The sequence below is a fragment of the Chryseobacterium gregarium DSM 19109 genome, assembly GCF_000430845.1.
GTDB lineage: Bacteria > Bacteroidota > Bacteroidia > Flavobacteriales > Weeksellaceae > Chryseobacterium > Chryseobacterium gregarium.
In genome coordinates this window covers 173,014-288,356 of sequence record NZ_AUMU01000002.1, presented here as the reverse complement: position 1 = coordinate 288,356, position 115,343 = coordinate 173,014, and the positions used below count along the sequence as shown (strand labels likewise).

General features: G+C 38.2%; 112 protein-coding genes, 2 tRNA genes and 1 riboswitch (2 of these 115 only partly in view). Of the genes, 58 read left to right on the top strand and 56 right to left on the bottom strand.

Features of this window, described 5'->3' with window-relative positions; genetic code table 11:
• Together H561_RS0104120 and H561_RS0104115 are read left to right on the top strand one after the other, a co-directional pair.
• Positions 1–448 carry the final stretch of a hypothetical protein gene (locus H561_RS0104120; protein WP_027385868.1) on the top strand. Its footprint begins 455 nt before the window's first position, so 448 of the gene's 903 nt are visible here — the last part of the coding sequence; its start codon lies off the left edge, out of view; its stop codon occupies positions 446–448.
• 20 nt (positions 449–468) lie between these two features.
• The gene (locus tag H561_RS0104115; protein ID WP_027385867.1) at positions 469–1,437 is read left to right on the top strand and encodes a chorismate-binding protein; all 969 of its coding nucleotides are present in this window, start codon (positions 469–471) and stop codon (positions 1,435–1,437) included.
• A gap of 110 nt (positions 1,438–1,547) precedes the next feature.
• Here H561_RS0104115 and H561_RS0104110 read toward each other — a convergent pair whose 3' ends face one another.
• The 9 genes from H561_RS0104110 to H561_RS0104070 all read right to left on the bottom strand — a co-directional run bounded on the left by H561_RS0104110 (position 1,548) and on the right by H561_RS0104070 (position 9,914).
• Positions 1,548–1,742, bottom strand: a complete 195-nt coding sequence (locus tag H561_RS0104110) for a hypothetical protein (protein WP_027385866.1) — start codon at positions 1,740–1,742, stop codon at positions 1,548–1,550.
• 5 nt (positions 1,743–1,747) lie between these two features.
• A complete protein-coding gene (locus H561_RS0104105) occupies positions 1,748–2,350 on the bottom strand; it encodes a MarC family protein (protein WP_027385865.1) in 603 nt (200 codons plus the stop codon).
• A 44-nt stretch (positions 2,351–2,394) separates the two neighbouring features.
• Positions 2,395–4,131, bottom strand: coding sequence for a BatD family protein (locus H561_RS0104100; RefSeq protein ID WP_027385864.1), 1,737 nt, complete (start codon positions 4,129–4,131; stop codon positions 2,395–2,397).
• Positions 4,131–4,871 carry a tetratricopeptide repeat protein gene (locus H561_RS0104095; protein ID WP_027385863.1) on the bottom strand — a complete coding sequence of 247 codons (741 nt, stop codon included), beginning with the start codon at positions 4,869–4,871 and terminating at the stop codon, positions 4,131–4,133. The genes H561_RS0104100 and H561_RS0104095 overlap by 1 nt, the downstream gene beginning before the upstream one ends.
• Positions 4,872–4,971: 100 nt before the next feature.
• Entirely contained in the window at positions 4,972–5,979 is a 1,008-nt protein-coding gene (locus H561_RS0104090) for a vWA domain-containing protein (RefSeq protein WP_027385862.1), read from the bottom strand.
• The gene (locus H561_RS0104085) at positions 5,979–6,971 is read right to left on the bottom strand and encodes a VWA domain-containing protein (protein WP_027385861.1); all 993 of its coding nucleotides are present in this window, start codon (positions 6,969–6,971) and stop codon (positions 5,979–5,981) included. Before H561_RS0104085 ends, H561_RS0104090 begins: the two co-directional genes overlap by 1 nt.
• A complete protein-coding gene (locus H561_RS0104080; RefSeq protein ID WP_394330838.1) occupies positions 6,964–7,860 on the bottom strand; it encodes a BatD family protein in 897 nt (298 codons plus the stop codon). The genes H561_RS0104085 and H561_RS0104080 overlap by 8 nt, the downstream gene beginning before the upstream one ends.
• A 91-nt stretch (positions 7,861–7,951) precedes the next feature.
• Positions 7,952–8,815 (bottom strand): DUF58 domain-containing protein, encoded by an 864-nt coding sequence (locus H561_RS0104075; RefSeq protein ID WP_027385859.1) that lies wholly within the window; start codon positions 8,813–8,815, stop codon positions 7,952–7,954.
• A 94-nt stretch (positions 8,816–8,909) separates the two neighbouring features.
• Positions 8,910–9,914, bottom strand: coding sequence for an AAA family ATPase (locus tag H561_RS0104070; protein ID WP_027385858.1), 1,005 nt, complete (start codon positions 9,912–9,914; stop codon positions 8,910–8,912).
• Positions 9,915–10,164: 250 nt separating this feature from the next.
• On the opposite strand from H561_RS0104070, the gene H561_RS0104065 reads away from it, so the two are divergent.
• The 6 genes from H561_RS0104065 to H561_RS0104040 all read left to right on the top strand — a co-directional run bounded on the left by H561_RS0104065 (position 10,165) and on the right by H561_RS0104040 (position 16,848).
• Positions 10,165–10,635: a DinB family protein gene (locus H561_RS0104065; protein WP_027385857.1), complete on the top strand. Its 471-nt coding sequence runs from the start codon at positions 10,165–10,167 to the stop codon at positions 10,633–10,635.
• A gap of 73 nt (positions 10,636–10,708) precedes the next feature.
• Positions 10,709–11,473, top strand: a complete 765-nt coding sequence (gene rlmB, locus H561_RS0104060) for a 23S rRNA (guanosine(2251)-2'-O)-methyltransferase RlmB (protein ID WP_034761303.1) — start codon at positions 10,709–10,711, stop codon at positions 11,471–11,473.
• Between the two features lie 53 nt (positions 11,474–11,526).
• Entirely contained in the window at positions 11,527–12,579 is a 1,053-nt protein-coding gene (locus tag H561_RS0104055) for a DUF6263 family protein (RefSeq protein ID WP_027385855.1), read from the top strand.
• A gap of 79 nt (positions 12,580–12,658) precedes the next feature.
• Complete coding sequence (locus tag H561_RS0104050; RefSeq protein ID WP_394330840.1) at positions 12,659–12,886, top strand: hypothetical protein; 228 nt, start codon at positions 12,659–12,661, stop codon at positions 12,884–12,886.
• Between the two features lie 52 nt (positions 12,887–12,938).
• Positions 12,939–15,485: a YfhO family protein gene (locus H561_RS0104045; protein WP_027385853.1), complete on the top strand. Its 2,547-nt coding sequence runs from the start codon at positions 12,939–12,941 to the stop codon at positions 15,483–15,485.
• A gap of 67 nt (positions 15,486–15,552) precedes the next feature.
• A complete protein-coding gene (locus tag H561_RS0104040; protein WP_027385852.1) occupies positions 15,553–16,848 on the top strand; it encodes a glycosyltransferase family protein in 1,296 nt (431 codons plus the stop codon).
• Between the two features lie 9 nt (positions 16,849–16,857).
• Here the strand turns inward: H561_RS0104040 and H561_RS0104035 are convergent, their stop codons facing one another.
• Positions 16,858–17,496 carry a hypothetical protein gene (locus H561_RS0104035; RefSeq protein WP_027385851.1) on the bottom strand — a complete coding sequence of 213 codons (639 nt, stop codon included), beginning with the start codon at positions 17,494–17,496 and terminating at the stop codon, positions 16,858–16,860.
• A 159-nt stretch (positions 17,497–17,655) separates the two neighbouring features.
• Between H561_RS0104035 and H561_RS0104030 the strand changes: the two genes are divergently transcribed.
• The gene (locus tag H561_RS0104030) at positions 17,656–18,621 is read left to right on the top strand and encodes a YpdA family putative bacillithiol disulfide reductase (protein ID WP_027385850.1); all 966 of its coding nucleotides are present in this window, start codon (positions 17,656–17,658) and stop codon (positions 18,619–18,621) included.
• A gap of 78 nt (positions 18,622–18,699) precedes the next feature.
• Positions 18,700–19,698 (top strand): S41 family peptidase, encoded by a 999-nt coding sequence (locus H561_RS0104025; RefSeq protein ID WP_027385849.1) that lies wholly within the window; start codon positions 18,700–18,702, stop codon positions 19,696–19,698.
• Positions 19,699–19,792: 94 nt separating this feature from the next.
• On the opposite strand, the gene H561_RS0104020 is transcribed toward H561_RS0104025, so the two are convergent.
• The 3 genes from H561_RS0104020 to H561_RS0104010 all read right to left on the bottom strand — a co-directional run bounded on the left by H561_RS0104020 (position 19,793) and on the right by H561_RS0104010 (position 25,232).
• Positions 19,793–21,823, bottom strand: coding sequence for a TonB-dependent receptor (locus H561_RS0104020; protein WP_027385848.1), 2,031 nt, complete (start codon positions 21,821–21,823; stop codon positions 19,793–19,795).
• Positions 21,824–22,128: 305 nt separating this feature from the next.
• The gene (locus H561_RS0104015) at positions 22,129–23,370 is read right to left on the bottom strand and encodes an MFS transporter (RefSeq protein ID WP_027385847.1); all 1,242 of its coding nucleotides are present in this window, start codon (positions 23,368–23,370) and stop codon (positions 22,129–22,131) included.
• 188 nt (positions 23,371–23,558) lie between these two features.
• Entirely contained in the window at positions 23,559–25,232 is a 1,674-nt protein-coding gene (locus tag H561_RS0104010) for a glutamine--tRNA ligase/YqeY domain fusion protein (protein ID WP_027385846.1), read from the bottom strand.
• An 877-nt stretch (positions 25,233–26,109) separates the two neighbouring features.
• Here H561_RS0104010 and H561_RS23850 point away from each other — a divergent pair.
• Positions 26,110–26,262: a bacteriocin-like protein gene (locus tag H561_RS23850; protein WP_155845728.1), complete on the top strand. Its 153-nt coding sequence runs from the start codon at positions 26,110–26,112 to the stop codon at positions 26,260–26,262.
• 3 nt (positions 26,263–26,265) lie between these two features.
• Here H561_RS23850 and H561_RS0104000 read toward each other — a convergent pair whose 3' ends face one another.
• Together H561_RS0104000 and fbp are read right to left on the bottom strand one after the other, a co-directional pair.
• Positions 26,266–27,270, bottom strand: a complete 1,005-nt coding sequence (locus tag H561_RS0104000) for an o-succinylbenzoate synthase (RefSeq protein ID WP_027385844.1) — start codon at positions 27,268–27,270, stop codon at positions 26,266–26,268.
• The gene (gene fbp / locus H561_RS0103995) at positions 27,271–28,287 is read right to left on the bottom strand and encodes a class 1 fructose-bisphosphatase (RefSeq protein ID WP_027385843.1); all 1,017 of its coding nucleotides are present in this window, start codon (positions 28,285–28,287) and stop codon (positions 27,271–27,273) included.
• 314 nt (positions 28,288–28,601) lie between these two features.
• Here fbp and H561_RS0103990 point away from each other — a divergent pair, with 314 nt between their 5' ends.
• The 5 genes from H561_RS0103990 to H561_RS0103970 all read left to right on the top strand — a co-directional run bounded on the left by H561_RS0103990 (position 28,602) and on the right by H561_RS0103970 (position 32,937).
• Entirely contained in the window at positions 28,602–29,840 is a 1,239-nt protein-coding gene (locus tag H561_RS0103990; protein WP_027385842.1) for an aspartate kinase, read from the top strand.
• A gap of 23 nt (positions 29,841–29,863) precedes the next feature.
• Complete coding sequence (locus H561_RS0103985) at positions 29,864–31,705, top strand: lysophospholipid acyltransferase family protein (RefSeq protein ID WP_027385841.1); 1,842 nt, start codon at positions 29,864–29,866, stop codon at positions 31,703–31,705.
• A 95-nt stretch (positions 31,706–31,800) separates the two neighbouring features.
• Positions 31,801–31,873 (top strand) — tRNA-Phe (locus H561_RS0103980).
• Positions 31,874–31,989: 116 nt separating this feature from the next.
• A tRNA-Phe gene (locus H561_RS0103975) sits at positions 31,990–32,062 on the top strand.
• 131 nt (positions 32,063–32,193) lie between these two features.
• Positions 32,194–32,937 (top strand): ThiF family adenylyltransferase, encoded by a 744-nt coding sequence (locus H561_RS0103970; RefSeq protein WP_027385840.1) that lies wholly within the window; start codon positions 32,194–32,196, stop codon positions 32,935–32,937.
• Here H561_RS0103970 and H561_RS0103965 read toward each other — a convergent pair.
• Positions 32,932–33,690 (bottom strand): response regulator transcription factor, encoded by a 759-nt coding sequence (locus tag H561_RS0103965; RefSeq protein WP_027385839.1) that lies wholly within the window; start codon positions 33,688–33,690, stop codon positions 32,932–32,934. The genes H561_RS0103970 and H561_RS0103965 overlap by 6 nt on opposite strands.
• Before the next feature lie 115 nt (positions 33,691–33,805).
• On the opposite strand from H561_RS0103965, the gene H561_RS0103960 reads away from it, so the two are divergent.
• The 7 genes from H561_RS0103960 (at position 33,806) to H561_RS0103930 (ending at position 40,727) form a co-directional block, all read left to right on the top strand.
• Positions 33,806–34,462 (top strand): hypothetical protein, encoded by a 657-nt coding sequence (locus H561_RS0103960; protein WP_027385838.1) that lies wholly within the window; start codon positions 33,806–33,808, stop codon positions 34,460–34,462.
• Positions 34,463–34,743: 281 nt separating this feature from the next.
• Positions 34,744–34,917, top strand: a complete 174-nt coding sequence (locus H561_RS23845; RefSeq protein ID WP_155845727.1) for a hypothetical protein — start codon at positions 34,744–34,746, stop codon at positions 34,915–34,917.
• 65 nt (positions 34,918–34,982) lie between these two features.
• Positions 34,983–36,320 (top strand): hypothetical protein, encoded by a 1,338-nt coding sequence (locus H561_RS0103950; protein ID WP_027385837.1) that lies wholly within the window; start codon positions 34,983–34,985, stop codon positions 36,318–36,320.
• Positions 36,320–38,521, top strand: coding sequence for a peptidase domain-containing ABC transporter (locus tag H561_RS0103945; RefSeq protein WP_027385836.1), 2,202 nt, complete (start codon positions 36,320–36,322; stop codon positions 38,519–38,521). Before H561_RS0103950 ends, H561_RS0103945 begins: the two co-directional genes overlap by 1 nt.
• 177 nt (positions 38,522–38,698) lie before the next feature.
• Complete coding sequence (locus H561_RS0103940; RefSeq protein ID WP_027385835.1) at positions 38,699–39,874, top strand: thioredoxin family protein; 1,176 nt, start codon at positions 38,699–38,701, stop codon at positions 39,872–39,874.
• A 12-nt stretch (positions 39,875–39,886) separates the two neighbouring features.
• A complete protein-coding gene (locus H561_RS0103935; RefSeq protein ID WP_027385834.1) occupies positions 39,887–40,516 on the top strand; it encodes a DUF3575 domain-containing protein in 630 nt (209 codons plus the stop codon).
• Positions 40,517–40,520: 4 nt separating this feature from the next.
• Positions 40,521–40,727, top strand: coding sequence for a hypothetical protein (locus H561_RS0103930; protein WP_027385833.1), 207 nt, complete (start codon positions 40,521–40,523; stop codon positions 40,725–40,727).
• Between the two features lie 91 nt (positions 40,728–40,818).
• Here the strand turns inward: H561_RS0103930 and H561_RS0103925 are convergent, their stop codons facing one another.
• Entirely contained in the window at positions 40,819–42,015 is a 1,197-nt protein-coding gene (locus H561_RS0103925; RefSeq protein WP_027385832.1) for an exo-beta-N-acetylmuramidase NamZ family protein, read from the bottom strand.
• A gap of 4 nt (positions 42,016–42,019) precedes the next feature.
• Here H561_RS0103925 and H561_RS0103920 point away from each other — a divergent pair, with 4 nt between their 5' ends.
• Both H561_RS0103920 and H561_RS0103915 read left to right on the top strand, forming a co-directional pair.
• Positions 42,020–43,249 carry an ABC transporter permease gene (locus H561_RS0103920; protein WP_027385831.1) on the top strand — a complete coding sequence of 410 codons (1,230 nt, stop codon included), beginning with the start codon at positions 42,020–42,022 and terminating at the stop codon, positions 43,247–43,249.
• 167 nt (positions 43,250–43,416) lie between these two features.
• Positions 43,417–44,400: a PLP-dependent cysteine synthase family protein gene (locus H561_RS0103915; protein ID WP_027385830.1), complete on the top strand. Its 984-nt coding sequence runs from the start codon at positions 43,417–43,419 to the stop codon at positions 44,398–44,400.
• 51 nt (positions 44,401–44,451) lie between these two features.
• Here H561_RS0103915 and H561_RS0103910 read toward each other — a convergent pair whose 3' ends face one another.
• The 3 genes from H561_RS0103910 to H561_RS0103900 are packed head-to-tail and all read right to left on the bottom strand — an operon-like array spanning position 44,452 to position 46,248.
• Complete coding sequence (locus H561_RS0103910; protein WP_027385829.1) at positions 44,452–44,976, bottom strand: hypothetical protein; 525 nt, start codon at positions 44,974–44,976, stop codon at positions 44,452–44,454.
• A gap of 45 nt (positions 44,977–45,021) precedes the next feature.
• Positions 45,022–45,324: a chaperone modulator CbpM gene (locus H561_RS0103905; protein ID WP_027385828.1), complete on the bottom strand. Its 303-nt coding sequence runs from the start codon at positions 45,322–45,324 to the stop codon at positions 45,022–45,024.
• Positions 45,325–45,327: 3 nt separating this feature from the next.
• The gene (locus H561_RS0103900) at positions 45,328–46,248 is read right to left on the bottom strand and encodes a DnaJ C-terminal domain-containing protein (RefSeq protein ID WP_027385827.1); all 921 of its coding nucleotides are present in this window, start codon (positions 46,246–46,248) and stop codon (positions 45,328–45,330) included.
• Positions 46,249–46,340: 92 nt separating this feature from the next.
• Between H561_RS0103900 and H561_RS0103895 the strand changes: the two genes are divergently transcribed.
• Together H561_RS0103895 and H561_RS0103890 are read left to right on the top strand one after the other, a co-directional pair.
• Positions 46,341–47,540, top strand: a complete 1,200-nt coding sequence (locus H561_RS0103895; protein WP_027385826.1) for a dicarboxylate/amino acid:cation symporter — start codon at positions 46,341–46,343, stop codon at positions 47,538–47,540.
• Between the two features lie 96 nt (positions 47,541–47,636).
• Positions 47,637–48,110 carry a hypothetical protein gene (locus tag H561_RS0103890; RefSeq protein WP_162143020.1) on the top strand — a complete coding sequence of 158 codons (474 nt, stop codon included), beginning with the start codon at positions 47,637–47,639 and terminating at the stop codon, positions 48,108–48,110.
• A gap of 5 nt (positions 48,111–48,115) precedes the next feature.
• Here the strand turns inward: H561_RS0103890 and H561_RS0103885 are convergent, their stop codons facing one another.
• On the bottom strand, positions 48,116–48,499 hold the full coding sequence (locus H561_RS0103885) for a DUF779 domain-containing protein (protein WP_027385824.1): 384 nt from the start codon (positions 48,497–48,499) through the stop codon (positions 48,116–48,118).
• A gap of 382 nt (positions 48,500–48,881) precedes the next feature.
• Entirely contained in the window at positions 48,882–50,411 is a 1,530-nt protein-coding gene (locus tag H561_RS0103875) for an aldehyde dehydrogenase family protein (protein ID WP_027385823.1), read from the bottom strand.
• A 177-nt stretch (positions 50,412–50,588) separates the two neighbouring features.
• Here H561_RS0103875 and H561_RS0103870 point away from each other — a divergent pair, with 177 nt between their 5' ends.
• Entirely contained in the window at positions 50,589–51,518 is a 930-nt protein-coding gene (locus H561_RS0103870) for an AraC family transcriptional regulator (protein WP_027385822.1), read from the top strand.
• Positions 51,519–51,683: 165 nt separating this feature from the next.
• Here H561_RS0103870 and H561_RS0103865 read toward each other — a convergent pair whose 3' ends face one another.
• From H561_RS0103865 to H561_RS0103805, 11 genes are all read right to left on the bottom strand, one after another.
• A complete protein-coding gene (locus H561_RS0103865; protein ID WP_027385821.1) occupies positions 51,684–53,012 on the bottom strand; it encodes a hydroxymethylglutaryl-CoA synthase family protein in 1,329 nt (442 codons plus the stop codon).
• A gap of 153 nt (positions 53,013–53,165) precedes the next feature.
• Positions 53,166–55,679, bottom strand: coding sequence for a M1 family metallopeptidase (locus tag H561_RS0103855; RefSeq protein ID WP_027385820.1), 2,514 nt, complete (start codon positions 55,677–55,679; stop codon positions 53,166–53,168).
• 9 nt (positions 55,680–55,688) lie between these two features.
• Positions 55,689–55,922 carry a hypothetical protein gene (locus tag H561_RS0103850; RefSeq protein WP_027385819.1) on the bottom strand — a complete coding sequence of 78 codons (234 nt, stop codon included), beginning with the start codon at positions 55,920–55,922 and terminating at the stop codon, positions 55,689–55,691.
• Between the two features lie 4 nt (positions 55,923–55,926).
• A complete protein-coding gene (locus H561_RS0103845; RefSeq protein WP_027385818.1) occupies positions 55,927–57,246 on the bottom strand; it encodes a serine hydrolase domain-containing protein in 1,320 nt (439 codons plus the stop codon).
• A 393-nt stretch (positions 57,247–57,639) separates the two neighbouring features.
• Positions 57,640–57,879 (bottom strand): heavy-metal-associated domain-containing protein, encoded by a 240-nt coding sequence (locus H561_RS0103835; protein WP_027385817.1) that lies wholly within the window; start codon positions 57,877–57,879, stop codon positions 57,640–57,642.
• 45 nt (positions 57,880–57,924) lie between these two features.
• The gene (locus H561_RS0103830; protein ID WP_027385816.1) at positions 57,925–58,719 is read right to left on the bottom strand and encodes a thymidylate synthase; all 795 of its coding nucleotides are present in this window, start codon (positions 58,717–58,719) and stop codon (positions 57,925–57,927) included.
• 189 nt (positions 58,720–58,908) lie between these two features.
• Complete coding sequence (locus H561_RS0103825) at positions 58,909–59,349, bottom strand: hypothetical protein (protein ID WP_027385815.1); 441 nt, start codon at positions 59,347–59,349, stop codon at positions 58,909–58,911.
• A gap of 123 nt (positions 59,350–59,472) precedes the next feature.
• Positions 59,473–60,822: an alpha-amylase family glycosyl hydrolase gene (locus H561_RS0103820; protein ID WP_027385814.1), complete on the bottom strand. Its 1,350-nt coding sequence runs from the start codon at positions 60,820–60,822 to the stop codon at positions 59,473–59,475.
• 246 nt (positions 60,823–61,068) lie between these two features.
• The gene (locus tag H561_RS0103815) at positions 61,069–61,662 is read right to left on the bottom strand and encodes an IS1096 element passenger TnpR family protein (protein ID WP_027385813.1); all 594 of its coding nucleotides are present in this window, start codon (positions 61,660–61,662) and stop codon (positions 61,069–61,071) included.
• Between the two features lie 131 nt (positions 61,663–61,793).
• The gene (locus tag H561_RS0103810) at positions 61,794–62,825 is read right to left on the bottom strand and encodes a sensor histidine kinase (RefSeq protein WP_027385812.1); all 1,032 of its coding nucleotides are present in this window, start codon (positions 62,823–62,825) and stop codon (positions 61,794–61,796) included.
• Between the two features lie 50 nt (positions 62,826–62,875).
• Positions 62,876–63,553, bottom strand: coding sequence for a response regulator (locus H561_RS0103805; RefSeq protein ID WP_027385811.1), 678 nt, complete (start codon positions 63,551–63,553; stop codon positions 62,876–62,878).
• A 191-nt stretch (positions 63,554–63,744) separates the two neighbouring features.
• On the opposite strand from H561_RS0103805, the gene H561_RS0103800 reads away from it, so the two are divergent.
• The 3 genes from H561_RS0103800 (at position 63,745) to H561_RS0103790 (ending at position 69,346) form a co-directional block, all read left to right on the top strand.
• Positions 63,745–66,537: a TonB-dependent receptor domain-containing protein gene (locus H561_RS0103800; RefSeq protein WP_027385810.1), complete on the top strand. Its 2,793-nt coding sequence runs from the start codon at positions 63,745–63,747 to the stop codon at positions 66,535–66,537.
• Positions 66,538–66,577: 40 nt separating this feature from the next.
• Positions 66,578–68,002 (top strand): hypothetical protein, encoded by a 1,425-nt coding sequence (locus H561_RS0103795; protein WP_027385809.1) that lies wholly within the window; start codon positions 66,578–66,580, stop codon positions 68,000–68,002.
• A gap of 177 nt (positions 68,003–68,179) precedes the next feature.
• Positions 68,180–69,346 carry a hypothetical protein gene (locus H561_RS0103790; protein ID WP_027385808.1) on the top strand — a complete coding sequence of 389 codons (1,167 nt, stop codon included), beginning with the start codon at positions 68,180–68,182 and terminating at the stop codon, positions 69,344–69,346.
• 133 nt (positions 69,347–69,479) lie between these two features.
• Here the strand turns inward: H561_RS0103790 and hemL are convergent, their stop codons facing one another.
• The 4 genes from hemL to H561_RS0103770 all read right to left on the bottom strand — a co-directional run bounded on the left by hemL (position 69,480) and on the right by H561_RS0103770 (position 73,209).
• The gene (gene hemL / locus H561_RS0103785) at positions 69,480–70,763 is read right to left on the bottom strand and encodes a glutamate-1-semialdehyde 2,1-aminomutase (RefSeq protein ID WP_027385807.1); all 1,284 of its coding nucleotides are present in this window, start codon (positions 70,761–70,763) and stop codon (positions 69,480–69,482) included.
• A gap of 52 nt (positions 70,764–70,815) precedes the next feature.
• Positions 70,816–71,874: a glucosaminidase domain-containing protein gene (locus tag H561_RS0103780; protein WP_027385806.1), complete on the bottom strand. Its 1,059-nt coding sequence runs from the start codon at positions 71,872–71,874 to the stop codon at positions 70,816–70,818.
• Between the two features lie 16 nt (positions 71,875–71,890).
• Positions 71,891–72,799: a 1-aminocyclopropane-1-carboxylate deaminase/D-cysteine desulfhydrase gene (locus tag H561_RS0103775; RefSeq protein ID WP_034761298.1), complete on the bottom strand. Its 909-nt coding sequence runs from the start codon at positions 72,797–72,799 to the stop codon at positions 71,891–71,893.
• An 83-nt stretch (positions 72,800–72,882) separates the two neighbouring features.
• Entirely contained in the window at positions 72,883–73,209 is a 327-nt protein-coding gene (locus tag H561_RS0103770) for a hypothetical protein (protein ID WP_027385804.1), read from the bottom strand.
• Positions 73,210–73,250: 41 nt separating this feature from the next.
• Here H561_RS0103770 and H561_RS0103765 point away from each other — a divergent pair, with 41 nt between their 5' ends.
• Both H561_RS0103765 and H561_RS0103760 read left to right on the top strand, forming a co-directional pair.
• The gene (locus H561_RS0103765; RefSeq protein WP_027385803.1) at positions 73,251–73,433 is read left to right on the top strand and encodes a DUF5522 domain-containing protein; all 183 of its coding nucleotides are present in this window, start codon (positions 73,251–73,253) and stop codon (positions 73,431–73,433) included.
• A gap of 1 nt (position 73,434) precedes the next feature.
• Positions 73,435–73,962 carry a DUF4136 domain-containing protein gene (locus H561_RS0103760; RefSeq protein ID WP_027385802.1) on the top strand — a complete coding sequence of 176 codons (528 nt, stop codon included), beginning with the start codon at positions 73,435–73,437 and terminating at the stop codon, positions 73,960–73,962.
• A gap of 109 nt (positions 73,963–74,071) precedes the next feature.
• Here the strand turns inward: H561_RS0103760 and H561_RS0103755 are convergent, their stop codons facing one another.
• The gene (locus tag H561_RS0103755) at positions 74,072–74,878 is read right to left on the bottom strand and encodes a T9SS type A sorting domain-containing protein (protein ID WP_027385801.1); all 807 of its coding nucleotides are present in this window, start codon (positions 74,876–74,878) and stop codon (positions 74,072–74,074) included.
• Between the two features lie 276 nt (positions 74,879–75,154).
• Here H561_RS0103755 and H561_RS0103750 point away from each other — a divergent pair, with 276 nt between their 5' ends.
• Positions 75,155–76,693 (top strand): endonuclease, encoded by a 1,539-nt coding sequence (locus H561_RS0103750; protein ID WP_027385800.1) that lies wholly within the window; start codon positions 75,155–75,157, stop codon positions 76,691–76,693.
• 88 nt (positions 76,694–76,781) lie between these two features.
• Here H561_RS0103750 and H561_RS0103745 read toward each other — a convergent pair whose 3' ends face one another.
• Genes H561_RS0103745 through H561_RS0103735 form a run of 3 tightly spaced genes read right to left on the bottom strand, consistent with a single transcriptional unit; the run spans position 76,782 to position 78,504 of the window.
• Positions 76,782–77,105, bottom strand: a complete 324-nt coding sequence (locus H561_RS0103745) for a CCC motif membrane protein (RefSeq protein WP_027385799.1) — start codon at positions 77,103–77,105, stop codon at positions 76,782–76,784.
• 30 nt (positions 77,106–77,135) lie between these two features.
• Positions 77,136–77,420: a DUF2752 domain-containing protein gene (locus H561_RS0103740; protein ID WP_027385798.1), complete on the bottom strand. Its 285-nt coding sequence runs from the start codon at positions 77,418–77,420 to the stop codon at positions 77,136–77,138.
• Positions 77,421–77,451: 31 nt separating this feature from the next.
• Entirely contained in the window at positions 77,452–78,504 is a 1,053-nt protein-coding gene (locus tag H561_RS0103735) for an NADH:flavin oxidoreductase/NADH oxidase (protein WP_027385797.1), read from the bottom strand.
• Positions 78,505–78,604: 100 nt separating this feature from the next.
• Here H561_RS0103735 and cdd point away from each other — a divergent pair, with 100 nt between their 5' ends.
• From cdd to H561_RS0103720, 3 genes are all read left to right on the top strand, one after another.
• Positions 78,605–79,087, top strand: a complete 483-nt coding sequence (cdd, locus tag H561_RS0103730) for a cytidine deaminase (RefSeq protein WP_027385796.1) — start codon at positions 78,605–78,607, stop codon at positions 79,085–79,087.
• 92 nt (positions 79,088–79,179) lie between these two features.
• Positions 79,180–79,357: riboswitch (cobalamin riboswitch) on the top strand.
• Positions 79,358–79,388: 31 nt separating this feature from the next.
• Positions 79,389–81,215, top strand: coding sequence for a TonB-dependent receptor plug domain-containing protein (locus tag H561_RS0103725; protein WP_051349294.1), 1,827 nt, complete (start codon positions 79,389–79,391; stop codon positions 81,213–81,215).
• Positions 81,216–81,227: 12 nt separating this feature from the next.
• A complete protein-coding gene (locus tag H561_RS0103720) occupies positions 81,228–82,265 on the top strand; it encodes a DUF5074 domain-containing protein (protein ID WP_034761295.1) in 1,038 nt (345 codons plus the stop codon).
• Positions 82,266–82,411: 146 nt separating this feature from the next.
• Here the strand turns inward: H561_RS0103720 and H561_RS0103715 are convergent, their stop codons facing one another.
• The 8 genes from H561_RS0103715 to gldB form a co-directional block, all read right to left on the bottom strand.
• A complete protein-coding gene (locus H561_RS0103715) occupies positions 82,412–83,833 on the bottom strand; it encodes a CCA tRNA nucleotidyltransferase (protein WP_027385793.1) in 1,422 nt (473 codons plus the stop codon).
• A gap of 173 nt (positions 83,834–84,006) precedes the next feature.
• Positions 84,007–84,555, bottom strand: coding sequence for an L-threonylcarbamoyladenylate synthase (locus tag H561_RS0103710; RefSeq protein ID WP_027385792.1), 549 nt, complete (start codon positions 84,553–84,555; stop codon positions 84,007–84,009).
• A 57-nt stretch (positions 84,556–84,612) separates the two neighbouring features.
• Complete coding sequence (locus H561_RS0103705; RefSeq protein WP_155845726.1) at positions 84,613–84,930, bottom strand: hypothetical protein; 318 nt, start codon at positions 84,928–84,930, stop codon at positions 84,613–84,615.
• Positions 84,931–85,128: 198 nt separating this feature from the next.
• Positions 85,129–85,485 (bottom strand): hypothetical protein, encoded by a 357-nt coding sequence (locus tag H561_RS0103695; RefSeq protein ID WP_155845725.1) that lies wholly within the window; start codon positions 85,483–85,485, stop codon positions 85,129–85,131.
• Between the two features lie 83 nt (positions 85,486–85,568).
• A complete protein-coding gene (locus H561_RS0103690; RefSeq protein ID WP_027385788.1) occupies positions 85,569–86,075 on the bottom strand; it encodes a DinB family protein in 507 nt (168 codons plus the stop codon).
• A 123-nt stretch (positions 86,076–86,198) separates the two neighbouring features.
• Positions 86,199–87,338, bottom strand: a complete 1,140-nt coding sequence (locus tag H561_RS0103685; protein ID WP_027385787.1) for a cystathionine gamma-synthase — start codon at positions 87,336–87,338, stop codon at positions 86,199–86,201.
• Positions 87,339–87,460: 122 nt separating this feature from the next.
• Entirely contained in the window at positions 87,461–87,787 is a 327-nt protein-coding gene (gene gldC / locus H561_RS0103675) for a gliding motility protein GldC (protein ID WP_027385786.1), read from the bottom strand.
• A gap of 90 nt (positions 87,788–87,877) precedes the next feature.
• Positions 87,878–88,861 carry a gliding motility lipoprotein GldB gene (gene gldB / locus H561_RS0103670; RefSeq protein WP_027385785.1) on the bottom strand — a complete coding sequence of 328 codons (984 nt, stop codon included), beginning with the start codon at positions 88,859–88,861 and terminating at the stop codon, positions 87,878–87,880.
• Between the two features lie 203 nt (positions 88,862–89,064).
• Between gldB and nadE the strand changes: the two genes are divergently transcribed.
• The 4 genes from nadE to H561_RS0103650 all read left to right on the top strand — a co-directional run bounded on the left by nadE (position 89,065) and on the right by H561_RS0103650 (position 91,668).
• Positions 89,065–89,859, top strand: a complete 795-nt coding sequence (gene nadE, locus H561_RS0103665; RefSeq protein WP_027385784.1) for an NAD(+) synthase — start codon at positions 89,065–89,067, stop codon at positions 89,857–89,859.
• Between the two features lie 78 nt (positions 89,860–89,937).
• On the top strand, positions 89,938–90,435 hold the full coding sequence (locus H561_RS0103660; RefSeq protein WP_027385783.1) for a ribonuclease domain-containing protein: 498 nt from the start codon (positions 89,938–89,940) through the stop codon (positions 90,433–90,435).
• Between the two features lie 87 nt (positions 90,436–90,522).
• Positions 90,523–90,843 (top strand): barstar family protein, encoded by a 321-nt coding sequence (locus tag H561_RS0103655; protein WP_027385782.1) that lies wholly within the window; start codon positions 90,523–90,525, stop codon positions 90,841–90,843.
• 228 nt (positions 90,844–91,071) lie between these two features.
• Positions 91,072–91,668 (top strand): Crp/Fnr family transcriptional regulator, encoded by a 597-nt coding sequence (locus H561_RS0103650; protein WP_027385781.1) that lies wholly within the window; start codon positions 91,072–91,074, stop codon positions 91,666–91,668.
• A gap of 57 nt (positions 91,669–91,725) precedes the next feature.
• Here the strand turns inward: H561_RS0103650 and pafA are convergent, their stop codons facing one another.
• Positions 91,726–93,372: an alkaline phosphatase PafA gene (gene pafA, locus H561_RS0103645; protein WP_027385780.1), complete on the bottom strand. Its 1,647-nt coding sequence runs from the start codon at positions 93,370–93,372 to the stop codon at positions 91,726–91,728.
• A gap of 295 nt (positions 93,373–93,667) precedes the next feature.
• Here pafA and H561_RS0103635 point away from each other — a divergent pair, with 295 nt between their 5' ends.
• From H561_RS0103635 to H561_RS0103620, 3 genes are all read left to right on the top strand, one after another.
• Positions 93,668–93,868 (top strand): hypothetical protein, encoded by a 201-nt coding sequence (locus tag H561_RS0103635; protein ID WP_027385779.1) that lies wholly within the window; start codon positions 93,668–93,670, stop codon positions 93,866–93,868.
• A 126-nt stretch (positions 93,869–93,994) separates the two neighbouring features.
• Entirely contained in the window at positions 93,995–94,789 is a 795-nt protein-coding gene (locus tag H561_RS0103625; RefSeq protein ID WP_027385778.1) for a hypothetical protein, read from the top strand.
• Between the two features lie 13 nt (positions 94,790–94,802).
• Entirely contained in the window at positions 94,803–95,342 is a 540-nt protein-coding gene (locus H561_RS0103620) for a GNAT family N-acetyltransferase (RefSeq protein ID WP_027385777.1), read from the top strand.
• A gap of 119 nt (positions 95,343–95,461) precedes the next feature.
• Here H561_RS0103620 and H561_RS0103615 read toward each other — a convergent pair whose 3' ends face one another.
• The gene (locus tag H561_RS0103615) at positions 95,462–95,830 is read right to left on the bottom strand and encodes a winged helix-turn-helix transcriptional regulator (protein WP_027385776.1); all 369 of its coding nucleotides are present in this window, start codon (positions 95,828–95,830) and stop codon (positions 95,462–95,464) included.
• A gap of 89 nt (positions 95,831–95,919) precedes the next feature.
• Here H561_RS0103615 and H561_RS0103610 point away from each other — a divergent pair, with 89 nt between their 5' ends.
• From H561_RS0103610 to H561_RS0103585, 5 genes are all read left to right on the top strand, one after another.
• The gene (locus H561_RS0103610) at positions 95,920–96,468 is read left to right on the top strand and encodes an NAD(P)H-dependent oxidoreductase (protein WP_027385775.1); all 549 of its coding nucleotides are present in this window, start codon (positions 95,920–95,922) and stop codon (positions 96,466–96,468) included.
• Positions 96,469–96,535: 67 nt separating this feature from the next.
• Entirely contained in the window at positions 96,536–96,781 is a 246-nt protein-coding gene (locus H561_RS0103605) for a bacteriocin-like protein (RefSeq protein ID WP_027385774.1), read from the top strand.
• A 182-nt stretch (positions 96,782–96,963) separates the two neighbouring features.
• Complete coding sequence (locus H561_RS0103600) at positions 96,964–97,941, top strand: SDR family oxidoreductase (RefSeq protein WP_027385773.1); 978 nt, start codon at positions 96,964–96,966, stop codon at positions 97,939–97,941.
• A 398-nt stretch (positions 97,942–98,339) separates the two neighbouring features.
• The gene (locus H561_RS0103590; protein WP_027385772.1) at positions 98,340–99,125 is read left to right on the top strand and encodes a helix-turn-helix transcriptional regulator; all 786 of its coding nucleotides are present in this window, start codon (positions 98,340–98,342) and stop codon (positions 99,123–99,125) included.
• 98 nt (positions 99,126–99,223) lie between these two features.
• Positions 99,224–100,057, top strand: a complete 834-nt coding sequence (locus H561_RS0103585; RefSeq protein WP_027385771.1) for a hypothetical protein — start codon at positions 99,224–99,226, stop codon at positions 100,055–100,057.
• Positions 100,058–100,148: 91 nt separating this feature from the next.
• Here H561_RS0103585 and H561_RS0103580 read toward each other — a convergent pair whose 3' ends face one another.
• The 4 genes from H561_RS0103580 to H561_RS0103565 all read right to left on the bottom strand — a co-directional run bounded on the left by H561_RS0103580 (position 100,149) and on the right by H561_RS0103565 (position 105,347).
• Positions 100,149–101,075 (bottom strand): malate dehydrogenase, encoded by a 927-nt coding sequence (locus H561_RS0103580; RefSeq protein ID WP_027385770.1) that lies wholly within the window; start codon positions 101,073–101,075, stop codon positions 100,149–100,151.
• Positions 101,076–101,386: 311 nt separating this feature from the next.
• A complete protein-coding gene (locus tag H561_RS0103575; RefSeq protein WP_027385769.1) occupies positions 101,387–101,938 on the bottom strand; it encodes a biliverdin-producing heme oxygenase in 552 nt (183 codons plus the stop codon).
• An 18-nt stretch (positions 101,939–101,956) separates the two neighbouring features.
• A complete protein-coding gene (locus tag H561_RS0103570) occupies positions 101,957–104,155 on the bottom strand; it encodes an ATP-binding protein (protein ID WP_027385768.1) in 2,199 nt (732 codons plus the stop codon).
• Positions 104,156–104,333: 178 nt separating this feature from the next.
• On the bottom strand, positions 104,334–105,347 hold the full coding sequence (locus H561_RS0103565; protein WP_027385767.1) for a nucleoid-associated protein: 1,014 nt from the start codon (positions 105,345–105,347) through the stop codon (positions 104,334–104,336).
• Between the two features lie 365 nt (positions 105,348–105,712).
• Between H561_RS0103565 and H561_RS0103560 the strand changes: the two genes are divergently transcribed.
• Genes H561_RS0103560 through H561_RS0103550 form a run of 3 tightly spaced genes read left to right on the top strand, consistent with a single transcriptional unit; the run spans position 105,713 to position 106,686 of the window.
• Positions 105,713–106,069, top strand: a complete 357-nt coding sequence (locus H561_RS0103560; RefSeq protein ID WP_027385766.1) for a DUF7674 family protein — start codon at positions 105,713–105,715, stop codon at positions 106,067–106,069.
• Positions 106,070–106,112: 43 nt separating this feature from the next.
• On the top strand, positions 106,113–106,244 hold the full coding sequence (locus H561_RS24365) for a hypothetical protein (protein WP_262486232.1): 132 nt from the start codon (positions 106,113–106,115) through the stop codon (positions 106,242–106,244).
• Positions 106,245–106,293: 49 nt separating this feature from the next.
• Positions 106,294–106,686 (top strand): DUF7674 family protein, encoded by a 393-nt coding sequence (locus H561_RS0103550; RefSeq protein WP_228372215.1) that lies wholly within the window; start codon positions 106,294–106,296, stop codon positions 106,684–106,686.
• A gap of 112 nt (positions 106,687–106,798) precedes the next feature.
• On the opposite strand, the gene H561_RS0103545 is transcribed toward H561_RS0103550, so the two are convergent.
• Positions 106,799–107,437 (bottom strand): hypothetical protein, encoded by a 639-nt coding sequence (locus H561_RS0103545; RefSeq protein ID WP_027385764.1) that lies wholly within the window; start codon positions 107,435–107,437, stop codon positions 106,799–106,801.
• 451 nt (positions 107,438–107,888) lie between these two features.
• Between H561_RS0103545 and H561_RS0103540 the strand changes: the two genes are divergently transcribed.
• From H561_RS0103540 to H561_RS0103520, 6 genes are all read left to right on the top strand, one after another.
• Positions 107,889–108,383, top strand: coding sequence for an RNA polymerase sigma factor (locus tag H561_RS0103540; RefSeq protein WP_027385763.1), 495 nt, complete (start codon positions 107,889–107,891; stop codon positions 108,381–108,383).
• Positions 108,384–108,846: 463 nt separating this feature from the next.
• A complete protein-coding gene (locus H561_RS0103535) occupies positions 108,847–109,656 on the top strand; it encodes a FecR family protein (protein WP_027385762.1) in 810 nt (269 codons plus the stop codon).
• 71 nt (positions 109,657–109,727) lie between these two features.
• Complete coding sequence (locus H561_RS23195) at positions 109,728–110,327, top strand: DUF4974 domain-containing protein (protein ID WP_051349293.1); 600 nt, start codon at positions 109,728–109,730, stop codon at positions 110,325–110,327.
• On the top strand, positions 110,324–112,951 hold the full coding sequence (locus H561_RS21975) for a SusC/RagA family TonB-linked outer membrane protein (RefSeq protein ID WP_051349292.1): 2,628 nt from the start codon (positions 110,324–110,326) through the stop codon (positions 112,949–112,951). The genes H561_RS23195 and H561_RS21975 overlap by 4 nt, the downstream gene beginning before the upstream one ends.
• Before the next feature lie 3 nt (positions 112,952–112,954).
• Positions 112,955–114,358 (top strand): RagB/SusD family nutrient uptake outer membrane protein, encoded by a 1,404-nt coding sequence (locus H561_RS0103525; RefSeq protein WP_027385761.1) that lies wholly within the window; start codon positions 112,955–112,957, stop codon positions 114,356–114,358.
• Positions 114,359–114,467: 109 nt separating this feature from the next.
• Positions 114,468–115,343 carry the 5' portion of a glycerophosphodiester phosphodiesterase family protein gene (locus H561_RS0103520; protein ID WP_027385760.1) on the top strand. Its footprint extends 3 nt past the window's final position, so the window shows 876 of its 879 coding nt (coding positions 1–876); its start codon is at positions 114,468–114,470; its stop codon lies beyond the right edge, outside the window.

The following is a 115,343-nucleotide window of genomic DNA, read 5'->3' as shown; positions in this document are numbered from 1 at the left end:
TGATCTCAATGCAAATAAAGAAGATACGTCTCTAAACGGATTTTATTTCACTGAAGATCACCAGCCACTACTCTTCCAAAGATTTAATAACAGGCATTTTGAATATGCTTTACAGCTAAAAGTAATTTACGACTGGAAAAATATCAGGCCGTTTGCAGGGTTTTTAATGAATAAGAATATCTATAAAATGCAGTTTTTGGTGCCTGAAAATAATGTTTTGGACAAATTGGATCATTTTAAAAGCAATCAGTTCAATTTTGGGTTTACACTGGGCTTACAGTGCAGAATGTTCAGCAAGATTCTTTTGTCTCTGGATTATCAGCAATATCAGATAAAGAATATTTCACTAAAAAACAGCTCTTTTGATTTTGACCTTTTTAAGACTAACAATACCTTTGCAGAAAGAAAAATCAATTTTGGAATTTCTTACATCATTTCCAAACCCTGATTTTATAAACCGTCCTACTCATGATTTATTTCAAATTTCCATTCGATGAGAAACTGTACTCAACAGACGAAAATTATCAGGAAAGCCACATAAGCTTTCATTCTTTTGACGGCTTGCATCAGATTGAATGCCATGGAAGAATTACAGAAATAAGTTCTGAAAATTTTGACTATACCGCCATAGGCAATGGAAGCCTGGCAAAAGACGGTAATGGCTATACGGCGGAAACTAAAGAAGAATATATACAGAATCTGCATAAAGCCATGGACATCATCAAAAACAACGAACTTCCCAAGCTGGTGTATTCAAGAAGGAAAATTTTTACAGGCTTTAATGAGATCCATGTAAATGAAAGTTTCAAAAACCTCTGCCGATCCTATCCGAATGCTTGCAGATACCTGCTGATTAACGGCGAAAATTCCTGGATGGGTGCCTTCTCAGAAGTATTGGGGAAATTTAATAAAACCACCCATGATTTCGGGACGATGAGCCTTGCCGGAACACTTCCGGTTTCAGAAAACTGGTCGGAAAAGGAAATTGAAGAACAAAAACCGGTAACACGCTATATCAGGGATATTTTAAGCCGTTATGGTGAAAAAATCGAAGAATCCGATACTTACGACCATATTTCAGGGAATATTAAGCATCTGAGAACTGATTTCAAAGCAAAAATAAAACAGGAGGATTTAGATACCATCATTCAGGAATTGCATCCTACGCCTGCCGTCTGCGGCATTCCTAAAGAATTCTGTAAAGAAAACATTCAGAACCTTGAAAAATTCCCTCGTGAGTTGTATGCTGGATACATTAAAATTGAGACTGAAGAAACCGTACAGTATTTTGTCAACCTGCGCTGTTCAAAGCTGTACCGGGATTCCGTTCATGTATTTGTCGGCGGCGGTATTACAGCACAAAGTGATCCCGAAAAAGAATGGACCGAAACTGAACTTAAATCCGAGGCGGTTCTGAAAAACTTAGTGGTTTCTTAATAAAAACCGGTAAATGGTTTTACTATAGAGCCTTCGTCAATAATTATAATATCAATAGAAAAACCTCCTTCGTGTAGAAAGAGGTTTATTGTCAACAAGTTATATTTTAATTATTTCTTCACTCCGATTTTACTCCAAGTGTTCATAACAAAAAGTAATATCAGGCCGATAACCGCACAGGCGATTGAAAATACAAACTTCAGATTATCCTCAGATAAAATATCAGTCTGCCAGTCTAAAGCGTAAAGATTGATGGCGATAAAAATGATAAACAGTACTAAAAATACTTTATAAAACTTCTGCATAATGCTTAAAAATTAATGTAAGTCTGCACCAGCTGGGCAAAATTTGCGGTAAATAGCTTAATGGAAATCGCCAACAAAATAATTCCGAAAACTTTCTGAAGAATGGCCAGTGTGGCCTCCCCCATTTTCTTTTCCAACCATTTTGCCGATTTCAGCACCAAATATACGAAAATTGTATTGAGAACGATCCCAAAAATGATATTAATATCATGAAATTCAGCCCTGAGTGACAGCGTTGTGGTTAAAGTACCGGCTCCTGCTACCAGCGGAAATGCGATAGGTACAATAGAGGCGGCCTTGACTTCTGTGGTTTTATGGATTTCAATCCCCAGGATCATTTCAAGAGCGATCACAAAAATGACAAATGCTCCTGCTATGGCAAAAGAATTGACATCCACCCCGATCAGCTTCAGGATTTTGTTTCCGACAAAAAGAAAAACCATCATGATCAGGCCTGCAGTAATCGAAGCCCTTCCGGCCTCAATCTGTCCGAATTTTTGCTGTAAGGTTACTACAATGGGAACGGATCCGATGATATCAATCACCGCAAAAAGCACCATAAAACAGGTAACAATTTCCTTTATAGAAAAATCATTAAATATTTCCATGTATTAATAATTAATAATTTCGCAAAAATATGAAAATAAACTGATTATTTGCTAATCTGTGAGTATAAATTAATAATGGCTCTTAAGAGTTCTTCTAATCCTTCATGAGATTTTACCGGTGTATATTTCTCAATTTGGATTTTTTGGGAAAGTGCTGTATATTCTGCAGCGGTTGCAGCCCCTTCATGAATTTCCAGGAAATCCCTGAAATTCCCTGCAGAACTCAGGGAAAACTGTTTCCTAATTTCAGTTTCCATTTCATCATACGTCTCGAAGAATTTCTGATACTCTTCGTTATCTTTAAGATTCTCTAGATAACTGAAATAATCATGAAGATCGGTTTTCTGATGTTTTCTTATCTCCATTTCTGTTTCAGATACTGACCCTAAGGATTTCGGAAGTGTGTTATCTTTAATTAACACACGTTTTTTTTGCCAATTTTTAAATATCAGATAAGCCAAAAACAATCCAAGCAAAATGAGAAAATTAGCCAGAAGAATATTCCAGTGGAATTTACTTTTTTCTTTTACTTTAAAAGATGTAGTCTTGAGCACCGGTGTATTGACTGTTTCCAGTAAAGTATTGGTATATTCATTGACTTTTTCCACCGTTGTTCTGGCATCCATGATCTCCTCATGAGAAAAGGCATTTACAGACAAAGTTTTCTCTCCAAGATCTACATATTCTTCGCTTGACGGATTAAAAAATGCAAAATGTTCCGTTTTAATATAAATTTCTCCGGCTTTTTTAGGAATAATAATATAGTTTGCCGCTATTTCGCCTTTCATTCCTTTTAATCCGGCTGTAACTTTAGTCGTAATCTTCGGCGCAAAAACTTCATAATCGGGTGAAGCTGCAATTTTCGGAAGCACAAGGTTTTTTAAGTTTCCCTCGCCGCTTACTTTCACCAATACATTCATCGGTTTTTTAATCTCGGCTTTTTCTTTTGAAATATTAACGAAACTTACCTTGAAATTCCCGACAGCATTTTTAAAACAGTCCGGAGCATCTTCCGGAAGTTTTTTGACATTTATCTTCACTTTATTGGAAACAACTTTGCTCCTGCCTGAAAAAGAGCTGACCGACGCTGAAACTCCGGGAACATCTACATACCCGGCTTCATTTGGGAAAACCATAAATACGGCTAAAACCTGTGAAGCCATATTTCCGTATTCGGATGACGGATCAATTTCAGATTTTGCAAAGCTCACCGGATATACATTCAGGTCATCCTGTTCAGGAAGACGAATGTTTTTCACCTTTCTGAAATTATCCATGTTTTTGGAATATACTTTCAGAACGGCAATAGCAGGCTGGTCCTGGTAGATCTCCCGGTCTTCTATTTCCATGTTTAAATAGACATCTTTTGAGGCAGCTGCCACCGCTTTCTTTTCAACATCCTTTATAAGGACTTCAAACGGTTCGGTTTTATAGATTTTATTATTAACCGTCACCAGGAACGAGCCGATTTTTATTTTTCCTTTCTGCTTCGGTTCAAGAGCCAGCCTGGTGATGGATTGTGAAATAACGGTATTGGTTTCGGGATCTGCATAACCGTTGTTCACAGATCCGCTTCCGATGATGTTGAACCTGGACAAATCCGGTGAACGCAAAGGGGTCTGCTGGTTATATTCCCCACCGTTCATTTCAAGAACAATGGTAAGATTAATAATTTCTTTAGCGCTGTAGCTTGTTTTATCAGGATTTACAGAAATATTTACCTGTCCGTAAGAAATTACGGATATTAAAAAAAATAGTATGTAAATAGATCTGTTCTGCATCACCAATCTTTCTCGTTGCTTTCGGGCATCGAATAAGAATTTTTATTTAAAATTCTTTTGGCGGTTTCTTTCTCTTTGTCGCTTACTTTATTGAGTATTTGATTTTCAAGTCCTTTCGGGATTCTGCCTTCATTATTCGATTTCTGGTTAGGGTCATTTCCCTGGCCTTTACCCTGATTCTGCTGGCCCTGTCCCTGATCTTTTTGATCTTTAGGTCCTCCTTTTTGATCATCATTCTGTTGCTGATCCTTACCACCGCCTCCTTTTCCGGAGTTATTCTGCTTCTGCTGTTTCTGTTGGTTTTCTTTTTCCTTCAGCTTGGCAATCTCATAATTTTTTCTGGTTGCTTCGCTGTAAGGGTTTTGTTTCAGGGACTGCTTATAAAATTGTGCTGCCTTTTCGGGCTGTTTCATCTGCATATACGCATTTCCAAGATTATGCAATGCCGCAGACTTATCGGAAAGGGTCTGTGAAAACCGCTGTGCCTTTTCAAACTCTGCTTTGGCCTCTTCATATTTCTTGCTTTTATATAATGCATTCCCCAAGTTGTAATGTGCCGTAAAATCTTTATCATTTGATTTAATGGCCTGCATATACTTGGCCGATGCCCCGTCATAATCTTTCCCGTTGAATTTTTCATTGCCTTCATACACAAGAGTTCTGTAGTTTTTCTGTCCAAACAGAAATCCTGAACTCAGGAAAGCAATAATAAACGGTAAAAAAAAGATTTTAGTATTCATCCAATGCAAAATTATCCCTTTATATGTTAAGAAACAGCGTCTTATTTGTTAAAGTTGGGTTAAAGTAATCACCGTTTTACAGCCTGCATACCACATGAGATTACACATTTAAATCCCTTTTAGGATTAAAAATGTAAATCAGCATGAAGAAAAATATCGAAACCATCAGAAAATACTGATAGTAGTGATTGGCATTCTGTGATTTCACCAATGTTTCAGAAGAACCTGATTTCTTTTGCAGGGCATCGATAATTTTATCCGGAGTTTCATTGATATTGTTTCCGTCAATATAGGAACCACCGGTTGATTCCGCCATTTTTTTCAATGCTGCAGTCTGTCTTTTTGAAATCACGGTCTGCCCCGATACATCCGTTTTATACCCCATCAGCTGACCGAACTGATATTCCGGGATCGGTGCTCCTTCATCAGATCCTATGCCCACGGAAGTAATCATTATTCCTTCTTTATCAGCTAGTTTTATAGCCGCTTCATCATTTCCTTCATTGTCTTCCCCATCACTTAGCAGCACAACTTTCCGTGTATTTTTACTTACGTTTTTAAATTTCCCGACGGCGCTTTTCATGCCGTTCAGGAAATCGGTTCCCTGAATCTGCATGGAATTGGTCTCAATTCCGCCGATGTATGTTTCTGCAGAATTATAATCTGTGGTTAAAGGCATGATCGAACTTGCCTCTCCTGCAAAAATCACGATTCCGACTTTGTCATTTTTCATCTTCTGCATGGTCTGGATCATCAGGTTCTTGGCTTCCGTCAGACGGCTTGGATTAATATCTTCCGCATTCATGGAATTGGAAACATCCAGCATGAAAATAACATTATTTAATTTCTGATTGGTTTTGATTTCTTCTGAGCCGCTCAGCAGATCAATGATGGAAAAAATCAAGAATAAAGTCCCCAGTATATACAGCGCAGGGAAAAACTTAGTAAAGCCTAATCTTTTTTCAAACAGATGCTCATGAAACTGAATATCAGCAAAAACCTGCTTTCTTTTATTTTTCCATTTCAGGTATCGGACTAAAAAAACAGCCAGCAGCGGTAAAAGCAACAGCAGTAACAAATACCAATAATTTCCCAAATACCACTCCATCAGCTTAAAATTTTATAAAACACCCATCTTAATAATGCATCTATACACAGAATCCCCAAAGCAATCCAGAGGAAAATTTTGAAATATTCCTGATAATTGAACAGCCTGGAAACTTTGACATCCGATTTTTCCAGCTGATTGATTTCATCATACACTTCTTCCAAGCTGCTGTTAGAGGTTGCCCTGAAATATTTCCCGCCGGTCATCTGGGCTACTTCCTTTAGAACCGGCTCATCGATTTTCACTTCCGTTTCCGTAAAAACGAGGTCCCCGAAAATATCGGTCTGAGTAGGCATTAAAGCATATCCGTTCGTTCCGATACCGATAGCATAAACTTTAATATTATTATTTTTTGCCAGTTCCGCCGCAATGGCCGGTGGCATAGCATTCTCGATGGTATTGACACCATCGGTCATCAGGATGATGATTTTACTTTTTGCCTTACTGTTTTTCAAATGGTTAACGGCCACTGATAACCCTTCTCCGATAGCTGTCCCGGGCTGTAATTCCAAAGGGTTTAGGTTTTGTAATTCATCGACGACTACCTGGTGATCAGAAGTTACCGGAACTTTTGTAAATGCTTCTCCGGAATAGGTTACCAGACCGATTCTGTCATTAGGCCGTTTTTCAACAAATTTTATCGCAATATCCTTCAGGGCTGTTAAACGGTCCGGGGTAAGATCTTTTGCCAGCATACTCAAAGAAACGTCTACGGAAAGCATGATATCAATCCCTTTTGTGTCATCCCTGTCCTGGGAAATGGTAAAAGTTCTTGGCCTAGCCATCGCAATGATAAGAGCAGAAAGTATGATATACTTGGAAATTCTAAGGAGAAACATCACCACACGGATGCCGCTGCTGTCAGACATATTCTTAACCGTCGGCACCTTGATGCCATTTCTTTTCTGTTTGCTTACATCCCTGAACATCAATGGGATAAACAACAGGAAAAGCAGTAAAAACCACGGACTGTAAAACTCAAAATCAAACATCTTTCCTCAGGTTTTCAAATTCGAGATCCTTTGATGATCTTTTTACAAAATTTCTGATGTCTGCAAAATCTTTTTCCATGATCTGCTGGTCAGGGAAGGTCTTTGCAAATTTCACCAGGTCACCTCTTACAAAAACATCCTCTATTACTTTTTCATTCTCTTGGGAGATCGTATTGTTTTTTTTCATCAGGTCAATAAGATCATCCGTAAGCAGGACATCGGCAGGTAACCGGTACTGTTTGGCAATGAATTTCCTAGAAATATCGATCAGTTCTACATAAAACAAACGGTAGTCTCCGCTTTCCACATATTTTTTCTTTTTAAGGGAATCCAGTTCCTTCAGGGTCTGGTTGGTGGCAACAACAGGTGAATCTTTGGATTTTCTGCCATACTTCACAAACATAATAATCGCAATAATCAGGGCTATTGCCGCAATTGCGGCCAGAATATAAAACTTATACAGCTGCCAGTAATCCGTGACCTCAAGCTTTACTTCTTTATTGTTCATGATATCGTTGATCTGATCTGCCTTTTGAGCAGTATTGATCACTTCGATTTCATAAGGGATGGTTTTTAATATTTTACCGCCTACCTTAAACTCAAGTTCCGGTATGGTAAATTTACCTTCATCGAATACAGCAAAATCAATTCTTCTGTAATATACATCCTGCGTCTGTGCAATACTGTCTTTGACCTCTTCAAAATGGAAAGGCAGCAGTTCATTTTCAGGAGCCGCCGAAACTTTCTCGTTATGAAGATTATTGATGGTTACAACGATGTGGTTCACTTCACCCAAAGCAACGGTTTTCTTCTCAACGCTGGAAGAAAGAATCTGTGAGAAGGCATTCGCACAGACTAAAAAACAAAATATAAATAATAGTTTTCTCAATCGTATTGTTAAATTTTAACATCGCATTGCCATTCTAACGAAGAATAATTTTAAGAATTAATCTTTGTTTAAATGTCAGGCCGGTATGTATTTATTTTTTCTGAAAGTAATTATATAACAGTCTCGAATAATCCGATCCCGTATTAATATTTATAAAGCTGGCTGAACTGTTCGCGAAATCTTCTTCCAGCGTTTTTAATTTCTGTTTCTGAGCCTCGGCAAACGTATACCTCCAGCGTGTGCTTGAAGTATTGGCCCAAACCTGTCTCCCTGTTTCCGCATCATACAATAAAGTATATCCCACATCAGGAATTTCATTATCTTTTTCATCGAATACCCTCAAGCCCAGCAGCTGGTGTTTTTTAGAGGCTACCCTCAGCATTTTGGAATCATAGTTATCCTCAAAATCAGAAAACAGGAAAACCAGTGACTTTTTTTTGAAAATCCCCATCATGTACTCCAGTGCCTTTTCTATTTTTGATTCGGCAGGTACATAATTAGCGGTCAGAATATTGCTGATAATGGAGAGGATGTGCTTTCTTCCTTTTTGAGGCGGAACCACTTTATACACCTTATCGGCAAATAAAATCAGGCCTACTTTATCGTTGTTGCCAGCTGCTGAAAAACCCAAACTTGCCGCAATTTCTGCTACATATTCCCTTTTAAGCTGATTTTTCGTCCCGTAATCCATTGACGCAGAAATATCCACAATCAGCATCATGGTAAGCTCCCGCTCTTCTTCCATCACTTTAACGAACGGCTCCCGGAAACGGGCGGTCTTATTCCAGTCGATCCTCCGGATCTCATCACCGAACTGGTATGGGCGGACTTCTGAAAAAGTCATGCCCTGACCTTTGAAAGCACTGTGATATTGTCCCATCAAAGAAGCCTCCGTCTTCTTTCGGGTACGGATTTCTATCTGTTTGACTTTTTTTACAATATCTTTTATCTGCATAACTTAAATGTAAAATATAACAGTGTAATAATATAACAATCTTATTTCAAACCTTAAACTGGTAAACTGTTACATTATTAAATTGCTACATTAATTATGGAGCCTGAATTTTCGCTAAAATCCTGCTGATGATTTCTTCTGTAGATATGTTTTCCGCTTCTGCCTCAAAGGTTAAACCGATCCTGTGTCTTAACACATCATTAGCCAGCGATTTTACATCTTCAGGGATAACAAAAGCCCTTCCTCTCAGAAATGCGTATGCTCTGGATGCAATGGCAAGATTGATGGAGGCTCTTGGTGAAGCACCAAAGGCAATATAATTCTTAAGTTCGGCAAGACCGTAGTTTTCAGGATAGCGGGTCGCAAATACCATATCCAGAATATATTTTTCTATCTTTTCATCAAGATAAATCTGATTGATCAACTCTTTTGCCTCTACAATATGCTGTAGGGAAATAACCGGCTTTACAACAGGCTGATGTGAAGTGGAAACCATTCTCATTACGGTTCTTTCATCTTCAAATTTCGGATAATCAATCGTACATTTCAGCATGAAACGGTCGCTTTGGGCTTCCGGTAAAAGATATGTACCTTCCTGGTCGATCGGGTTTTGTGTAGCCAATACCAGAAAAGGCTTCGGAAGCTTCATGGTTTCATCACCAATGGTTACCTGTTTTTCCTGCATCACTTCCAAAAGAGCCGACTGTACTTTCGCCGGAGCACGGTTAATTTCATCCGCAAGCACGAAGTTTGCAAAAACCGGTCCTCTTTTGATTGAAAAATCATTATCTTTAATGCTATAGATCATCGTTCCCACCACATCCGCAGGCAACAGATCCGGGGTAAACTGAATTCTTGAAAATTCACCGTCTACCGCTTCTGCCAGAGTTTTGATCGCTAATGTCTTAGCCAGTCCCGGGACCCCTTCCAAAAGGACATGCCCATTTCCGAGAAGTCCTACCAAAAGGCGGTCTATCATATATTCCTGCCCGATAATAACTTTGTTGATTTCCTGTCGAAGACGGGAAAAATAATAGTTCGCTTCCTTTATCTGTTCCGTAAGTTGACGGATATCTTCAGCCTGATTAATCTCTGACATAGCTTAATTTAAAATAATGGGTAAATTTCCAATAAATCCCTGCATTAATCAACACAATTAATGCCATATTTAAGTTAAAGTTTGTTAAATATTCCAGTATCGATGCAGGATTCTAAATTGGCTTATCAATTATAAATTAGATGAATTATCTGGCTTTTTCATAAAAATATATAAATTTAATTTCATTAACTGATTAAAAATTGTCATTTCCAGTTTATTAAACTATTTTTGGTGATTAAAATTCTGCAAAATGAATTATCATTTTCAAGCGCACAGGCAGGTAAGAAAAAACCTTCTGGATATTTTACAGAATACTTCGCATGAAGATCTGCTTCTGATTCCGGACGGCTTTAACAATAATATGTACTGGAACATTGCCCATACCGTTGCCACTCAGCAGCTGCTGCATTATTACCTCAGTGGAAATCCTTTCAGAATTGACAAATACTGGATTGAAACTTACAAAAAAGGTACATTACCGAATCTGAATGTTCAGAAATCAGAAGTAGAGGATCTTGAGTTTTTACTCATTGAAACATCAAAAACTCTGATGAGAGATTATGACAGTGATTTCTTTTCAGATTACACGCCTTATACCACCAGTTTTGGAATGGACCTGAAAAGCATTCAGGATGCTATCATTTTTAACAATATGCATGAATGCCAGCATTACGGATACCTTATGTCCCAGAAAAGGGCCATTTTAGGAGAAAAGTATTAGTGACAAAGAGTGTAGAAGAAGAAAATATTATTTACGGATATTATTCCGGAAAACAATTTATAAAAGAATATTAATGGATAACAACGATAAAAAGGACGATTTTATTTTCGGGCTGCGTCCCGTCATTGAAGCTATTGAAGCAGGGAAAACAATTGATAAAGTATTCGTGCAGAATGCTTTGCAGGGAGATATTTACGCTGAGCTTAAAACCATCTTAGCCAAAAATAAAATCCGTCCCAACTACGTTCCTGTTGAAAAACTGAACCGTTTTACAAGAAAAAACCACCAGGGCGTGGTTGCTTTTATTTCAGACGTTCCTTTTCACAAAATAGAAGACATTGTCCCTCAGCTTTTTGAAGAAGGGAAAACTCCTTTCTTATTAATCCTGGACCGGCTGACCGATGTCAGAAATTTCGGAGCCATCTGCAGGACGGCAGAATGTGTAGGAGTTGATGCGGTGATCATTCCTGAAAAAGGGGCCGCCCCGATTAATTCGGATGCCATAAAAACATCTGCAGGAGGTATTTACAATATTAAAATCTGTAAAGAGCCTAATCTCGCTCATGTAGTGGATTTCCTTCAGCAAAGCGGAATTTCCGTATTTGCCGCCAGCGAAAAGGCCCAGAAACTGATTTATGATGTCAGTTTTACAGAGCCCTGTGCGATTGTGATGGGCAATGAGGAAACAGGAATTTCAAAAGAAGTTCTCCACCATGCAGATGAGAAAATAAAGTTACCGATTGAAGGAAAAACCCAGTCCCTGAATGTTTCCGTAGCCTGCGGAGCCATTTTGTATGAAGCGGTAAGACAGAAAATGACGGTCAACTCAGGTCTTTAGTATTGATCGGCAGTTTGGATAAAATCAGAAGTAATACAAATTAAAAAAATCAAATGAAAAATATAGCAGCATTAGCGCTTATTTCAGCCATAGCATTGGTTTCATGTAATAAGAAAGAAACGACGAAAATTACAAAAGTAGATCCTAAAACAGGAAAAACCGTTACAGTAGAAGTTCCGGCTGATTCCGTGGCAAAAGTGGAAGAAAATCCGGCTATTAAAGATTCTGCAGGAATTTACACCCAGACTTTTAAACTGGAAAAGGGGAAAACCTATCCTCTGACAACATATCAGAGAGATACCAAAACAATGACCGATCCTAAAGGTAAAACCCTAAACGGAACCAGCGAATCTACGGATGAAATGTCGTTTACAGTTAATGATATCAAAGGGAATGTGTATGATATGACTTTAAACCTGATCGCTAAAAGAAATTCGCAGGCGGCCGACGGAAAAACGATTGTGGTGGACACCAAATTACCGATTCCGAAAGAGGATGACCTGAAAATGATCTGGAACATCAACAAAGCACTGACCGGAAACAAACTGAATATGAAGATGGATACCAAAGGGAACGTAATCTCCATTACAGGTTTTGATGCTGTTTACACAAAAGTTTCCAATGCGGTCGGCACATTGATAAAAGATGCCAATCAGAAAGCCAGTGTGGTGGCAAGCCTGAAAGAAACGTTCAATGAAAAAGTACTGAAGGATCAGCTTAATAAAAACTTAACGATTATCCCTAAAAAAGGAGTAAAAGTTGGAGAAAAATGGACCAGCAGTGAAAATGCCGATGCCCAGGGTAAAGTTAAAGTCAACTCAAATTATCAATTAAAAAGCGTAGGAAACGGGATCGCTGAAATCTCAGTAACCGGGGGAATTCCTAAAAAAGTAGACAAACAGAACCAGGGAGAGGTTACCCACAGCTTAAGCAGTGAACTGGCGCAAAACGGAACGATTAAGTTTGACCAGAATACAGGATGGATTAACAATCAGAATATTTCTGTAAAAACAACCCAGATCGAAACCATTTCGAACGGAAAAGAATCCCAGTCCATGAAAAGTGTTTCCAACTCTTCCGTAATGGTAAATCCGTCTTCCAAATAAAAGGTAGAGCGTTATTAGAGTTTGAGAAAAGGAACTGAGACCATGAACTTTAATCTTCAAACCTGTAAACAATTTATTTATCATGAAGTACATTTTTGAGTTTATACTCATTACTATCATTATTTATTTTGTGTGGAATATTTTAAAGAGAATTTTCTTTAAAACTTTTCACAGTTATGTGTTCGGCAATAAAAACAACAGTGCCAAACAGCAAGACCTACAAAACTCAGATCAGATCAATAAAAAACTCAATTGGGACGCTGAAACAGTGGACTATGAAGAGATCAAGGAAGATAAAAATAAATAGCCCGGCCCTTTCAGTATTTTAATACTGAAAGGGTTCTCAAATTAAATGCATTATGCTTAAGAAAAATAAAAACCTGGTTTTCATTCTGGCAAGTTTCGTGATTTTCATCATTCTTGCTTTTGTTTATGCCAATCCTGTTATCAGCGGAAAGCAGCTTTTCCAGCATGACATCGTACAGTATCGCGGCGGGGCCAAAGAGCTGCTTGATTACCGGGCTGATACTGATAATGAAACTTACTGGAGTGATTCTATGTTCGGGGGCATGCCGACCTACCAGATGGGAAGCCAGTTTAAAGGGGACATTATTAAAAATGTAGATTCCAAGCTGAATTTTCTTCCCAGGCCGGTTAATTACATTGTTCTCCTTTTCGGCGGTTTTTTCCTGTTAGGAATGGTCGTCGTCAGAAACTGGAAATATGCACTTTTAGGAGCCACTTTCTTTGGGCTTTCCACCTATTTTTATATTGCCATTGCAGCAGGACATAACGGTAAAATCAATACCATTGAATATTTTGCACCGCTGTTAGCCGGTATTTTACTGGTGTACATCAGGAAACAATATATTTGGGGCTTTATTGTCACTGCCCTGTTTATGGGGCTTCAGGTAGCAGCAAACCATCCGCAGATGACCTATTATCTTTTCTTGGCGTTAGGATTTTTATTCCTGTCCGAACTCATCCGGACGATCCAGAAAAAAGTTACGGTAAAGCATTTTTTAATTTCATCCGGGATCATTGCCGCTTCCTGTTTAATCGGAGTAGGAATGAATTCGCAAAGGATCATGGCGAATTCCGAATACATCAAAGAAACCGTCCGTGGAAAGCAGATCTTAACGAACGACAACCATACCGGAGGAACTTCAGGAATGGATAAGGAAAGTATGCTGATGTGGAGCTACGGTAAGCTGGAGACCCTGAACCTTTTCATCCCGAGATTAATGGGCGGCGGAAGCCAGGAGCCGGAAGGAAAAGAAATGATGGAGAAAGTGCAGGCCATGGTTCAGGAAAATGTAGGCTCACAGGCTGAAATGGACCGGGTTTCAAAAGGATTCGGAAATTTAACCTACTGGGGAGACCAGCCGGGAACGTCAGGCCCAGCCTATCAGGGAGCCATTGTATGTTTTCTGGCCGTTTTAGGATTCTTTTTTGCCTGGAAAAAATACCGATACTGGATCCTCGGGGCTTCGATACTCACAATTTTCTTAGCCTGGGGAAGCAACTTTATGCCTTTATCAGATTTCTTTATTGATTTTGTTCCGTTTTACAATAAATTCAGGGCACCATCTTCCATACTGGTTGTGGTAGAATTACTATTCCCTTTAATTGCCATCATCGGATTATACCGGTTCTTTACTGATTCTACCTTAACGGAAGAATATAAAAAGAAGATCCTACTGTATGTAAGCGGTGGAACTTTAGGCCTGGTCCTGATTCTTGTTGTTTTTGGAAAGTCCCTATTAGGTTTTCATACCGATAATGAAAAAACCTACCTGCCTCCTTTCCTGCTGGATTATCTGGTGGATGAACGATTCAAGCTGTTTAGAGCTGATGCGCTTAAGGCATTTATCTATGTGTCCATTGCAGCTGCAGTTCTGTTCTTAAGCCTGAAGAAAAAACTCAGGCAGAACATCGCATTGATCATCATCGGTGCAGTAAGCCTTTTTGATCTCTGGACGGTAAACAAACGTTACCTGAATGACGAAAATTATGTAGATAAGGTTTTTGCAGAAAATCCTTTCCAGACCGAAAGTTCAGATCTTTTAGCGGAAAAAGTGCAGGGAAACCCTAATCTGGAATCTATCCTGGCCAATGTAAATGTTAACAAAACCCTTGAAACGGTTGCTGAAAAAGACAAGACCCATTACAGGATCTTTAACAATATTTTGGGAACATTCAGTGAAACCAATACATCCTATTTTAAATCTTCCATCGGCGGGTATCACGCGGTGAAATTAAGAAGGTATGACGATGTGATCAATGAATACTTCCAGGTGATGGATTCCGTAAAAGTTCCGAATATCCTGAATCTTCTGAATGCAAAATATTGGGTAGTCGGCGGACCTGAACAGCCCCAGGCCATTCCGAATCCGAAAGCCAATGGAAACGCATGGTTTGTAAGTGACCTGAAATTCGCAGAGTCGCCTAATCAGGAAATTAAAGCAATCGGTATCATCGACAGTAAAAAGACAGCCATTATCGCCTCTTCCGATAAAAAGTATTTCGATGGAAAAATAGTTCAGCCGGATGCTGCAGCATTTATTAATTTAACGCGATACCAGCCGAATGAACTGGAGTTCAAATCTCAGTCAAAAACTCCACAGCTTGCTGTATTCTCCGAGATTTATTATCCTCATGGCTGGAAAATGTTTATTGACGACAAAGAAGTTCTTTATATCAAAGCAGATTATTTACTGCGTGCCGTACACGTTCCGGCCGGAAGCCATACAATCAGGATGATTTTCGAGCCTCAGGTTATTGAAACCGGGAAATGGATTTCTCTCCTGTGCTTCGGGTTATTTATCCTGCTGAGCGGTTTCGGACTTTATTTTATGTACCGAAGAACAAATAAAAGAAAAGAAATCATTACTGAAAAGCAGTGATATTGCACAATCTCATTCTCTATTATCCATTGACGGATCAGAATGAGTGAAACAGAATGCTTAATTAATGGAACTAAAAAAGATCCTTATCATCACCTATTACTGGCCTCCTGCGGGAGGTCCCGGTGTCCAGCGATGGCTGAAGTTTGCTAAATATTTACCTGAATACGGATGGAAACCGGTTATTTATACGCCGGAAAATCCAAGCTATCCTTTAACGGATGAAAGCCTGATGAAGGAAGTTCCCAAAAATATTGAAATTGTTAAAACGAAAATATGGGAGCCTTATCAGTGGGCTGAAAAGCTGAACAAGAGCAATAAAAAGTTCAAAGCCGGGCAGTTTGATGTCGGGAAAAACCAGAGCTGGAAATCCAGGCTTTCTATCTGGGTAAGGGGAAACTTTTTCATTCCCGATGCCCGGGTATTTTGGGTAAAGCCATCCGTTACATTTTTAGAAAAGTACCTTAAAGAAAATAAAATCGATGTTGTGGTCACCTCCGGGCCTCCCCATTCGCTGCACCTCATCGGTCTAAACCTTAAAAAACAATTGCCGGACATCAAGTGGATTGCCGATTTCCGTGATCCGTGGACGGAAATTTCTTATTATAAACACCTGAAACTTACCCGAGGTTCTGATAAAAAACATAGGAAGCTGGAAAGTGAGGTTTTTAAAAATGCAGATATTATACTCGCCACAAGCTATACTGATGCCGAAAATTTCCGTAAAAACGGGGCTAATGCCGTATGCATTACGAACGGTTTCGATGAAATGCATGCTCAGGAAAAATCATCAAATACTGCATTGAAGGAAGAAAAGTTTACCCTAAGCTACATTGGAGTACTGGAACAGCTGAGAAATCCTGAAAATCTATGGCATGCTTTGAATGATCTGATCCGGACCAATCCTGATTTTGCTGAAAGTTTTATGCTTAAATTTGCAGGAAGAATTGACGATAAAATTTTAAGTGCCCTTGAAAATTCAGTTTTAAAAGCCCATATTTTAAATTTAGGATATCTTTCTCATGACAAAGCGGTGGAAGAAATGGAAAAATCTTCGCTTTTACTGATCACTAATTTCCCTAATGAATCTTCAAAAGGGATTATTCCCGGAAAAATCTTCGAATACCTGGCTACGGGAAAACAGATTATTTCGTTTGGACCCCGTGAGGCAGATGTATCAACTATATTAAATGAGACTAAAGCAGGAAAACATTTCGGCTATCATGATGCTGAAACCGTTAAAGCTTTTATTTTAGAGAAATTCGAATTGTGGAAAAACGGCAGCCTTACCGGAACTGACCAGAATATTGACCAGTTTTCAAGAAGAAACCTGACGAAACAGCTGGCTGAAATTTTAAAGTAAAAACCAAATTTAAATCGTCCACTGGTCATTAATGATACCTACCAGATAATAGGTATCGTGAAATTCCTCGAATACAAGACGCAGGCATTTCCAATCCATTTCGGCATCGGACCCTGACCCTTTGATGTAGTTTTCTGTAAAATCTGCATTGGGGTATATTTTCTTTAAATTATTCAGTGAATTTCTACCACCCTGAAATTCATTGAATGAAACTTTTGCTGTTGCAAAGTGTTTTGAATACACCCATTTTGTGAGATACTCATTAATTGTGGCCTGGTATAAATCTCCTGATCCGTCCATTGTTCCCCAGGTAAAAATGGTTTTTGTAGGTTGGTATTTCAGAAAATCCGGCTTTGAAAAAACTTTATCTTCCTCAGGGTTTATAAAAGCATACATGGAAAAACGCACTCCTTTTACCGGATGTATAAGATCAGCCAGTTTACTATATTGTTTATCTTTTAACAGCCGAACGATATTTTCATTATTATTTTTTAAAACGGTCTCCTTGTCTGCTGTATTATCTTTGCTTAAATAGCCAGGCTGATCTTTCAGGATAGAATCTGTTGTTCCATTATTCACGAAAGTATCAGATTGTTTTTTGCAGCCTGTTATACTCAGAATGAGTACTGAAATAAAGACTTTTTTCATGTTAGTATTTAGATAGATTTAAATTAACCAAAACCGATGCCAATCCAAACTAAGCCTGAAGTGGTTTAACCGATCAAACAATATCCATGATGAATAAAATATCTCACCACCTAATTGGCATTTATCTTACTTAACCGTCTTTTTAACTAAATTTGTTTTATGGAAATTTTGGACATCCTTATTGTCGGGGGCGGGCCTATAGGTCTGAACTGCGCACTGGAAGCAAAGCATAACAATCTTAGCTATATTATTATCGAAAAAGGGACAATTGTTAATTCACTGTACCATTATCCCTTGTATATGAGATTTTTTTCCACCGCGGATAAACTCGAAATTGACGGAATTCCGTTTATTTCAGCAGCTCCGAAGCCTGGGAGACAGGAGGCTCTTGAATATTATCAGGGCATTGCAAGACAGAAAGATATTAATATCAATTTATATGAAAAGGTTTTACATATCACCAGAAAAGACGGGATTTTTGAAATTGAAACCTCAAAATCAAAATACAGGGCAAAGAATGTTATTATCTCAACAGGATTCTACGACATTCCGAACCTAATGGATATTCCCGGAGAGCACTTATCTAAAGTGAAACATTATTATACAGAACCTTATCCTTATGCCAGGCAGAAAGTTGTAGTCGTGGGCTCCAGCAATTCTTCGGTGGATGCCGCTTTGGAAACTTACCGCAAAGGAGCTGAAGTCACGATGATCATTCGCCATTCTGAAATTTCCGAAAATGTAAAATATTGGGTGAAGCCTGATATTGAAAACAGGATTACTGAAGGAAGCATCACGGCTCATTTCAATTCTCAGTTAATTGAAATCAAAGAAAATTCTGTTATATTCAGAAATGAAAAGGGGAAAATCAGTGAAATTGAAAATGATTTTGTACTGGCCATGACCGGTTACCTTCCTGATTTTAATTTCTTAAAAAACTCAGGCATCGAACTGCAGGGCGACTGCTTAAACCCTTTGTATGATTCTGAAACTATGGAGACCAACGTAAAAAACCTTTATCTTGCTGGTGTGGTCTGCGGCGGAAAAGATACCCATCTCTGGTTTATAGAAAACTCAAGGATTCATGCGAAAATGATTGTTCAGCATATTGTTTCAGCATACTGATGGTATACATCATCATTTCAATAGAGACAAGCTGCAGATAATTACAAAAAACTATCTTTATAAAATAAAATTTTCAAGATGAATAAGTTTTTAATTACTTTCATTTTCATTGCTGCATTTCTCCCGTCTCAGGTTTCGGCACAGGAAGACAGTATTCAAAGGTATCTTACCAAAGCACTGAATATTATGCAGAAGAAATCAGTCAATAAATCAAAGGTAAAGTGGAAAGAACTGTACAGTACGGCATTAAACGATGCGTCAAAAGCAAAGACCATTAAAGAAACTTATCCTGTTTTAGAAAAAGCATTAGGTTCGTTAGATGATGCGCATTCTAAATTTTATCCTGAAGAGATGGTAAGAGCCTACACCTTAGGCTACAAAGCCACCGGCCAGGAGTTTCCGGTCATTGAAAGTAAAATGCTGGAGAACAGGTATGCTTACATCAGCTTACCCAATATCGGGTCGTTCAATAAGGATGACTGGAACTTATACATCAATACTTTTTATCTGAAATTGAATGAACTGCAAAAGCAGAATCCCAAAGGCTGGATCGTTGACCTGAGAGACAATTACGGAGGAATGCTATATCCCATGTACGCTGCCGTGGCGCCGTTCTTCGACCATAAGAATATCGTAGGGACCAAAGATGCGGAAGGAACCGTTGAATATTTCAACTACAAAGACGGGAAATTTTACGAAGGCCGGACCGCAACCCAGCTTTTCCAGCTGAAAGAAAAAAAACCCAAACAGATAAAGATGCCTATTGCCGTACTGATCAATAAAGTAACCGGCAGCTCGGCAGAATTTATCACAGCTGCATTTGTCGGACAGAAAAATGTAAAGCTGATCGGTGTCAATACACAGGGTCTCACCTCCGGAAATCAGGAATATAAATTATCCGACGGATCTTTTCTTGTATTGACCATCGGAAACATCGTGGACCGCACAGGTAAAGAATATGCTGAAATCGGAAAAGGGATTTCACCTGATATCACTATAGGAAAATCAGATGATAAAACAAAAACCGACGAATCATATCTGAATAAGGCATTTAATTATATTGACAGCAATCGGTAGATGATTCATATGCCGTTTAATTGTATTTCAAAAATAATTTCACAAAGATTATGATGATTACGCAGATTTTCATGAGTATCTGAATATGCTCAATTTAAAAATCAGCCCTTACGCCAAAAACAAAATTCCTTTTTGCTGCAGGATTATAATACCGGTTCCCGAAAGCATTGATATCAAATCCTAAGACATAGTTTTCATTATACAGGTTCTGGATCTGTAATGATACCGTCAGTTTTGTTTTGTCAAAAGCTACCGGATACCTGAACTGGATATTTCCGACCAGGCTGGATTCCGACCAAACGGAATTTGCATCATTCAGAGGAATCCTCGACGTATAAAAATGTGAGTAATCAACCATCAACTTTCTGAAAAAAGTAAGATTCAATAAGCTATTGACAGTTGTTTGAGGAACGCCGGTCAAGTCATTACCTGAAAAATCACTGGTATTCTGCCGGTAATTTTCAAAAGCAAAATCATAAAAGCTTCCTGAAAACCGGAATTTAAAATGGCTGAAAATATTGTTTTTCAGATCAAAATTTTTAGATTCCAGAAGGACTTCCACCCCTTTTTGAACCGTCTCCCCAGCATTGACGAAATATTCCTGCCCTGCTTCATTCTGCCGTCTCACAATAGCATCCTTCATCCTGAAATCAAAATAACTCCCTTCTACAAAAATTGAATTCCCGAACTGCTTTCTGATTCCAGCTTCCTTATTCCAGCCATATTCCGGCTGGAGGCCGGCATTAAACTGCTGATCGGAAGACCGGATTTCCTCATTGGTCGGCGCCGAATTTCCTTTTCCGATCTTGGCTCTTACAGAAAATCCTTTTTCCAGCAGATAGGTAACCCCAATATTCGGAAGCCACTGATTTTTAAAGCTTACATTCCCGTTTTCAGCCTCTGGGTACATCCTTTCCCATTCATAAGAATTAGAATTCAGGCTTAACGAAATATCGGTAAAAAGCTTTTCACTAATATTGAGTTTCTGCGAAAGGAAATAAAATCCGGAAATATTTTTAAGCTGATCAAAATTCTGCGGATTCCCTTCCGTTCCCCTGTTGTTGTCATAATTTCTGATCAGGATATCATTGATTCCGCCTTCAAAACCCGCCCGGTAGGCCAATGAAATGCGGTCCCACTTCTTCTCGTAATTAAAATGGGTCCTGAGGGCAAAGTTTTTCTCAAAACGGTTTTCAAAATTGGTAATAAAAGGATTTTCAAAGTCCACGTAAGAACCCTGAACCAGAATAAAATGTGAAAAATGCGGATTGAAATTAAATTCGTAGGAAAGCCCGGCCAGAATCATTTTGTTCCTTATTCCCGCATCCTGTTCTTTAGCTCCCAGAACGGTTTTGGTCCCCGGCCTTGCCTGCTGCCTGTCGGCCTGCATTTGTTCGAGGGTCAGCCCGCCCGGTGTCTGGTAATCCAGATCGGTATATAAAAGCATGGCTTTCAAAAGACCTTTTTCTGAATATTGAAAGTTGTCTTTAAGAAATACCTGTTTCCGCTGAACTTTTGCCTGCTCACGGTAAGAATCAGTCTGATAATAATTCTGAAAAATTTCAAAAAAATGTTTTCCCAACTGCTTTGAAAGTCCGAAATTCTGGTTAAACATGCCATAACTACCAATGGCTGCGCCAGCAGAAATATGCTCTGCATTTTGGGTCTGAAGCAGAATGGTTCCGCCTGTTACGGCTCCATAATCCCCGCTTTCCGGGCCTTTATAAATTTCCATCCTAGTGATCAGTTCCGGGGAAATAACATTAAAATACGTATTGCCAGAAGCATCAGACAAAATAAAATCATCCAGGTACACTTTCACATTCCGTACCCCAAAAGGTGATCTCAGGGTGCTTCCGCGCAATGAAACCCTGTAACTTCCTGGAGAACGCTCCTCCATTCTGGCTCCCGGAACTTGGTTTAAAGATTCCACCATCCTTTCAGGAATATTCTGGTTTAAAAGATTCTCGGAAATTACGGCCGCTGATTTTGTAGAAGCCATAAAAGGGGCCGGTTTCTTATAGGCATCAATCCTCACTTCTGAAATCAGTGCGGCAGAATCTCTTTGTTGAGAAAATATAAGTGAGCCGGAAAAAACAGAAAGTAAAAAATATAGTTTTGTCATCGGTAAAGCCTAGCAAAAACCGTACTCTTATGCCGCTGTCAGGATTAAAAATGTGATAAATAAAATTAATGTCCCTTTTAAAATTATTTAAGCACATCAGTTCTTTAAAAACAATATAAAAGCAGATCACAAGTCAACCTTAGTTGAATATTAAAGATTTTTCAAAACTTATGAGTATACCTGAAGTTGCTTTAGAGTTGTTTACATGAATTTAGCAGGCTCTGGTTATTTGTGAACGAATTAATTTTGAACACCTAAATTCTAATAAAAAACTGCAGACAGGACCTGCAGTTTCTCTAAAAAATTTAGTGTGTTATTTCTACGTTGTTTTCTTTTTCCCTGATCATCCAAGGGACAATAAAGTAAAATGCAATGGCAATGCCAGCCGCTAAAACTCCGGTTCCGATCCATAATACGGTAAAACCGAATCTTTCAGCAATTAAAGTCCCTACATACGGAGTAAAGATAAAGGCAATAGAAAATGATATTCCGTTAAGCCCCATATATGCACCTTTATTATTTTTTCCGGCCCGTAGAGCAGTAATGGTCGCCATAAATGGCAGTGCCCAGATTTCACCTATACACAGCAGGCTCATAGATATGACCAGGGTTAAAATATGATGATCGAATCCCAGCATTGCGTAAGAAAGCCCGCAGATCAGCGTTCCTAAAAACAGGGTACGGGCGAGACTAAAATACTTTTCAGCAATCTGAACCAGTCCCATTTCAAGCAGCACCACTAAAAAACCGCTGTATCCTAAAATATATCCGATATTCTGCTGGCTTAAATGTGCAGTATCTTTGTAAAATATAGTCAGCGTACTGAACAGCTGGAAAAAACAGATAGAAAAAAGCATACAGAATAAACAATAAACCAGGAATTTGTGATCACGGTACGGCGAATTCTCTTTTTTGATTTCGATAACTTCCCTGACCTTCTTCGCTTTTATTTTTGCCAGCCTGTTGCGTTTACTGAAAAAGATAATATAGACAATTCCAGCCAACAATGCGGCCATTGCATTGCTTAAAAACAGGAACTCATAAGAAATGGCCGATAAGATCCCACCCAAGGCAGGACCTATGGAAAACCCTAAGTTTACCGCCATCCGGTTCAGTGAAAAAGCCCTGGTGATATTTTCAGGCTTGGCATATTTTGTTATGGCTACCGAATTGGCAGGCCGAAAGGCATCGCTCACGATACTCTGAAGCAGAATAATGGCGGCAACGCCGGCTTCAGTTTTAAAAACAGGAATTAAACAAAACAAAGGGACACTCAGCAATAAGCTGAAATACTGAACTTTATATTCCCCAACTTTATCTGTAATATATCCGCCTAACCAGGAACCGATTACTGAACCGATTCCGAAAAAACTAAGAACAATTCCTGTATTTTCAATACTGAATTTTAAATGATTGGTCATATAAACTCCCAAAAATGGGAGGACCATTGAGCCCGACCGGTTGATGAGCATCACCAGTGCGAGCATCCAGCTTTCGTTCGAAAGTCCTTTGAACGAATTTGTATATAGATGTATAAGTTTCACAATTTTAATTTTGATGATTATAATAATCTTCTCATTTATTTTAATAGGATTTTATCCTATTCTCTGTCAGGTTGCCCCTTTGGGACTTTTGAGATTGTTTCATCTCTTCACTTCATTTCTCTCAATGCCAATAAAAAAACAGGGCTTAAAAAATTAAGCCCTGTTTCATTTATAATGATATAAATAAATTTTTACTCCGGCTTATAAGAGTCTTTTAATGTTACCGTTCTGTTGAATACCAATTGGGTATCCGTAGAATCCTGGTCTTTCGTAAAATAACCAATTCTCTGAAACTGAAGAGGTTCCCCTACAGCCATAGCTTTCAGTCCTGGCTCAGCAAATCCCTGAATAGTTGTCACGGAATCAGGATTGATAAAATTAAGGAAATCCACATCTTTCTCAGCGTCAGGCTGTTCCACCGTGAATAATCTATCATAATTTCTGATGTCGACAGGAATTGCGTGCTTTTCGGAAACCCAGTGAATGGTTCCTTTTACCTTTCTTAAACTTTCTTCCGTACCGCTTCCCGACTTGCTTTTCTCATCATAGGTCGCATAAATGGTCGTAATTTCACCGTTTTCATCTTTTTCCACTCGTTCACCTTTGATGATATATGCAGATTTCAAACGGACTTCACCGCCTAATTTTAATCTGAAGAACTTATTATTTGCTTCTTCCTTAAAGTCTTCACGCTCAATATACAGTTCTCTTGAAAAAGGAATTTCCCGGGTTCCTGCATTTTCCTGTTCAGGATTATTTTCGGTTTCCAGCCATTCTTCCTGATTTTCAGGGTAATTTTCAATAACTAATTTAATCGGGTCAACTACCGCCATCACGCGTTTTGCAACTTTATTCAGATCTTCGCGGACACAGAATTCCAACAATTGGATTTCAATAAGGTTTTCCCTTTTTGCCACTCCAACCCTTTCAATAAAGTTCCTGATAGCCGCCGCTGTATATCCTTTTCTTCTCATTCCGGAAATGGTAGGCATCCTTGGATCATCCCAACCATCCACTACATTTTCAGCAATCAGCCTCTGCAGTTTTCTTTTAGAGGTAATCATATAAGAAACGTTCATCCTGGCAAATTCCCTTTGCTTCGGCGCTACTTTGGGTTTTTCATAAACCTGTTCCAGATACCAGTTGTATAACGGCCTGTGATTTTCAAATTCCAGAGAGCATAAGGAGTGCGAAACCTGCTCCAGATAATCAGATTCGCCATGGGCCCAATCGTACATCGGATAAATTTTCCAGTCGGTACCCGTTCTGTGGTGAGGCCTTTTCAGAATTCTGTACATCACAGGGTCACGCATATTCATATTGGGTGAAGCCATATCGATCTTTGCACGAAGTGACATCGCCCCTTCTTCAAATTCGCCGTTCTTCATCTTTTCAAACAAATCCAATGACTCCTGAACAGGACGGTTTCTGTAAGGAGATTCCACTCCCGGTTCCGTAGGGTTCTTTCTTTGTTCGGTAATCACTTCAGAGGGCTGCTCATCCACATACGCTTTTCCTTCTTTGATTAACTGGACGGCCCAATCATAAAGCTGCTGGAAGTAATCGGAAGCATACAATACCTTATCCCATTTGAAACCCAGCCATTCAACGTCTTTCATAATAGAATCCACGAATTCCTGCTCTTCTTTTTCAGGATTCGTATCGTCGAAACGAAGGTTTACGGGAGCATTGTATTTTTCGCCCAAACCGAAGTTGATGCAGATCGCTTTGGTATGACCTACATGCAGATAACCGTTGGGTTCAGGTGGAAAACGGAAACGGATCTGATCATTGGTAAGTCCGTTTGCCAAATCATCTTCGATAATTTGCTCAATAAAATTGAGTGATTTTTTTTCTTCTTCCATTAAGTTCGCTTTAAAATGCCGCATGACACAGCAATTTGCAAATTTAGGAAAATTTAACGTTTTACGGTAATTATAAATTTTTTCTATAATTGATGATTATTCAATAGTTTTGTTTATCTTAGTCATCAACTAAAAACTATAGCTCAACTTAATCTTATTACGGCTTATATATCTTCAACAGCCGGAAACTGCCCTTAATACAGATCACAAAGAATTTACTTTTTTAATCAGACCGCTCCATTTATCATTTCAAGCCTGTAAAATGTGGATTGATATGTATAAAAATAATCATTCTTGAATATACATCATTTTGTCGGTGCCTTGAGAATATTATGAACCTTATGTTAAACTTCAGTGAAGGACAGAAATAATCCTGAATTTTATCGATAGGATTGTATGATTACTGATAATTATATATCATTTTACTGATCACGTTATAATATCTGAGCATAAATAGATAGTGCTTTTTTTAAACAGATGTTTGAACTGTATATGAAAAATATCATATGGCAAATCAAATATGATACCATACTATGGCATAGAGATTGTAAAGGGATTAGTCAAAGAACACTAAATTTTATATCATGGAAAAGGTTAGAAACAGGTTTTCTTCTTTGTTGGAATACATTAAGAAAGCAATTTTCGTACAGGACGTTATTTAAAAACGCAGCATCACTAATAATTAAGTACAAGATAGTATCCGGACAACCATTACTGTTTCATTTTAATTTATCGTAATGATCCCGGAGTTTATGTATTAAACTCTCATTGTCTGTATTGAATTATTCATCATTCATTTAATTTATGTTAATATAGTTAAAAATGTTGTATATCACAAAAAAGTGACTCATATTTACCCAACTAAATTAAATTTATTATGAAAAATCTGAAAAAACTACAGAGAGGCGAATTGAAAACCATCCGTGGAGGCGCAGTTCCATTAGGCTGTAACAACTGGGACCCGAGAGCACGTTGCTGCAGAGCATGGGATGATGGATATCAAAATAATCCAACATGCCCTACTCCTTAACATTTAATTTTTAAAATACAGTAATTCTCCTTTCAGATCCAGATCTGATGTGAAGTTATTGGTGAATAAAGATCCGGTACCCAGACCTTGAGGCATCGGATTTTTTTTGGTAAAAGTATATTGTGCAATGGCATTCAGCCCGATGTTGCTTTCCAGCGCAGAGGTAATCCACCAGCCGATTTTATGCTCTTCAGCAAGAGAGATCCACTCATCAGAACCGGAAAAACCTCCTACTAATGAAGGCTTTAAAATAATATACTGAGGTTTTATGGTTTCTAACAGTATTTTCTTATCCTCAAAATTCACAATCCCGATCAGTTCTTCATCAAGGGCAATCGGTGTTGGTGTTTCAGCACACAACGCTGCCATTTCATATGGGTTTCCGGCTTTAACCGGCTGTTCAATAGAATGGATATACAGATCGGCCAGCTGTCGCAATACTATTTTTGCCTCATCTGCATTAAAACCGCCATTGGCATCAACACGAAGCTCCAATACCTCTTTTGAAAAATTTCGCCTTAACTGCTGAAGCACTTCACGTTCAGAATTCCAGTTGACTCCGATCTTCAGTTTAATGCAGTGGAAACCCTGATCTAGTTTATCCTGAATCTGTTCCTGCATATAATCAATATCACCCATCCAGATTAATCCATTGATCATCATAGCCGATTTTCCCTCTGTAAATTCACTTGGGAAATAAATCTTACCACTGTATTGCAGATTCAGGGAAGCCTGCTCATATCCAAACCAGATCGATGGAAATTCTTTTAATTCTTCTTTCAGGAATTTGGGATCCTGCTGAATATTTTCACAAAGCCATTTCAGTTTTTCTTCATAATCCGGCCGGTCATCAAAACTTAGCCCACGGAAAACCGCGCACTCGCCTATTCCTTTTTTCCCGCCATCAGAAATTTCAAGAATAAAGGTTTCTTTATCAAGCAAAACGCCGCGAGATGTTCCACTCGGGCGTTTGAATTGTAATATATATTTAAAATAATCAGCTTTCATTTATTTTACGCTATCAATCCGCATAAATTCTTCTGCTTTTTCCACCATATCCACACTTCCGCAGAAAAACGGAATTCTTTGATGCAGCTCTGTTGGTTCGATTTCAAGGATTCTCCTGAAACCGTCCGTTGCTTTTCCGCCTGCCTGTTCTGCCAGGAAAGCCATAGGATTACATTCGTACAATAATCTCAGCTTTCCGTTGGGAGCCTGTGAATAGGACGGATAAATATAAATACCGCCTTTCAGCATATTCCTGTGAAAATCAGCAACTAACGAACCGATATACCTGGAAGTATAAGGCCTGTCACCTTCTTCCATCTGGCAGTATTTAAGGTAATTTTTAACGCCCTGAGGGAATTTAATGTAGTTTCCTTCATTAATAGAGTAAATTTTACCTGTTTTCGGAAACTGCATATTCGGATGAGAAAGATAGTAGGTCCCTAAGGACGGATCCAGTGTAAAGCCGTTAACACCGTTACCTGTAGTATATACAATCATGGTTGATGAACCGTAGATCACATATCCTGCGGCAATCTGGTTAACGCCTTTCTGTAAAAAATCTTCCAGCTTAACCGGAGTACCTGGTTCCGTTACTCTTCTGTAGATGGAAAAAATAGTTCCTACAGACACATTAACATCAATATTTGAGGAGCCGTCGAGAGGATCGATCAGCACAACATATTTGCTTAAGTGACCGTTCTCACTACATTTAATGTCAATAAAATCATCATTTTCTTCTGAAGCAATACCACAGACCACTTCTCTCTGAGACAGTGCCGTAATAAAAATGTCATTGGCAATTACATCAAGTTTCTGCTGTGTTTCGCCCTGAATATTTTCACTTCCGGACTGCCCGATAATATCTGCAATGCCGGCTTTGTTTACTTCTCTGTTTACCACTTTTGAAGCTAATCTTATAGCGCTTAAAAGACGGGAAAATTCTCCTGTGGAATACTGGAAATCATCCTGCTTATCAATAAGAAATTCTCCTAAAGTCTGTAATGGCTGATCTGACATATTTTTATTTTTACGATTTCTCCAAATTTCGTAAAATTTATTGCATTTAAAAAGAATAATTAATAAAAGAGATTAAGAACTGTCTATCAGTATCATACAGCACAATTCAGGCCAAAACATGCGACCTTATCATAAAAATGAACACCCAAATTGTTTATTAAATCAGAATATTTATACGCTACATTTTAATTTTAATGAAATCTTAAGGCGCTCCGCGAATTGCACTATTTCATATCTCGTTGTAAATTTATAATTTTGTAACCCGTAAAATATTCCCACAAATTTTATCTAACAATTTTATTACTAACAATTTAATGAAAATTTTCAAGTTTGGTGGAGCATCAGTAAAGGATGCTGACAGTGTAAAAAATGTGTCCATGGTATTACAAAGCCAGGGATTTGAAAAATGCTTGCTGGTGATCTCAGCGATGGGCAAAACGACTAATGAACTGGAAGAAGTAGTGGCGCTTTATTTCAGGAAAGACAACTATCAAGCTGAAATTGAAAAGATAAAACGGAAACATATAGGGATTGCAGAAGGACTTTTCTCCGAGAATCACCCAGTTTTTGCTGAAATCAATTTATTTTTCGATGATATCGATTCTTTTTTAAGAAGGAACAAGTCGCCGAATTACAGCTTCGTTTATGATCAGGTAGTCAGCTGCGGGGAAATGATCTCAACTAAAATTGTAAGTGAATATTTAAACGAGATTCAGTTTACGAATCAATGGCTGGATGCCAGAGATTATGTAAAAACCGATAACTCTTACCGAGAAGGTACGGTAGACTGGACCAGGACAGAAGAATTCATTTCCCACTTAAATAAAGAAATCTGTTACGTTACCCAAGGATTCATCGGTTCCGATGATAATAATTTCACGGTTACTTTGGGAAGAGAAGGCTCGGATTATTCTGCTGCCATTTTTGCTTATTGTTTAAACGCAGATGCAATGACGATCTGGAAAGATGTTCCGGGCGTCATGACCGGTGATCCGAGAAAATTCAAAGATGTCAGCCTTCTTTCCCATATTTCCTATGAAGAAGCGATAGAAATGGCCTATTACGGAGCGAGCGTTATTCACCCGAAGACCCTGCAGCCACTTCAGCAGAAAAACATCCCTTTTTATGTAAAATCCTTTGTGGATCCTTCGAGACCGGGAACGAAAGTAGGAGCTTCTGAAAAAAATCAGAATGAAGAGGTGTATATTTTAAAAGAAAATCAGACTTTGTTGAAAATTTCGACAAGAGATTTTTCATTCATTGCGGAAGATCACATGAGTTTAATTTTCGGATACCTTTCCAAAAATAAAATTAGGGTATCACTGATGCAGAATTCTGCTATTTCACTGGCTTTATGCCTAGAAGACAAATTCAGTATGATCGACGATCTTAATGATGAGCTGCAGAAAATATTTAAAACCGAAGTGGTAAAAAATGTATCTTTATTTACCGTAAGAAATGCCAAGATCGGAAACATTGATCAATTTTACCAGGAAAAAAGTGTATTATTGGAGCAGATTTCGAAGAATACGCTTCAAATGGTAACACAATAAAAACTAATTGCGACTAGACACACATGAGTTTAATTTCGAAAAACGACTTAATTAAGGCCTCCGGTTTGAGCAAAATAGGATTTTTAAAAAATCCCGTTGCATCAGCTATCATGAGTATTGCCAAGATCAATGAAGTAAATAAATTATACGACAAATTAAGAAATAAGGAAGGCAAAGACTTTTTCGACTCATTTGTGAGAGAACGGAACCTGAGCTACATCGCTTTTGAAGAAGATCTGGCTAAAATTCCTAAAACGGGGCCTTTTATCCTCGTATCAAACCATCCCCTTGGTGCCATCGACGGAATTTTGATGTGTAAAATAATGTCGGAAGTCCGCCCGGATTTTAAGGTGATGGGAAACTTTCTGCTGGAAAAAATTGAACCCATGGAACCGTATGTCATTTCGGTCAATCCTTTTGAAAACAGAAAAGAAGTGCACAGCAGCTCATCCGGAATGCGAGAAACGCTGAAGCATCTTCAGAACGGAGGCTGTGTAGGGATTTTTCCGGCAGGAGAAGTGTCAAATAAAAACAATCCTTATAACGAAATCCTGGATAAAGAGTGGGAAAAACCTGCCCTGAAGCTTATAAAGATGGCAAAAGTTCCGGTGGTTCCGATGTATTTCCATGCTAAAAACAGCCGGATTTTTTATCAGGTAGCCAAGCTCCATCCCAACTTACAGACGCTGATGCTTCCTGCGGAAATGATGAATGAAAGGGAAAAACCGATCAGGATCAGAATCGGAAGGTCGATTGCCGTAAAAGCAATGGATGATATGGAAACTACTGATGAACTGGGTGAATTTCTGAAGCGTAAGGTATATATGATGAAATCGTACTATGAGAAAAGAAAATCTCTTGCCCAAAGCATCAATCTTAAAAACCTTTCTTTAAAATTCCCTTTGTTAAAGGAAGAAAATATAGTTCAGAACATTATTGATGAAACTCCGAAAGAAGATATCCTCAATGACATCAGGAAACTGAAAGGCACCGATAAAATGTTTTTCAGCAACGGAAATTATGAAGTTTATTTTACCTCTTACGAAGAGATCCCTTCAGTCATGAGGGAAATCGGGCGGCAGAGGGAACTTACTTTCCGGGCGGTGGGTGAAGGAAGCAACCTTCCGTTTGATCTGGATGAATATGATAAACATTACCATCATCTTTTTTTATGGGACAATGCAGAAGAAAAACTTGTGGGAGCCTACAGAATGGCCCTGGGCAAGGAAGTAATGAAAAAATCCGGGATTAAAGGGTTTTATACGAGTTCGCTATTTGAATTTGAACAGGACATTCATCCTTTTTTTAAGAAAGTGATTGAAATGGGACGTGCCTACATTTGTCAGGAATACCAGCAGAAGCCGCTTCCTCTTTTCCTTTTATGGAGAGGGATCGTACATGTCTGCCTGAGAAATCCGGATCATAAATTTTTAATGGGAGGCGTGAGCATTTCCAATAAATTCTCAGAATTCTCGAAATCCCTGATGATTGAATTTATGCGCTCCAACTATTATGATTCTGCCGTAGCTCAATATATTACCCCGAGAAACGAATACAAAATAAAACTCCGGGAGAGGGATAAGAATCTTTTCTTTGATGAAATGGAATCTGATTTAAATAAGCTGGATAAGATCATCGATGATCTTGAGCCGGAATTAAGATTGCCCGTTCTGATTAAAAAATACATTAAGCAAAATGCGAAAGTCATTGCCTTTAATGTGGACCCTAATTTTAATGATGCGATTGACGGACTGATGTATATCCGGATCAGTGACCTTCCTGAAAGCACGATAAAGCCTGTATTAGAGGAAATGAGTGAACAGATTAGAAGAGAACAGGAAAATAATTCAGCTGAAAATCAATAGGTTTTAAGTTTTGTTAAAAAAAGTATTATTAATACTTGCTTCATATACCAAAACTTACTACTTTTGCATCACTTTAAAACAACAAAGTAAAGAATGGTTTCTTAGCTCAGTTGGTAGAGCAATGGATTGAAAATCCATGTGTCCCTGGTTCGATTCCTGGAGAAACCACAAAAACCACCTGTAAAAAGGTGGTTTTCTTTTCAAATTGTTCTATAGTAAAGATTGCAAATTTTAATAATTATCATTAGTTTTGCATCACCGCTTCTGAAAAGAAGTATTTAAGCGGTTTCTTAGCTCAGTTGGTAGAGCAATGGATTGAAAATCCATGTGTCCCTGGTTCGATTCCTGGAGAAACCACACAAATCCCTTTTACAATATTGTAGAAGGGATTTTTTTGTCAGGATCTTAAGATTATTTTATAAAATGTTTTTCATATTAATCTGAATTAATTATATATTTATTTAAGAACGATAAAGCTTAAATAAACCATGGAAGAATTGTATCAGAGAAACAGAATTTACTTAACAGATCAAGAACAAAATTTTATTAAGACCTACCCTTTTCTGATTGCAGGCTGCGGGATCGGAAGCAATATTGCCGAATGCGCACTGAGATTCGGTTTTGAGAACTTGACGATTATTGACGGTGATACTGTAGAATACTCAAATCTTAACAGACAAAACTATACTTTAGATGATATTTCATGGTATAAATCTGAAAGACTATTTAAAAGACTAAAGGAAATCAATCCGGATGCCGATATAAAATTTCACACAGAATATATCAATCATGAAAATATTAATACTTTAATAAAAGATCATAAGACTGCTATTAATGCCTTAGATTTCACTTCTGATATTCCTTTATATTTTGATCAGCTTTGTCAGGAAAAAAATATCAATGTTCTGCATCCGTACAATCTCGGCTGGGCCGGATTGGTAACTGTTATTACCCCCGATTCCGATAATTTACTTTCAGTCAGCAGCAATTTTAATGAACTGGAAATGGTACAATTTATTATTAAGGATTTAAAATCTAAAGAAAAAAATTACAATTGGCTGGAAAATACCCTTAATACCTATATTAATGAAGAAGAAAAACATTCACCCCCTCAGCTTTCTGTGGCATCTTGGCTGTTAGGAGGGATTTGTACACATCTACTGTATCTGCTTGCCACAAAGAAAGAAATCAAAAAGTTTCCTGACTATTATATCAAGTCAGCTCTTTTATAAAAGCTTATTATTGGTCACATACGATAAAGCTTCGGAAATATTATTTACATGCATTTTATCAAACAGTTTCCTCCTGTGGAATTTAATGGTATCAGGAGAAACAAAAATCTTTTCTGCAATTTCATTGATGGTATAGCCTTGTGCATAATATCTCAAAACATCAAGCTCCCGTTCAGTAAGCTTTACTTTCTGTTCGTTTTTCCAGATATCTTCTTTGATATGGTAACTCCAAAATTCATTCGTACCCTGCTTAAAAACGGTAATATTACCGGATTCAGTATGGGTGGAAAGCGATACGATGCACATTGCTTTCCAGATTTTCCCGGTGCCGGTGAGAAAAATCGGAGTCAGCTTATGATTAATTAAAATGGCTTTGTCTTTATTTAAAAGATGGAAATCATAAGAAATAGTATACAGCTTTCTTTCTGAAACAGGTATTCTTTCATAAAAATCAAAGCCTGCCTGATTAATTTTAAGTAAAAGGTCAAGATCATTTTTTTGAACATACTTAAAATAAAAGTTATATCCCATCATTTTGACCTCCTCTGCAGAATGCCCGCACAGAAACAGAGGATTATCCGAAACATATTCAAAATTCCTGTTTTGGTAATCAATAATATAAACACTCATATAACTCACTCTGGAAAAAGCTTCCGTTACCTGTAAATAATTGTTCAGCTGAACTTCTTCCTCAATAGAAATACTTTCAACAGTATTTTTTTCGAAGAAGAAGTCATTTACATTTTCATTCATAAATTCAAGTTTAGGTATCGTTTTTTTATCAATATTTGATTTTTTATAAAAATTCTACACTTAAGTGTAATGTTAGACCCAATCAATCACTATAAATTTATGAAAAATAATTCCCATGAGCAAGATAAATATCCTGACATCCGATTTTGATTACAGGAAATTAGCAGAATTTATTATTAAAGAAAATTACACGCACCATAATCAGACCTATATATTTTCAGAACAAAAGACAAAAGCTATTTATGAAGAGGAGATACAGTATAGAAAAAACTCGATGGTTTTTGCCTTACAGGATTCACAGGATAATTTTATCGGAACCATCCGGGCACTCAAATGGAATTATTTTGATCTCCTGCCTTTAGAAAAAATATTTTCCATACACCCTTTTCAAATACTTGAAAAAAATTTCGAGGGTGAAATATGGCATATCGGAAGATTTGCCATCAGAAAAAATGAGGGACCGCTTCCTCTAAAAAAATTAATGACTCTTGCGATAGGAAGCGTTTGCGAAAAAGAAAAAAACGTAGCGTTTGCAGAATGTGACACCAAACTATTAAAAATATTATACTTGATGGGGATAGAGCCTAAAATAATCGGTAGATCCAAATACTATTTAGGCTCTGAAACCATCCCTGTTTTATTGGCTTATGAAAATCTCATGCAATTTTACCTTAAACATGAGTATTTGATCAATTATAAACTAGACATCTATAGCCAATCTGTTATCCATCCTGCTTTTGAGAAAAGCACAGTAAATTATTCTTTTATTTAAACTCATTCTGAATAAAGAGACTAATAAAACTTCCAGAGAAGACGTATTGAACAGCAACATATAAATACAAAGTAGTTCAGATACTTAAAAGTTATTACAACAATTAATTTATCCGTTTAGTAATCACTTACTGTTACAGTGAAAAATCAGAAAGTACATCCCTGAAAAATAATAAGAATCAATCAGGACTATAAAATAATTCTTGCAAGAAGAGACCAGCGAAGGAGAGAATGTCGATAAACTTTGATCCGCAAACAAATCATTTTTAAATTTTTATTATCATGAAAAAAGCAAAATTTAACGCAAAAGAGTTCTTAAAAGTAAAAACTCTTTCCCCACTTGAACAAAATCAATTAAGAGGTGGTTTCGGTGAAACAGAAGCAGCCGATGGTGTTGTAGTACAACAAGTACGTCAGCAAGTAGTTCAGCAAGTTCAGCGTGTGATCGGCTTGTAAAAAAACAGGTAATAGAGAAACAAATTTTCTCTATTACTTTTCTTTTCACCATCAAATATTACAATATGAGCAATAAAGAGTTTAACAAAGATTTTTGGCAACAATTTATCGATACAAATAAAAATTTTACACAGACATGTGTTATTAAAAATGTAATTCCGGAAGATCTTATCCTGAAGCTGAAAAATGCGGTAGTTGACGGGCTTACCAACAGATTCAAGACAAAAGATCTTGATGGTTTCAGATTGTATTTTCCGTCTCAGGGAAAAGGTAAGGAAAATTCTGAATTTATTGATGAATTATATAAAAACCCTCCTTTAGAAAATGAAGAAATAACTGATTACTGTAATAGAGCTTTTAAGGAAAAATTCGGTCTTATTGTCAACTTTTTAGAGAGACATTCAGGCTTTATTTCAAAGGAACTGAGGATGATTACGGAACCACTCCTTGATATTATCGGCATACCGGCGACAGGAGTAGACGTTACCGTCTTCATCGGAAATTACGGATGGACCCCACTAGGAATCCATCAGGACCATAAAGGTGAAAATGTACTTCATTTCCATCTGGGACCCGGAGACAAAACCATGTACATCTGGGATCAGGAAAAATATAAAGAATTAACAGGCACAAAACATAATAATTTTGAAATTGAACCTTTATTGGAACATGCCGAAAAATATGATTTCTCAACAGGAGACTTATTTTTTATGCCATGGGATAAATTTCATATCGGAAAAAGTGATGAATTATCTGTCGGGGTTACCTTTTGGTTTAATAATCCTTCAAAAGTTAAATTTTTTGACAGGATCCTGAATACATTCTACAGGGATTATATCCACGAAAATAAAGATATAATCGCCCCGCAACATAATTTTTTGGAAAACAACGATACATTCGAGGAGTTTCTTTCTATTTTAAAACTTGATGAAGAGATTTTAAACGGTTCTACAAGGGATTTCTTCAAATATTTTTATAATGAATTTAAACATGGCTTACTGAGTAATGCCGGCTGGCAGGCCCCGCCTCAATCAAGAGAGAAAGAAGACAAATACAATGTGGATGACTATGACTTCCTGCTTGAAAAGGAAATCTATACGAACGAACCTTTTAAAATGATCTACAAGGTCGACGAAGAAAAAGAGCAGTTTTATCTCTATGTAAGAGGCACAAAGATAGATATGCGATATCATCCGGAATTACTAAATATTGTTGACAACTTAAATACCCACAAAACCTGGAAAGTATCAGAATTGTTAAAAAATCTTGAGATTGAATGGCCTATTGAAGCCGGACTTTATTTTCTCTCAATGATCTACGATAAAAAGGGAATCGAGATTTTAGGAGAATCCCGTACCATAATACAAGAAGCTGAAAATCTTCTATTAGAAGAGGAAAACTAATGAAATTTATTCCTCAACATGACAAAATGGACTGCGGGCCCTCATGCTTGGCTATGATAACTTCATATTATGGCAAAGCATACGGCCTGCAATATCTGCGTGATCATTGTTTTACTTCGCGGGAAGGTGTTTCAGTACTTGCCATCAATAATGCTGCAGAAAAAATCGGATTTAAAACATTAGCCACCCAGATTTCCGTTGAGGATTTAAATAACGAATTCTTACCCTGCATCTTACACTGGAATCAGAATCATTTCGTTGTACTTACCAAGATTTCAAACCCATTGTTTAGCCGAAGAAAAATTTATACTATTGCCGATCCTGCCCACGGAATGCTAAAACTAACAGAAGAAACATTTGAAAAGTCCTGGCAGAAAAACACAGACAGAGGAGTAGCGCTTTTACTAGAACCTACCGATTTATTCTTTCAGAATAAAAATATTCCGGACCAGAAAGTATCACTCAGCTATATCTATAATTATCTGGGACCGCACAAAAAGCAGTTTTTATGGTTGTCATTAATATTATTATTAGGAACAGTAACCACTCTCGCTTTCCCTATTCTTACACAAAAACTGATCGATGATGGAGTCAGTAAAAAAAATATGGGGATCATCACCTATATTCTTATGGCCCAGCTTGCATTTTTTGTAGGCAATATTATTCTGGGTATTTTCAGAAACTGGATTATGTTATATGTAGGAAGCCGGTTGAATATCAGTATCATTTCAGATTTCTTAAAAAAGCTGATGAGTCTGCCAATTAAATTTTTCGAAACAAAATTTATGGGAGATTTCAATCAAAGAATACAGGACCATGAGAAAATAGAACTATTCCTTACTTCAAACAGTCTGGTCACTGTTTTTTCCGTATTTACATTTTCTGTTTTTTTTGTTGTTCTTTGGAGCTACGATTTTAGAATCCTGGCCACTTATTTTACACTTACTGCGCTTTCTGTTATCTGGTCGTTATATTGGCTTAAAAAATTAAAAATTTTAGATTATTACCGTTTCCAAGAGAAAAGTGAAAACCAGGAATCTATTTATGAAATTATCAACGGTATTTCTGAAATGAAACTTAATAAATTTGAAGACTATAAACGTAAAGAATGGGAAAATATACAGCAGAAATTATTTAAAATCAACTTAAGAATTTTAAAAGTTGACCAGATTCAACTTTCCGGCTTTGATTTTCTTAACCAACTGAAAAATATTGTGGTTATATTTCTTTCCGCTTCATTTGTTATTCAAGGCAGTATGACATTGGGGGCATTGCTAAGTGTTTCTTACATTATCGGCCAAATGAATAACCCGGTTAGCCAACTGATTACATTTTTCCGGTCTATGCAGGAAGCAAAATTAAGCCTGTCACGTTTATATGAAGTTCAAACCCATCCGGAAGAAGAACAGAAAAATCTGCTTCCGCTAATGAATGAAAACTATACACGCCAAAATGGTATTGAGAAAGGAATCTATTTCAAAAATGTATCGTTTCAGTATGAAGGCCCACAATCTCCTTATGTGTTGAAGGATATCAGCCTTTTTGTCCCTGAAAGCAAAATAACGGCTATCGTAGGTGCAAGCGGAAGCGGAAAAACAACAATGATTAAGTTACTTTTGAAATTCTATGAACCTACACAAGGTGAAATTTATTTTAACCATTCCAACCTTAAAGAAATATCTCCAAAAGATCTGAGGGGAAATTGTGGTGTTGTGATGCAGGACGGACATATTTTCTCTGATACTATTGAAAGAAATATAGCAACAGGCGATGAAATAATTGATTATAAAAAATTACAACATTCTTTGCATATTGCTAATATACAATCATTTGTAAATGAACTCCCTTTGGGATTAAACACTAAAATCGGAGCTTCCGGAAACGGTATTTCCGGTGGGCAGAAACAGAGGATATTGATTGCAAGAGCGGTTTATAAAGATCCTCATTTCATTTTATTTGATGAAGCAACTTCTGCCCTGGATGCAGAAAACGAAAAAGTGATTCACGATAATTTACAGGAATTTTTCAAAGGTAAAACGGTTATCATCATTGCCCATCGTCTTTCGACTGTGAAAAATGCTGATCAGATTATTGTTTTAAAACACGGGAAAATTGTGGAGCAGGGAAACCATCAGTCATTAGTTGAAAAAAAATCCGACTATTTCAATCTGGTTAAAAATCAATTGGAACTCGGAGCATAATTCTCTATTCTAAAACCTTTTCATTCATTTTTTATAATGTCGGATAATTTTTATCCGGCTTTTATATTATAGAGGTAAAGTAATAAAATTTCGTTAATATCATCATGTTACCTTATAAAAAGCATCATCGGTCAACCTGAAATAAGTATCTTCGCTTTTTAAATTTTATCTGAAAAAATGAAGAAGCTGATCTACGGATTATTTTTATTTTCTACACTGTCCTTATTTGCCCAGGAAGCGATTCAGTTTCAGGACCTGCCATTTAAAGACCTTGTGGCTAAGGCCAAAAAAGAAAATAAAATTGTATTTATTGATGCTTATGCATCATGGTGCGGGCCTTGTAAAATGATGGAGCGAAATGTCTTTACGCAAAAATCAGTCGGAGACTATTACAATTCTAATTTTGTCAATGCCCGGTTTGACATGGAAAAAGGTGAAGGAAGGGAAATTGCTTCTAAATACGAAGTACGTTCCTATCCGACCTATTTATTTTTGAACGGAGACGGAGAACTTGTTTCACAAAATTTCGGTTATATGGAAGAAAGTATGTTCCTTTCTATGGCCCAGGATATTAATTCTCCTAATAATAAAAAGGGATCTTTGAAAGAACGTTTTGCAAAAGGTGAAAAAGATCCTGAATTTCTGATCAACATTATGAAATTGAATTCTTCCTCAGATTTTGATTTTGCCAAAAAAGCTTCAGAAAGATATTTTGAGAACAGGAAGAAAACAGAGGAATTTACCAAAGATGATGTCGGGCTTTTATTATTTTTTCTGAAATCTACTGAAGATAAAAATTATAATGTTTTTATAGAAAGAAAAGCTGAAATCATTAAGTTTCTGCCTGAGGAAACCTATAAGGAATTTGACAATCAGATGAAGCTGGCTAAGGTGGTAGAACAGTCTATTGACACACAAAGTAAAATGATCAACAGTGAGTATTTCATGAAAACAGCAGAACCTCTGGTTGGAAAGCATGATGCTGAGGTGAAACTTAATCAGACCAAATTAAGTTATTACGAACAGAATGCTAATTTTCCGGAATATGAAATAGCAGCACTTGCCTATTATAAAAATACGGAAGCTTTCGAACCTAATGAGCTGCTAAAAGCAGCATGGATATTTTCCGAGCATGTGAAAACCACTTCTTCGTTAAAGAAAGCAGCAGAATGGGCAGAAAAATCCGTTATGCGTGGTGAGACCTCTGAAAATACTTATATTTTAGCTAAAATTTATGCCTTGACGGGTAGAAAAGACATGGCAAAAACGTACGCCGAAATGTCCAGAAACCTAGCAGCACAAGCTCAGAAAGATTCTACTTTAGCTGAGAAACTATTACAAGAAATACAATAACAAATGTCGAAAATGAAGTTTATTACAGGATTCCTGACCTTATTTCTACTGGGAAACCTGAATGCTCAGGAACAATCACAGGAACAGAATGATGAGAAACGGGTTTATATTAAAGGAAATGCCTTATTAATTCCCATCGGAGTGGTCAATGTAGCATTAGAGCATCAGTTAAACAAGAAATTTACAGTGCAGGGAGATGTCCTGGTCTCTCCGTGGAAATCTTTTGGAGGACATGAGCTGCAGTATTATTCAGTTTCGCTGGAAGGCAGATATTATTTTGACGAAGCTTTTAAACACTGGTATATCGGAGCCAATATTGCAGGTTCCCGCTTTATTGCTCAAAAATGGAATTACTGGAATGATAATGCTTTTAAAGATAAACAAACCAGTACTAATTATATTAACTCAAATCTTTATCAGAAAGGATATTCTGTTATATTGGGTATTACAGCAGGGTATCAATTCAGGCTTTCCGATAAATGGAATATGGATATCTACGCCGGCGTAGGAAGTTCCCAGGATTTTTATAAGGGATATGACCGTACTACAGGAAAACGTTACGATTCTCCTAAAGATTATAATAAAAGTGGAGAGATCCTGCCTTACAGAGGCGGTATCATGATTTCTTATCAATTAAAATAAATTCATGAAATTATTCGGAAAAAACCATATCATTATCTGCATGATCACTTTTGCCATTTTATTTCTGATGAATTATCTGGGAAATGATCAGCCGGATAAAATAGAAAGAGCATTAATGATCGCTGGTGCAGGCGTTATCGGATTATCTATAGGGTTGGTCATTATGAACAGAGGGAAGAATGACAAAAATCCGCCACCGGATTTTGACTGATCAATCATCTTTTATAAATACAAACTAATTCACCTGTACATTATTAAATTATAATAATGTACAGGTGAATTAGTTTGACTATACCGGACCATCAGTCTTCATACATAATATATTTTTTTCTGATGTTTTTAAAATTTCTCAGATCCGGTTCCCAGGATGCTTTGATTTCGGAAACCGATTTTCCGGAAATAATCTGCTTTCTCAGTTCATCGGTTCCTGCCAAAGTATCAAACCATAAATTTTTCAAAAAGAACCCTGTTTGTGGGTTTTTATAGTTTTTGTAGGCTTTAATTACCCACTCTAAATTGAGTTCTCTTAAATCTGTTTTATGGGCTGAGAGATTTTCACCATAGCACAATTTTCCATTTAAGAAAGGATCCTTCGCTCCGGAATTTGGTTTTGGGGTAAACTGATAAGGCATACCGGTTGTCCAGGGCGAGCCGTAAATCTGAAACGGTAGGTCTGTTCCCCTCCCCACTGAAACCTGAGTGCCTTCGAAGAAGCATAAACTCGGATATAAGTTAATCGCAATATCATTCGGCAGATTGGGTGAAGGCTTATCTGAAATCGGATAACGTCGTTTCTTATGATAATTCTTCATAGGAATGACCGCATATTTTGCCTGAATCCCGTTCTTTAACCATTTCTCCCCATTTACCATTTTCCCATATTCTCCGATGGTCAGACCATATACAACAGGAACCTGGTGCAGTCCGACAAAGCTCGACCATTTTTTTTTCAAAATCGGGCCGTCGGTATAGCCGTCATGCGGATTGGGGCGGTCCAACACCATAATCTCTACATTATTTTCCGCTCCGGCTTCCATCAGATAACTTAATGTTGAAATATAGGTATAGAACCTGACCCCGACATCCTGAATATCAAAAACAACCACATCAATTCCTTTCAATTGCTCAGGGTTTGGTTTTTTATTGTTTCCGTACAGGGAAATGATTGGAATTCCCGTTTTTACATCTACTCCGCTCTTTACTTTTTCACCGGCATCTGCATCCCCCCGGAAACCATGCTCAGGTGCAAAAATAGACTGGATTTTTATACCGTTCTTCACTAAAAAATCAACGACATGGCTTCTGTCCTTCATCAATCCGGTCTGATTGGTAACTACACCGACAGTTTTCCCTTTTAATAAGGGTAAATACAGTTCAGGCTGGTCTGCCCCGGTTTTAAATTCCGGCTGATCTTTAGCCTGAGAATAATATTGATTGAATACACCCAAAAAAATTAGGCAAATAAGAAGTAAATTTTTAATTTTGAAATCTAAATTCATAAGCTTGAAATTTCCTTTATATTTCTCTAGAAAAATAGCGTTTTCCAAAGATAACAAAAATAACCTGTCACGGGTGATCATCTTCATCGGAAGACTTTCTGTTGCATTAGGGATTATTGTCTCTTTAATTACCGTCTCCACCGGTTTCGGTTCTAAAAAAGCGATTAAAGAAAGACTGGCAGATTTCAGCGGACACATTACGGTAAAGTCCACACGGTCTAATTCCTCTTACAACACTTCCGTTCTTGACAATCAGGGGCTCGATATAAAAAAGATCAATGAAATGCCGGATGTGGAATCTGTTCAGACGTATGCAACAGTGACCGGAATTATGCGAAACGAACACAATTTCGCTGGAATTATTTTTAAGGGGATCGGAAAAGATTTTGACAGCCTGAGATTTAAAAAATTCCTGATTGCCGGAACTACCCCTAAAATAACCGGAACCGGATATAACAACGGGGTGACTATTTCCCAAAAGACAGCCGGTGACCTTCATCTGAAATTAAAAGACAGTATTGTCACCGTGTTTTCAAGAACTGACCAGCAGCCTGTTTACAGGAAGTTTGAAGTAGTCGGTATCTATAAAACCGATATTAAGATGATCGATGACCAGTTTGTCATCGGGGACATCAGCCATGTCAGAAAAATCCAGGATATGAAGCCGGACGAAGTAGGCGGCATTGATATTTTTTTCAAAGACATCAATGATATCGACAGTGATTTTCCTGAAATCGAGAAACTGATCGGTTATAAAAACTATGCGGAAAAAGCAACCGAAAAATTTCCTCAAATTACCGACTGGATCAGTATTTTTGATACCAATATTGCCCTGATTATCATTATCATGTTGATTGTTGTGGTGATCAACATCATTATGGTACTCCTGATTCTCATTATTGAAAGGACAAACTCTATTGGCCTGCTGAAAACTTTAGGGGCCAGCAATGGCCAGATCAGGGCAACCTTCATCAACTATACTCTGATCATTATGATTCCTGGGCTTTTGTGCGGAAACCTGATCGGGCTCAGTCTGATCCTGATTCAGAAAGTTTTCGGAATTATCAAATTAAATCCTGAAAACTACTATGTAAGCACGGTTCCGGTAGATTTTAATCCTATTGCCATCATCTCTATTTCAGCAGGAATACTTATTATATCCGGGCTTGCTCTGATCATTCCGAGTTATCTGATCAGTAAAATTTCTCCGGTTAAAGCGATTAAATACAATTAAATCAATAGCTAATAGTATATCGATTGATGTTGAATTTTAATATTGTGATTTAAGAAACCTTTAATTTTAAATTCGATTAAAGCCTTAAGGTCATTAATATACTATGATCATAACCTTAAACTCAATAAAATTTAAAGCCGTATCTTTGCAGGGCTTATAAAACATTTATGAAATACGCAGAAAATATTCTTGAAACGATCGGAAATACACCGCTGGTAAAGCTTAATAAAGTTTTAGGTGAAGATTTTCCGGCTTTGGTCCTGGCCAAGGTAGAAACGTTCAATCCGGGCAATTCCGTAAAAGACAGGATGGCTGTGAAAATGATTGAGGATGCTGAAAAAGACGGGAGATTGAAACCGGGAGGAACCATCATTGAAGGAACTTCCGGAAATACAGGGATGGGTCTTGCACTTGCCGCGATCATCAAAGGATACAAATGTATTTTTGTAACCAATTCCAAACAGTCAAAAGAAAAATGTGATATCCTTCGTGCCGTAGGTGCAGAAGTCATTGTATGTCCTACCGATGTAAAACCTACAGACCCGCGTTCTTACTATTCGGTTTCCAAAAGGCTGGCAAAAGAAACGGAAAACGGATGGTATGTTAATCAATATGATAATTTATCCAACAGAGCTGCTCATTATGAATCAACAGCTCCGGAAATCTGGGAACAGACCGATGGAAAGCTGACCCATTTCGTAGTGGGAGCCGGAACAGGAGGTACGATTACCGGCTGCGGAACATTCTTCAAGGAGAAAAATCCGGACATTAAGGTAATCGGTGTGGATACCTACGGTTCTATTTTAAAGGAATACCACGAAACCGGTGAGCTTCATTACGATCACGCCTATACGTATATAACGGAAGGAATCGGGGAAGATATTATTCCTGAAAATTACGATATGGCTGTGATTGACCACTTTGAGAAAGTGACGGATAAAGACGGTGCCATTTATGCAAGAAAGTTAGCTAAAGAGGAAGGAATCTTCTGCGGTTATTCTGCAGGAAGTGCGATTGCTTCTTTACTCCAGATGAAAGATCAGTTCACGGAAAATGATGTAATCGTGGTTCTTCTTCACGATCATGGTTCCAGGTATGTAGGAAAAATCTACAATGATGAGTGGATGAAAGAAATGGGCTGGCTGGATTAACCAGACTGTATTATATAATAAAAACTCAGAGAAAATGCTCTGAGTTTTTTGTTATCTGATATTTTTCTTTACTGCCTGTTTCAGCACTTCGTAGTCTCCCGGGCTCATTGATTTTTGCGGAAACATATAATTGTACTTCCCTTCCAGAGCAATAAATTTCTCACCGGCCTCTGCAGAAGTAAACTCGGTCCAAAGACAGGTTTCTTTCTCATTATTGATATTTACCGTAAAAATTTTCTTATTGAATTTAATCTGGTAAATTTCCGCGTTTTCCAAAGTCTTCAGGTAGGCAGTGACTTCCTTTTTCCATCGTGACACTTTATTAACCGCTACGGAAAGAAAAATGACACAAAGAAGAAATAAAAAGCTGACAAAATATAAAATCCCGAATTTTTCTTTGCTGAAATCATCTTTAAAGATGAACAGAATGGCCAGAATCAAACCTACAATTAGGGTCGTAACGGTTTTTCCTTTTGTGGCTGATGAAAATAAAAGGCTTCCTGAAGTACCGCTGAAGTAGACGTCTTCAAAATCTTTCCTGTTGATCTGTAAATTGATGATTTTATCGTCGTTCATCTTAAGATGGTTTAATTGGCCTTAACCGTTCTTTTGCAAAACTAATTAAATATCCTCATATCTTTCACGAATTACAGAAAGTTTGTTCATCAGTTCGCGGTTTTTCTGTTTCAGGTCATCCATTTTCTGAAGCATTTCATGGATCACTTCCAGTCCCGGAAGATTAATGTCCAGGTCGTAATGCCAGTTGGTAAATTTTTCAAAATAATGTAAATCATCATACATCAGATACCGTGTTTCATTTTCTGTATGGATATTCAGTAAACCGGAATCCACCAGCTCATCAAAAAAAGTGATTTCTATATTGTATATTTTTACGAGCTCTTCCCTCGATATTCTTTCGTTCATAGCCTAGGAATTTTTAAGTTGTTCAAAGAGTTCTTTCTGCTTTTCGGTAAGATAGGTAGGCAGTTTTACTTCATAGGTCACAAATAAATCCCCATACTGCCCGTCCTTTTTGTAAACCGGAAATCCCTTTCCTTTCAGCCTTACGGTCATGCCGTTCTGTGTGCCGGATTTTACTTTGAGGCTGACACTTCCGCTGAGGATATTTACATTTACTTCTCCGCCCAACACGGCAGTATACAGATCGACGGTTACTTTTGTTTTCAGGTCATTACCGGATCTTTCAAAATCCGGATCTGCAGGAATGTTGAAGGTGATGTATAAATCCCCGGCCGGACCGCCGTTGTGCCCAGGATTTCCGTGGCCTTTCAGCTTGATCTGCTGGCCGTCATGCACGCCGGCCGGAATGGTAATTCTTACTTTTTTTCCGTTGATTTCAAAAGTTTGGGTATGGGTAGCTGCAGCATCCTTTAAACTTAACGTAAGTTCCGCCTGTACATCCTGCCCCTTGAATTTCCCTGAAGCACTTCCTCTCGAACTTCTGCCAAAGCCTCCTCCCGCACCGCCGAACATGCTCTGGAAAAAATCTGAAAAGTCTTCGTCTTCCCCGAAATCATTTCCTGAAAATCCGCCTCCGAAGTTCCCGCTCTCATTCTGATATTGCCTTTGCTGCTGTTGCTGTGCCTTTTCATATTCTTCGCCATGCTTCCAATGTTCTCCGTATTTATCATACTTCGCACGGTTTTGCGGATTGCTGAGCACCTCATTTGCTTCGTTCAGCTCTTTAAACTGCCTTTCCGCTTCTTTGTCATCGGGATTAAGATCAGGATGCAGTTTTCTTGCCTGTTTCCGGTACGCTTTTTTAATATCGTCCTGGGTTGCGTTTTTGTCTACGCCTAAAATTTTATAGTAATCAATATAAGCCATAGAAACCTTTTTACCCAAATTTAAGCATTTTAAGACTTAAAAATATATAACGGAATGTTAAAAATAAACCTACCTTTGAGTAAAAGCGCTGTATGAAAGAGATCATCAGAAACTACTCCGGTATTTTACTTTTACTGTCGGGCATCATTGCGGGAAGCATTCTCGGAATCGTTGCCCCCGCTGTCGTTGATTATGTAAAACCTTTGGGAGATATTTTCCTTAATCTTCTCTTTGTCAGTGTCGTGCCTTTGGTATTTTTTGCCGTTTCCAATTCTATTGCTTCACTGGAGCAGCAATCAAAATTCGGGAAGATTATGGTGACCATGGCTTTCACCTTTCTTTTTTTCATTCTTACCGCTGCCATCTTTACGATTGGTACTGTTTATTTATTTCCGGTTTCAGGAATTTCGGGAAGTAAGGCAATGGTTGAAGAAGCTATAAATAATGACAGCTGGGGAAACAGGATTGTCAGCTTTTTTACTGTCGGGGAGTTTACACAGCTTTTTTCCAGGCAGAATATGCTGGCTCTGTTGATTTTTGCTTTCATGACCGGTTTTGCCGCCAGAAAAGCGGATGAAAAAGGCCAGGCTTTCAGGATGTTCATTGCTTCAGGCTATGAAGTGATGAAAGAACTCCTTATGCTGATCATGAATATCGCTCCTATTGGCCTGGGTGCATATTTTGCGTATCAGGTGGCTACTCTGGGGCCTCAGTTATTCGGGTTTTATGCAAAACCTTTAGGATTATATTATGCAGCCGGAATTGTGTATTTCCTGGTTTTCTTTTCCCTGTATGCTTTCATTGCCAAAGGCCGCAACGGCGTAAAAAGTTTCTGGACAAATGCTGTTTATCCTACCCTAACCGCTCTGAGTACCTGCAGCAGTTTTGCCACGATGCCTGCGAATCTGGCGGCAGCATCTAAAATCGGAGTTCCAAATCAAATCGCCAATATCGTAATCCCTATCGGGACGACCCTGCATAAAAACGGTTCTTCGATGTCTTCAATCATCAAAATTTATGTGGCTTTCCTGATTATCGGAAGGGATTTCTTCGATCCAGTCAATCTTCTGCTGGCTTTGGGAATTACGGTTTTCGTAAGCATTGTGGCAGGCGGAATCCCGAACGGCGGGTATATTGGTGAAATGCTGATGATCTCAGTATACAAATTACCTCAGGAAGCGATTCCGGCCGTGATGATTATCGGGACGCTGGTAGACCCATTGGCTACGGTTCTTAATGCAGTCGGCCAGTTGGTGGCTTCAATGTTTGTGAACCGGTTTGTGAAGGTTTAATTGAGCAGATAGAATATATTAAATTGTATTGAGATTAACATGAATCCCTTTTATAAATTTATAGGCTTATATGACCATCTGAGTTTTAACATTGAGATGGAAAAATCTCATTTCTTTGCAAGTCTGAAAAAGATCACTTATAGCACTAATACAACATTCATCACATTAATTCCTGATTACGGTATCCCTACAAGATTTGAATACAGGGGAACTGTTAATAAAAATGATTTTATAATTAAAAGAAGAAGACATTTTTTTGATTATAATGTTTTTCATTGCATTATAAAAGGAAATATTTCAGAAAAAGATAATACAACCTATATTCAGATGGAATTTACTCCTTTCACTTTCCATTTTCTGACTGCCATCTTAGCACTGCTCCTTTTCCTAACTATTTCTGCAGCAGAGATTGTAAATTATAATAATTATTTTATTATTGCTTTTCCATGCATCATCGGAATCAGCGAGTATTTTATTTTAAAAAGAAATATAAAAAGAGATAAATATGATTTTGAAAGAGAAATAAATTTCATGCTTCAAAAAAATAGTCAATTCAAAAATTATAAATAATCTATTTATTCACTGCGTTTTACCGGCTCTAAATTTTCATATTCCTCTTTGTTAAAAAGCTTATAATGCACTTTAAACGTTTTTCCCAATGGGGTTTCCAGGGAAAAACCACCCGGTCCGAAACCGTCGGTAACATCCAGTGTGAAATGTGAATACTGCCAGTATTCAAAAAGATCCCGGTCAATCCAGAATTCATGGCCGTTGATGGTTCCAATCATGGCATCATTCATTCTCGGGTAAAAGCCTCCTTTTTCAAAGCATTGCGGCTGGGTACCTTCGCAGCAGCCCCCGGCCTGGTAGAACATAAGTTCGCCGTATTTTTTTTCGAGTTCCCAAATAACCTCAAGGGCTTTTTCCGTAACGGATACTCTGGATATTGTGATCTGCATATTATTTGATTTTTATGGATTTGATTCCGGCTCGTTGTAAAGACGTAATTTTTTAATAAATATTTTTAAAGTGAAGTGGCTGTTTACCTTCTTCCATAATGGTGTTTATTAACATTAAAAAGTCCGGCCAATTAATTTCAGCCGGACCTTTAGCGTTTATCATACTTGTTTACCTCAGCATTATCTGTAAATCTGCTGCAATTCCTGTTCCTTACCCTATAAGTTAAACCGTATTTTGCGTGAGGGATAGAAAGGGTCTTGCTGAAAGCAAGAGTGCGAAGCGAAGCGTAGCACCGAAACGAAGTGGAGCCCTGCATAGCCCGACCGTTTTTGCCCCGGCCCTGTTTAGCTGAGGCAATAAACGGGCACGCCCTAACTTTATTTAAAAAAATCCTAATTTGTTCTTGTTGTATGAAATCAGCATATTTTTGGTCTGGCGGTAATGGTCCAGCATCATTTTATGGTTTTCCCTGCCGATTCCCGACTGCTTGTATCCACCGAACGGCGCTCCTGCAGGATAAGAATGGTACTGGTTTACCCAGACTCTTCCCGCCTGGATCTTACGCGGAACATTATACAGCTGGTGTGCATCCCTTGTCCACACGCCTGCTCCCAATCCGTAAATCGTATCGTTGGCAATTTTAATACCTTCCTCTTCATCCTTGAATGTAGTGAATGCCAGTACCGGCCCGAAAATTTCCTCCTGGAAAATCCTCATCCTGTTGTTTCCTTTGAAGATAGTCGGCTGGATATAATATCCGTTCTCAAGGTCTTCACCCATATGGCTGACATCACCTCCGACCAGCACTTCCGCACCTTCTTCTTTTCCTAACTGGATGTAGGAAAGGATTTTATCTTTCTGGATCTTGGAAGCCTGCGCGCCCATCATCACCGTTTTATCCAGCGGGTTTCCTACTTTAATCGCTTTTACCCTTTCGATTACTTTTGCTATGAAGGCATCCGCAATATCTTCCTGAACCAGCAATCTGGACGGACAGGTACAGATTTCCCCCTGATTCAGGGCAAAAAGGACAGCTCCTTCAATTGCTTTATCCAAAAATTCATCATCTGCATCCATTACCGAACTGAAGAAAACATTCGGGGACTTACCACCCAGCTCCAGGGTTACCGGAATGATGTTTTCTGTAGCATACTGCATCACCAGACGGCCTGTAGCCGTAGATCCCGTGAATGCCGCTTTGTTCACTTTAGGATTGGTCACCAGTGCCCTTCCGAGTTCTGCGCCGAAGCCATTGACGATATTAACAACTCCCGGAGGAAGCAGGTCTCCGACAAGCTCCATTAAGACCAGGATGGAAATCGGTGTACTTTCTGCCGGCTTTAAAACCACGCAGTTCCCTGCTGCCAGCGCCGGTGCCAGTTTCCATACGGCCATCAGTATCGGGAAGTTCCATGGAATAATCTGGGCAATGACACCCAGCGGCTCATGAACAATCAGAGAAACGGTATCTTTATCTAGTTCATTGTGGGACCCTTCGTCTGCCCTGATCACAGAAGCAAAATACCTGAAATGGTCAACAGCCAGCGGTATATCCGCGGCCAGCGTTTCTCTTACCGCTTTACCGTTATCAATGGTTTCGACGGTCGCCAGATCTTCAAGGTTCTGCTCGATCCTGTCGGCTATTTTGTTTAAAATAATACTTCTTTCCGTAGATGAAGTATCTTTCCAGGTCTGGAATGCTTTCTCCGCAGCATTGACAGCCAGTTCCAGATCTTCTTTGGACGAATGTGCTGCCTGGGTGAAATTTTTCCCGTTTACCGGAGAAACCACATCGAAATATTGCCCGTTTACCGGTGCGGTGTATTTCCCGTCAATATAATTATCATATCTGCTTTTAAATTTAGGCCACTGTAAAATGGTTCCTGATTCCTGTTCTGTAACTGTACTCATTTTAATAATTTTAATTTTTGATGATCCTAAGTTACCGTTCCCTACATTAATCGTATAGCACAATCGTACAAAAAAACTTCATAATCGTACGTACCACGAATTTTATCATTTCATTAACAGTTGCTTAGCCTGATAATTTTTATATTTGGGTAAAACAGGCACCAAACCTATTCAGCAATGAACAATTCTAAATTTTTACTCCATACCCCTGAATTAAAGCGGCAAAACCAGCTCTTGCATCTCGTTGAAAACCAGACCGTATTCAATATGAGCAATTGTGAATTCAGCATCTATGAAACGCACCAGGCATCTTTTGACGTAAAACTGCATTTTGACACCATTGCTTTTACAGCCATGCTCCGCGGGAAAAAGCACATGAAGCTAGAGAACAAAACCGGCTATTTTGATTACCTTCCGGGAGAAAGCATGCTGATAGCACCGGGCGAAACGATGGTGATTGATTTTCCTGAAGCTGATGAGACGCCGTCACAGTGCATTTCCCTGAGGCTGAACCCAGAATTTATTGAAGATTCCCTGAATCATTTAAACTATTACAGCCCGAAAGCAGATGAAACGTCGCAGTGGAACATTGAGCTGGATGAATATTTCCTTTTCAATAACCCTTCACTGGCTTCTGCCACCAACAATATCATGCGGATTGCCATGGACGACAATTCTCAAAAAGATATTATGGCGGATTTTGCCGTGAAAGAACTTCTGATCCGCCTGATGCAGACCCAGGCGAGGAGCATGGTAGAAAAAAACCGCGCTAAACATAAATCAAGGATCAGCTTTGTGGTGGATTACATCAGGAAAAACCTTCATCAGAAACTGTCGGTGGACAGCATTGCAAAGCTGGCATACGTTAGCAAATCCAATTTCTTTAAAATGTTTAAGGATGAACTGGGCACTTCCCCCAATGAATTTATTCTGCACGAAAGAATAACCAAAGCCAAAGAGCTATTGGCAAGCCGGAACAGCATCAAGGAAACCGCTTACCAGACCGGTTTTTCGGATACGAATTATTTTACGAGGGTATTTAAGCAACTGGTGGGAACTACCCCAAAGAGTTACCAGGATAACATTTTATTTCTGAATAATAACTGATCATGATATCCCCTAAAGATATTATCGAATATCTATTTGGTGTTAAAATCAGCAGGAAAGCAGACTGGATTATTAATTCATTGATCTTAGCCTTTATTATATCAATGGCATTCATCATAATGAAAAGTAAGCACTCCGGATGAAATGCTTACTTTTTTTATTGGATTACTTTTGATAATCATAGTACCTTGCTCCCTTCAGAACCGGGTTCTGCGATTCAATATTTTTTAATCCGAAACCTTTATAGTCTTCATTAACGGATGCTTCCAACTGTTTCCGGTGCAGTTTTTCATACGTTTCAAAATCAATGGCGGTCCTGTTTTTTAAGTTTTCAAACAGGTTCCATTTCTCAGCTACTTTTTTCCAGTTTTCCGAAATTTTTCCGGCAAAGACTTTTGATTTGGAACCGCTTCCGTAAGCCAGAAACCCGATTTCCTGTCCGGCCAGTTCTTCATGTTCATCAAAAGAAACCTGCAGGGCAGAAAGCAGGGCCATAAAAATGGAAGCCGTATACATATTGCCGATTTCTGATGAGGCCCTTTGGGACTTTTCTATTTTATCACTGATGAACCGAATATAGTCCGGTGATTTTGCCACCGCTTTTTGTTCTTCAGGATTTGAGTACGGGAGCCCTTTTTCCAGGCTGTAAATTTCCGTGAAGACCCTTTTGCCATGAAAAGCATAGGGAAGGTGGAAAATCAGGTATTTCCAGTTTTCATAAGGCTTCGCTGTTCCGGTAATCTTTTTGTAATGGTCGTAGGCTTCCCGGATTCTATCCTGGTAGCACTGATTGGAATACTGACCGTCAAAAACCGGCTCATCGGTAAAAATTTCTATTTTATCCGGGAAATTTTCCGGTGCATTGATAAGATCCTGTTTATTGAAACTCCGCCTCGGCTTGAAAAAATCGAAAACGCTTTCTGTAGCAACCCCCCATTTGTTTTCAATTTCCAGCAAATCCGGCTTTGCAGAAACCAAAAGGGCTACGGCACCTCCGCCCTGTGTATATTCCCCGGAAGAGTCCAGCTCGTATTTGGCATAATCACTGGCCATCACCACTGCTTTTTTATCCGGATTGGCTCTTACAAAATCCAGTGAATTATGAAGAGCGTCTACCGCTCCGATGCAGGCAAAGGTCATATCCACCACATCACAGTTTTTAAAGCATCTTTCCCCGAATTCCTGTTCCAGTACTTTTTCAGTCATCTGCATGGCATAAGAAGCCGTCGGTTTCGCCGCATCCAATGCACTTTCGGTACCTAAGTAAATTCTTGCTATGTCTTTCGGTTCGAGCCCGTAGTCTTTTATTAATTTTAATAAAGCTTCTGCTGCAAAAGTTGCAGCGTCTTCATGCACATCGGGAAATCCCATTTTATGCAGGCCCAGCCCTTTTTCAAGCTTTGCAGGTTCTATCCCCCTTTTTTCTGCCAGTTCTTTAATTTCCAAATATAATGAAGGTACATAATAGCTGGCTGCTTCAATTCCGAAAGTCATAGTATTAAATTTTAATACGAATTTAAAAAATGTAAACGTTTAACCGGTGATGATATTTGACAGATTTTACAAAATGGATGTTAAAATATGATATGAAACTAAAAAAAGCACCTCTTTTCAGAAGTGCTTTTGAGTTTTTAAATAATTATATGATTATTTAAAATTTTCTATGGCTTTATTAATGGCATCAATCTGCTTATTGATGCTTGCCGCATTTTGAGGATTCTGTTTCAGAAGCTCTGTTTTTTTACTCAGACCGTCTTTCAGCATTTGGGAAATCATCATTTTCACCTGAGGATTGTCCCCCATCTGTCCTTTTGCCTGGGTTACTATTTTTGTAATGCTTTCCGTTGCTTTAAGGTTATCAGAACTCATAATCCAGTTATACCCTTCTTCTGCAGATTTCCCCAATTCTGGATTCTGGAATTTAATAAAAGGATAAAATGCAACAAGCTGAGCAATATTCGACATCTGGGAAGTCACTTTATTTTTCACGACAATCGGAAGCATCTGGCTCATTAGGGTTTCTGATGCGCCATCAAGATCGATTTTTTCGGCCAGGGCACCCGCTCTTGAAGGATCAACAGCTACCACCGCACTTACGGAATTGCCTTTCACAGCATTTGAAACTGCATTCACTCCTTTTTCAAATACCGGAAGGTATTTTTTATCCTTTGTTTTTGCCAATGCTGAAATTGCCGCTGCCTGAACCAGTGTTTTCGGGTCTTTTGAAGCCAGTTTTTCCACATCGGAACCTAATGCTTTAAACTGTTCCGGATTTGAAAGATCCATTAACTGCAATGCCTTAATTCTTGTTCGGAAATAAGGGTCTTTTAATGCTGCAGCCAGTAATTTTGTTGCTGCCGGATTTTTCCCCACTTGTTCTTTAATTCCGTTCAAAGCATTGTATCTGCTTTTGAATTCTTTGGAACCGGTGTACTGCATCAGGTTCTGCTCGGGCGTTTTCGTATCGGTAATTTCTGCCAGTAAAACGCCGTCTGCATTGATGTTTACCAGATCTGCATTTTTAGAAGTATCAAAACTGAAAATATTTTTCGCCTCCGCATTTACCCAGACATTGTATCTTTTGGGCTTTCCGTTATCATAAACATCGATTGCCAGAGGGAACTGGAACAGCTGTTCCTGCGTCTGCTCGATGGTGACAGCAATCTGCTTTTTCACAGGCTCGAAAGTATAGGCATATTTAATTTTCGGGTTGCCGCTTCCGAAATACCATTGGTTAAAGAACCAGTTCAGGTCTTTCCCTGACACTTTTTCAAATGACAGCCTCAACTGATGGGCTTCAGCGTTCTGATATTCATTGGTTTTCAGATAATCCTGCATTCCTGCAAAAAAGGCATCATCACCCAGGTAATTTCTCAGCATGTGAAGGATCCCGCCCCCTTTCTGATAGGTAACCAGATCGAATACGTCTTCACGGGAATCATAATCGAATCTTACCAGATCTTTCTTAAAATCGGAAGGATTGTGAATGTAGTTATTCACATCTTTCATCTGATGGTAATCAGCCTGGTCTTTTCCGTATTTATATTCATTCCAGAGGTATTCGGAATAGTTGGCAAAAGATTCGTTGACCGTTAAGTTGCTCCAGCTTTCCGCTGTTACCAGATCCCCGAACCAATGGTGGAACAATTCATGGGCGATGGTATCTTCCCAGGTATTTTCATCAATTAACTGCCCCGGTTTCTGTAAAATATCGCTTCCGTGTAAGGTTGCCGTAGTATTTTCCATGGCACCGCTCACATAATCCCTTCCCGAAATCTGCGCATATTTTGCCCATGGATAATCATACCCCAGCCTTTTGGAGAAGAACTCCATCATTTCCGGCGTATTTCCGTAAATCTGTTTGGCGTATGGTTCATACTCTTTTTCGATATAGTAATCAACCGGAATATTCCTCCATTTGTCTTTTACGATTGCATATTCGCCTACGCCCATGAAGAAAAGATAAGTAGAATGCTTTTTATCCATTACCCAGTGGTCTGTTCTAAGGCCGTTAGCTTCTTTCTGCGAGTCTTTTAAGATTCCGTTGGAAAGCGTTACATATTTATCAGGAACCGTCATGTAGATTTCCTGAGTCGTTTTCTGGTTGGATTTGTCTATGGTCGGGAACCATGCGGAAGAAGATTCCGTTTCGCCCTGCGTCCAGATCTGGGTCGGCTTGTCTGCATCTTTTCCCTGTGCGTTAATAAAATACAAGCCTTTGGCATCGTTAATGGCTGCACTGCCCTCCTGTTTTACTTCGTTCGGGCGGGAGGTATATTTGATATATACCGTATAATCCTGATTTTTTTGATATGTTTTATCTAAAGTAATTTTCAGTACATCATCCTTATAATCATATTTTAAAGAAGATTTTTTACCATTGATATCCAATGCGACTTCATGAATCAGCATTCCTTTGGCATCAAGGGTCAGTTCATTTGTCGGATAGAAAAATGGAGCGGCTGTCAGCCATTCTTCCCCGTTCATCTGCTCTTTCTGATAATCGAAATTTACTTTCAGTTTGGTGTGCCTGAGTTCCGTTACTTTGGTATGGGTAGCCCGGTAGACTTTTTCCTTTCCTGAGGTTTCGGTTTGTGCTGCTGTATTCACGGAAAAGAAAATTCCTCCCAGGATAGCAATCGATAAAACGGCTTTTTTCATTTTTATGTATTACTTATTTTTAGAATTATTTTTAGTTAAAATGTCGAAAATATCATTGACCACAGTCTCATAATCCCCCTTCTTGAACTGTTCTTTGGTTTTGTGAAATGCTTTCTTCAGCTCGCTTTCCGGATTTTCATCGTCTATGATTTCTACAGCCTCCACACCTTTCATCTGAAGGATGGCATTTTTTAATGCTTCAAGGTCTGCTGTTTCTTCGGTATTGATTTTTAAATATTTCATTGTCTTATTCTTTTGTAAAGGTATTTTTTGTTCCTCCCTGTGTAATGACAAACTGATTTTTTGCCGGATAAAAATCGATAATGATTCCGGCCGTATCAAATTTAAATCTGGTATCCGAAGTTGCCTCCAAAGGAAATGCGCCTTGTCCGGTGGCCTGTGCCATCAGTTTTTTGTCATTGATAAAGATATTGATTTTTAAAGGAATGTCTTTACCAGAATACATTCCCACAAATTTCTGAAGTTCATTCTCAGGAATTTCAAGTGTTTTGAAACCGGGCATTTCAAAGTCTTTCCCCATTGCAGTTTCTATCATTTTAATTGAAATCTCATTGGTATCCATATCCGATTGGTTGGTGCTAAAAGCCATGGCCACCTTCAGATCAGGAAAATAAAATAATGCAGAGCCGAACTTATCAATTCCTCCGGTATGCCCGAAGCCCCAATCTTTATCAAAAGGAACTTTTAACAGTCCGTAACCATAACCATCAATAAAGTTTTTCATCTTCTCCAGGCTTTCTTTTTTGATCAGTTTTCCGTGTTCCAAGCCAAGGATGAATTTCAAAAGTTCGGTTGGCGTTGAAATAATATTTCCTGCCCCCATCGGAATACTCATATCCGTTTCGGATGAAGCTTCATATTTCCCGTTGGTATACTGGTAAGATTTTGCCTGATTTTTTGAGGTGTCAATTTTTCCTCCCGCTTCCGTTAAAGTTAATTTTAAAGGCCTCGCAATTTTTTCCTTAATTAATTCTGCATATGATTTTTTATACACTTTTTCAAGAATAAAACTCAGCAAAATATAATTTGAATTACTGTACTCAAATTTCGTCCCCGGAGCAAAGTCACTCGGATATTTTTTAATAATATCAATTAAACCGTTCTCTGTCTGAGGTTTTGTATTGTATTGCCAATAGTCTGCTTCGTTGGTAATATTATGGATTCCCGTTCTGTGCTGCAGTAGATTTTCAACCGTAATTTTATCTGCATTGGGAATCCGAGGATAGAAATCCGAAAGTTTTTTGTCTGAAGAAAGTTTTTTATCTTCTATCGCTTTCATGACCAGAACGGCAGTAAAAGTCTTGCTGATCGAACCAATACGATATTGGGTATTCATATTGGCTTTCTGCTGTTTCTCAATATCAGAGAATCCTACAACTTTAAGAAAATTCGTCTGATTTTTATCTGAGAAGGCAAAACTCCCCATCGCCTTATGGTGTACAAACAGGGAATCCAGATAGTTTCCCAGTTTTTCCTTTACATTATTCTGAGAAAAAGCAATACCTGAAATGCTTACTACTGAAAGAAAAAGTAACTTTTTTATCATGCATTGAGATTTAATCAATAGGTTGAAAAAATCCGGTGAATGTTACAAAAAAAAGTGAAGTTTTGTGCTTCACTTTTTTATATTTTATTTATCAAACAGTTTCTGAATATTTTCCAGATTACCTTTTAAAGGAAGAAATAATAAAATCTCTACATCATCTGTTTTAACATCGAAATATACTTTAACCTGTTTCTTTCCCAACAACGCAAATTGTAATTCGCTATCTGAATCTATTGTCGGATATGAAACTATTCTGTCTTGAAATGACTCAACTAATTTATCTAAATCCCGTTTAAATAATTAATTTCCTTTTTGGTCCAGTGTTCACTTAAAAAATCATTGATTTTCCTAAGACTTTCAATCGCAATGCAATGTCCGAAAATATTATTTTCATTACTTCTTAAAAATACAATCCATTAATTCTTTGGAATATTCCTGATATTCTCCATTTTTAATTTGACTTCGACTTCTTTTAATTATTTCTTTAAACTCATCAGAATTCTCAGTCTCTTCCCATGAATCAACTTTATCATTTTCAGAAACCTCAATACTGTTAATACCCTTTATCTGCGATAAAAGTTTTTTGATGAAAGGGATATCTGCGTATTCATCTGAACTGATTTTAATTTCCATAATCTCTGAATCTGAACTGAAGTTAATGAAATTATTATTAAAAAATTAAATCGCAACAGGCGCTTTTATCCCCGGATGCGGATCGTAATTTTCCAGCGTAAAATCTTCAAAATCAAAGCTGAAAATATCTTTGATTTCAGGATTTAATTTCATGGTCGGAAGCGGCCTTGCTTCTCTTGACAACTGCCTGTTCACCTGTTCGAAATGATTATTGTAAATATGCACGTCCCCGAAACTGTGAACATAATCCCCCACTTCCAGATCGCAGACCTGAGCGACCATCATCAACAGCAATGCATAGCTCGCAATATTGAAAGGTACTCCCAGGAAAACATCTGCGCTTCTCTGGTATAGTTGAAGTGATAATTTTCCGTCTGCTACATAAAACTGAAACAGCGCATGGCAGGGTGCCAGGGCCATATTGGGGATTTCGGCAACATTCCATGCGGAAACGATCAGCCTTCTGGAATCCGGATTTTTTTTGATCTGGTCAATTACCTCCGTGATCTGGTCAACCACTTTCCCGTCTGCACCGTTCCAGCTTCTCCACTGGGCACCGTAAACAGGGCCCAGGTCTCCGTTTTCGTCTGCCCATTCGTCCCAGATTGAAACGCCGTTGTCTTTTAAATATTTAATGTTGGTATCGCCTTTTAGAAACCAGAGCAATTCATAGATAATCGATTTCAAATGCACTTTTTTGGTCGTCACCAATGGGAAACCTTTGGACAGGTCATACCTCAGCTGATACCCGAAAACACTTCTGGTTCCGGTTCCCGTCCTGTCGGTTTTGTCTGTTCCGTGATCTGCAATATGCTGTAAAAGGTCTAAATAATTCTGCATCCTGAAAAAGCTGTTTTATGGCTCAAATTTAAAGAATCTAAATTAAAAGACCGAATAAAAACCATTCATTTTGCCAATAGGCTGTACTGCCGTATTATATCTGATCAACTTAATTTAAGCCTAAAATAAAATCATCAGCGATTTAAGTCTTCAGGCTGATTTGAGCTTCAGTTGTTATTCTGAAACGGGCTACCAAATTTCCTCAATGGTCTGCCTGACTGTATTGATAAAGAAACTCTGTCCTTTTGACAATCCTGCCATGGCTTTTACCAAAGGCGATTCGGAAGACACCGTCATAATCTTCCGGTTGTCCAGGACGATTTCCCCAACCGAAGCGGCAATATAAAAAAGTCCTTTATCGGTTTTTACCAAAGCGCCGTTCTGTACTTTTGATGAAGGTTCATCTGTTATTTTCTGAATTAACATCTGCTGGTTCAGCGTTTCATTTAACTGCCTTTGAAGATTATTGATCTCCTGCTGAAGCATTTCCCTGCCGGTTTCATATTTATCCCCCATCGAGCTTTTGGTATCATTGCTTGAGGCTCTGGTTTCTGCAATCAGATTTTCGAAATTCTGAATTTTCCCGGTAATTTTATTTCGTGCTATTTCTGCTATTTTAGATTTATCCATATGCTGTTCATTTGGCAAAGATTCCAAATGTATTAAATAAATTTTAATGTTGAGGTGATATAATACAAAAGCAGGCTGCCATTGATTCCGGCAGCCTGTTATTTGCTTATTTAAATTCAGTTTTTATTTTTCAAAAACGGCGAAATCCGACACTTTGAAATTAAAATTTTTGTCTTCGTCAAAATTCTTTTTCGTTTTGTCAAAAACATTTTTGAAAGCCCCGGCTACCTGTTCATCTTCAATACTGAAGTTCACAGGCTCTTTTGACATATTTAAAACCACCAGCATTTCATCTTTCCCGTTTTTTCTCACGTAGGCTAAAATCTTATCATTGGCCGTTGTATTCAAAAGATACGTGGTGACATTCGGGTCGCCTCCTCTCAGGGCCGGATTTAATGATTTCAGATTGAATAAGCTTTTATAGAAATCTGCAGACGCGTAAGTGCCGGTCCATGCAATAGGGTCTTTTTCGAAGAATTCCAATCTTTTCAGGTTTGGAAGCTCCTGACCAGAATACAGTAAGGGAATCCCGTTCCAGGTAGCGGAAAATACGGCCATCGGCTTGGTAATATCCCCATATTTTTCATATTCCGTCCCGTTCCATGAATTCTCGTCGTGGTTGGTCGTAAACCATGCCCTTATAGAACCGTCCCCGATCTTTGAATATTGCATCAAAAGATCTTTAAGCTCCTGAAGCGGCTGGTTTTTCTTGTAATAATCCTCGGATTTATGCATCCATTTCCAGGAGTAGCTGGCATCGAAGACTTTTCCGTATTCCGGATTTTCAAGTTCGTCATATTCCCCTATCCAGAAAAGAGGCTTTATTTTTTCAACTTCAGGACGGGCCTGCTGCCAGAAATCCACTTCTACCCATGAGGCAAGATCGCACCTGAAGCCGTCGATACCGGTTTCCCTGATCCAGAATTTCATGGCATCGATCATGGCGAGCCGCATTTCCTGATTTGTATAATCCAGTTCTATAATATCATCCATCCCCGAAGCCATATGGAATTTTCCATCTGGGTCTTTCAGATAAAATTCAGGATGCGTTTTGGTCCAGACATGGTCCCAGCCGGTATGGTTGGCCACCCAGTCGATGATCACCTTGAATCCTAACCGGTGTGCTTCATTCACCATGCGTTTAAAATCTTCCATCGTTCCGAATTCCGGATTAATGGAGGTATAATCCGAGGCGGCATACTGGCTTCCGAGACTTCCCTTCTTATTTTGCTGCGCAATCGGAGTAACCGGCATAAACCAAAGGGTTTCTACCCTCATGGCTTTCAGTCTCGGCATTTCTTTCGCAAAGGCATTGAACGTCCCTTCTTTGGTATATTGTCTTACATTGACTTCATAAATGTTAGTGGTATGTTTCCAGTCTTTCGGCAAATCTGTCATATCTTTTTTTATATTTTGAGTAGCACACGAAGTCATTCCAATGCTTATGGCTGCGATTAAGATTAACTTTTTCATTCAGTCTCTTTTAACAAAAATAGGAATTGTGACTGAAAGAAGGTCATGATAAGGCGTGAATTTTATGTATCAGAACAATTTAGGAAACAAGGCTAACTGCTAAAAAGCAGAAGATAAATCTGACGGTAATTTTAAAAAATAAAAGATTTTTATTAAAATGAAACAGTCACTTGTCTTATCATTGTTCAGGTTAAAAAAAGCCCCGAATTTTCATTCAGGGCTATATATAGCTGTTTTTCTGTTTAATTATCTTTCATCTTCATTATCGTCTTCATCGAAAACATCATCGTTGTAATCCTCTTCTTCCTCGTCATCAAAACTATCATCGTCTTCATCTGCAAAGTTCCCGCCGGCTACCAAATCATCATCAAAACCAAAATCGTCATCCAGTAAAGGCATGGCTGATTTCTTTTTAGATCCTCCGGCAGCGCTTTTGATAGGCGCTTTCAAAGGGACGTTTCCGAATCTGTATACCGTGATCGGATAATTTACCCCTTTTGTTTCTTCAATGATCTCAACCAGCTCGCAGAAAAATTCCCAAAGATCAAGGAACCCATACTGGAACTGCGCTTTGTTACCTGTATTTTCGAAAGCCTCGTCAATGTAAACATCCGACATAATTTCGCCGTCGCCGTCATCACTCATATCTTCCAGCGGAATCCCTTTTATAATCGTACCGTCTTCTTCCAGCAGATTAAATGTAGAAAGTTCCTCTCCCTGCAGGCTGAACGCGCTTTTAATACCTAAATGTAAGTTCCATAGCGTCTGTTTTCCTTTAACTTCGATATCCCGGAAAATATCTTCTTTTGCATCTAATATTACGCGGATTTTATAAACCATCAGTTTTTAAATTACTTTTTTGCCTTTATTATTATGATAAATCTCTATTGCAAATATAAAATAAATGAGATGGGACAAAAAAATATTTATTGATTTTTTAAAACATTTTTTTTCCTTACATTTTGCCGGAATTATTTGCTTTTTTCAAGCATAAAACTGAATTTCGTCCCTTCGAGATAGACACTCTCCGCGGTGATATTTTCGTTGTGGGCCTCAAGGATATGCTTTACAATCGCCAGGCCAAGCCCTGAACCGCCTTCTCTTCTGCTGCGGCTGGTTTCTACACGGTAAAACCTTTCAAAAATCCTGGGCAGGCTTTCCGATTTGATTCCCATTCCGTTATCTATCACCTCGATTAAAACCTTATTTTTAAGAATGCTTGTTTTGACCGCTACTTTTGCTTCCTGACGGTTGGCATAATGTATGGCATTAGAGATCAGATTGATAAAAACCTGTGATATTTTCTGCTTATCCGCCTCCACGAAAATCTGCGGCTGCAGGGTCTGGATCTGTAAGGTCGCATTGTGTTTTTCGGCTTCAAGGTCCAGAAGATCGAAAATTTCCTTGATGAGTATATTAACATCAAATTTTGAAACGGTCAGATTAATTTCTCCCGCTTCCAACCGGTTGATCATATCCAGGTCGGTAACAATCGCGATCAGCCGTTCCACGGATTTATCAATCCGTTCGAGGTATTTATCACGGATCACCAAATTATCGACACCGCCATCCAGCAAGGTTTCCACATACCCCTGAATGGAAAACAACGGGGTTTTAAGTTCATGGGAAACATTTCCGATGTATTCTTTACGGTAGCTTTCCATTTCTTTCATCATATCAAGCTCGGTGATTTTTTTCTGATTGAGATCTGAAAACCGTTCACCTAATTCCTTAATGGTAATATTCTCATTGTCATGGGTAACAATTTCCTGCGGCAGAATCCGGGAAAGTCCGCGCACTTGCTTTTTACCGTAATAATTAAAGAGTAATTCCAGGACGATGTAATTGATGATAAAAAGAAGTACGAGACAGATAAAAAGCCCGATTTTGAAGAAAGGAGTTCTGTAATAGAGATCCTTCAGCGAATCAAAAATGATGACTAACAGGAACATCACCAGTGTCAGGAGACAGGAGGCGACAAGGGTAAGTTTGTAAAATTTCAATTTTACATTATTTTAAGGTTGATACGTAAAGGTAAGAATTGAAACGGGTATTAAGCAATAAGTTTATATCCAATTCCTTTTAATGTCTGAATCGTATTGATTCCCAGTTTTTCTCTTAATCTCCTGATGTGTACATCAATGGTTCTCTCCCCTACAATAACATCATTACCCCATACTTTTTCAAGAATTTCTTCTCTTTTGAAAACTTTTTCGGTGTTGGATGCCAGTAAATAAAGAAGATCAAATTCTTTTTTCGGGAGCAGGAACTGCTGTCCGCTTTTAGAAACCCTGAAATTGTCTTTATCTATAATCAGGTCACCGATTTCAATAAGCTTGGCATTATCCGAAACCTGTGAGGTTAACTGCAACAGCGCATTGACTTTGGAGATCAGGATTTTCGGTTTGATCAATTTAACGATATAATCATTGGCACCTGCCTGAAAGCCTGCCAGCTGCGAAAACTCTTCGCTTCTTGCCGAAAGAAAAACAATTAAGGTTTTCTGGAGCTCCTTGATTTTACGAAGTTCCTGGCAGGTTTCAATTCCGTCTTTTTCCGGCATCATCACATCCAGCAGGATCAGATCAGGAACAATTTCCTTTGCTTTGTCAATACCTTCGTTACCGTTGGTGGCTGTATAGATATCATAGCCTTCCTTTTCCAAATTATAAGACAGGATTTCTAAAATATCCAGTTCATCATCTATCAGGAGGATTTTCTTTTGGTTCATTTTTGATTTTTACGAGTCAAAGTTAATGATATTTTAATCACAGTTTAACAAAACAAACATCGTTCACATAAAGTTAACAATAATGCCCTTTTCTTAATGTTTAGTTAAGGAAAAATTAAATTTCACTAAACCATTTACCCCGTCAATGTTCCCTTCCTTTGCACCGAAAGAATATAGTAAGATAAAGTACAATGAAAAAACAATTCCACAAGAGCATTATGCTACTTGCCTTGTTTTCTGCAGGCTTTGCTTTTGCACAAAGTCAGGTATTAGAAGGTAGGGTATTGGATGAGAAAGATAATACTCCTATTGAAGGGGTAAAAGTAAAGGTAAATGATCAGGAAGTAATGACTGACATTTCCGGAAACTACTCTTTCAATCTTCCACCCGGAACCAATTACATTATAACAGTAACATCCAATGGATATAATAGAAAAGAAATCAGTGAGGTCATTGTAAAAAATGATGCCAATACTCATCTTGATATCGTTTTGGATAAACCATCTACCAAAGAAAAACAAATCGAAGGAGTTGTCATAAAATCCAACGCCAGAAAAGAAACCATTGCTTCTACAATCGGTTTACAAAGAAATTCAGGAGTAGTTTCGCAGGTTATCGGTGTTGAAGCTATTAAAAGAAGCCCGGACAGAAATACAGGTGAAGTGCTGAAAAGGGTCTCGGGTGTGAGTTTATTTGAGGGAAGATATATTGTCGTAAGAGGTTTATCAGACCGTTATAATCAGGCTATGCTGAACGGTATTCAATTATCAAGTACAGAGCCGGACAGAAAAACGTTCTCCTTTGATCTTTTCCCTGCAAACGTTATTGAAACCCTTGTTATCAACAAAACTTTCATTCCTGAATACAGCGGTGAATGGGCAGGCGGATTGATCCAGGTAAATACCAAAGATATTCCAAACAAAAACTTTTTCAATGCGCAGGTGGGTGTAGGAGGAAACTCTATTACCATGGGTCAAGAGTTTAAGATGCAAAAAGGAGGAAAATGGGATTTCTTAGGAATTGACGACGGATCAAGAAAACTCCCTGCCGGTATGCCTGCAAAAAATGCATTCAACACGTTGGATGATGCCACTAAAACAGGATTCGGAAAACAATACGTAAAAAACTTAGGATACAATACAATCGGTTATCCGGAGAATGTAAATCTACAATTGGACGGAGGTTTCAATACGAAGCTTTTCGGAAAAGATTTAGGCGTTATTGCGGTTTTAAACTACAGCAACAACAAGAGAAAAATTGAAACAGCAAACAGCTTCTTTACCATCAATGGACCTCTTGCTGACACGAACTTCGATTATTACACTGAAAAATATCAGAATGACGTTATTTTGGGAGGTTTACTAAACCTTACTTTAAAACTGAACAGCAACAACAAAATTTCCCTGAAGAACATCATTACCAACAATACGGTAAATCACATGTCTTTCAGAACAGGAAAAGATTTTGAATTTGATCCTGTAAACGGAACAAATATCATGGCAAGAGAGATCGGATTTAAAGAAACCACTTTCTATAATTCTACTCTGAAAGGAACACACAAAATTGATGCTTTAGGAGGTCTTACTTTCAATTGGTACGGAAGTTTCGGTATTTTGGATCAGTATATTCCATTATTACAACGTCTTCAGTACAACCAATATCCTGACATCAACGGAAGCCCTTATTTGGCTTTGATTTCAAACGGACTTTCTCAAAAATCAGGAAGTGTATTCTACTCTACGCTTAGCGATTATTTATATAATGCAGGTGGAGATGTATCTAAAACTTTTGAGATGTTTGGACAAAAGCAAACTGTAAAAGGAGGATATTTATTCCAGGTAAAAGACCGAGTTTATAACTCAAGACCTTTCTCTGTAAGACTTGAAGGATATAATCAAGGATTGCTTTCTCAGCCTTTCGAAACAATTTTCAGCCCTGAAAACTTCGGAACAGACGGAACTAAATTCAATTTCGACGAAATCTCAGGAAACCAGTACAGATATATTGCCAATACGATTCTTAATGCAGGGTATTTGCAGATGGACAGCAACTTTACGCCCTGGTTCAGAGCAGTATACGGTTTAAGAGTTGAAAACTTCGATCAATTGGTGGGAAGCACAAAAAGAAGCGATGACCGTTTTGTAAACACTCGTGTCACTGACTTTTTACCCGCTTTAAACATGACATTCAAGTTAGCGAATAACATGAATTTACGGGTTGCAGGTTCGCAGACTGTGGTAAGACCGGAATTCAGGGAAGTTTCTCCATTGGCCTATTATGATTTCGATTTGGGAGCTACCGTTGTCGGTAACAAAAACATCCAGAGAACTAAAATCACCAATGCAGACGTTCGTTGGGAATGGTATCCGAGAAACGGAGAAATCCTTTCGGTGGCAGGTTTCTATAAAAACTTCAAAAACCCTATTGAATTATATTTTAATCAATCCGGTGCAGGAACAAGTAACACGTTCAACTATTTAAATGTAGATAAAGCGGATGCTTACGGAGCTGAATTAGAATTCAGAAAAAAACTTGATTTCTTCAGTGCTCTTAAGAACTTTACTTTAGGTGGAAACTTCGCTTTAATTAAAAATAAAGTAACCGACGAAGCTACGAAAACCGACAGACCGATGCAGGGACAATCTCCTTACACGGTAAACGTAAGCCTTCAATATGACACTGAAAATACAGGCTGGACTTCAACTGTACTTTTCAACATGATCGGAAGAAGAATCCTTTATGTAGGAAACGATCAGGTTCCGCCAATCTGGGAAAACCCAAGACCGCTTCTTGATTTCCAGGTGGCAAAAAAAATCTGGCAGAACAAAGGAGAAATCAAACTTAACGTTTCAGACATTTTAAACAGACATGCGAAGTTCTACCATGACCTGAACAATAACAAAAAGTATGATAACGCCGATGCGCTTGCTATAGACAGGGTAACAGGAACTAACGTAAGTCTGACACTTGCCTACAGCTTTTAATTAATCTAATCAATATTTAATAAAAATAAGTCTTTATAACATGAAAAAATTTGTTTTATACGCTCTAATGCTTGGTACTTTAGCAACTACGGTAACTGCATGTAGAAACATAGAAGAAGATGGGCAGACCATTGTTCAAAATGGAGGTTCAGGAAACGGAAGTACTGAAAATTTAATTCTTTCAGGGAAAATAACTTCTAATCTTACGCTTAAAGCCAATAATACCTATAAATTAAGAGGATTGGTATATGTAACCAACGGAGCTACCTTAACTATCGAACCGGGAACAAAAATCGTTGGTGAGGCGGATAAAAACGGTTCATTAATTATCACAAGAGGAAGTAAGATCATGGCAGAAGGTACTGCTTCAAATCCTATTATCTTCACTTCAGAAAAACCAAGTCCTAAAAGAGGAGACTGGGCGGGATTAGTAATCTTAGGAGCAGCTCCTACCAATGCTTCTTTTAACGGACAGGCTGGAATCGGAGAAATCGAAGGTGGGATCAACAACACTGAAGGTTTAGGTCTTTACGGAGGAACCAATGCGGCTGACAACAGTGGTGTTTTAAAATATGTAAGGGTAGAATATGCTGGGTATGCATTTTTACCGGATAAGGAAATCAACGGAATTACATTCGGAGGGGTTGGTAACGGTACTACAGTAGATTACGTAGAGGTTGCTTATGCTAATGATGATAGTTTTGAGTGGTTCGGAGGAACGGTAAACTGTTCTCACCTTATTTCTTACAAAGGTCTTGATGATGATTTCGATACGGATAACGGTTTCTCAGGAAAAATCCAGTTCGGTATTGCGGTAAGAGATAACCAGATTGCAGACGTTTCAGGTTCTAATGCATTCGAATCTGATAATGATGCCAACGGTTCTTCTTTGACGCCGCAAACAGGAGCAACATTCTCTAACATGACTATTGTTGGACCAATCAACTCTTCAAGCACTGCTACAAATGCAGGTACAATTAATGTTTTGTTCCAGAACGCTTTACAGATCAGAAGAAATTCTTCAATCTCAGTATTTAACTCTGTTTTCACAGGATTCCCAATCGGTTTATTCATTGATGCTACGAAGGGAGTTCCTACAGACAACAATATTGGTGGTTCAAAGCTTGTTTTCCAGAATAATATTTTAGCAGGAAATGTAACGCCTTTAAAATTTGCAGGATCTACTACAACGCCTACAACTTTCACATTAACAGATCTTACAAACTGGTATAATACGGGAGGAAACACTACTCTGGCTTATACAGCTGATGCGAAATTTACAAATGCTTGGGCTCCTGCAGGAACAACGCCAAACTTTTCTCCTGCTTCCGGATCAGCGCTATTGACAGGTGGGGTATTCACTCATGCAAAATTAACAAACTGGTTTACTCAGGTAACATACAGAGGAGCTGTTAAAGATGCTACTGATACTTGGTACGCAGGATGGACCAACTATAACTTATAATACTCAGTAATTAGTTTCTTCATATTAAATTCAAAACGTCATCGGAAATAATTTCCGATGACGTTTTATTATGGGCAAAACACACATTTTGAATTGGGAAATAAAAGAAAAGCTGTAATTTGGCTTTTTAATAAATAGATTCAGGCTATTTTGTAAAAAATAAAAATAAAACTTTACATGAAGAGAAATTATATCCCGCTGATCATCTCGTTAATGATAATGGGTGCATCATTTGCCGCAAACTCCTGCAGCAAAGAGGATGAGGAAACGGCAAAAATTGCTGTTATAGGAATTGCGCAGGATCCGGGCAATTTTAAAGGTGAGGTAACCAACGGGCAGATCGTAACGCTGGATGCCACTAAAGTCTATGTGCTCAACGGAGCAGTCAGGGTAAAAGACGGAGGCAAACTTATCATTCCTGCGGGAACTAGAATTGTTGCAACAGCCGGAGCGGCCTCCTATGTTTTAGTAGAACAGGGCGGACAGATTTATGCCAACGGAACAACCTTATCTCCAATATTGTTTTCGTCTTCAGCAGCCACACCGGGGAGCTGGGGCGGTTTGGTAATCTGCGGAAAAGCACCGGTAAATACCGGAACTACAAACTCTTCTGAAATAGGCAATTCAATATACGGAGGGAGTACAGCAACGGACAATTCAGGGTCTTTAACCTATGTAAGGATTGATCATGCAGGTGCTGATTTTGCAGCCGGTAAAAAATTCAACGGTTTTTCTTTATTTGGGGTCGGAAGCGATACGAAAGTGGAAAACATCGCCGTAGTAAACGGCGCTGAAGACGGGATCGGAATTTACGGAGGAACGGTAAATCTTTCCAATATCGTTTCTCTAGGAAATGAAAATGATGCTTTCAGCTGGATGAACGGATGGACGGGGACCGCTTCCAATATTTACACAAAAAGAAAAACAGACGGTACGGGGAATACCGGAATCAAAGGGATTAATAATGCGTCCAATGCTGATGCTTCGCCAAGATCCAATCCCATGATCAAAAATGTTACCCTGCTGGGCGGAACCACCGGCGAATCTGATGCCATAAAGCTCTCTTCAGGAACCTATGCCACAATGGATAATATCATCGTTTCCAACTGGACAAAAGGTATTGCCATTGAAAGTGATTCGGCAGTAGCGTATTTCAACGGCAAAAAGAAAATCACCAATTCTTTCTTTGATACGGATGTCACCACAAAAGTTTCCTTGAAATCCACGGCAGGTACTAATGTAGCCATCATTGACACTACATTTACCGTAAAAAATGACGCCGCCGGTGCCGGAAACGGAGTGGCAAGCCCGGCCTGGGCAGTGGGCTGGTCCGGCCTGCAATAAATACTGAATGAAATTGAATGTAAAAATAAAAATCCCTTAGAAAGTTATTCTAGGGGATTTTAGATATATGATGGATTGTATTTTAAAAATGACGAAGCTTAAATCTTTATCATTTTTATCTTTGAATTAAATCTTAAGAATATTGAAATTTCCTAACTGCTTCCAATGTCATATCAATTTCCCGGTCCTTAATCGCATCGCTGATAAAATACGTTTCATAGCCGCTTGGTGGAAGGTAGACTCCGTTTTGAAGTAATTGATGGAAGAAATTATTGAACAATGAATGATTGGCTTCCTGGGCTTCATCAAAATTGGAAACCCGGTTAATATGGAAAAACACCGACATCATAGACCCTTTCCTGTTGATTTTATGGGCAATGCCTTTTTCATTCAAAATTTTCCCGATTTCAAAATCCAGGGTCTCTGTCGTTTTTGCCAGTCTGCTGAAGAATTCAGGATCGTTTTTAATGAGCTGTAATGTTTTTAAGCCGGCCCTCATCGCCAGAGGATTTCCGCTTAATGTTCCGGCCTGGTATACAGCTCCTTTCGGGGCCAGGTAATCCATAATTTCGTTTTTTCCGGCAAAAGCCCCTACCGGGAGCCCGCCTCCGATTACTTTTCCATACGTTACCAGATCCGCTTTTACATCATAAAGTTCCTGCGCGCCTCCGAAGGCCAGCCTGAAACCCGTCATCACCTCATCAAAAATCAATAAAGCTCCGTTTTCATCACAGATCTTTCTTAATTTCTGAAGGAATTCATTTTCAGGAAGCACACAGCCCATATTTCCGGCAACAGGCTCTATAATAACCGCAGCAATTTCACTCTGGTTGTGCCTGAACAGATCTTCAACCTGTTCAAAGTCATTGTATCTTGCTAATAATGTGTCTTTAGCTGTTCCCTCGGTTACCCCCGGAGAATTCGGGTTTCCGAAGGTTGCTGCACCGCTTCCTGCCTTAATCAGAAACGAGTCCGAATGCCCGTGGTAGCAACCTTCAAATTTTACAATCTTATCTCTTCCCGTAAAACCTCTGGCCAGCCTGACGGCACTCATACAGGCTTCCGTACCCGAAGAAACCATTCTGATCTGATCGATATTCGGAACATTTTCTACGATAAATTTTGCAATCTCCGTTTCCAGCTCTGTCGGTGCTCCAAAGGAAAATCCTTTTTCTGCCTGAATTTTTAATTCTTCCAGCACTTCCGGATGGGTATGCCCTAAAATCGCGGGACCCCATGAATTGATGTAATCGATATAGGTATTATCATCAGCATCTGTAAGGTAAGCTCCTTTTGCAGATTTCATAAAAACCGGCACACCGCCTACTGATTTAAACGCACGGACGGGAGAATTAACTCCGCCCGGGATGTATTGATATGCTTCATCAAATAAAGCTGAACTTCTTTGGTACTTCATAGGTAATTATTGGTTGAACTCCTAAAATGATAATAGGAATAATCAACAAAGATTAATTTCTCGGTTTTTTATCAATCAGATAAATCAGCTGTCCGGCGGAAGGCTGCTGGCCCTGGTCCATCCTGTTTTTGGCGTATAATTTATTTAACTTGATTCCGAACTTTTGGGCAATATCATGCATATCTTCACCGTACTCAGCCTGATAGGTCGGTGTATTTCCGTCAGAATTTTTAGATTCAAGGAAAACGATATCATTTTTCTGCAGCATATTATTTTCAAGCTCGTTCCATTTGATCAGTTTGCTTTCGCTGATTTTAAATTTCTTCGCAATAAACTGAACGTCGGTGTCTTCGGGAATGATTATGTATTTTAACCCGTCATTCGGATGGCTTTTAATCAGGATGGTATTAAGGATTTCCGCTTTGGTTTTAATCCGCTCCACTCTTTTCTGCTGCTGCGCATAGGAAGTCTGCTTGTAAGGAACTTCAACAGTTACCGGATTTTTTGCTTTCCTGGTGTATTTTTCAGGTTCCAGCTGTGCCATAAAAGCCCTGTCATCCTTAAGATTAGGGTACATTTTTAAAACCGCATACATTACTTCCCTGGAACTCGTATTATCAAATTCATATAACTTATACTTTTCAATTTTGCCGATCAGGATGGAAGCGTACCGTGGATTGGTGGCATAACCTGCTTTTTTCAGCCCGGTAGCCCATGCCCGGTAATCTTTCATATCGAGATTGAAAAGATTGGCGTAATACTTTCTCGTCGAAAGAAATACGGAGTGGTCTTCATAAGACTGTCTGGGATCATCATACACCCGGAAACATTCATTGGGAGCATCATCGGTATGCTTCATGGTTTTTCCGGTCCAGTCTTCCTTACACTTGATGCCGAAATGATTTTTGCCTTCAAGTGCCAGACGGCTTTGCCCGCCGCCAGTTTCCAGAAGTCCCTGCGCTAAGGTAATAGAAGCCGGAATTTTATATTTTTCCATCTCTTCCACGGCATATCTGGCAAATTTCTGGATGTACTGGTCTTCAGTAGCCCAACTCTGAGCAGAGAATTTTGATAAAACTAAAAGGCTTAATATGGAGAAAAGTCTTTTCATGTTTTTCAATTTTTACTTAAATAATTAAACTTCTTTTTTGTTTTTCTAAAAGCAGGTTGGCCCCCTCAATCCCCTGTAACCCGCCGGTATGGAAGCACAGTACTTTGCTGTTTTCAGGAAAGTAACCATTCTCTATCAGTTCAAAAACCTTCTGCATCATTTTTCCTGTATATACCGGTTCCAGCTGAATTCTGTACTCCTTCTTAAAGTCATTGATAAAACGGATGTTTTCATCTTTTATTTTACCGTAACCTCCGAAATGCGAATCTATTAAACTGAAATTTCTATTTAAAGTCAGTTCTGCGATCCTGTTTTCCAATGAGTCATCATCCACTACTTTAAAGCCTATAACTTTCTGGTGGTCTTCACAATATTTTGAGATTCCGGCCACCGTCCCTCCTGTCCCGACTGCGGTGCAAAGATAATCAAAATCTTTGGTATGGTCATTCAGTATCATTTTTATGCCTGCCACGGCATCTTCATTGGTTCCGCCTTCAGGAACGATCAAAGCATCAGGAAATTCCTGCTGCAGAAAAGCAGTTAGTTTTTCTTTATGCCGGTATTCTGTGCGGGTAACGAATTTTAAATTCATTCCGTTTTTTTTCGCAAAAACCAAAGTCGGGTTCCCGCGCCATTTGTCTTCTAGCTCCTCTCCTCTTATGATGCCCAGTGTCGGGATTCCCGCCAGGTTCCCGATAGCAGAAACAGCAGCAATATGATTGGAAAAAGCACCGCCAAAAGTGATGAGGTAAGGTTTTACCGGATTTCCTGCTGCATACTTATTAATGTTAAAGAATAGTTTCCAGTATTTGTTTCCGGAAATCTGAGGGTGAATAAGATCTTCCCTCTTCATAAAAAGCTGTATGTTTTGATGAACGGGAATTTCCTGGATAGGGATCTTTTGTATCGGAAGTGGTAACAGCATTTCTTTTAACCATATTTAAAACCACAAAATTAATGTTTTGTTGTATCAGTATTTATTTAAAATGCAAATCTTTATCTTCAACCTTACAAATACTTTTCAAAACTCCACAATCTCCTTTTTTTCAGGTAATTAAGGTCATGCTCATTAGCATAAGCTTCCCTTTCAAAAGAAATCCTTTGATATGCTTTATAGCGGTCTTTCAGTTTGAACAGCCAGTAATAATACTCGATTAAATAAAAAATATAAAAGAAAACAATCAGCATTTCAAGCTGCTGCCTCAAATGTATTTTTTCATGATTGATCAATATCTTATTTTTCTTATCTTCGGGGTTGCTGATCAGGATAAAAGGGAAAAGAGCGATGCCGTTGATTTTTAATCTTTTCAGTGGCTTTTGGCATACAATTATCATACTAACAAATATAAAGTTTTTTTGACTTAGCGATTTAACTTATGGCACTTTTTGATATCAAAGAAGGCGAAGACTTTTACTACAATGAGCAGGGATATAAGGTTTTTACGGAAAAGTTTCACCTGAAAAGAGGCTACTGCTGTAAAAGCGGCTGTAAACACTGTCCTTACGGATACGATAAAAAGACTGATACATTCATTAAAAACGATAAAAAAATTAAGTAAAATGAAAAAATATATTTTTCTTCTGCTAGCTTCGGCTACCCTGACCCTTACTTCCTGCAGTCCGTTCAATGTGCGTTCCGATTATGCAGAGACGGCCAATTTTAATTCATACAAAACCTATAAGTTAAGGATTGACGATCTTAAGCTGAATGATATTGACAAAGACAGGGTTTTGAACGAATTGTCAAGACAGCTTCAGACCAAGGGGCTTCAGCCGGGAGAAAACCCGGATCTGATTGCCAATCTGAAAGCCAACCATAAAAAAGTAACCGATATCAATTCTTCTTCTCCGTACGGAATGTGGGGATGGGGCGGTCCTTTCGGATGGGGAATCGGAATGAACAGAACCTGGACGAGCAATTATAATGAAGGAGCCATTATTGTTGACCTTGTAGATGCAAGAACCAACAAATTGGTATGGCAGGGAATCGGAAGCGGAATTTCCGTAGATTCTCCGAAAGCAAAACAAAGACAGATCCCAGAAATCGTAATGGAAATCATGAAAAATTATCCTCCTCAGAGAAAATAAGATCTTAACTGATCGGATATAGAAAAACCAATGCACAGTCCGCATTGGTTTTTTGTTTGATATAGAATGTCGATAATATCAACAGCCTTTTATGTTATAATTGGAAAATTTAGTTTTTAATGGCCTTAAACGATTTTTCAGTTCCGTTTTTAAAATGTAAAGTCACAAAATAAACCCCTTTATTCAGATCATTTAGTTGTATAGCCTTTGAAGGTTTTTCAATTGTCTGGACCACTCTTCCTGCTGCATCATTCACGGATATTTTTTTCACATCTTTTATATCGGTAATGTTCAGTACGTCATTGAAAGGATTAGGATACATCTTTATTCCGGCTGAGCTCTCATTCTCGTGGGTCCCTAAATTCGGAATCTCTTCCCAAACCGCATCATCCCAATAATGCCCTGCAAAAGAAGTTCCGGGATTACGAATAGCTAACCTCATACCATTCGGAACAGTTGTCGGGACCATAAACGTTCTTTCTGATGTACCGTCATAAGATGGATTTGTAATAGTAATCGGCTGAAGCACTACGAAAGTATCCGGCAAAGCATCTTTTATATATCCGAATTCAAGATAACCTGCCCCGTTTGACTTCATTTTCACCCTTAACTGATGCGTTCCGGCATTGATATTAGTTACCAACGGCATGACAACGATAGAGATCTTTCCTGCTCCGTAACCGGTCTGATAGATCTGACTTGTTCCGGAAGCCGGCTGGGTACTTGAAATAATCTGGCTCGCCCCGTTCAGGACAACCCGATCCCAACAGGTGGGCACGATACTGTTTGGCGAACTGTACGCATCAAAATTTTCCGAAAAACTGCTTACTGCTGTACATTGGGCATTAATGGCAGACCTACCGCCTAAAATTCCTAATAAAGGAATACAAATTGTAAAGTATAAATTTTTATTCATTCTAAATAAATATAAGAGGAACGAAAATACTTCTTTTTATTAGCATTTTAAATTCAAAATTTATGATTTTTATCAATGTAAACAAACTTAATCTATGATTTTAAATTAATTAATACAACGATCATTTATAGACATCAGAGTTTGTTAATATACCATCTAGAACGCTATAGAACATTGGAGTCATAAGAGTTCTGATCCAGAACATATTAAAATTTAATAATCCCGTAATTTTTAATTCCTAAATTTATATTAATCTTAACCAACTTAAATATTGAAATGAAAAAACCATTATTGATCTTAGCGTTCGCTTCAGTATTAGCAAATGCGCAGGCTCCGGCGGGATATTACAATGCGGCGAACGGATTATCGGGCGCTTCTTTGAAAACCGCTTTAAGCACGATTATCACAAACGGCCATCAGGACAAAGGCTACGGCGGGCTCTGGAACGGCTACAAAACCACCGACATTGATAAAAATTATGAAAATGACGGTTCAATTCTGGATATCTATTCTGAAAAACCCTCCGGAACAGATCCTTACAAGTATACTCCGGTTACCAATCAGTGCGGCACTTATTCGGTAGAAGGAAACTGCTATAACAGGGAACATATCGTTCCTCAAAGTTTATTTAGCGAATCTTCGCCTATGGTTTCTGATATTCATTTTATCAGGGCCACCGACGGAAAAGTGAACGGAATGAGATCCAATTATCCTTTCGGAAAAGTAGGAACCGCCACCTTTACTTCTAAAAACGGATCAAAACTGGGAAATTCTGCTTCTTCAGGATACGCGGGAACGGTTTTTGAGCCCATTGATGAGTTTAAAGGTGATGTAGCCAGGATGATCTTCTATTTTGTGACCCGCTACCAAAGCAAGCTTTCAACTTTTTCAACAGGAAATATGCTGGGAAGTTCCGCATTTCCCGGATTGCAGACCTGGGAGCTGAATATTTTGCTGGCCTGGCACAGTCAGGACCCAGTTTCTCAGGCAGAAATCAACAGAAACAATGCTTCTTATACCTATCAGGGAAACAGGAACCCTTTTATTGATAATCCGGGTTATGTGAATCAAATTTGGGGTTCAGGTTCTGATGACGGTGGCGGAACAACCAACCCTCCGGTTTCAACAGGTTGCGCCAATGAGACTTTTGAAACCATCCCGACTGCCAGCACAGCATCTTATACGACCAGAACCTGGACCAATAACACCCTTTCATGGACTGCAACGGATGCCAGAACGGATCAGACGATTTCCGGCAAAGCAATTACCGTGAGAGCAGGTTCGCTCACGTCAGGAAATTCAGCCAACGGTATCGGATCATTAACGGTAACCACACAGCTTAAGTTTTCAGGAAGCAACGGTACCTTTACCGTTAAAGTAAACGGTGCAACGGTCGGAACCGTTCCTTATTCTGCAAATGCAACGACTACAACCATCAATAATATCAATACGACCGGAAATGTAATGGTAACCCTGGAGAATACTTCAGCGAGCAAAAGAGTGGCCATTGACAATCTGAGCTGGACGTGCTATCCGGGGACATCCAAAAAGATTCAAAATATTTCTTCCGGATTAAATTCAGATCAGAACACCTTACAGATCTCTCCAAATCCGATTTCCAATCAGGAGATTTTTGTCAAAGGCGAAATTCAAAATATTAAAAGAGCGGAGATCTATAATCTGCAGGGAAAGGTTATGCAGACTATTGATCAGCCTTTTAAGAACAGCAGGAACCTGATTAAAATCAAAAACCTTGAACAGGGAGTTTATATTTTGAGACTGGATGATCTGGCTCTAAAGTTTATTGTGAAATAACATCAATCACAATAAGATCAGAGTCTGTTAGATTTAAAAAAGGCTTTGTGTATCAAATGAAAAAGACCGCTTACAGCGGTCTTCTTTTTTATCCTCTTCCCATGGTGGAAATATTTCTCATTTGTTCCATATACCCATCCCAGCCAACAGTGGCAAGAATAAAAACCATGTAAATAACCTGCAATCCTCCTAAAGCAAGGCCGATAATACATAAGATACGGCCTGTATTCAGATTACCGTAATCCGAATACTGTGACGGATTTGCGTCGTAAAGCATCTTATCGTTTTTATACTTGCTAAGACCGATAAGTCCGCAGATAATTCCGATTAAACCCGAACAGCAACAGGTCCCTACCACTGAAACAATTCCTAAAATCAGCACGGTTTGTGCATTTGGCAATTTCTGATCCATAGTTAAATTTTTAATGTTATTAATATGAGTTTAAAAAATTTGATGTTTATAAAAATAGGCAACGACCATAATTACGGCATTAGCAGCAGCCAGTCCCACTAACAGGTTTCCATAATTCCTTTTCGTATCCACAAAATTCAGGACAACCGTCGCAAAAAAAAGCAATAAGGTGTATACAGCAGGAAACATATGAAAAGCTTCACCAAACCTGCCTTCAAAAACCATAACAATAGCCCTTTGGGTACCGCAGCCGAAACATTCAATTCCTAATAATTTTTTACTCGGGCAAGGCAGCATGAAGTCTTCTATTTTCATTCCGGTGTTTTATCTTCCCAAATATAATACATTAAGAGGAAATTTTGGCTCTTAAATATTGATGTGGGAAAAAACAGTCTTCTTTCATTTCAAATGATCCCTGAACTGCAATATAAGGATTCCGTAATATTTCCCTGGCAATGAAAATCAAGTCGGCATCACCCTTCTGAAGAATTTCTTCTGCCTGTCCTATTTTTGTAATTAATCCGACAGCGCCGGTTTTTACCTGCGCTTCGTTTTTCACCTGTGAAGAAAACGGAACCTGGTATCCCTCATGTACAGGAATTTTAGCGCCGTGAATATTTCCTCCACTGGAAACATCGACAAGATCAACGTGGTGATTTTTTAAAATTTTAGCCAACTCCACACTGTCATCTATATCCCAGCCGTTTTCGGCATATTCGGTCCCGGAAATCCTTACAAACAGAGCAACATTTTCATTAAGCTCTTCATTAACAGCATCAACAATCTCTACGAGGAACCGGACCCTGTTTTCAAAGCTTCCGCCGTATTCATCCGTCCTGATATTGGAAAGCGGCGACAAAAACTGGTGAATCAGATAACCGTGGGCCGCATGGATTTCAATGATGTCAAAGCCTGCCTGTACAGCCCTTTTCGCTGCTTCTCTGAAATACTGAACCTGCTCTTTGATCTCTCCGGCTGTTAAGACATGCGGAATTCTTTCCGTAGGCTGATACGGAACCGGGCTCGGCGCAATGGTTTCCCAACCTTCTTCAACCGGAATCTGAACATTATTCCAGGTAGAACCTTTTCTTCCGGCATGGGAAAGCTGGATGCCTATTTTACTTTCGGAATGCCGGTGTACGAACTGCACAATGCGCTGCAGCTGTTCTGCCTGTTCGTCATTCCAGATTCCCATGCAATGATTGGTAATTCTCCCGCGCGGCTCCACGCCAGAGGCTTCCACAATGAGCAGACCTGTTCCACCCTGGGACCTGCTGCCGTAATGGACATAATGAAAGTCATTAGGAAGACCGCTTTCAGAGGAATACATACACATCGGGGACATTACCCAACGGTTTTTCAGTTCAACATTTCTGAACTTAATCGGAGTGTATAACATTTGTTATTTGATTTTTAATTTAAAATTCTTGAAGATGCAATAACCTTGCCCACCTGCTGAAAAAGAGCTACTTTTATCCCCCTTTTTTATTTTACAATATATGAAAAAAGAAACCCGAATCAGTTACGAATATTTTAAGAACAGCAGTGAACTGAACGATATAGAAAAAAAATTATTTGAAAAAGCAAAGGAAGCCCGCGAAAAGGCCTATGCTCCTTATTCGAACTTTCTGGTAGGCTGTGCCGTGCTGTTGGAAAATGATAAAATCTATTCCGGAAATAACCAGGAAAATGCAGCGTATCCTTCCGGGCTCTGCGCAGAACGGACTGCCCTGTTCTGGATCGCCGCTAATTTCCCGGACGTGAAAATCAAAAAGATTTTTATCGTCGGAGGACCAAGAGCACTTCATGAAAGCAACCCGCCGATTCCTCCCTGCGGAGCGTGCAGGCAGAGCTTAATGGAATATGAAACCAAGCAGAACGAAAATATTGACCTTTATTTTTCCAGCATGAATGAAGAGGTATTTAAAGTTCATGCCATCAAGGATCTGCTTCCGTTTTATTTTGATGCTACATTTTTGTAGTACGATGCATTTTATAAAACTGTTGATATCATTATCATTTCAGTCTGGAAATTAAGTGATTTTCTGCAGTTTGCGTAATACATTTAAAAACTTATCTTTGCAAAAATTTTGGTTTCCAATCATTTGGAATGAAAAGGGAATCGGGTGAAAATCCCGGACTGTCCCCGCAACTGTAAATCGCAACAAAAGTTTCTACGAAAAGACCACTGTGAAAAACGGGAAGGTGTAGCAAGCGAAAGTCAGGAGACCTGCCAGGATCTTAATCAATAAAATATTGCTTTCGGAGGAAAAGTAAAAGAGCATGAATATCAAGAGATCTTTACTACTGATTTTTTCGTCTTACGGTTGTTTTCTTTTCGGACAGGAGAAAACGATTGATACGGTTTATATTTTTGACAGCCAGATGAACAAGGTAAAACTTTTTCACAAAGTCAATACCCTTACCCCAAAAGACATCGAAAAAAATTCCACCAGTCTTTCTGAAGCATTACGCTTCCAGTCTCAGGTTTATATTAAGGAAAACGGCCGCGGAGCAGTGTCTTCGCCTTCTTTCAGGGGAACAAGTGCTTCGCATACTGCCTTTGTCTGGAACGGAATTAATATCAATTCTACTTTTTTAGGACAGGCAGATATCAATAACAATTCGCTTTTCGGATATGACCAGCTTGAAGTAAAATCAGGTGGCGGAAGTGTCATTTACGGAAGTTCAGCCATTGGAGGAAGTATTCATCTGAACAATAATCTGGAATTCAACAGGGGATCTAATGCTTCTGTTTTTTCTGAGGCGGCTTCTTTCGGAACGTTTACAAATTTTGCAAAAGCATCATTCAGCAATGACCAATTCAGTTTTAAAGTTTCCGGAAATCATTCTGTCAGCCAGAACGATTATGAGGTTCCGGAAGAAGAATATATTAACCGGAACGGAAGATATTACAATACTTCAGTGAATATCGGTGTATCTTATAAAATTGCTGATCATCAGACCATTTCCTGGCAAAACCAGATCTTTGACGGGTCACAACATTACCCTATTTTTGTAGAAAACGGAAATAAAACAAAGTATGATGCTCAGACATTGAGAAGTTTATTGTCATGGGACCTTAAAAAAGGTAAATTTTCAAACAGCTTAAAAGCGGCTTACACGGAAGACAACTTTCAGTATTTTGGAGATATCGACAGACCAAAATCAAGCGGTGCAGATGGCAGGAATTACATTTTCAAAAATGATTTTAATTATTTCATAACACCGAAAATCAATTTTAATGTTATCGGGGAATTTCAGGTAAACAAAGGTGAAGGTTTCGGTTCAGGGATTGGAAATATAAGCAGGAATATAGGATCTGCTGCCGGATTGTTACGGTATTTTGTAACACAAGATTTACGTTTTGAAGCCGGAGTTAAAAAAGATTTTGTTGAAGATATTACTTCTCCTTTGCTCTATTCTGTTTCAGGAAAATGGAATCCTTTGGCTTGGTACAGTGTGGGGGCAAATTTTTCCAGGAACTTCAGGTTTCCCTCATTCAATGATCTGTACTGGGAACCGGGTGGAAATCTAGATTTACTTCCGGAAACTTCTACGAATATAGATATGGATCATGTATTTAAGCTGGGGAATTTCAATATCACTTTAAGCCCATATTATATGGACATAAAGAATTATATCAACTGGCTTCCGACATCATTTGGATACTGGTCGCCAATAAATACATTTCAGGTTAAATCTTATGGACTGGAATCACAGGTTACGTTTCATAAAAATCTCGGAAAGAATGGTTTAAGGCTTAACGCCGGCTATACTTATGCTAAATCTGTTAATAAGAAGAAAGAAACCCAGCTGATGTACGTACCGATTCACAGAGCGGTCGGAAATATTGATTATCAATATGATTTTCTTAGAATTTATATTCAGGGACTTTTCAACGGACTGACTTATACGACAACTGATGGAAAAAAGGCTGATGCTATTGAGCCTTATTTTGTTATGAACACCGGAATTTCTGCAACTGTCCTGAAAAAATATACTTTAGGATTTAAAGTAAATAATATAACAAACACTGTTTATGAAACAGTTTCATATTATCCGATGCCTAAAAGGAACTACAGTGTTTATGCAACCCTTAATTTTTAAACTAAAAAATATATGAGAATAACTAAATTTTTAACAATTGCTTTTGCTTCTGCCTTACTTTTTACTACTTCATGCAGCAATGACGATGACGTAAATCTGGAAGCCTATTACGGAAACGGTTTTTTAATTGCCAATGAGGGAAACTTTGGAAAACCGAATGCTGACATCACGTATGTAAGTTCGGATTTAAAAACTAAACAGGACAATATTTTCTCGGCTGCCAACGGATCCAATCTTGGCGATGTCTTGCAAATGATCAGCTTCAGTGGCGACAATGCTTATCTTTTATTGAATAATTCCAATAAAATCCAGGTTGTCAACCGCTACAGCTTCAAGAAAGCCGGAGAAATTACTTCCCAATTGAATGCACCGCGCTATATGGCTTTTGCCAATAATAATATCTATGTAACCAATGATAAATTCGGAGGTGACAAATTCGTAAGTATTTATAAAGCATCTGATTTATCGTTTGTTAAAAAAATTAATTTTACGGATACAGTGGAAAGGGTTGTAGAAGCGGGAAATAACATTTTCGTTCAGAATGCATCATTCGGTTTCGGAAATAAGATTACTTATATCACAACTTCCAACAATGAAGCTCAATCCAGCATTACCCTTCCTAACGGGAATATCAATAAAATGATTGAAAGCAATGATATGGTATATGCAATTGCTGCAGGAACTTCAGATTCTTATATTTACCAGATTTCAAATACGGGAAGTATCACAAAGACCTATACCTTGACAGGAATTACCAATGCTACCAACCTGGAAATTGAAAAAGGTAAGTTTTATTTTACTTCCGGGCTTAAAGTATACGCGATGGATATGACAGCCAACACAGCGCCTACTGCTCCATTGTTCTCCGTGACAAACAGTATCGATCCGTACTCTAATCTTTATGGGTTCAGTGTAGTTAACGACAGAATTTTCACTTCTGATGCTAACGGATTTACGCAAGACAGTAAGATCAGCGTATATTCTACTTCAGGAACTTTAATCAAAACTTTTACCGGAGGCATAGCTTCAAACAGTGTATATCAGAATTAAGAAATTAATACTCCGGTATTAATATAATTTTTCATCATTTGTGTTTTTTATCCAGGCGATTTCTTCGAAACCGCCTGGATTTATTTACGGCAAAAAAAGCAACAGAAAAATCCGTTGCTTCATTATTTTACTTTAAAGTGTAATTTTTATGCTAAAGTCAACCCTAACTTTTCAGCTTCTGTAATAACAAAACGCCTTGCTTTTTCACTGTCGTTTTCTATTTCACCCTCCAGAATGGCTTCTTTCACTTTTTCCTTTAAAATCCCGATTTCGCGTCCCGGTTTAAGGTTAAACATGGCCATGATTTCCTCTCCGGAAATAGGCGGCTGGAAATTCCTTACCTGATCTTTTTCTTCAACCTCTTTGATTTTGACCGCCACATATTCAAAATTCATTTTGAATTTTTCCTGTTTCCTGGAATTTTTCGTGGTAATATCTGCTTTGCAGAGGGTAAACAGGTCTTCCAGATTTTCACCGGCATCAAACAGCAGCCTCCTTAATGCGGAATCTGAAGCATCATCGGTCACCAAAGCAATCGGCCGGGATGAAAGTTTCACCATTTTCTGGACGTATTTCATATCTGGACCTAACGGGAGCTTCAGCCTCTGAAAAAGGGTTTTCACCATTTTTGAACCTAAAAATTCATGTCCGTGGAACGTCCATCCGGTTCCCTCCACAAATTTTTTGGTCGGAGCTTTGCCGATATCATGCAGCAAGGCCGACCAGCGCAGCCACAGATGGTCCGTATGTTCTGAAATATTATCCACTACCTCTAAGGTGTGATAGAAATTATCTTTATGCGTCTGCCCTTCCACTTCTTCCACGCCTTTCAGGTCGATAAGTTCAGGAATGATTAATTTCATCAAACCGGTCTCTTCCATTAATCTTAAGCCGACTGAAGGTTTCTCCGAAAGCATGATTTTATTAAACTCGACCATCACTCTCTCCATGGAAACGATTTTGATCCTTTCCGCTTCCTGTTTGATGGCCTCCAAAGAATTTTCTTCAATCTGAAACTGCAATGTGGAAGCAAAACGGATCGCTCTCATCATTCTCAGCGGATCATCAGAATAGGTCTGCGCCGGTTCCAGAGGAGTCTTTAAAATTCCTTTTTTTAAATCATCGATGCCGTTAAAAGGATCAATCAGTTCCCCGAAATTATCCTGGCTTAAGGAAATGGCCATTGCATTGATGGTGAAATCTCTTCTTTTCTGATCGTCTTCAATCGTTCCACCCTCAACTTCAGGCTTTCTGCTGTTTTCGGTATAGCTTTCCTTCCGGGCCCCTACAAATTCCAGCTCGAGGTCTTTATATCTGATCATCGCCGTTCCGTAGGTTTTAAAAACAGAAACTTTCATCGTGGGATCAATTTCTTTTCCCACATGCTGGGCAAGCTCAATACCGCTCTGTTCCGTTACAAAATCAATATCAGTGGAAGCTTTTCTCTTCATCAGTAAATCCCGGACATATCCGCCGACAATATATACAGACTGATTGTTTCTGCCTGCTACTTCAGAAATAAGTTTAAAAAGTTTAAGGTTTTTATTCTGATTAAGATTAATGAACATTTTTAAAAGATGTTAGAGATTAGATTTCAGATATTAGATTTGCAGTTATTTGACAACTGTAAATCTTAATCTAATGCAAAACCACTAAGAAATCAGGTGATGTATAGTTTAAACTAAAATGTCCGACTTCTTAATGGTCAATTGATCTGCAAAGATAATTAAAATCTTTTTCTTTATTCCCGAAGTACCTTTATTCTGTTGTCACTCCAGATTTTTATGACGGAAGACCCGGAATACTCAGAAATCTTCTCCCGATCTTCTTCCACGGCATAATCTACCAGTCCGATGATTTCCGGGGAAATATCTGAGAACCTCAATGGGCTTTTATCGCCGCTGAAATTCGCCGAAGTAGAAACCAACGGCTTGTTGAGTTTGGTAATTAATTTTTTACAGAAATCATTTTTCACCAGGCGGATCCCAATGCTTCCGTCTTCAGCCAGCAATTCCCTAGGCAGGCCCCTGGGGTTTTCATACACGATGGTTACGGGCTTTTCGCTCAGGTCAATAATTTCCCAGGCCATTTCCGGAACATCCACCAGATCCTGCAGCCGCTTTTCAGTCTCTACCAAAATGATCATGGATTTATTTTTCTCTCTTTTTTTAATGTCAAATATTTTATTGACGGCCTCAATATTCGTAGCATCGCAGCCAATTCCCCAAATCGTATCTGTCGGGTAAAGGATGGTTCCTCCGGATTTTAATATGTTGATGATGTTTTCCATGTAATAAATGTATGTTTTGATTAAAGCTCTTTAATATTCTTTTCTCTAATTCAATGCTTATCTTAATATTCTTTTCAAATCTCTCGCCTTAAAATGTTGTGCGAACAAAACAGGTGTGTTAAATCTTGTGGTTTCCTTAAGTAAGGCGTATAAAATTTTTCCTTCAATGATAAAAATAAAAGTAGTCTGCTCATAGCCGGAAAACCCTTCATAAGTAGGTTCATTCAAAAAAAATAAATGATCTGTTGCCTGGTAGAGTGTGTACTTTTTTATTTTGCTGTATTCTGTAAGCCTTCTCTTAATTTCCTCCGGCTGAATATCCGTCCTGATTTCCCTGAGATTCATTTCAGTAAGCTGACAGTATAATCCGCGCATCCCGAAAATCATGATTAAAAAAGGAAAAACAAGAGAGAGAAGGAAGCCTCATTAGATGCTATAATATCAAGGATCATCAATAAAGGTATAAGAATGAAGCCGGAAAACATAATATAGGTAAACAGCCGTTCTGATGCCGCAGAATTACTTTCATTGAAAATCAGCTTTCTGAACTGAATACTTTTTTGAGTATCTAAATTATGCAGATTGCGCATCTTTTTTATTTATTATGTACAGATAACCTGCAGAAGAAGCAACAAAAAGAATAGAAGCCAGCCATAAAAAATATCCGGTATCGAAACTGTGAATGCTGGCCATCCGTCCGTTTTCAGCGGCTAAGATTTCTTCAAGAAAAATAAATGCTCCTGAAATGATAAAAGCAACTATTCCTGTTATGAATGAGACCAAATGGTATTTTTTAAAAATAAAAACAATAGAAATTAAAAACCATATATTTGCCGTCCATACCAAAAATTCTTTTCCTGCACCTCCTAAAAAACTGACAGGGCCTATTAAAAAAACTTCAACAGACCTATAACTTTTAATTTTTCCCATATCCTCCACTGTAAAAGCGTTAAAGAAAAGAGAAAGTACAAAAATTAACAAACCAATTACAATTACTTTGTTTTTTGATTCACTCATTGTAGGTGTGACAGGTATCTTTCTTTAATAATATTCAAATGATGCTCGTTATGCCCGACAATCAGTTTCCCGATGCTTTCCACAGAAAGTTGGTTTCCGTTGGCGGTCCCTATATTGTTTGCTGCGGAAGGATGTAATGTTTCCAGTAAAATCTGAGAAGATTTCCTGACCAACTGGTATTCTTCTATTAATGATTCTAAACTTCTTTCATTGGCAAAGGAATTTTCAGCATACGTTTCTTCGTCAAAACCCGGCAGTTCATGCTGATCTCCTCTTGCAAAAGCTAAAATCCTGTATTGAAAAATTCTTTCCGTATCTGATAAATGGAGGAGCAGCTCTTTCAGGGTCCATTTACCTTCGGCATAGGCAAAAAGAGACTGCTGTTCGGTAAGGCCGGAATATATTTGAACGGTCTTTTCTCCGGTATTCTTCAATTCCTGCAACCAGTTTTCTGACGGAATAAGATCTAAATAACGCTGTATATATTTTTGAAAATCAGTCATTTTAAATAATGTTATAAGTGATAAGCCATGATGTATTGATGACTGTCAAAATTTATCATGAGAAAAATGGAGTTCACTAAGGAATGTGGCCTCCGTTTTTCTCATGATATCTGTTTTAGTGAATTAAGAAAATGCTCTTTCCAGATCTGCGATCAGGTCTTCCGCATCTTCAATCCCTACGCTTAAACGCACGAGATCATCTGTAATTCCCAGTTCAGCCCGTTTTTCTGCAGGGATCGAAGCATGGGTCATCAGAGCCGGATGGTTGGCAAGCGATTCTACACCGCCCAATGATTCCGCCAGAGTGAACACTTTTACCTGTTCCAGGAATCTAACGGCATCTTCCTGCTTACCGGATTTGAAGGTAAAGGAAACCATGCCTCCGAAATCTTTCATCTGAGCTTTGGCCAGTTCATATTGCGGATGGGATTCCAGTCCCGGATAAATAACTTTGTCAACCGCAGGATGAGACTCTAAATATTTGGCAACAGCCATCCCGTTTTCCGAGTGTCTCTGAACCCTTAAAGCCAGTGTTTTGATCCCTCTCAATACCAGGTAAGAATCATGAGGCCCTAAAATCCCGCCGCTTGCAAACTGGATGAAATGAAGCTTTTCTCCCAATTCAGCATCTTTAGCAACCAAAGCTCCGGCGATCACATCAGAATGCCCGCCTAAATATTTTGTAGCAGAGTGCATCACGATGTCAGCTCCCATATCAATCGGTCTCTGAAGATAAGGTGTGGCAAAAGTATTGTCAACGGCAACCAGGATATCTTTTCCTTTGGCTATTTCGACAACCGCTTTGATATCAACCAGTTTCATTAACGGATTGGTTGGGGTTTCCACCCAGATCAGTCTGGTTTTATCAGTGATCACATCAGCGATTTTAGAAACATCATCAAAATTCACAAATGTGAACTTCAGCTGATATTTTTCAAAAAGCCTGGTAAACATCCTGTAGGTTCCTCCGTATAAATCATCAACCGCCACGACCTCATCACCGGGATTCAGCAATTTCAGGACACAGTCGATGGCAGCAAGACCGGAACCGAATGCCAGACCTCTTGCCCCGTTTTCAATACTGGCGAGAGAATCTTCCAACGCCTGCCTTGTAGGGTTGGCCGCTCTTGAATATTCGTAACCGGAATGAACTCCCGGACTTTTCTGTGCAAAGGTAGAGGTTAAAAATACGGGCACATTTACAGAACCCGTTGCCGATTCGTGATGCTGCCCTCCGTGTATTACTTTTGTATTAAAATTCATAATTGTATGCTTTTAGCTTATTGCTTTTGGCATTTAGCCTTACAGCTGATTCCAAAAGATTTATTATTATGTGTCTGTTTTTAGCAAAAGCCTGTTGCCCGTTGCTGAATACCAAACGCATTTTACATTTTTATCGCCGATTTAACAGCAAATTCTTCCGCAATTTCTTCTATCCACTGCGCTACATCGTCCTCTCCTGTTGCTCTCTGATAAGTACTCCCAAGAGAAACAAGGATCTGGTGGATAAACATTTTCATCTGGTCAACCGGCATTTCCTTCGTCCAGAGGTCAATTCTTAAAGCTTCCATGGTTTTATCATCCCAAACGGAAATCATGGTGGCCTTCGTTTCTTCTTTTTCTATTCCGCCATCCTGGGCATTCCAGGTAATCTGTTCCGGGATATGGTTTTCATCAAGCTCTACATCTATCGTAATCTGAGTTTTTCTCATAACGTTCTGTTCTATTTATTTCTAATTTATTTTTAGCTATCTGCTTACTTATAGCATTTCTATTCCATCTTCAAAATTCCATCTTTTCTCCTACTTCAGTTTCGGCTTATATCCGGACTGGTTAAATAGTACCGTTGCATCCATCTTCAGGAAATCCTGCAGCTTGGTATCCGGTTTTTCATTAAGATAGGCTTTACAGATCTGCCACCCTGCAAAAATTCCGACCTGCGGTGAAGATTCATTGTCAATATCGGTATAAAATTTCGAGAACGGCCCCGGAGCGATAAAACGGTCTTCCAATCTGTGGTCTTCCCCGAAAATAATATTGTTTTCCACAAAGTAATTCCAGATGTTGGCTTCATTGTCCACGGCCCATTCATACTGTTTCTGGGTATAATTCATTTTCAGGTATTCAGGATAAGTAGGCAGAAAGGCATCTTTAAGAATCATGATCTTCCCGTTCAGGATCATCATGTCAATAAATTTCTGATGGTCCGGAGATTCTTTTACAAAACCTTCCGCAAAAATTTGTGCTACCTTCGGAACGATATTGTTCGGGTTCATCGATTTCTGGAAATACATTTCCAGACCTTTGTAATTAGGGTTTCCTTCGCCCATAAAACCCGTAATATCGATGAACAGGAGATTTCCTTTAGCATCATAGAAAATCGGGTCCTGGACCATCTGTAAAGCTGAAGAAAACAGGTATACTTTCGGGCTGTTGAACTGCGGGAAATAATATCTGATGTGTGAAAACAGATCATGAAGATCAGTCTGAAGCTTTTTCCGGTCTATTTTCCCGATGGCTTCCTTGTAAATTTTAATTTCTTCCTTATCGGTTCTCCGTTTTCCGAAATCAGCATCGCTCACGGTTCCCTGAAACCACGGAAACTCAGCTTTAAACTGGTCCAGCGGCATGCTCTGGTCATAAAATTTCCCGGAAATATCAGTGATTACCACTTTTTCGGCAGGCGTCTTTATTTCCACGTTCCACGGGTTCGGGGATTCTTTTTTACAGGCGTTCAAACTCAAAACTAATCCTGAAGAAAGCGCAATAATTCTGAAAATCTTCATATTTTTACATGGAATTTAAGGGTACAAAAATAATGATTTAAAGATAACCGGATGCCGAAAAACAAAATAATTGCAACTCTTTTCATGTCTTTGCCCGGCTTTTAGAGTGCATAAAAGCTTACTTCATTCGTTCGAGAACATCATCTCTGAAGATTTTTGGAATATAAATTGAAACTTTTTAAAAAGATTAAAAAATATAAACAATGCAGACACAGAAAATAACAGACCATATTGTCAACTGGCTGAAAGACTACGCCACCAAAGCTAATGCAAAAGGATATGTACTGGGCGTTTCGGGAGGTGTGGATTCCGGAGTGGTTTCTACACTTTGTGCCATGACGGGACTTGACGTACTTCTTCTGGAAATGCCGATTCGGCAGAAAGCAGACCAGATCAGCAGAGCACAGGACCATATTGAAGATTTAAAGAAAAGATTTCCGAATGTTAAAGGGGAAACGGTTAACCTTACCCCGGTCTTTGAAAGCTTTGAAAATGTTGTCGGAGCGCATTCAAAAGACCAGCCTAACAATAACCTGGCGATGGCCAATACAAGATCCCGGTTCAGAATGCTGAATCTGTATTATTTCGGACAGCTTCACGGGCTTCTGGTTTGCGGTACCGGAAATAAAGTAGAGGATTTCGGTATCGGTTTTTATACCAAATACGGTGACGGCGGTGTTGATGTTTCGCCTATTGCAGATCTTTATAAAACCGAAGTATATGAACTGGCAAGATCACTGAACCTGATTGAAAGCATACAGAACGCCATTCCTACAGACGGGCTTTGGGATGCTGAAAGAACCGATGAAGACCAGATCGGTGCTACGTACCCTGAGCTGGAAAAAATCCAGAAGGAATATGGAACAAAAGCGGTTGCTGATTATGAAGGCCGTGATAAAGAGGTGTTCATGATTTTCGACAGGATGCATAAAGCTGCAAAACATAAAATGGTCCCGATCCCGGTCTGTGATATTCCGGAAGAGTGGAGAAAAGGATAAAATCAATGTAACAGTTTATCAATATAACAATGCGCCGGTAAAAGGCAGAATGGTACTTGTCAATTTAAATTTTAAAACATGACCGGTAAAACAAGATCTGTATTTTTTATCTGCTTAGGACTTCTGTTTGGAATGTCCGTGATGTATGTGTACAAAAATTTCATCGCGGATAAAAATCCGGTTTCAGAGACAAATCCTATTATTGAATATGGGGCAGCAAATGGAAACTCGGCAATTTCTGTTCAACAATCCATCGACCTGTTAACGGAAGAGAAAACCGTGGTGAATTATATAAAACAAAACCATAAACTGCCCGGATATTACATGACGAAAACCGAAGCCAGAAAAAGCGGCTGGGATCCTGCCAAAGGGAATCTATGTGAGGTCCTGCCCGGAAAAGCCATCGGCGGAGACCGTTTCGGCAACCGTGAGGGCAGCCTTCCAAAGAATAATCTATATTATGAGGCTGATGTAAATTACCATTGCGGAAACAGAAACGGGGACCGGATTGTTTTCACAGAAAAGGGTGAAGTTTACCTGACCAAAGACCATTATAAGAATTTTGAAAAGCAATAGCTTCTTGCTCATTAAGCACAATGCTCGGACCGTAGATCAGGTTCTTCTGCATTATGCTTCCGGATCAATTAATTACTAAATAAGAATATGAAAACAATATACATAGATTTTACAGGCATCGGGGATGATGAAGACTTTTATGCCCAGTTAAAAGAAAAAATTATACTTCCTGAGCATTTCGGAAATAACCTGGATGCCTTATCGGATGTCATTACAGGAGGCCTGGAAATGCCGCTTCACCTCGAATTTGTAAACATGACGGTTGATCAGCTTGAAACTTTTGAAGACCTGCTGACCACACTGGAGGATGCAGAGGAAGAACTGAAAGATTTCACTTTTACATATTTTCTGGAGCAATATGATGACGAAGATGAGGAGGAAAATACCGATAATAATGAATCATTATAATCAGCTCAATTAACAATAAAATCTGCGGAGAAATCTGCAGATTTTTTTATCTTATTCATATCTGCGGTTTTGTAAAAATTTCATAAAAACAGATAAAATACATCAGTTCATTTATAAGATGGCCAATTGCTTTGGTAGAACAGTTTTAAGGCATGCATGTGGTACTTATTAATTTTTAAACATTATGTTAATTTGTTAATTTTATCACAAATCTATAACTGTTAGCTTATGATCATTTGCGAAAACCTATTGTTTTCCCATGGCGCTGAACTGCAAAACTATATCCCCGGTGAATATATCTTTGAAGAAGAAAGCACTCCGAAGTATTATTTACAAATAAAATCCGGCACGGTTAAGCTAAGCAGCTTTCTGGAAGACGGTAAAGAGTTTATCCATGGAATCCCATTTGATGGTCATTGCCTGGCAGAAACCTATCTTTTTCATGACAAAAAATATGCTGTCAATGCAATAGCCATTACAGACTGTGAAATTATAAAGCTGGAAAAAAACAAACTGATAAAGATGCTTCAGAAGAAGCCTGATCTTTTTTTTAAAATATATTCTTATACGGCAGACCGCATGCATTACCGATATGTCATTGCGGCTCCGTTTTCTTTTCAGGATCCGCTTGCCAAGCTTCATCTTATTATGAACCATATTAAAAGCCATTTCGGCTTTAAAGAAAAGTTTTCTTATCCTGTTCCTTACACTAGGCAGCAGCTGGCTTCCCTTACCGGAATGAGAATAGAAACGGTAATCCGGGCCATTAAAAAAATGGAAAAGCAGGATATGCTGAGAATTGACGGCACTAAAATATTTATTTAAATAAAAAATCCTCAACTTTTCTGTTAAGGATTTTTCACTCTGTTATTCCGAATTATTTTATTTTCCAGTTACTTCGGTAATCGGATTTCCGACATTCCCGCTTGGAAACTGAATTTTCAAAAGAGAAGAAACCGTAGGGGCAATATCCGTCATTGAATAAGGCTTATCGCTTGTACCATGCTGAATTCCCCAGCCCATAAAAATCAGTGGAATATGGGAATCATAAGAATTCCACACACTGTGCGTAGTTCCTGTCTTTGCATATGGTGGAAGCATAGAATCGTGAGAAATCAGCTGGATATCCCCGCTCCTCTGCCTGTTAATGCCATTGATAATCCTTTGCTTAAGCGGCTCAGGAATTGTAGCTTCCTGCACTTTCGTTACCGAAACCGCATACAGGTCATTAGGGTCATTTTCAATTTCCTGAACGGTAAAATCCCTTACCTCATCCAGCACTAATTTATTTTCTTTTAATAATTTTCTGTCGAAATAAATCTGGTAGTTATCAACCGCATTGATCAGTTTATCAACCCCGAACTTTTCTTTCAGTTTCTGATTCATGTTCATTTCCATTCCGTCTCCGAAAAACCCGGTTGTTATTTTATGTTCCTGCAGAAACCCTACCGAATGGGCTCCTCCATGGTCAGCCGAAAGGAAAACGGTATACTTGCCCTTCCCTACTTTGGCATCCAGGTAATTGAAGAACTGTTCTAAATCCTGATCCAGCCTTAAATAAACATCCTCTACCTCGATAGAATTAGGCCCGAATTTGTGACCTGCATAATCCGTAGAAGCTAAATTAATCGCCAGCATGTCCACAATATCATCACCTCCCAGTTTTTCTCCGTCAACGGCAGCTTCAGCTAATTTTAAAGTCAGTGTATTTCCAAACGGCGTATAACGGATATTATCTTTTTTAGCCTGATAGTCAGCAGCTAAATTGCTGTAAGGAAAAGTAGGCGTTTTTGCGCTTCCCAGCAATCCTTCCCAGGACGAATTGTCCGGTGAACTTTCGGTATACTGATTGATCGGAAGCAGGGTATTCCAGCCGTTGGCAACCAATTTATCCGGCAGGTTAAGAGCATTGAATGATTTCAGCCACTGCGGCAGATCATTCATATACCATGTGCTGGTAATAAAGTTCCCCGAAGAGTCATCAAACCAATAAGCTCCGTTCGGGGTATGCCCGGCGGGAAGGATAGAAGCACGGTCTTTAAGGGAAACCCCGATGACTTTTCCCTGGAAATTGGTGGCCAGTCTCAGTTCATCAGTCACAGTAGTGGACCATAGATTTTTCGGAGAATGACTTCCTACTTTTACATTGGTAGTGCCTACAGGCTGTACGCTTTCATCAGCAGTACAATACACGTTTTTTCCGGTCTCCTTATCGGTCCAGTCATTTCCCGCAATTCCGTGAATCGCCGGAACCGAGCCTGTATAAATACAGGTATGCCCCAAAGCTGTAACGGTAGGAACATAAGGAATATGAACATTGTTTAAAGAGTAGCCGGTGTTCAACAGCCTTTTGAAACCATCATTGCCGTATTTATTATAAAATCGGTACAGGTAATCCCACCTCATCTGGTCTACAACCAGACCTACCACCAGTTTAGGCCTTTCCAATTGAGAATTTTTGTTCTTCTGCGCGTTGGTTGTAATGACTGACAAAAAAGCAGCTGCCACAACCGAAATTTTCCTAAGCATTCCGTAAAATTTTGTTGGGAACAAATTTAAGGGTTTTGAAATTTTCAGGATGTGAAATTTTAATTAATTTAATACTCCGTTTCATTACGAAAAAGTAATACCTGCTTTAGGATCGTATATAAATCTGAACATGCAGATATCCTATCTTATCTGGCCCGTTTAATCTTTCAATCATTTAATGACATACCGTGATGATCATGGTACCATACATAATATATATGTGTTTTTTTTACATTTTTTTCGGATTGATTTTTTTACATTTGATAGAACTGAAATCCGCTTAAATCATTGATCAATGAAACTCCTCAGACCTTTTCTTTTATCTGTTTCAATACTGTTATTCGGGTGGCGGTTTACGAACAATATTAATCTTATCAATATTGCTGTTACGTTGAATGAAGCTGAAATAAGTTCTGAAGTCACCAGAGTACATCGGTTTACGGACATCAGTCAGCTTAAAAAATTCACCATTGAAAAATCAGCTATATGGAATTAATCAGGAAAAGGTTTTCGGAAAATGCAATGATAAGGGTGGCTGTTATTTCAGTATCGGTTTTTATACAGATTATTCTTTACAGTACCCGAGGAAATATGGTGAATTCAAAATCTATAAATTTTTAAAATGATTTTAGGCGTATACTGGTATTACAAATTCCCTGAAGGGCTGTATCATTTCGATTTTTTCAGATTTCTAAAAGGTTTCGGAGGACATGCCGATAATCCCGCACAGCTTCAGGCAAGTGTATCTGTCAGCGATACAGAAAGCTTTCTGCTCAAAATAACAACATTGAAATCCGAATATAAAAGAGCTTATCTAACGGTTAAAAAAAACGGGAACTGCCTGTTTATAGAAACCCGCGATTATACTTTATTCGATTATCATTTCCAGCTGGTTTCGGAGGTTGAAAAACTTTTAAAAGATGAAAATGCCCAACTTATTGAAGATAAAATTTCATTTGATATGGGAACAAATTATAGTTTTGATGCTGACTATGAAGGAATTTACGACAAAAAGAAACATGATTTTATCCAGCTTGTAGGCTCTGATTTTAAAAAATGCAATGCAGAAAATGTCTCAATGCGGATAGATGGTCATCTGCCGTCAGGCCTGAAAAGGGAATTCCTGCATGATCTTACCCAAATATGCCTTCAGGAAAATATATCAGTATTTTATTATTTTGATTTTGAAGCGGATGATTTTGTTAACCTGATGCTTTTTTTCACCAACGGACGTCAGACCAAAGATCATATCCAGATTATCAATATCATTTCTTTCGGCGATAAAATCCGAAAAATTTCCGAAAAATACACAGTATGGTTCGGCCATAAAAACGGGTTGGGATATTATCCTGTGAACGGCCCGCATATTCAGTTAATGGATGATGAAGAATTTATCATCGGGACAACACTTTCGTAAAATTATATATTCAATGGACATCAAAAAACTGGAGAGACTCAGAGAGGACCCGACTTTAGACTGGGGTTTAAACGGCTATGAAACCGATATAATATATGTGGTTTCCGCTATTGAAATGGGAGGCTCGTTTGAATTTGGCTTAAGAGAAAAAAAACAGCCGTACATAAAAGCATGGGAAACCGGGCCGGGCGACATAGCCAGGCTCAATACCATCATTGAACAGGCACATTCTTTCGGTGCTTTTCATCAGGGAGAAATGATCGGCTGGGTAATCTGCGATTTCAGGGCATGGAACAACAGCCTATTTATTGAACATATTTTAGTCAGTGAATCCTACAGAGGGCAGAATATAGGAAAGATGTTCATCAAAGCGGTCAACCGTAAAGCCAGGGAACTGAACTGCAGGATTGTAGAACTGGAAACACAGAATACAAATTACTCTGCGATTCAGTTTTGCCTGAAATGCGGTTTCATTTTCACAGGAATCAATACCAAACGGTATGCAGATTCCGCTGAAACGGCTGTATTCATGAGCTTTGACCTGATGATTTGAAGGTGAACAAGTATTTATTTAGGCAAATCAGAATCAATGGGATCATAAATATAAAGATTTCTGGATATTCGTAAAAACCCTGATCTTGAATTTGAAAGGATTACATTTAAATATTAACATTATTCCACAAACGCTCCTTTCTGAGCTACGATCTGATTTCCCCACCAGGTAATCGTTTCAAGAACGGGAATAAAGGTTTTACCGAATTCGGTAAGAGCATAAACTACTTTTACGGGTGGTTTTTCTCCGAAAACCGTTCTTGATACCAATCCGTCTTTTTCCAGCTGTTTGAGCTGGATGCTTAAAGTCATTTCCGTAACGGAAAAAAGTTCTTTCCGCAATTCGCTGTACCTTTTCTCATGATCTTTCAGATGATACAGAATAACGGTTTTCCATTTCCCTCCTACCAGATCCATTGCGAGACTTACTGAGCAGGGATATATTTTTTCGCCGATTTTTACATGGCTGCCTATACATTCTTTTTTCATTGTTTACACCTATCCAATTGGATAGTTATTGTAAATGTACACGGTTCAGAATAAATTTGCAACTATAATTTTTATAGTAAATCAAAAACATGGTACTACTTATTCTCGGGCATCCGGACATCGAAAAATCACTGGCAAACAAGACCATTATTGAAAATCTGAAAGACAGCAGCCTAGAACTGGAAATCAGAGATCTTTCAAAACTATATCCTGATTTTAACATCAATGTAAAAGCTGAACAGGAAGCCCTGTTGAAACATCAGACCGTTATATTTCAGTATCCTCTGTACTGGTACAATATGCCGGCAATTTTAAAGCATTGGTTTGACCAAGTCTTTGAATATCAGTTTGCGTACGGTTCACAGGGTGATAAATTAAAAGGAAAGCATTTTATCCCAAGCTTTACCGTGGGTGCCCCTGAAAGCGAATACCATACTTTAGGGGAACATCATTTCAGAGTGTATGAATTCTGCAAAAATATGCAACAGACTGCGTATTATGCCCGGATGAAATATGTTGACCCTTTCTATTTTCACGGAACTTCAGTACATTCAGGATATACAGAGGAAGATATTAAAAGAAAAGCAACAGAACAGGCAAAACGTTTAATAAAACTGATAGAAGGATATCAAAATTAAATCCCTATCATGTGTAATACTATTTTATTTGTATATTCGTAATCAGCAAATTAAAATATAAATTACTATGAAAAATTTAAAAAAATTAGCCAGAAAAGAATTATCCGTTATTCACGGTGGCGACACGGCATATGCTTTCTGCGACAGCAGCGGTGTATGTCCGCCAACCTTTCCAAGCAATGCTCAGACTTACTGCAGCGATGGAATCTGCTATAGAATTACCGGAGGCGGTAATCCCGGAGGAGGCGGATGCCATGAACCCAGTCATTTCTGCGAATCCTGGGAAACCGGATGCGGATGTATTTATATTTAAAAAATTTATCAGATATTTTAAGAGCGGCTTTCCGCTCTTTTTGTTTCCGGTTATGGAAAGTTCATGGAATAACCGATTATAATCTTGTCTATACTGAACTTCACAACAAACAAAAATTGAACTTCACAACAAAATCCTTGTTCAAAATAAACCCCAACTTTGTCCTGTAAAATTTAAACAACATGGAAAGCGTACAGACAAAGAAAACAGTTTTGGTAACGGGAGGAACAGGGTTCGTGGGAATTCATACGGTCCTGCAGCTGTTGCAACAAGGTTATAAAGTAAAAACCACACTCCGTTCAATCTTAAAAAAAGACATCATTTTAAAAGCTCTGGAAGAAGGCGGGATAACCTATTTTTCAAATCTTTCATTTATTGAAGCTGATCTTACGGGAGACCATAATTGGGACGAAGCCGTAAAAAATTGTGACTATGTCCTTCATGTGGCATCGCCCTTTCCTGCTCAGGATCCGAAAGATGAAAATGAACTTATTATTCCTGCAAGAGACGGAGCTTTGCGCGTTTTAAAAGCGTCACGTGATGCGGGCGTAAAAAGAGTGGTTTTAACATCTTCATTTGCAGCGGTAGGTTATAGCATTGATGCAACAGACCATATTTTTACAGAAGAAGACTGGACCGATATAACGGCTCCGCTACCGGCCTACATCAAATCAAAAACTGTCGCTGAAAAATCTGCCTGGGAATTCATTGAAAAAGAAGGCAACGGTCTGGAACTTACCGTCATCAATCCTGTCGGGATTTTTGGCCCTGTTATCGGCGGAATTACATCTGCTTCTTTGGACATTGCTGTTTCAGGGGTTCTGAATGGAGCAATGGATCATACTCCACCCTTTACAATGGGCGTTGTGGATGTGAGAGATGTTGCAGATATTCATATTAAAGCGATGCTTCATCCCGAAGCTCAGGGAGAACGTTTTATTGCGACTTCAGACGGCGTGATGAGCTTTTATGATGTTGCCAAACTCTTCAAAGAAAAAAGGCCGCAATACATTTCAGACACTCAAAATTTAGAACCGATTGGTCAGCAATTCTATAAAGAAATGTCCAACAAAAAAGCAAAAACCATCCTGAACTGGGTTCCAAGAAGCCGGGAGGAAGCTTTGCTCGCAAGCGCAGACAGTTTGGCAGGGAAATTATAAATTACCTTCGTTCATTTGAATAAAAAAAAGTAAAAATAATTTCGTACCGGGAATCTGTCCCCAAGACTTGCCGGTACGGTTTCTTCACAATCTCCTGAAATAAGGAAATTTAAAACAGCTTTCATAAATTTGTACGGCAAATTGTTGCAAAATCACAATTTACCTTAATACATATAAAGTGAAATAAGAGAATGTTGCATTAAGAAATGCCGCTGCCTGAAGCACGACACAAACTCAGAAACGAAGAAATAATTGTAAATTCGTACAAATCCAGTAAAAATGGCTTGATGAAATTATAAAGCCGGTTTTTGGTGATTTCAGGATTAAGTTAAGATTTTACAGAGATTTCCAGATCCGGACTTTTTATTCCTTTTGTGCAAAAAAAGAAAAATAATAACATGAAATTCAACAATATACAATCCTGTCATTTAGGGCCCGAAATTTCACCAGAACAGTTTATTCCGGAACACTTCTTTTTGCTCTTGTTAAAAGGATCGATGGTGTCATATGACGGCCACAGGCATTATACCATGAAACCGGGGGATTACTGTATTGCAAGGAAAAATCATCTCGTCCGGTATACAAAATACAGGGAAGATGGAAATTTTGAAAAAGTGATCATTGCCTTTGATGAACCGTTTTTAAAGAAATTTCTTGAGCGCCATTCCTACCAGGCTGAACCGACCGATCATGATGATTCTTTCCTATTTATCAATGAAGATAAACTGATCAGAAATTACATACAGTCTCTGGAGCCTTATTACAACGGAACGGAACAGCTGGATGACACTTTTGTGGATATCAAACGTGAAGAATTATTGCTGATTTTATTAAAGAACAATCCTGATCTGAAAGATATTTTTTTCAACTTCACTGTTCCGCATAAAATGGATCTGGAATTATTTATGAATCATCATTTTAAATTCAATATCAGCTTAGAACGTTTTGCCTTTATGACAGGACGAAGTTTATCGACTTTTAAAAGAGAATTTAAAGCAATTTTCAATACCACTCCCGGAAAATGGCTGATGAACAGACGCCTTCAGGAAGCCTACTTCCTTTTGGAAAAAGAAAACAAAAAACCGACCGATATCTATCTTGACCTCGGTTTTGAAGACCTTTCTCATTTTTCTTATGTATTTAAAAAAGAATTCGGGATTTCACCTTCAGAACTGAAGATGTAAAATTTTGATGTGTAAAGTTTTTACCTCACTTATCTATAATTGTTTTAATTCATTACTTTTGTAAACTAAATTTTTATAAATATTATTCTGATTAAACCATGACAATAAAATCGTATTTACTTTTAAGTATATGTTCACTCTTATCATATAGTTGTAGCAGCAATGAAGATATTACCGAGGTAAATGAAATTTTAGAAAAAAATATTGAGAGCTACAGATTTTTTTATATGCATTATCCTCAGGCTGCCATACCAGGTGGTTATGATACTGTTACAATAGAATACGATCTAAATAATAGACCTATAAAAAGAATTGGGGGTCTTTTAGTAGCCTCTCCGCAATCAGGATTTAATTATGCTTTTTCAAATAGTGTTTATAATGAAGTAACCTATGGAAATAATAATGCGACCATTGTCTCAAAACTTAATTCAAGCCAAGGCTATACAGTTCCTGAAAATAAAAAATATTTCGAATTTGAAAATGGTAAAATATCAAAGAAGATTGTTTATAATCTCTATGAAAATGATACTATTCAATATATATACAACAATCAAAATAAACTTTCTAAAAGAGTCTTTAAAAAAAATAATGCTATAGCTTACCAAAGTGATATTTATTACAATCAAAATGGAAATGTAGATAGCATAGTAACCAGAAGTCCAACTATATGGAACCCTGTTACAACAACGTACGAAATTAATTTCAGTTCCAAATCACGAATTTTAGAAATTTTTAAAAATTATGATAATAAATCAAATCCAACAAAGAAATTAATGATTTTTGATGAAATTTTTCTCAGATCTCTATCTGAAAATAATTACAATTATTATAATCAAACAGAATATAATGCTAATGGTACAATATTAAACTTCAAAGAATATAATTGGAATTTACTATATACAAATAATAATATTGATTTTTCTAAGAAATAAGCATAGTCCCAAATTCACTATTGAAAAGTTTTCAAAAACACAACAGAACCGCGCCCTCCGGGCGCGGTTCTGTTATATAAAGTCGGATTAATTAAAACTTTAAATCCCCATTCACTTCTCTCACAGCATGAGCCGCTTCAGCAAATTTCAGCTGTTCGTCAGCCGTAAGGGTAATATTTACGATTTGTTCCACTCCATTTTTCCCGATGATGGCAGGAACACCCAGACAGATATCGTTTTGTCCGTATTCACCTTCCAGCATTAAAGAACAAGGAATCATTTTCTTCTGGTCGCAAGCAATGGCCTGAACCATTACAGAAACTGCTGCGCCTGGTGCATACCAGGCTGAAGTGCCTAATAATTTGGTCAGCGTTGCCCCTCCTACTTTTGTTTCTTCAATGACATACTTTTGCTTTTTTTCATCCAGGAATTCAGTGACAGGAACCCCGTTTCTTGTCGCTTTGGTCAATAAAGGAAGCATTCCGGTGTCACTGTGAGCAGCAATTACCATCCCGTCAACATCAGAAATCGGAGCTTCCAATGCTTCAGCCAGCCTGTATTTGAATCTTGCAGAATCCAATGCACCACCCATTCCGATGATTTTATGCTTGGGAAGACCTGAAGTTTTGTGTACCAGGTAAGCCATGGTATCCATCGGGTTGGAAACCACAATGATGATGACTTCCGGAGAATGTTTTACCAGGTTTTCAGTCACCTCCTTTACAATACCGGCATTGATCCCGATCAATTCTTCTCTGGTCATTCCCGGTTTTCTCGGAATCCCTGAAGTGATCACGGCTACATGCGAACCTGCCGTTTTACTGTAATCTCCTGTTGTTCCGGTAATTTTGGTATCGAACCCGTTCAATGATGCCGTCTGCATCAGATCCATGGCTTTACCTTCTGCAAAACCTTCTTTAATGTCTACTAAAACCACTTCCGAAGAGAAGTTTTTCATAGCGATGTATTCTGCACAGCTTGCGCCTACAGCGCCTGCACCTACAACGGTTACTTTCATAATGTATACTTTTTATTGTTTTATTAATAGGTCATCACGGAACCTTGCGGTTTCATGCTGAATGACTTCTAATCCAAAATTGGAAACGTCCAAATTTAACAATTCCTGAAAAATTGGGCAATTTTTCAGGAATTTTAATTATAACTTATTTATATTTATTTAAAACCGACATATTCAAACTTACAGACCGATAGAAATCTCATATTTTCAGGCCTATGCCATTATGAGAAATTTTCATTGACAAAGGCCGCCTGTAATCATTGAGGCAGATCTAAAGATGATATCAGGGTTTGAAATAAAGCTTTAAATGATCAGTTCACGCTTAACAGGAACGTATATAATTTTTTAGCACCTGCCAGAACTTCATCATAATTTTCCGATGTCACTTCCCTGTCCAGGACTTCTTTGAAATTCTTCCACATCGGGCCTGTATTTTCCTGGTAACATCCGAAAAAATTGAACGTTATCTGATCAAAGCCCTCAGTTTTAGAAAGCTGCTTCGCAATCACATTCCCTCCTAAAGTAGAACCTTCAATAACATACATGGCCCCCAGAGCCTCATGTTCATTATAGAATTCAAGTTCTTCAGAAACAAGCTGTTGCTTCAGAGCCAGGCTGGCCAGATCTTTTTCAATCAAAGGAAGCTTTTTCCTGTTATCCAACTGAAGTTTTTCAGAAAAATTGCCCGATAGGCTGTTAAAAATTTTAGATTCGGCATGAAGAAGCATCAGATAATTGGTGCCGATGATCTTTTTATAATCTTCTAACGTAAATGTCTTGCTGAAAATTTTTTCTGAGTTAAAAAGTTTTTCGGCAGCATCATGATATTCTGCCGTGTGTTGTTTTAGATATTCAGATACCATAAGAATTTAAAATATTCCTCAAAGGTAAGGCTTTTTAAATGTCAAAATAAAGGAAGTACCCTCTTTATTGCTTTCATAGCTTACCTCTCCGCCAATTCTTTTCATGATCCTATGCACGATAGACAGCCCTACTCCGTTCCCTTTGAACTTTCTGGCATTATCCATCCTGTTAAAGATTTTAAACATCTTGTGTTTATTTTCTTCCGGAATCCCGATTCCGTTATCCGAAATCCTGTAGATAACTTTGTCGGCTTCTTCAGTCCCTTCAATTTCTACTTTAGGATTTTCCTGTTGGGAAGAGTACTTAATCGCGTTATTAATGATATTCAAAAATGCCTGATGGAGCATGGTTTTATCGGCAAGAACCCGCGGACAGTCTTTAATGATGACTTCAGTCTGCTGGCTGTCAAAGGTAATCTTCGCATTCTCGGAAATCTTTTCAATGGTACGCTGTGTTTCCAGTTCTTCCAACTGGATTTCGCTGTGTTTGGCCCGGCTTAACTGTAAAACATCATTCATCATTTCAGCCATGCTGTCGATTTCTTCAATAATGGAATTGATCTTATTCCTGCTCTTTTCCGAAGTATCGGTAAGGGTCTTTAAAAGCATCTGGGCATTAAGTTTCATCACCGTTAAAGGCGTTCCCAGATCATGGGAAATGGTATAGGAAAAACTGTCCAGCTCCTCATTTACTTTTTTAAGCTCATCATTGAGCCTTTTGATCGTATTGTAATTTTTGTGTGACGTTTCCAAAATCAGGTCGCGTACCGACTGCAGGGCCACGATATTTCTGGAATCCCACCTTTTTGAACTTCCTTTAATATTTTCGGTGAACAGCTGAAAAGAGGTTCGTGGCGAAACAATCTTCTTTTCTTCTCCGTCCTGGTAAACAACGTCAACCTTTTTCTCCGGATTTCCGGCCCAGTTGATGTGCTCGTCAAATTCTTTCCGAAACCAGATCAAAACATTGTTCTTGCTCCTTTCCATAAAATAAATGACCACTCCTGCCGACTTTTCATCCAGCCCCAATTCTTTACCATGATCTTTCAGAAAGCTTCTGCTCAGGTAAATAGTGTCATCCGTATTTTCGTGTGCCCACTGAACGATAGTCTCTATCGTCTGTACATCAGGCGTACTTCCTTCAGTAACGATTTTTTCTTCCGCCACAATCGCTAAACCGTCGGCCTCAAGAAATTTTTCAATCTCAGACTTATTGTCAATCAAAGAATTTAACAGGCTGTTATGTTTTAAAAATTCCGCCTTTAATCTTAATGCCCTTTCATTAAGCTCCAACCGGTAGTTCAGTTCATTTTTAGATTTGAAAGATGAATAGGCATTGGAAGCCAGAGCTGTGAAAATACCGGCTTGTACCCTGTCTTCAAGGTCAATATGCTTAGGTTCAGAATTCTGGCAGGTGACCAATCCCCAAAGATGGTCATCGATAATGATTGAGATACTGAAACTTGATGAAGCACCTGAATTTTTAATATACTGCCCGTGGATCGGTGACATCCCCCGTGAAGCCACGTAGGTGAGATCTATTTCGCGCGGTATTTTACTTAAAATAGGGATGGTTTCAGAATGTACATTGCTGAAAATCCTTTTCCTCTTTTTCATGTACAGTTCGCGTGCCTGGATCGGGATATCGGATTCGGGATAATGAAGCCCAAGATAGCTTTCCAGATGGTCATTGGTTTTTTCCGCCACTACTTTTCCGGATCCATCCATCATGAATTTATACACCATCATGCGGTCATAATTAACAATTCTTGCCAGTGTATGCAGAAGCTGGTTCCAGATTTCCTGGTCATCATCAATGATATAGAAATTATCGTATTTATTGGTAATCCTTTTATTCGGATTGACTGAAACCTTTTCAAACTCCAGAAAAATGTTGCCCTTGCTCCTGAAAGCGGACAGATGATATTCTTTACCATCAATAAAAATTTTATCGAAGTAAGTTTCGTTGTCTCTTTTTGTAAAATCAGGAAGTGAGGTATAAATATCAGATTCTATGATACTTTCAAAAATACCTGGAAAATCAGTTAATTTCCTGTCGAAAAGCTGCTCAGGGTTTTCGATACTAAAAATATCCTTTATATTCTTGCTAAAAAAAGTAATGGAATGAGACTCTGCATCGATGCCAATCAGATAACCAAAACTTTGTATGTAACCCGGAATATGGATGGGCTCTTCATGACACTCTACAAAATTCATATAATACTTTGATCAATCAAATATAAGATTTTTTTTAAAGGAATGGTATTTTTTGCCAGCAAACACATACCACATAAACAACACAGTTTAAATATAATAGACGGTGTATTTATTTTTATAAAAAAGGATAACTTTAAACCTGTCCATCAGCATTATCCATGAAACAGGCTTACTCAAATTAAACTTCCTTATCGAAATACAGCATATAATATTTTCCTTTTTCATCTTCTCCCTGGGCCAGTTTCTGCCGGTCGCCATGGATATAGATATGGAAATTTTTATCCAGCTTAATGATGCTTTTAAAATGACGCTGTGTTTTTTTCACCGCTGCTTCGCTGATAGGAAATTCTTCGGCAATACTGATCTGCATATCCTGTTCGTAATCTGTTTTGAAATTAACAAAGCTTTCGATCACATGCTCGTCTCCCAATACCTCACTGGCAAAATTGTCCAGCTTAAACTCTTCCTTCTCTTTAAAGAAATTAATGGATTTGTTTAAAAAATCTGCCTGGTCTGCCTTGGATACCTCAAATTCCTGCGGCAATTGTTTGGTGATGTAATCTTTATACACCATCAGGGCTTCCTGGGTATGAAAATAATCGTCGTCACGCTGTTTTACCTTCAGAAAATCTTCAAACCAATAATACATATCTCCGTTTTTGTTGTTGTCAACCACGGAAAGCACATATCCGGTTTCTTTGTCATTATTATATATCAAAGCCGCCTTATCGATTTTGGACAAACCGATTCCCTGGTCTTTTTCAATATCAAAATTATCTTCCTGGGGAGAAATTTTTAAAAAAGATTCTCTCTTTTCCGTTTTAAAGATCCCGATTTTATCAACCCTTTCGGTTCCTTCCCTTTCGTCCTCAAAATAAGCAATAAACAGTTCTCCGCCCTGAACCCTGGGATTTTCAGCCGTTTCAAAAAGATGCTTTGCGATATTTTCAGATTCCCAAAGGAATTTGGCCTTGTCTTCAAAAATTTCAGATACGGAACTGAATACCGGATTATTCACCAGATAAGAGTCACTGTAAAAATGAAAAGTTTCCTCAGATTTAAAAGATCCTAAAAAATAGTTTTCCAGCAGCTCCGCCATCCCTTCTTCCAATTGCAATTCTTCCTGAGAAAGCATCAGAGATTCTCCGTTGATTTTATTTCCTACTCTGTGTACTACGATTTTTGAAAACATGGTCCTGAATATTTTGGAGTGCAAAGATATTAATTAAAATCAGACAATCACCACAATTTCATTCTGATAAAAACCATATCATTTTGAAATGATCTTTTTCCGGGAATCTATCATTCACCCCAAATACATAACTGATTATGAGAGCATTAAAATAAAAACCAGGCATGAGGCATACAATTTGGCATTATGATTATCAGTACATCATATAATCACAATGCAATCAGGATATTAAACGGCATTGATGCTGAGAAATTAGAGAAGTAAAGTTACAAAATGAACAATACCTTAAGATCATTATTTCCTGCATTTTTGATTATGATTATCTTTATTAAATAGTTAAACTTTAAAAACCCAATACTATTATTATGGATTATTTACAGGCCACCCGGGAAATAACAAATGTAATCCCTGAAATCCGGGATGAATTCAAAGAAACAAGAATACAGAATTCTTATCAGGTCATTGAACTTTTTACGGACAAAATGAAAAGCATGATCCGGCAGAATGACAGAAGCCGTCTGTTCAAATGTCTTAAAAAGATGGGGGACCTCTATAAAACCGGTGATGCACTGCTGAAAAATGCCATCGAGAATTCTTTTATTTATTCACTTGACAACTGTACCGCTTTCTGCAGTAAAGAATACCGGAATATGATCTTCAGCCATCTTTCAAAGGATTTACAGAAGGTATATACAAAACAGATCTACAGCCACAATATATAAGTTCATTACATTCTTAAACCGCTTTATTACATATTTTAATTTTATGAGAAAGAAAATCAGAAGGGAATATGACTGGAAACAATGGGAACAGTCCAATTCCACGGAGCAAATCAAGATATGGGCTACCCATATTGCCGTTATAACCGGAGTTTTTATTTTTGCCGCATGCCTGTAAATTGGTACAGTTTTGGATATAAAGCAGACATCTGAAAAATATTAATGTGATGAATGTACCGATGCAAACTATTAATCAAACAATAGCTGTTGAGTATTTAAAATTTTTCTATTCGCCGATCCGAAATGAAATTGACCAATTGTCTGTACAGGAAAATTTTGCAGGTGTAATACAGGCCATCGTCAACTACCTGAAAAGATTATTGCACGAATCTAAAATAAACATTATTGCACACCACATCAAGTTAATGGACTGGATTTACAGAAAAAGTAATTCTTACGTAAGAACAATGATCGAAAATCTTTTCATCCGTTCTTTTGAAAGTTTTAAGAAACTTACCAAAATCCAAAACTGGAAACTTCTGTATCAGCATATGTCGATTGAATTTCAACAGATTTATCTGAACCAGAACAAACTTGATGAAATCATGTTCAAGAAATAGTTCCAAGAATACATTTAGAGACCGGCGGGCTAAAAGCCCGCCGGTCTCTAAATGTATGTAAGTCAACACAAATATCAAATGATGTTGTCTGTCAAATGAATTAAACAATTTTCTAATTCTTTTCCTTATTGGGTTTTTGTATAACGTGCGAAATTCTTTCCGTTTTATTTACAGGTTTTAACCTGTTGGGCTTAAAATAGGTCTCGTACAGTTTTTTAGGCTTTATAAGATTTATTTTCTCGCGGTCCTGCTCCCAGACCCTTACTTTATAATCTTTTCCGTTTCCTGAAGCATTAAATAAAGGGGTGAATATCAAATCCCTTTCCTTGATCGTATATCTTTTACTGAGTGCGTACAGGTTGTTGATATCATTGATGTCAGAATAGATGATTTTATCTTTGTACTCCTGAAATGCCCGGGATTTCCATGATAAAGTATCATTTTTAAACAGGCTTAAATCCTGGGATATATCCGGTACTATGGAGGACTGGTAACTGAATTTCGTGTCGACAATCAGAAGATCCATTTCGGCCATAATCTGATTAATCAGATTTTTATTTTTGGCAATCTCACTTTTGAATTCAGCGGATTTCTTTATTTCAATTTTTATAAAGCTCCTGAACGATTCCTGAATGCCTGAGAAAACCCTGATCACATCACTTACGGAAGCAGAATGCCCTACAGTTCCGGCAGGTTCTATCTTGAAATTAATCGCTATTTTCCTTAGTTCTTCTAAAATTGGATTTTCCATAGTAAAGGCCAAATATATTACTATTTTTGATTACAAAAAAATCCACTCACTTTCGCTCGGGGATTTCTATCAGGCAGTTATTTGCTTATTTTTATTTTACTTCTTTAAAAAATAAAAAATCTGAAAATCAACAATAATTAAGTATTGGTACTGACATCAGATATTTATCTGTACTCTGGCAAGTCTTTAATTTATTTCTACAATCTAAAAGATCAGTAATAGAGGAATAAATTGAGAGATCAGGCGGGCTTTATTGTCAATTATCGTTAAAATTTTATATAAAGAGAATCACCTATAATTCAATTCATTGATTTGATTTTTTCAGGATGGTCTTCCATTTTCTATTACGTATAGTCCTTTATGAAAGTTAATGTATTATTAATATTTAATCATTTGCTTTAAAGTAGTTTTGCATATTGAGTTTTCAACTCTTTAAAAGTGGAAAATAGTAATGGACAGTTTTAAAAGAATATATTCAGAGTATAAACATAGAGTGTATTTTTTTGTAGCTAAATATATTTCTGACGAAGAAGATATTGAAGAGCTGGTTCAGGATATCTTTATGCATTTATGGAAATACTGTTCTGAAACCGATTCCCAATCTCAAACCGAAGCTATTATATTTAAATCCGCAAAACAGGAAATCTCCAATTTTTACCGTAAAAAGAAAATGATCTATGTTCCTTTGGAAGATTCTCAACAAGTGAGTGCTGAAGAAAACTCTGATCTTGAAAAAAAACTCCTTCAGGAAGATCAGTTACAAAAAATTGAAACCCTTCTGGAGCAGGTTCCCGAAAAAAGCCGGGAGTTTTTCATCAAAAATAAAATCCAGAATCTCAGCCTATTTACCATTGCTCAGGAAAACGATATTTCTAAAACCGCTGTTGAAAAGCACGTCAACAAGGTTTTGAAATTTTTGCGGACGAATTTGAATTTGTTCTTTTAAGTTAATTGGAAAATTAAATTTGATTGTTACAACCCGCTACTCTGAGGGAATGCTGTTGTAATTTGACATTAATTATATGATTTTACTAAATGTCGAAAATATTGTGCTAATAATTTTTCATTTTCTGATTCAATGTTAATTTCCTAAGTAAAATTTCCTGCATTCTTTTCCAGATTAAGCCAAATGTACTTCCCTGCTAAATCCCGGCATATTTAGATGGCTTAAAAGTTGAGAAATAATAGTTTCTGATTCAAATAATTCCTTCTATTCTACATCTGTAAAATCTATTGTACTTATCAAAACAAGAGAAATAATTTCAAAATTTCCATGTCCTATAATTGTACTTAATAAAAAATTATATTAACTCAATATCAACCAACATGAACAAATCGTTAAATGAGAAAAATAGGGGTTGACGATTTTATCCTTTCAGCGTATTCACTAATAAAGATCAAAATACAATATGGATTTCGAAAATCAGTGGAAATCGGTAACAAAGGAAAACCGTAAGATAAAAGATACATCAGACGAAAGAATTTGGAAGGGACTTGAAAGAAAAATACAATTCAAAAAGAATACCAGAAAATTCTTAGCAGTTGCTGCGGTGCTTTTACCGCTATTCACAATCATGGGTTTGTATTTTATTGAAAATGAAGAATCTTTTACAAATCATAAAGAATTGGTTTTTAAAACTTCAGAGGTAAAAAAAGAATTTGTTTTATCAGACGGGAGTAAAATTATTTTAGAACCTCAAAGTAAATTGACACTCGCCACAGATTTCGGATCAAAAACCAGAACTGTTTCTTTTACAGGAAAAGCATTTTTTAATGTTGCTAAAAATAAAAATTTACCCTTTATAGTAGATGCCAAGGGATTTAAAGTTCAGGTTTTGGGAACCCAGTTTACTTTAGATCAAAAACAAAGCAATAAAGTTTATCTGAAGGAAGGAAAAGTAAAAGTAGATTACAGAGGCCATTCAACATTTCTTTTGCCTAAAGAAACATGGTTCGCAGACAAAAACGGAATTGAAAAACATTTTTACGATCACGAGGTTGAAAGAAAGTTTGACTTCAATGACATGAAATTCAATGCTGCCGTTTCAAAACTGGAAGAAACCTATAATATTTCAATCGAATATCCGAAAGAATATAAAAACAATATCATTGATGGGGATATCACAGGAAATCTTGAAAAAGTACTTCAGACCATCAGTTTTCCTTTTAATCTCAATGTTGACAAAAAATCACAGGATAATATTATTCTAAAAAAATAATGCAGCGGTAATGGGGGTTACCGATGCATTGAATATAAATCAGTCAAATAACAACTAATTTCAGCAAAGCTATGAAAAAAACAACAATTAGCATGATGTTGTTAGGGCTTTTGTGTGCATCACAATTTTCCTATGCAACTGCTAACAAGTGTTTTCAACAATCCGTCAATCAGCGGAAAACTCCTTTAAACAAAGTTTTTGAGAAACTGTCAAAAGCTCATGGAGTCAAATTCTTTTATTCTGTTTCAGATTTAAAAAACATCGAGGTTGATGAATCTCGGATTAATTATCAATCTTTATCAGAATCTTTAGATTATCTGAAGAAAAATGTAGGTCTTGATTTTAATGTAGATCAAAACACAGTGACTGTACGTCTCAATACCAGAGCGATAGCCAAACAGCAAAAAGTCAATGCAGTTCAAACTGATGATTTTGTCAATTTCGTTAGAGACACTGCAAAATCTAGAGAAAAAACAATCGATGAAGTTGTTTTGGTAGGGTACGGAAAGCAGAGCAAGAAAAACAATTCGGGTTCTATTTCTTCAATCGATGAGAAACAGATGAAAGGTATTGCTTCCAGTAACTTTGGAGATATCATCGCAGGAAAAGCAACAGGAGTGCAGATTACACAGGCCACGCCAATCCGGGAGGGTCACCATCCATTAGAGTGAGAGGAATCGGAACTTTAACAGCGGGCTCAAATCCTTTGATCGTTGTAGACGGACTTCCTTTAACGGAAGGCTCAAATTTAAATGCCATCGATCCTAATTCTATTGCTAAAATTGACATTCTTAAAGATGCCGCTTCTGCCGCAATCTATGGTTCGAGAGGTGCAAACGGAGTCATCATCATCGAAACCAAGCAGGGGAAGAAAGGAAAAATGAACGTCTCTTTTGATACCTACTACGGAATGCAGATGCGGAGTGATAACGTAAAGCTGGTGAATGCTTATGATATGGCAACTTTCCTGAAAGAAGCAAGAGACAATAATTATCTGTCTAAAGGCAGTAACAGAAGTATTTTTGATGACAATGCAACAAGAATAAGCAAAGGAGCTTCTTTAAGAGAATTAATTCCTGATTATCTTAAACCTTATTTAGCTAAACAACCGGGCCTGACCGATACCGACTGGCTCAATACCGTTATGAAACCTGCACCCATAAGTCAGACTTCACTGAATATTACGGGAGGAAGCGATAAAAGTAAATATGCCTTCACGACAAGTTATTTTAATCAGAAAGGTTTGGTGGTCGGAACTGATTATGAAAAATTTTCAACAAGCATCAATTTGTCAACTGATCTTACAGACCGTTGGAAAGTCGGCGTAACTATGACTCCTTCTTACGCAACAGGTACAATCAATGCGTCAGAAAACTCCCGAAGCTATAATCCGTTGCAAATGGCAACAGCGATGTATCCATTCTTCAAAGTATATAATGATGACGGAAGTTTAGCTGTTTCTCAACAAATCTTAGGCAATACTGCAACAGACGGAGCTTTGGTAGAAAACCCGGTTGCGGTGCAGGAAATGACAAACAGAAAATATACTTTGTTTAAAACATTCGGTAATATTTTTACAGAATTGGAATTATTGAAAGGTCTTAAATACAGATTGTCTGTAGGTGGAGATTATTCCAATTACGAATACAACTTTTTTGATCCTTCTACAGTTGGAGCCTACAGAGCTGCGGCACCGGATGTAACTTTTGCCAACAGAACAGAATATATCAGGAAAAATTATTTGATAGAAAACGTAATTTCGTTTGATAGAAAATGGGGTTCTCACAGAGTCGATGCAATTGGAGGACAGTCTTTCCAGCAGGAAGACAACACTCAGCTTTTAACCGAAGCAACTTCTTTTCCGGATAACAGTATCAGAAATATTGCAGGCGGAACAGCTTTTAAAAATACATTAACGCAGTACAAATGGAGATTGCTTTCTTATTTCACAAGAGTCAATTATACGTTTGACGATAAGTATAATCTAATGGCTTCCTACCGTAGAGACGGCTCATCACGTTTCGGTAAAAACTCTAAATGGGGAGATTTTTATGCATTTTCTGCCGGTTGGACAGTAAGTAATGAAAACTTTTTCCCTGAAAACAATATCATTACCGACTTAAAACTAAGATACAGTTTAGGAAGCAACGGAAACAATCAGATCCCAAATTTCGGTGCTCTTTCGCTGATGAATCCCGATAATTATACTTTTGGAAATACTTTAGCACCAGGTTATACGACGGCGACGGCCCCAAACCCGAATATTTCCTGGGAGAAATCAAAATCCAATAACTTCGGGATTGATTTTTCATTATTTAAAAATGTCTTAAATATTTCTGCAGATTATTATATTTTAAACCGGGACGGTTTACTACTGGATGTTCCCGTTCCGCAGCAATCGGGTTTCAGTACTTCTCTTCAGAATATCGGAAAGATCAAAAATTCAGGTTTTGAATTACAGATTGCATCAAAAACTTTTAATATCGCACAACATTTTACGTATTCAGGAAGTTTAAATTTTTCGACCAATAAAAATGAAGTTTTGGCTTTGGCGAATGGTCAGAATCAGATCATCACCGGGGAAAACAATTTTTCTGTCACAAAAGTGGGCGGTTCTATCGGAGAAATGTATGGCTACAACATTATAGGGATTTACAAAAATCAGGCAGAGATTAATAATTCAGCTCACATCACCGGAACAATGGTGGGAGACTACATCATGGAAGATTTGAATAATGACGGAAAAATTGATGTGAATGATAAAAGAAGTTTCGGTAGTGGAGTTCCAAAATATATCATCGGGTTTAATAATAATTTCAGGTACGGACTTTTTGAACTAAGTTTCACTTTGTACAGCGAAATTGGAAAGAAAATATATAATGCAGATGCCGTAACAACTTTAGAATCCGGTGAAGGTTTCGGAATGGCATCACAATATTATTTTGACAACAGGTACAATGCAGTAAGCAATCCTGATGGTTTTTTCGGAATGCCCAATATGAACTTTTCAAACAACAGAAAAGAAGCTAGAACATCTAATCTTTATTTCAAAAATGCCGACTATGTCAGATTGAGGTCGCTTCGTCTGGCATTCAACCTCCCTCAATCAATGCTTAAAAATATCGGTATAGAAAACGCACAGATCTATCTGGTCGGAAACAATATTGTTACGCTATCAAAGTATAAAGGAATGAACATAGACGCAACTTCTGACAATGTTCTTACACAGGGCTTTGACCAGGCCTATTATCCGGTAGCCAAAATTTATTCTATGGGCTTTAATCTAAAATTTTAAATCATGAAAAAAATATTCATTACAATAGTCAGTCTTATCATCATTACTTCATGTTCATCAGATCTTTTGGATGTGAATCCTGAAGCACAGAAAGTTTCATCTCAATTCTACAATAACTCAGCGGAAATTGAACAGGGTGTGGTTTCTGTTTATGGAGCACTTCAGTATACGGGACAGTATCAGTTGGCCATGCCAGCATTGGGAGAATTACCCTCTGACAATACCTACGATGAAGTTCCTGCCAATGATGCTTTTACGTATGGAGAACTTGACTTCTTTACCATTCAACCGAACAACAGCTTAATTGCAAGTGTATGGAAAGACAACTATATCGGAATTCAGCAGGCGAATATTATCCTGGCGAGAATAAATAAAATTCCGGATATGACCGATGCTTTAAAATCGGCGAGAATCGGGGAAATGAAATTTCTGAGAGCTTTAATGTATTTTAATTTAGTGAGAATTTTCGGCGATGTTCCTTTGGTTTTAAAAGAAACCACCAATGTGAATGATTATTTCGGTCAGCCGAGAACGCCTGTTGCTGAAGTATATGCTGCCGTTGAAGCTGATTTGAAAGAGGCTGTCAGCCTATTGCCCGCAACAGCCACACAAAAAGGCAGAGCGACCAAGGGCGCTGCACTGGGAATTTTAGGAAAAGTACTTTTGACACAGAAAAAATATGCAGAATCATTAACCTATCTCAATCAGGTTGAACCTTTAGGATATCAATTATTGACTGATGTGACCAAGATTTTTGACATTGCCAATGAAAACAATGCGGAAATTATTTTTGATGTACAGTTCGCTTCAGGGCTCAACGGAAATTCGGAGGGAAGTACCGCATTTCAGATGTTCAGTCCGTCAGGATCAGTTTCAGGGGCGAAGGGTCATAATCTTCCTACGAAAGAGATTTACAATCTTTATTCTACGGGAGACACAAGACGTTCTGCCTATGTCGGTCTCACTTCAAACGGAATTCCATTCAGTAAAAAATTAGTAAAAACCTCCAATACGATCGCTGATGGCGGAAGTAACTTTGTGGTACTGAGATTAGCAGATGTTTTTCTGATGATGGCGGAATCGTATGCTGAGCAGAATGATTTTGCCAATGCTAATATTTATTTAAATAAGATTAAGACCAGAGCCGGAATTTCAGCTGTAAACTTTTCAAATAAAGACCTTCTTTTGAATGAAATCGATAAAGAAAGAAGACTTGAATTTGTTGGAGAAGGTCATCGTTGGTTTGATCTTATCAGAATAGGTAAGGCTATTTCGGTGATGACAAATCATTTCACCAATAACCCCGGTTACAGTACAGCACAAATCGATAATCACTATTTGCTGATGCCGGTTCCTCAAGGGCAAATCAACACAGATCCTGCAATTAAACAAAATCCAGGATATTAAATATCATTTTAAAAACAGCTCATCCCGATCCTTTCAAAACTAAATTTTTTATACTTACTTTCTCGGGATGAGAGTTTTTAAACCCATTAATAACTAAATTTTAAATTATATGTTCAAAAATAAATTAACATCCCTAGTGTTCGTTGTGGCTTCATTAATTTTGACAGCGCAGAATAAGAAGGTTTCCTTATCAAAATTCCCTGATGATAAAATAATGGTAGTTGCCCATCGTGGTGACTGGAGAGAAGCTCCTGAAAACTCTGCCTGGGCAGTTAAAAAGGCCATCGAAAAAGGCGTAGATATGGCAGAAATAGATCTTGCTATGACCAAAGACAGTATCTTGATTTTAATGCACGACCAAACGATCGACAGAACGACTACCGGAAAAGGAAAACCATCAGATTTTACTCTGGAAGAAATTAAAAAACTCAATCTAAGAGACGGTTTAGGAGTGGAAACACAAATGAAAGTTCCGACTTTGGAAGAAATTCTGCTTCTTAGTGACGGAAAAATCCTTCTGAATCTGGACAAAGGTTTTGATTTCATCAAACAGGTCTACCCCTTGGTGAAAAAGCGGAATATGCTTGATCAAATTTTGTTTAAAGGACATGAATCCTATGCTGAGTTCAACAGAAAATACGGAGACATTAAAAGAGACATTCATTATATGCCGATCATAAAATTAGGGAATGAAGAAGACCTTAAAAATATTTCAGAATACCTTAAAAATTACCAGGTCTACGGTTTTGAATTTACAATCGGAGCCACAGAGGATAACTTGATTGATTTTAAAAAATTAAAAGAAAATAAGGTTAAAATTTGGGTAAACTCACTGTGGCCTCATCACAATGCAGGAAATAACGATGACAAAGTTTTAGAGAATCCGAATGTTTATGACTGGTATGTAAAAAAAGGAGTTAACATCATTCAGACAGACCGCCCCAAGGAACTGATCAATTATTTAAAAATGAAAAATTTATACAAT

What these genes read in the sequence shown, in the direction of transcription:
- H561_RS0103900 (WP_027385827.1), bottom strand. Translation starts at nt 46,248, where the DNA reads ATGGCTTATATTGATTACTATAAAATTTTAGGCGTAGACAAAAACGCA.
- H561_RS0104010 (WP_027385846.1), bottom strand. Translation starts at nt 25,232, where the DNA reads ATGGAAGAAGAAAAAAAATCACTCAATTTTATTGAGCAAATTATCGAA.
- H561_RS0104110 (WP_027385866.1), bottom strand. Translation starts at nt 1,742, where the DNA reads ATGCAGAAGTTTTATAAAGTATTTTTAGTACTGTTTATCATTTTTATC.
- H561_RS0103755 (WP_027385801.1), bottom strand. Translation starts at nt 74,878, where the DNA reads ATGAATAAAAATTTATACTTTACAATTTGTATTCCTTTATTAGGAATT.
- H561_RS0103610 (WP_027385775.1), top strand. Translation starts at nt 95,920, where the DNA reads ATGGTACTACTTATTCTCGGGCATCCGGACATCGAAAAATCACTGGCA.
- H561_RS0103790 (WP_027385808.1), top strand. Translation starts at nt 68,180, where the DNA reads ATGAAGAGAAATTATATCCCGCTGATCATCTCGTTAATGATAATGGGT.
- H561_RS0103550 (WP_228372215.1), top strand. Translation starts at nt 106,294, where the DNA reads ATGAATGTACCGATGCAAACTATTAATCAAACAATAGCTGTTGAGTAT.
- H561_RS0103735 (WP_027385797.1), bottom strand. Translation starts at nt 78,504, where the DNA reads ATGTTATACACTCCGATTAAGTTCAGAAATGTTGAACTGAAAAACCGT.
- H561_RS0103910 (WP_027385829.1), bottom strand. Translation starts at nt 44,976, where the DNA reads ATGAACGACGATAAAATCATCAATTTACAGATCAACAGGAAAGATTTT.
- H561_RS0103655 (WP_027385782.1), top strand. Translation starts at nt 90,523, where the DNA reads ATGAAAACAATATACATAGATTTTACAGGCATCGGGGATGATGAAGAC.
- H561_RS0104020 (WP_027385848.1), bottom strand. Translation starts at nt 21,823, where the DNA reads ATGACAAAACTATATTTTTTACTTTCTGTTTTTTCCGGCTCACTTATA.
- H561_RS0103895 (WP_027385826.1), top strand. Translation starts at nt 46,341, where the DNA reads ATGAAAGAGATCATCAGAAACTACTCCGGTATTTTACTTTTACTGTCG.
- H561_RS0104115 (WP_027385867.1), top strand. Translation starts at nt 469, where the DNA reads ATGATTTATTTCAAATTTCCATTCGATGAGAAACTGTACTCAACAGAC.
- H561_RS0103765 (WP_027385803.1), top strand. Translation starts at nt 73,251, where the DNA reads ATGGCACTTTTTGATATCAAAGAAGGCGAAGACTTTTACTACAATGAG.
- H561_RS0103745 (WP_027385799.1), bottom strand. Translation starts at nt 77,105, where the DNA reads ATGGATCAGAAATTGCCAAATGCACAAACCGTGCTGATTTTAGGAATT.
- H561_RS0103705 (WP_155845726.1), bottom strand. Translation starts at nt 84,930, where the DNA reads ATGCGCGGATTATACTGTCAGCTTACTGAAATGAATCTCAGGGAAATC.
- H561_RS0103570 (WP_027385768.1), bottom strand. Translation starts at nt 104,155, where the DNA reads ATGAATTTTGTAGAGTGTCATGAAGAGCCCATCCATATTCCGGGTTAC.
- H561_RS0103960 (WP_027385838.1), top strand. Translation starts at nt 33,806, where the DNA reads ATGAGCAAGATAAATATCCTGACATCCGATTTTGATTACAGGAAATTA.
- H561_RS0103825 (WP_027385815.1), bottom strand. Translation starts at nt 59,349, where the DNA reads ATGGATAAATCTAAAATAGCAGAAATAGCACGAAATAAAATTACCGGG.
- H561_RS0103800 (WP_027385810.1), top strand. Translation starts at nt 63,745, where the DNA reads ATGAAAAAACAATTCCACAAGAGCATTATGCTACTTGCCTTGTTTTCT.
- H561_RS0103600 (WP_027385773.1), top strand. Translation starts at nt 96,964, where the DNA reads ATGGAAAGCGTACAGACAAAGAAAACAGTTTTGGTAACGGGAGGAACA.
- H561_RS0104055 (WP_027385855.1), top strand. Translation starts at nt 11,527, where the DNA reads ATGAAAAATATAGCAGCATTAGCGCTTATTTCAGCCATAGCATTGGTT.
- H561_RS0104070 (WP_027385858.1), bottom strand. Translation starts at nt 9,914, where the DNA reads ATGTCAGAGATTAATCAGGCTGAAGATATCCGTCAACTTACGGAACAG.
- H561_RS0104025 (WP_027385849.1), top strand. Translation starts at nt 18,700, where the DNA reads ATGAATAAGTTTTTAATTACTTTCATTTTCATTGCTGCATTTCTCCCG.
- H561_RS23845 (WP_155845727.1), top strand. Translation starts at nt 34,744, where the DNA reads ATGAAAAAAGCAAAATTTAACGCAAAAGAGTTCTTAAAAGTAAAAACT.
- H561_RS0103830 (WP_027385816.1), bottom strand. Translation starts at nt 58,719, where the DNA reads ATGCAGAATTATTTAGACCTTTTACAGCATATTGCAGATCACGGAACA.
- H561_RS0103650 (WP_027385781.1), top strand. Translation starts at nt 91,072, where the DNA reads ATGATCATTTGCGAAAACCTATTGTTTTCCCATGGCGCTGAACTGCAA.
- H561_RS0103950 (WP_027385837.1), top strand. Translation starts at nt 34,983, where the DNA reads ATGAGCAATAAAGAGTTTAACAAAGATTTTTGGCAACAATTTATCGAT.
- H561_RS0103775 (WP_034761298.1), bottom strand. Translation starts at nt 72,799, where the DNA reads ATGCTGTTACCACTTCCGATACAAAAGATCCCTATCCAGGAAATTCCC.
- H561_RS0103875 (WP_027385823.1), bottom strand. Translation starts at nt 50,411, where the DNA reads ATGAGTACAGTTACAGAACAGGAATCAGGAACCATTTTACAGTGGCCT.
- H561_RS0103915 (WP_027385830.1), top strand. Translation starts at nt 43,417, where the DNA reads ATGAAATACGCAGAAAATATTCTTGAAACGATCGGAAATACACCGCTG.
- H561_RS0103590 (WP_027385772.1), top strand. Translation starts at nt 98,340, where the DNA reads ATGAAATTCAACAATATACAATCCTGTCATTTAGGGCCCGAAATTTCA.
- H561_RS0103935 (WP_027385834.1), top strand. Translation starts at nt 39,887, where the DNA reads ATGAAGTTTATTACAGGATTCCTGACCTTATTTCTACTGGGAAACCTG.
- H561_RS0103930 (WP_027385833.1), top strand. Translation starts at nt 40,521, where the DNA reads ATGAAATTATTCGGAAAAAACCATATCATTATCTGCATGATCACTTTT.
- H561_RS0103615 (WP_027385776.1), bottom strand. Translation starts at nt 95,830, where the DNA reads ATGAAAAAAGAATGTATAGGCAGCCATGTAAAAATCGGCGAAAAAATA.
- H561_RS0103990 (WP_027385842.1), top strand. Translation starts at nt 28,602, where the DNA reads ATGAAAATTTTCAAGTTTGGTGGAGCATCAGTAAAGGATGCTGACAGT.
- H561_RS23195 (WP_051349293.1), top strand. Translation starts at nt 109,728, where the DNA reads ATGAAAAAAACAACAATTAGCATGATGTTGTTAGGGCTTTTGTGTGCA.
- H561_RS0104030 (WP_027385850.1), top strand. Translation starts at nt 17,656, where the DNA reads ATGGAAATTTTGGACATCCTTATTGTCGGGGGCGGGCCTATAGGTCTG.
- H561_RS0103690 (WP_027385788.1), bottom strand. Translation starts at nt 86,075, where the DNA reads ATGACTGATTTTCAAAAATATATACAGCGTTATTTAGATCTTATTCCG.
- H561_RS0103855 (WP_027385820.1), bottom strand. Translation starts at nt 55,679, where the DNA reads ATGAAAAAAGCCGTTTTATCGATTGCTATCCTGGGAGGAATTTTCTTT.
- H561_RS0103535 (WP_027385762.1), top strand. Translation starts at nt 108,847, where the DNA reads ATGGATTTCGAAAATCAGTGGAAATCGGTAACAAAGGAAAACCGTAAG.
- H561_RS0103835 (WP_027385817.1), bottom strand. Translation starts at nt 57,879, where the DNA reads ATGGAAATTAAAATCAGTTCAGATGAATACGCAGATATCCCTTTCATC.
- H561_RS0103940 (WP_027385835.1), top strand. Translation starts at nt 38,699, where the DNA reads ATGAAGAAGCTGATCTACGGATTATTTTTATTTTCTACACTGTCCTTA.
- H561_RS0103885 (WP_027385824.1), bottom strand. Translation starts at nt 48,499, where the DNA reads ATGCAGATCACAATATCCAGAGTATCCGTTACGGAAAAAGCCCTTGAG.
- H561_RS0103850 (WP_027385819.1), bottom strand. Translation starts at nt 55,922, where the DNA reads ATGAAATATTTAAAAATCAATACCGAAGAAACAGCAGACCTTGAAGCA.
- H561_RS0103660 (WP_027385783.1), top strand. Translation starts at nt 89,938, where the DNA reads ATGACCGGTAAAACAAGATCTGTATTTTTTATCTGCTTAGGACTTCTG.
- H561_RS0103720 (WP_034761295.1), top strand. Translation starts at nt 81,228, where the DNA reads ATGAGAATAACTAAATTTTTAACAATTGCTTTTGCTTCTGCCTTACTT.
- H561_RS0103780 (WP_027385806.1), bottom strand. Translation starts at nt 71,874, where the DNA reads ATGAAAAGACTTTTCTCCATATTAAGCCTTTTAGTTTTATCAAAATTC.
- rlmB (WP_034761303.1), top strand. Translation starts at nt 10,709, where the DNA reads ATGGATAACAACGATAAAAAGGACGATTTTATTTTCGGGCTGCGTCCC.
- H561_RS0103740 (WP_027385798.1), bottom strand. Translation starts at nt 77,420, where the DNA reads ATGAAAATAGAAGACTTCATGCTGCCTTGCCCGAGTAAAAAATTATTA.
- H561_RS0103580 (WP_027385770.1), bottom strand. Translation starts at nt 101,075, where the DNA reads ATGAAAGTAACCGTTGTAGGTGCAGGCGCTGTAGGCGCAAGCTGTGCA.
- H561_RS0103685 (WP_027385787.1), bottom strand. Translation starts at nt 87,338, where the DNA reads ATGAATTTTAATACAAAAGTAATACACGGAGGGCAGCATCACGAATCG.
- H561_RS0104000 (WP_027385844.1), bottom strand. Translation starts at nt 27,270, where the DNA reads ATGAAAGCTGATTATTTTAAATATATATTACAATTCAAACGCCCGAGT.
- pafA (WP_027385780.1), bottom strand. Translation starts at nt 93,372, where the DNA reads ATGCTTAGGAAAATTTCGGTTGTGGCAGCTGCTTTTTTGTCAGTCATT.
- H561_RS0104090 (WP_027385862.1), bottom strand. Translation starts at nt 5,979, where the DNA reads ATGGAGTGGTATTTGGGAAATTATTGGTATTTGTTACTGCTGTTGCTT.
- H561_RS0103815 (WP_027385813.1), bottom strand. Translation starts at nt 61,662, where the DNA reads ATGGTTTATAAAATCCGCGTAATATTAGATGCAAAAGAAGATATTTTC.
- H561_RS0104095 (WP_027385863.1), bottom strand. Translation starts at nt 4,871, where the DNA reads ATGAATACTAAAATCTTTTTTTTACCGTTTATTATTGCTTTCCTGAGT.
- H561_RS0103970 (WP_027385840.1), top strand. Translation starts at nt 32,194, where the DNA reads ATGGAAGAATTGTATCAGAGAAACAGAATTTACTTAACAGATCAAGAA.
- H561_RS0103985 (WP_027385841.1), top strand. Translation starts at nt 29,864, where the DNA reads ATGAGTTTAATTTCGAAAAACGACTTAATTAAGGCCTCCGGTTTGAGC.
- H561_RS0103845 (WP_027385818.1), bottom strand. Translation starts at nt 57,246, where the DNA reads ATGATAAAAAAGTTACTTTTTCTTTCAGTAGTAAGCATTTCAGGTATT.
- gldC (WP_027385786.1), bottom strand. Translation starts at nt 87,787, where the DNA reads ATGAGAAAAACTCAGATTACGATAGATGTAGAGCTTGATGAAAACCAT.
- H561_RS0103585 (WP_027385771.1), top strand. Translation starts at nt 99,224, where the DNA reads ATGACAATAAAATCGTATTTACTTTTAAGTATATGTTCACTCTTATCA.
- H561_RS0103945 (WP_027385836.1), top strand. Translation starts at nt 36,320, where the DNA reads ATGAAATTTATTCCTCAACATGACAAAATGGACTGCGGGCCCTCATGC.
- H561_RS0103760 (WP_027385802.1), top strand. Translation starts at nt 73,435, where the DNA reads ATGAAAAAATATATTTTTCTTCTGCTAGCTTCGGCTACCCTGACCCTT.
- H561_RS0103820 (WP_027385814.1), bottom strand. Translation starts at nt 60,822, where the DNA reads ATGAAAAAGTTAATCTTAATCGCAGCCATAAGCATTGGAATGACTTCG.
- H561_RS0103725 (WP_051349294.1), top strand. Translation starts at nt 79,389, where the DNA reads ATGAATATCAAGAGATCTTTACTACTGATTTTTTCGTCTTACGGTTGT.
- H561_RS0103565 (WP_027385767.1), bottom strand. Translation starts at nt 105,347, where the DNA reads ATGTTTTCAAAAATCGTAGTACACAGAGTAGGAAATAAAATCAACGGA.
- H561_RS0103620 (WP_027385777.1), top strand. Translation starts at nt 94,803, where the DNA reads ATGGACATCAAAAAACTGGAGAGACTCAGAGAGGACCCGACTTTAGAC.
- H561_RS0103575 (WP_027385769.1), bottom strand. Translation starts at nt 101,938, where the DNA reads ATGGTATCTGAATATCTAAAACAACACACGGCAGAATATCATGATGCT.
- H561_RS0104075 (WP_027385859.1), bottom strand. Translation starts at nt 8,815, where the DNA reads ATGCAGATAAAAGATATTGTAAAAAAAGTCAAACAGATAGAAATCCGT.
- H561_RS0104045 (WP_027385853.1), top strand. Translation starts at nt 12,939, where the DNA reads ATGCTTAAGAAAAATAAAAACCTGGTTTTCATTCTGGCAAGTTTCGTG.
- H561_RS0104105 (WP_027385865.1), bottom strand. Translation starts at nt 2,350, where the DNA reads ATGGAAATATTTAATGATTTTTCTATAAAGGAAATTGTTACCTGTTTT.
- H561_RS0103525 (WP_027385761.1), top strand. Translation starts at nt 112,955, where the DNA reads ATGAAAAAAATATTCATTACAATAGTCAGTCTTATCATCATTACTTCA.
- H561_RS0103770 (WP_027385804.1), bottom strand. Translation starts at nt 73,209, where the DNA reads ATGATAATTGTATGCCAAAAGCCACTGAAAAGATTAAAAATCAACGGC.
- H561_RS0104085 (WP_027385861.1), bottom strand. Translation starts at nt 6,971, where the DNA reads ATGTTTGATTTTGAGTTTTACAGTCCGTGGTTTTTACTGCTTTTCCTG.
- gldB (WP_027385785.1), bottom strand. Translation starts at nt 88,861, where the DNA reads ATGAAGATTTTCAGAATTATTGCGCTTTCTTCAGGATTAGTTTTGAGT.
- H561_RS0104065 (WP_027385857.1), top strand. Translation starts at nt 10,165, where the DNA reads ATGAATTATCATTTTCAAGCGCACAGGCAGGTAAGAAAAAACCTTCTG.
- H561_RS23850 (WP_155845728.1), top strand. Translation starts at nt 26,110, where the DNA reads ATGAAAAATCTGAAAAAACTACAGAGAGGCGAATTGAAAACCATCCGT.
- H561_RS0103795 (WP_027385809.1), top strand. Translation starts at nt 66,578, where the DNA reads ATGAAAAAATTTGTTTTATACGCTCTAATGCTTGGTACTTTAGCAACT.
- H561_RS0103540 (WP_027385763.1), top strand. Translation starts at nt 107,889, where the DNA reads ATGGACAGTTTTAAAAGAATATATTCAGAGTATAAACATAGAGTGTAT.
- H561_RS0103625 (WP_027385778.1), top strand. Translation starts at nt 93,995, where the DNA reads ATGATTTTAGGCGTATACTGGTATTACAAATTCCCTGAAGGGCTGTAT.
- H561_RS0104035 (WP_027385851.1), bottom strand. Translation starts at nt 17,496, where the DNA reads ATGAAAAAAGTCTTTATTTCAGTACTCATTCTGAGTATAACAGGCTGC.
- H561_RS0104040 (WP_027385852.1), top strand. Translation starts at nt 15,553, where the DNA reads ATGGAACTAAAAAAGATCCTTATCATCACCTATTACTGGCCTCCTGCG.
- H561_RS0103865 (WP_027385821.1), bottom strand. Translation starts at nt 53,012, where the DNA reads ATGACTTTCGGAATTGAAGCAGCCAGCTATTATGTACCTTCATTATAT.
- H561_RS0103805 (WP_027385811.1), bottom strand. Translation starts at nt 63,553, where the DNA reads ATGAACCAAAAGAAAATCCTCCTGATAGATGATGAACTGGATATTTTA.
- H561_RS0103870 (WP_027385822.1), top strand. Translation starts at nt 50,589, where the DNA reads ATGAACAATTCTAAATTTTTACTCCATACCCCTGAATTAAAGCGGCAA.
- H561_RS0103925 (WP_027385832.1), bottom strand. Translation starts at nt 42,015, where the DNA reads ATGAATTTAGATTTCAAAATTAAAAATTTACTTCTTATTTGCCTAATT.
- H561_RS0103560 (WP_027385766.1), top strand. Translation starts at nt 105,713, where the DNA reads ATGGATTATTTACAGGCCACCCGGGAAATAACAAATGTAATCCCTGAA.
- H561_RS0103695 (WP_155845725.1), bottom strand. Translation starts at nt 85,485, where the DNA reads ATGGGAAAAATTAAAAGTTATAGGTCTGTTGAAGTTTTTTTAATAGGC.
- H561_RS0103545 (WP_027385764.1), bottom strand. Translation starts at nt 107,437, where the DNA reads ATGGAAAATCCAATTTTAGAAGAACTAAGGAAAATAGCGATTAATTTC.
- H561_RS0103715 (WP_027385793.1), bottom strand. Translation starts at nt 83,833, where the DNA reads ATGTTCATTAATCTTAATCAGAATAAAAACCTTAAACTTTTTAAACTT.
- nadE (WP_027385784.1), top strand. Translation starts at nt 89,065, where the DNA reads ATGCAGACACAGAAAATAACAGACCATATTGTCAACTGGCTGAAAGAC.
- H561_RS0103965 (WP_027385839.1), bottom strand. Translation starts at nt 33,690, where the DNA reads ATGAATGAAAATGTAAATGACTTCTTCTTCGAAAAAAATACTGTTGAA.
- H561_RS0103905 (WP_027385828.1), bottom strand. Translation starts at nt 45,324, where the DNA reads ATGAACGAAAGAATATCGAGGGAAGAGCTCGTAAAAATATACAATATA.
- cdd (WP_027385796.1), top strand. Translation starts at nt 78,605, where the DNA reads ATGAAAAAAGAAACCCGAATCAGTTACGAATATTTTAAGAACAGCAGT.
- H561_RS0103750 (WP_027385800.1), top strand. Translation starts at nt 75,155, where the DNA reads ATGAAAAAACCATTATTGATCTTAGCGTTCGCTTCAGTATTAGCAAAT.
- H561_RS0103890 (WP_162143020.1), top strand. Translation starts at nt 47,637, where the DNA reads ATGGAAAAATCTCATTTCTTTGCAAGTCTGAAAAAGATCACTTATAGC.
- H561_RS0104100 (WP_027385864.1), bottom strand. Translation starts at nt 4,131, where the DNA reads ATGCAGAACAGATCTATTTACATACTATTTTTTTTAATATCCGTAATT.
- H561_RS0103635 (WP_027385779.1), top strand. Translation starts at nt 93,668, where the DNA reads ATGAAACTCCTCAGACCTTTTCTTTTATCTGTTTCAATACTGTTATTC.
- fbp (WP_027385843.1), bottom strand. Translation starts at nt 28,287, where the DNA reads ATGTCAGATCAGCCATTACAGACTTTAGGAGAATTTCTTATTGATAAG.
- H561_RS24365 (WP_262486232.1), top strand. Translation starts at nt 106,113, where the DNA reads ATGAGAAAGAAAATCAGAAGGGAATATGACTGGAAACAATGGGAACAG.
- H561_RS0103605 (WP_027385774.1), top strand. Translation starts at nt 96,536, where the DNA reads ATGAAAAATTTAAAAAAATTAGCCAGAAAAGAATTATCCGTTATTCAC.
- H561_RS0103710 (WP_027385792.1), bottom strand. Translation starts at nt 84,555, where the DNA reads ATGGAAAACATCATCAACATATTAAAATCCGGAGGAACCATCCTTTAC.
- hemL (WP_027385807.1), bottom strand. Translation starts at nt 70,763, where the DNA reads ATGAAGTACCAAAGAAGTTCAGCTTTATTTGATGAAGCATATCAATAC.